Genomic DNA, 112815 nt, shown 5'->3' with positions numbered 1-112815 from the left:
GCCGGCGAGGTGTTGAAGATCAGGCAGGGCGCGTTGCCCGCGGTGATCGCGGCGCCGATGACCTCCTCGGAGCTCTTCCCGGTCGGGATCTCCTGTCCGGTGATCTTCTGGTCCGCGTGGCCTGCGTTCCAGGCCGTGACCATCTGCTTGGCCCAGGCCACTTCCTCGGCGTTGTTCGAGTACCAGACGGAGATCTCGCCGCGCGCCTGGGTCGCTGCGCCCGTACTGCCACCGTCCCCGCAGGCGGCGGCACCGCCTGCTAGAGCAAGAACTAACGCGGCAGCGATGGTCATGCGTTTCATGAGTCCTCCAGTGGATCAACGGAGTGCTGGCGCGGCCGTGGATCCGCCGGATCGTCAGTGCGGGTGAGGATGCGTCCGATCCACACGGATGATGCTGGCGGTGAGCAAGCGAGGCCCGCCTGCCTGAGAGCAATCGCGCAGGGGAAGTGTGCTGCGGTTGTCATGGCAACTCCCCTCTCTCCGTTGGTCGGCGTTCTCAGTAGCCGGGTGCGACGGGGTTTTGTGTTGCGGCGCTGACCGGGCTGGGGTTCGCCAGGGGCGCGCCGGCCGGGGAGACGACGGTCCACACGCCGCCGTCGAGGTTGATGCCCTGACCGTTGGTCTGGCCCGGGGTGGAGTCGCCGACGAAGGTGTACAGGGGGTGGCCGGCGACGGTCAATTGGCGGTGGCCGTCGTCCCGGGTGGTCGAGCCGACCTTGCCGGTCACGCCGGGCGAGAACGTCGGCAGCGAGTCGGGCGCTGGTACGTAGGGCCAGTTGACCGCACAGGCTGCGGCGCACGTCGACATGTTGTTCTTGTCGTTGGCGAACTGGTAGATGGTGCGGCCTTGGCCGTCAACGAGGATGCTGCCGAGTGCAGTGGTTTGCGCGCTGACCGGATCGCCGGTCGCCGGCGGAACCGGCACCGGTACCGGCACCGATCCGGATGGACTGCCGCAGTTGGCCGCGACGAACATCAAGGCGGCGGCTGCCAAAGACGCCGTTGGGAGCTGGAGGCGCCGGCGGTGGATCGTGCCTGACTTCCGATTGGTGAACACTTGTCGCTCCTACCGTGAGCTGATCGTCAGCTGGTGTGCTGACGGATCTACGCTCGCGGCGACCGGCACCCGTCGGCGCCGGTAGGTTCCCGGGTTCGATCCCCGGTGTGCATGACCAGGGCACGAACGGGCCAGGCGGAGGGCCTGCACGCGGCCCGGCAGAGAAGGGCAACGGCCGAGCGACCGTGCCAACCGCCTCGAGAGGCTTGCCAAACCAGTGGGCGCACTCCCTACCATCGACCATGGGTCCGTCCAGCGGTCACCCGCGGTCAGTGTTGCGTGGTCGACGCAGCGAGTGCGCGGTACTGGCCAGGCTGTTGGACGAGGTATCCACAGGGCGGAGCTCCGTGCTGGTGCTGCGCGGCGAGGCGGGCTGCGGCAAGTCGGCTCTGCTTGACGTCATGCTCGAGCGCGCGGCGGGTTTCCGCGTCGCGCGAGTCGTGGGCGTCGAGTCGGAGATGGAGCTCGCCTATGCCGGCCTTCACCAGCTCTGTGCGCCGATGCTCGACCGGGTCGAGAAGTTGCCGGCCCCACAACGCGATGCGCTGCGAGTCGCATTCGGGCTGCAAGACGGCGACGCACCTGATCGCTTCCTCATCGGTCTTGCCGTCCTGACCCTGTTGGCGGGTGCGGCCGAGGAGCAGCCGCTCGCTTGCGTGATCGATGACGCACAGTGGCTCGATCGGGCCTCCGTGCAATCTCTGGCCTTCGTTGCACGACGACTGATGGCCGATCCGGTGGCCTTGATATTCGCCGTGCGGGAGCCGGGCGACGAGCTGACCGGCTTGCCGGAGCTCAAGGTTCAGGGCCTCGGCGAGCGCGACTCCCACCTGGTCCTGGCGTCGGCGATCCGTGGACCACTCGACGTACAGGTGCGCGACCGCATCGTCGCCGAAACGCGGGGCAACCCGTTGGCGCTGTTGCAGCTGCCGCGCGTGCTGACGCCGACCGAGCTGGCGGGCGGATTCGGCCTTCCCAATACGGCGGCTGTGGCGAGCCGCGTCGAGCAGAGTTTCTATCGACAGTTCCGATCGCTTCCGGACGACACGCAGCAGCTTCTGCTCACTGCCGCCGCTGAGCCCATCGGCGACATGACGCTCTTGCGCCGCGCAGCCGAATTGCAGGGGATCGGAGGCGACGCTGCAGCGCCTGCCGTAGCTGCAGGACTGGTCGAACTCGGCACCCGGGTCCGGTTCCGTCATCCGCTGGTCCGCTCGGCGGTCTACCAGTCGGTGTCCGTGGACGACCGGCAGGCGGTGCACCGTGCCTTGGCAGAAGCAACCGATGTGGTGCTCGATCCCGATCGTCGCGCCTGGCATCTCGCCCGCGCGGCGTCAGAGCCCGACGAGGCGGTGGCCGACGAGCTGGAGCGTTCGGCCGACCGGGCGCGCGCCCGCGGCGGCGCGGTCGCGGCGGCCGCCTTTCTGGAACGCGCGACCGAGCTGACGCCCGATCGCGCGCGCCGTGGAGCGCGTGCACTCGCCGCCGCTCAGGCCAAGCTCGAGGCCGGCGCGCCCGACTCAGCCCAGGCGCTGGTCGCGGCGGCAGAGTTGGGGCCGCTCGACGGCATCCGGCGGGCCGGGCTGGAACGGCTGCGCGCAAAGTTCTCGTTCTTGCTCAGACGCGGCAACGACGCTCCATCGCTACTGCTCAACGCCGCCGAACACCTCAAGGCGCTGGACGCACAGTCGGCGCGTGAGACTTACCTCGAAGCGCTCGGAGCGGCGATCTTCGCCGGCCGCCTCAGCAAGAACGGCGGCGGCGTGGCCGACGCCGCCGGCGCAGCCCTCACGGCGCCCCGGGCCCCGCAGCCGGCACGTGGGATCGATCTACTCCTCGATGGTCTCGTGAGAAGGTTCACCGAAGGCTACGAGGCAGGGGTGCAGCCGCTCCAGCGAGCGCTGCGCGCATTGTCCAAGGAAGAGGGCCGCAGTCAGGACGACAACCGCTGGCTCTGGCTGGGGTGCCGAATCGCCCCGGATCTGTGGGACGACGAGTCGTGGCACGAGCTGGCCACCCAGCAGCTTCGGCTCGCGCGGGACACGGGCGCGCTGACCGCCCTCCCGATCTCCCTCACCTATCGCGCCGGCGTTGACGTACATGCCGGCGAGTTCGCCTCCGCAGCAGAGCTCATCGACGAAGCCGACGCGATCACCGAGGTGACCGGCAGCCCCCCGCTGATGTACACCTCGCTGGTGCTCTCCGCCTGGCGGGGCCAGGAAGCCCAGGCCACAGCGCTGATCAGGACCAGCATCGAGGATGCAACAGCCAGGGGTGAAGGAAGGGCGATCGCCTTGGCGGACTACGCCACGGCGGTGCTCTACAACGGTCTCGGCCGCTACCAGGACTCGCTCGCCGCCGCGCAACGGGTCTGTGAACACGATGATCTGGGTCTCTTCGGCTGGGGTCTGACCGAGCTGGTGGAGGCGGCTGTGCGCAGCGATCGACCGGACATCGGCGCGACAGCCCTGCGGCGACTCGAGGAACGAACCCGCGCCGCCGGGACGGAATGGGCGCTCGGAATCGAGGCCCGCTCCCGTGCGACGCTGAGCGACGGCGAAGCCGCCGACGCCCTCTACCGGGAGGCCGTCGAGCGCCTCGCCCGGACCCGGATCACCGTCCACCTCGCCCGTGCTCAACTCCTGTACGGCGAATGGTTGCGTCGCGGGAACCGTCGCGTGGAAGCCCGCCAACAGCTTTACCGCGCCCACGAGACGTTCAGCCGCGCCGGAGCGGATGGATTCGCCGAGCGTGCCCGCCGCGAGCTGCTCGCCACTGGCGAGACACTACGCAGGCGGACAGTCGAGACGCACGAGGAGCTGACCGCACAGGAGGCGCAGATCGCCCGGCTGGCCCGCGACGATCTCACGAATCCCGAGATCGGCGCCCGGCTGTTCATCAGCCCTCGCACCGTCGAATGGCACCTTGGCAAGGTGTTCGCCAAACTTGACATCACCTCCCGAAAACAACTGCGCCGCGCGCTGCCCGACTCGACCTCTGCCACCTCGTAGGCGTAGTCAGACGAGCTTCACCATCGCTACTCGACGCGGCCGACAGTGGTGCGCGGCCGTTGCCCGGACCGGCCGCCTTCGGTGATCGCCTCGGCGGTGTAGAGGACTCATTTCAACGCAGTGACCGACATTTCGTGGCCTTTCCCAGTTGGGTCGATGTTCTCGCCTCACATCGGTGTGTCGAGGCGTCAGGTTTCCCTGCTAGCTTGCTGGCTTCGTTGACTCAGCTGGCGGCGGCTTCCTGCCATGTTGGCGGGCGGTGCTGGACGGCTGTCGCCGTTGGATTGGCGAGGTGGAGTGCGGTGGTGACGAGGCCGGCGTGGCTGAGGGCTTGTGGCGTGTTGCCGAGGTGGCGTCCGGTGATCGGGTCGTACTCCTCGCTGAGCAGGCCGACGTCGTTGCGCAAGGACAGCAGGCGGTCGAACAGCTCGGCGGCCTCATCCGTGCGACCGATTCCGTGAAGCGCGTCGGCAAGCCAGAACGAGCACGCCAAGAAGGCACCTTCCTCACCGTGGATGCCATCGACGTTGGTGCCCTCGGCGCCAACGGCGTAGCGGAGGACGAGACCGTCGCGGGTGAGGCTTCCTTGGATGGCGTCGACGGTGGCGACCATGCGAGGGTCTGCCCAGGGCAGGAATCCGTAGCGCGGCATGAGAAGGACCGAAGCGTCCAGGCGCGCGGAACCGTATGACTGGGTGAACGCTCGTCGCGACTGGCTGAATCCACGGCTGCAGATTTCCGTGTGGATCGCCTCCCGCAGATCACGTAGTTCGTCCAGGGACTCACGCGTGTGGTGGTTCTCGAGAACGCGGACGGCTCGGTCCACTCCGACCCAAGCCATCAGTTTGGAGTGGACGAAATGTCGTCGCGGTCCACGGACTTCCCAGATGCCGTTGTCCGGTTCGGCCCAGTTCTGTTCAAGCTGTGTGACCAGACCCCGTTCCAGATCTGCTTCGTCTGGGCGCGGCGGATCTTCTGCGGCGCGGGTCGCATGCAGAGCGTCGAGGACTTCGCCCCAAACATCGTTCTGTCGTTGGGTTGCCGCCCCGTTGCCGATGCGCACAGGTGTGGAGGCGGCGTGTCCAGGCAGCCAGTCCAGTGTCAGTTCGGGGAGGTGGCGCGTGCCGTCGACGGCGTACATGATCTGCGTTCCGGTCGGATCGCCGGCGACCGTCCGCAGTAACCAGTCACGCCAGGCTGAGGCTTCTTCGACGTATCCGGTGGCGAGGAACGCTCGCACGGTGAAGGCCGCATCGCGCAACCAGCAGAATCGGTAATCCCAGTTGCGCGAACCGCCGATCTGTTCGGGCAGTGACGTGGTTGCGGCGGCCAGGATGCCCCCGGTCGGCGCGAAGGTCAGTGCCTTCAGGATGATGAGAGATCGCTTCACTGCGTCTGCCCAAGGACCGGAGTAGGTGCACTTGCTCATCCACTGGAGCCAGTACCGTTCGGTGGCCGCGAGGTTGCCGGCGGCATCGACGGTAGGGAGTTCGAGCTGCGACGAGGGTAAGTGTCCAAAAGCGAAGGAAAGCCGCTGACCAGCCGAGACCACGAAGTCGCCGGTCAGGGTGCCGTTCGTCGCGGTCAGGGCGACGTCACTTCTCAGCCAGACGGAGTCTGGGCCTGCGGTTCCGACAAAGTGCCCTCCGACGCGGTGGAGGCTTGGCACGACCTTGCCGTAATCCATTCTGGGGGCCATGCACATGTGCATCCGAACCTCGCCCGCCAAGCCTTCCACGATGCGGACCACTTGCGGTCCTGCGCTGGTCGGCGGCATGAAGTCAGTGACGCGTACGGCGCCGTCCGGGGTGACCCATTCGGTATCGAGGATCAGCGAGTCGCCACGGTACTGGCGACGCGTGCATCGTCCGCCGCTCTGCGGCGCCAGGATCCATCGGCCGTTGCGGGCATCACCCAGAAGCGTCGCAAACACGGCCGGCGAGTCGAATCTCGGGAGGCAGAGCCAATCGATTGATCCGTCGACGCCGACGAGGGCGGCGGTGCGGAGATCGCCGATGAGTGCGTAGTCCTCTATCTGCTGCGTCATCATCGGCTCCTCTGCCCGTGGTGAACGACTCTTGCAACAACCGTCGCGGATCTGTCGGCCCGTGGCCCCAGTGAGGACCCGGGTGGTTGCCCCGGCAGAGTCCCCGGTAGCCAGTAAGAGCAGAGGGCCGGACATGGGCGACCGTCGGGATCGCTACGACCACCGGTACTCGGGATGACGAACCGATACCGAGCGACGTACCGTCGCCTCCGGACCTACGCGCCGCACCTGGCTCATGCCTGCCGAGATCACAACATTTGGTCGCTCGAAAAGCAGAACCAGGAGAGGCGCGAGGTCGAGAAAGGGCGTCCGTCCAACGTCGAGATTCACAGCGAGCTCCCGAATCGGCGGATGCGTCCCTCACTTCCTCCCGGCTACCCCGACGCGGCTGCGCCGTGGCGGATCCCGCCCGCAGTGCGCTTCGGCTACGTTACGGCCGTTGCTGGTGCCTTGCAGAGCACTCCCCGGCTGTTTGCCAACACCTCGTGCGAGTTCACTCGGCGGCCTGCAAGGCGGACGGCTGGTCCAGCGTGGCGTGGACACGGATCTCGACATTTCCCTGCAGGGCTCGCGAGACCGGACAGCTACGTTCGGCCTCATGGGCTGCCCGCTCAAGCGATGCGGCATCCGCTTGGGCGGCTAGAGCGTGGACGTCGAGGAGGCTCGAAACGATCGTCGGGTCGCCGGATGTCTCCAGCGTCACGGTGGCCATGACCCGCAGGAACTCCGGAGGCGTTCCGTATCCCGCGAGTACCGAACCCAGCGCCATGGCGAAGCATCCTGCGTGCGCCGCCGCGATGAGCTCCTCCGGGCTCGTCTTGCCTGCCGGCTCACCGAAGCGCGATGCGAGCGTGACCGGCAGGTCCCGAATCGCGCCGCTTCCTCCGGATGTGACCCCGGCGCCCCGTGCGATGCTCCCCGTCCAGTCAACCTGCGCCGTTCTCTGTACTGCTGCCATTGGATGCTCCTTCAATCATCGATGCGGGCCAGGACCCACTGCTGCGTGTCCAGGCGCCCTGTCTTTCAGTGCAACCGCTCGCCCGGGCGACATCGCGACGGATCAGCCCCGGACATTTGCCTGACTCAACTGTCATGCCGCGCAAGGCCCCATCGCGCCCGGGACACCCCGGGCACACCCCCCGGGGTGTGGTCGGCTACACCGGAGAGAGCAGCAGCGCCAGCCTGCCGAGCGCGCGGTATCCGCGGTTGGGTCGAGTCGACGAGTTCGTTCGGTGCGTCCACGACCAGGGTGCGCGCGCTGGCGCGGTTCGTGGCATCCCTTGCCCTGAGCAACGGGGCAGGTTCACGGGCGGATGCGCACGACTACGCGAACCTCAGAGGACGGCAAGCGCAGTCGGATCCCCGCGTTGCAGGCTCTCGGGTTGGTCGTGTGGGCTGCCTCAGTGGTGGCCGCGATGTCGGCGGGGGCGGGACTGTGGTTGGCCCTGATGTGCCATCCGGTTGGGCGGCGGAGGCTGGCAGGTATCAGCACTAGAGCGGCGATCCCGCCGCAACGGGAGGAAATCATGAACAGCAGGTACGCAGCCCTCGCAGCCTCTGCGTTGGCAATGGGCGCTGTCACCCTCATGGCGTCGGCAGCGTCCGCCGATGCGCAGGATCCGAACTACCCGTACACGGCCCCTCCCGTGCAGACCACTACGGAGCCGTGGCCGGACGAGGGGTCCGGCTATCCGCTGCCTGAGCCGAAGTCTTCGGCGTACAACTATCCTGCGTACAAGCTCGACGATCCAGTTGCGCCCGTCGTGGTCACCAGCAGGAGCGAGGTGCCGGTGGACGACGGCCTGGTCGAGGCTCTCCAGGTCACCGGGTCCGCACTTGGTGGTGCGGGTCTCGCTCTCGGTGGGGTGTGGCTGTACCGGCGGCGCCACGCACCGGTCCACTAGGCGCCGGTACGCCGTGCCCGCGCGGGTACGGCGTACCAGCGTTCGAGGACTCATCATCAGAGCCTTCGCCGAGCCCGCGTTGACCAGCGCACTACTCGTCCGTGCCTGGCGAAGACCGCAAATAGGCGAGGGTAGCCAGTACCCGGCGGTGCGACTGGGCGTCCTCGGTGATGCCGAGCTTGCTGAGGGTTTGGGTGACGTGAGCCTCGACAGTGCGGGTAGTGATGTGCAGCCGCCCCGCGATGGCGGCGTTGGACAGGCCTTCCGCGACCAGCCCGAGAACCTCTCGTTCCCGATCGGTGAGGTGGTCGAGAGGATTCTTGGATCGGCGTCGTCCCATCAGCCGAGCGACGATGGTCGGATCGATAACGGTCTCCCCCTCCGCGATCCGGCGCAGTGCGTCGACCAGGATCGCCCCGTCGAAGAGCCGTTCCTTGAGCAGGTAGCCGAGCCGCTCCGGGTGGTCGGAGATCAGCCGCAGGGCGTAGCTCGGCTCGATGTACTGAGACAGCACCAAGACGCCGATCTGCGGAGACTCGACCTGGATACGCCGCGCCGCGGCAAGGCCCTCGTCGGTATGGGTCGGTGGCATCCGGATGTCGGCGATCACCACGTCCGGACTCTGCTGCTGCACGAGCCTGAGTAGCTGCTCGGCGTCCGCCGCCTCGCCGACGACGTCCAGGCCGGCCCGACTGAGCAGGTGGACAATTCCCTGCCTGGTGAGCAGATTGTCATCAGCCACGACGACTCGCATGAACCCTCCCGTCAGCCGGATCCTCTGGCCCGCAGGGGATTTCGGCCCGCAGACCGTCGGCCTGCCTGGCGAGAGTGCCACCAAGGGCGCCGAGCCGGTCAGTGAGGTGTTCAGGCAACGCTCCGAACGCCCCACGGATCTCTACGACCAACCAATGACCGGGATGGGTCACTGCAATGGACAGGCTGCTGGTTGCCACCTCGACCGTGCGCGCGACGACGAGATAGGCCGTGCGTTCCACGGCGGCAGGCAAACGCTCGGGCGGAACAGCGCTGATCTCCAATGGGAACGTCGTCTCCTCAGCCAGCGACCACAGGGCCGCGTCGAGCCCTGCCTCGTCGAGGATCGCCGGAAAGATGCCGTTGGCGAGCTCCCGCAACTCGGCCAGGGCCGATTGTGCTTCGGCGAGAGCAAGGTCGAATGCTGCGGCGAGCTCGGGGTCGGTCGTGGCGGCACGGGCGAGACGGAGCTCGTAGGTGAAGGCGAGTAGGCGCTGTTGGGCTCCGTCGTGCAGGTCCCGTTCCAGATGTCGCCTGGCCTCGTCGGCCGTCTCCACGATACGTGTACGGGACGAGCGCAGATCCTCCATCCGAGCCTGTACTTCGGCCGCCAGTCGCTCGTTGTCGATCGCCAGCCGCGCCGCCGAGCCGATCTGCTCCTCGAGCTCACTAGCGTCGTACAAGCCGGCGTCGTGTTCGACGAGCGCGACTGGCTGACCGTGACGAACGACGAAGGTCGCCGCTCGACCGGGGCCGACCTGCCTGGTGATAGGTCGTCCGGCCGCGTCGACATAGCGCTGCGAGCCCGGCAGCCAGTAGGACACCCGGAGGCTCACGTCTCCGAGCGTACGGACAAGCACTGACTGCAACGAACCGGGCGATGGCGCGGCACCGAGGTCGTCCGCGAGGCGTGCGACCGCGAAGCGCCGATGGCGTGCGCGAAATACCGCCCAGGCCAGACCGATCGCCAGGCAGGTCAACGCGATTGCCTGGACGACATAGATCGAGCGGAAGACGACCTTGGTCGGGTCCTCTGCGGGATCGCGCAGCAATGCCACCGCGTAGGCGGCGTAGCCGCCGGCAGCAACCGCGGCCGGCACTACGACGAGCCACCACGTCGCGCGGGTCGCCCGGTCGGCATGAGTCAGCCGCCATGCGGCGATTCCGAGAGTCAGGGCACCGGCGGCGAGCGCGAATCGGAGCCAGAACTCGTCGACTTCACGCGCCAGGTCTGGGTTCGGAACGACCAGGAAGGCGTTGCCGGAGCAGTTGCTCCAGCAGTCGGGGTCGAGGAACGGATCGCGCACGACGGCCCGCGCGACGCTCAGGCCGGCCGCGACCAGCCATCCGACGCCTGTCGCGACTCGGCCCCACGTCGTCGAGGCTCGTCTTGAGGGGTAGGAGATGACGAGGTGTATGAGGGCCGGCAGCACCAACGGTGCCACCGCCATGCCTAGACTCCGGGCGAGCTCGGGGCCGGCGCCCCAACCGGTCCACATCGACGCGAACCACCCCAATCCGGCGACGATGGTGAGCTGCCCGGCGGTACCGATCGTTCGATCCCACACCGCGAAGGTGCCTGCCATGACCAGGCCGAGACCAGCGGCGATGGTCAGCGCAGCGACGCTGCCCGACACCTGCGCGTAGTTGGTGACCCGTTGATCCGACGTACTCAGCGCGCCGATCGCGGCTGCAGCGCCGACCACCCCGAGGACCGGCAGCAGCCATCGGATGACGATGGCGCCTGCCGGCCTGTCCATGGACTGATTGTGACGACTCCTTGTCGATCCGGCCATTGTGGCTGGCCACGAGGACCTACCCGTTGACTGGTGAGACCATCCAGAGGTGAGCAACACGGTGCTCGTCGTTGATGATCACCCTGACTTCCGGGCCGCCGCATCGGCGTTGCTCGCGGCCGAGGGCTTCGACGTCGTCGGCGTGGCGGCGACCGGGCATCAAGCGGTACAGCTCACCACTGTCCTCCAGCCGGATGTGGTGCTGCTCGACATCAGGCTTCCCGACCTGGACGGGTTCGCAGTGGCGGCGCGGATCGCCGAGTTGGTCGACCCGCCGGTCGTCGTACTCGTCTCGAGCCGGGACGCGCGTACGTACGGGCCGCGCCTGGTGAACGCATCTGCCTTGGGGTTCCTGACAAAGAACGAGCTGAGCGGTGCCGCGCTACGCCGCCTGCTGGATGGTGGCCCACGTGCTCAGGTCTGACCTCATGGTCGTGCTGACCGTCGGCGCGTTCGGCGTACTCAGCGAACGGGTCGCCATCGTCGATGGACAACCAGAGGTCTGGGTGCCCGACCTCGCGGTTGGTCTGGTGTTCCTCGCTGCTGCCCTGCTGGTCAGCCGGACGGCGACGGTCGGGATGGCCTCACGTGCGATGGGATCCGCCATCCTGCTGGGTGCAGTGGCGGTCACATGGTTCGCAGGCAATCTCGCCTGGGCAGCCTTGTATTGGCACCGCGGCCCGCTTTTCCACCTGCTGCTCGCCTATCCGGGTTGGCGGGTGAGCGGCCGGCCGGGCCGGGCCTTGGTCCTCCTCGCCTATGTTGCTGCCGTCCTTACACCCGTATGGGCTAGCGAATCTGCAACCATCGCATTGTCCGTGGTGCTCGTCACGGGAGCGATTCTCCGGCACCGGACAGCCACAGGTCTTGCACGAGGATTTCGCCCAGTAGCCTGGGCTGCCGGCGCTCTCGGGGCAGTGCTGGTCGGCGGTGCCGTCGCGCGGCTCGCCGTACCCGCCGGTTCCGCCGTGCTTCCCGCGCTCTGGGCGTACCAAGCGGCGTTGTGTGCCGTCGCGGTCGCCGCCGCCGCGGGCGTACGGCGGTCGCGACCAGGAAACGTGGCCGATCTCGTTGTGGAACTCGGCGAGACTCAGTCGGGCACGCTGCGGGATGCGCTCGCACGCGCCCTCGGCGACCCCACACTGCAAGTCGGCTTCTGGTCGCGACGCAACAACGAGTACTCCGACCCGGCGGGCATCCCAGTCGCAGTACCGCCGCCTGGCGCAAGCCAGTCGGCCACTTTCGTCAGGCGGAACAGTGATCCGTTCGCCATCCTCGTGCACGACGCCACCGTCCTGGACGATCCTGCTCTGATGAAGGCGGTCGCGGACGCTACCCGGCTCACAGCGTCCCATGTCGAACTGCAGGCCGCCGTACGTGAGCAACTGGCCGAACTGGCCGCATCCCGGCGGCGGCTCCTCGTCGCCGGGGACGATGAACGGCAGCGCATCGAGCAACGCCTGCATGACGGCGCCCGTGGGCGACTGGTGCGGATGAGGACTGCACTCCACTCCACAACCGTCGATGCCGACGCGTGCGATGCGTTGCGGCTGGCGTACGGCCACCTGGACGGCTCTCTCGCCGACCTGAACGAACTCGCCCGGGGCCTTCATCCTCGTGAACTCAGCAACGGCCTGCGCGACGCGCTGGCCGCCCTGCTGGAACGCCATCCGACGCCGGCGGAGCTCACGGCGACGGACCAGCGGTTCCCACCAGCTCTCGAGGTCACGGCGTACTACGTCTGCGCGGAGGCATTGGCGAATGTCGCCAAGTACGCGGCTTCGTCACAAGTGACGGTAGAAGTGGCGAGAAGACGCGACCGGCTCTGGGTGAGGATCGCCGACGACGGCATCGGTGGCGCCGACCCGGCCCGTGGAAGCGGACTCGTCGGCCTCACTGACCGCGTCGAGGCACACGGCGGCAGCTTGACGGTGCACTCGCCTCCTGGCGCCGGTACCCGCATCATCGCCGAACTGCCCTTGGACGACCAATGAGTCCGTCTGCGTCACGGGCGCGGCAGCCGTCGACTGTGGCTGGCCACAGTGGACGGCGACCAGAGCTGGGAGCTCGCCGCGATGCGCGGACGCACGGCATTTCCTACCGTCGATCTCGTCCATCGACTTCGGGAGGAAACAATGGGTAGGACAACGAATCCCCTTCGGTGCTTGGTGATTCTCGCGATCGCCTCAGTCTCTCTGGTGGCCTGCACCAGCGAGCCGGCCGGAAACAAAGCGGGTGGCGACGCCGGACCTATAACCCTCCGCATCGGTACAGCCGACTACCTCGGGCGCCCGTCGGCCGACGCCATCGAGGAGTTCGCCCGCCAGGCCAAGGCGCGGTCCGGCGGGCGGCTCATCATCGAGCCGGTCTGGCAGGCGGCTGGTGACGGCGCGGACGACTGGGACCAGGTCGTGGCTCGGATGGTCAAGGATGGACGGCTCGATCTCGGCATGATCCCGACGAGAGCTTGGGACACCGAGGGGGTGACGAGCCTTCTTGCTCTGCAAGCACCGTTCCTCGTCTCGTCTGATGCGTTGGCCGACCAGATCGTCGTCGCCGACCTGGCCGACGAGATGATGGCCGGCCTGAACAAAGCCGACGTCACCGGACTGGCATTGTTGCCGGAGAGCCTGCGACACCCGTTCGGCTTCGGCCGCGCCCTGCTGTCGCCGAAGGATTACGCCGGCAAGACGTTCCGCACCCCCCGGTCTGAGCTGGGCGAAGCAACCTTCTCCGCACTCGGCGCGAAGCCAGCAGATCTCAACGGCGAGGCAGGCCAGGAGGCCATCCAGACTGGAAAGGTGGCGGGCACCGACACCGGCTTCGTCCTCGCCGAGTCTCTGCAGGCTCCCGCCATTGCTACCGGCAACGTCACGTTCACCACCAAGGTGAACTCACTCGTCATCAACTCCAAGGTGTTGAGCGAACTGGCGCCGACAGCCACGAGAGTGTTGAAGGACGCGGCCTCGGCCACCCGGCGTTGGGTACTGGACCATCGGGTCACCGAAGCCGAGGCGGCGAGGCAGTACTGCAGCGGGGGCGGCGCAATCGTCGCCGCAAGCACTGCCGACCTCACTGCGCTCACTCGAGCGGTGCAACCGGTGTACGACCAACTCGAGCGCGACGCCGCGACGAAGCGCCTGCTCGATCGGATCCGCGAGCTCAAGCGGACCGTACAAGTCCCCGCGGCGGCGGGCGCCACCCCTTGCCGAGCCGGCACCCGAGCCACCCCGCCACCAGCAACCGGCGACCAGCGCATCCTCAACGGCGTCTACCGATACAAGATCACGCAGCAGGAACTGCGCGACCTCGGCGTAACCAATGCGCGTGACCTGGCCAGGAACGAGGGCACGTACACCTGGAGACTGAACGACGGGCGGTACACCTTCGACCAGGCTGCCCCGGGAGAGGCGGACCACCAAGAGGGCACCTACACCATCGCCGACAACCGCGTCACCTTCCAGCTGCCGTGGGTCAACGACCTGCAGGTGACCTTCACCTGGACGATCTCGGACAAAGTCCTCACCATCCAAGTAGACGACAAGACAGAGCTCCTCCTCAAAGCGCTCTTCACCACACACCCCTGGCTCAAGATCGCCTGATGTTCTACGGCAGGCCAGCATGCCAACTGCTGCAAACCAAGCGCGCACAGCCGCTCAGGGGCAGGTCTTCTCGTATGGGCGGTTACCGAAGGCCTGACTCCACTCGTCGGCGGTCAGGTTGCGCCCGGCCATCGCACAGGCGGCGGCGATCGCGCGCTCGATCCGCGTGTCCCACCGATAGACCATCCCGTCGTACGCCGCGATCTGTACGACGTCGTTGCCGTCGGCAAAACTCGGGACCGCGCCGACCGGCTTGCCCCCGCTCGCGACGCTCACCTGTCCGAGAAGCTCGAGGGAGTGCGCGTCCCACAGACTCACTGTGCCGTCGTCTGCCCCGGACACCAACTTGGATCCGTCCGGCGAGAAGCGGACGAACACGGCTTCGTCGCTATGCCCAAGGGTCGGCGCGTGTCGCAGTGAGCGCGTGGCCACGTCGATGGTGAACAGCTCGCCGCTGGCACCGGCCAGAGCGATCATGCTCCCATCGGGTGAGTAGCTCGCGTAGTCGGGATCAAGATCCGCATCCCCCTCCGCGAGCACCTGGCCTGTCTCGACCCGGACGATCTGCCAGTGCACGTTGGCGTCGTCGTGCAAGTCGTCGAAGAACACCGAGGTCCGGCCGTTGGGGGCGGGCGCGGTACAGCAGGCTGCGCGCCGGGCGAACTCGACGCTCTCGTGCTCCAGACCGTCCTCGAACGACCTGTACCCCTGCTTGTTGCCTGCCACCAGCGTGGTCCCGTTGTCAACGTAGGCGATCGAGCTGATGTCCAAGCCTTTCGCCTGATTGAGCAGCTTGCCGTTATCGGCGTCGACGACTGAGATCGCGTGCGCGTCGTGAACGGCCAGCCGCTTGCCGTTCGGGTGCCAGGCCGCCGGCGTCCACGGTCCTCCCTCCAGCGAGAGCCCGAGGTTCGTCGGTGTCGTCGTGCGCCCCGTCACCGGGTCGCTGAAGGTCACCCAGGAACCTTCTGCGTCACGCCACAGGTAGGCGATGGACCGGCCGTCGTCGGAGGGAAGGACGTGAAGGTATCGACGTACCGGAGCGGACGGAGCGTGCGAGAGGTACTGCCGTTGTCCGGCGAGGTCGTAGGCGCGCAGGATTCCCTCACTACCACCCGTGTAGAGCGTCCTCCCGTCCGGGCTGAACGCGACCGCCCACGACGCCTCCGCGGTCTGGATCCGTTGGATCGGATCTCCGGTAGCCGCGTTCCAGACCATGACCTCCCGGTTGTAGTCGGCCACGGCGATCCTTGTGTCATCGGCGGAGAAGGCGAAGCCGCGAGTCTCGTCGGACTGGCTGCGCAGCACCCTGATCGTCTTCCCCGTGCCGGCGTCGACCAATGCCGTCGCCGCGCTGTCCAGGTGCGCCGGCTTGAGCTGCTGTACCGCCAGCAGGGAGCCGGTAGAGCTGACATCGATACTCAGTGTGCCGACCAGATCCTGCCGCCGCCACTGTGCCTTGCCGGTGGCCACGTCGTACGCCGCGAGCGGCGACGAGGAGTAGATCGTCCGGCCGTCAGGACTCAGGGCGACCCTTTGAACAGTGCGCGGAAGCGCGACCCACCGCGGCGGCCGGTGTATCGCTCGGAGATCCCACACCAATCCGTAGGCAACGTCCCCGGCTGCTTCGAGCCCCTTCTGAACTCCGGCAGCGAGATGGCCACCGTCAGCACTGAAGGCCAGGCTGTGGAAGCGCAAGTCACCTGGCTCGGGAAGGGCCAACTGTTGCGGCGTCTCGTCCAGGGCGTCCGCGCTGAGCAGGCGAAGCGGACGCGTTGGATCAAGCGGTTGCCCGATCCCGTTCGCGGCGTACGCCGCGATCAGCCGGCCGTCCGGGCTGAATCGCGCAGTGGTGTACACCCGCTCGTCGATGACGACTTGGTGTGGGTCGATGCCGACCGGGCCCAAGGTGTAGGAGTCGAGCGCTCTCCCGGACGTCGCGTCGTACAGCTGAACCGTGGCCCGGCCGTCGCCGGACACGATCCGACGGCCGTCCGGTGACACGTCCAGATTCTCGATCCGGTCGAGCGGAGCGGGAGCGGAACGGAGGAGGCCGGGGTACTTGTTGATTGCGGCAACGAGGTTGGCCCGGGTTTCCGGCGAGTCCTGAAGGCGGACGCCGTGCGTGGCGAGGAGCAGCGAGTGGCTGATGTCGTCGGTGAGTTGAGCACGAGCGCCCACCTGACGGGCAAGTTCGCTGGTGGCTGCCTGTTCGGCTCGGTCGGACTGGCGTTCGGCGATCAGGCCGGCGATGAGCGCACCGACGAGGAGGAAGGCCCCTGTGACCAGCGCGACGCGGAGGCGGCGGTTGATGCTGAGCTGGCGGCGCGTCTGTACCTCGGCGGCGCGCAGCTCGGCCTGCGATGCTTGCGCGCTCGCGGCGAGGAAGTCCTGCTCGGTCGCTGTCAGCGTTGAACTCGTGTGCTCCTGCCAATCCGAGGCCTTGGCCAGGCGGCTGCCGCGATAGAGCTCGCTGTCCGGGCGGCCGAGGTCGTCCCAGGAGTCGGCCGCGACCGCGAGGTGGTGCAGGATCCGCTGGCCCTCCAGGTCGTCGTCGAGCCACTGCCGCAACCGCGGCCATGCCCGCGCAAGCGACTCGTGAGCGAGTCCGACGACACCGTCGTCGCTGGTGACGAGTCTCGACGCAACCAGTCGATCGAGGATCGCGTCGTCCGCGGGACCCGTCACGACGAGGCGGCGCGGCAGGCGGCTGCGGATCGGCTCACCATCCGGTCCTGGCGTGACCAGTCGCAGCAGGAGGTCACGCAGTACCGTTCGCTGTTCCGTAGCAGCCTGCTCGTAGATCTGCTCGGCCGACTGCGCGACCGCACCGCGAATTCCCCCCGACGCCCTGTACCCCGCGACGGTCAGTGTGCGGCCTTCTCGGCGTTGCCAGGTCTCGGCCAGTGCGTGGGACATCAGCGGCAGGGCACCCGGCTCATCCGCCACCTCGTTGACGACCAGGTCCGTCAGGCCGGGCTCCACCGTCAGGGCAGCCAGCCGGGCGGGCTGTTCGATCGCTGATCTCAGCGCGTCCCGCGTCATACCGGACAGCAGATACAGGCCTTGCTCAACCGTTCGGGCGAAGGCCGGGTGAGCGGAAATGTCGGCCATCCGATCGGCGCGCAAAGACACGATGACGATGCCTTCGAGGGAGCTCAGGGCGGCGAGGAACGCCGCGCGCTCGGCAGCGTCATGACACAAGGAGAAGACTTCCTCGCACTGGTCGACGACCAGAACCGGCGGTGGCCCGGTCCCGGGCATCGCGGCCGCCAGTGCGGAGACTGGATGCGCACCCGGAGTCATGATCGCCACCCGCTTGCCATCCGCACGGAACGCAGCGGCCACACCGGCGCGCACCAGCGACGATTTGCCGCAGCCAGATGGTCCGACGACGGCCAGCACTCGGGTGTCGGCCAGCTTGTGCAGGCAAGCGGCGATGTCGGCTCCGCGGCCGAAGAAGCCGTCCGCGTCCTCCACGTCGTACGACTCGAGGCCTCGGTACGGGCAGACCGTGTCTGGTTCCGGAAGCGCGCTCTCGGCAACGAGGGCTGGGTCCTGGCGCAGGATGGCCTGCTCCAGCGCGTCGATCTCGGGACTCGGGTCCAATCCCAGTTCGCGGTCCAGCACCTCGCGCAGCCGACGGATCGTCCGCAACGCCTCGCCCTGCTGACCCGCCTGGTATTGCGACATGGCCAGGAGCGCCCATCGTCCTTCCCGCAGTGGCGCTTCACTGACCAGGGCGCGCGCCTTGGCCAGCACCTTGTCGTGCTGCCCGGACCGCAAGGCTGCTTCGACGTACAGCTCCTCGGCGGCCTGGCGCAATTCGCTCAAGCGCTCGACCTCGATCCGTGCGACATCCCATCCATCCAGTTCGCTGTGTGGCTTGCCGCGCCAGAGCATCAGCGCATCCGCCAGCACAAGCGCAGATCGTTCGGCCTCGTCCGAGGCCAGCAGATCCCGGGCGCGGCTCACCGCATGCTCGAACCGCAGGGAATCGATCTCGTCGTGCGAGACCGCGAGCCGGTAGCCGAGCTGCACGGTCTGGATCGCGCCGGACCCGAGCACCTTGCGCAGCCGGACAACGCAGCCCTGAATGACTTTCTGCCAGGACAGCGGCAATTGGTCGCCCCAGATCACGTCGGCCAGCTCTTCCGCGCTGACCGCCTGACCGGGACGCACAGTCAATGCGGCAAGGACGATCCGATCGCGCCGAGCGAGAACCCTCGGTTTCCCCTGCTCCCCCTCGATCGTGAGCGGGCCGAGAACGGCGATACCCACCCTTCGACTGTCGACCGTAACGAGCCGTCCGTCAACGGGGCCGATACCGAGGTGATACCGGGTCAAGCCCAGCCGATACCTGCCCAGGCGACAACCGAACGGACGGACCGCCGGCAGTGGCGGTCCACGACGACAAGGAGCAGGGATCATGTCCACAACCAAGTTGCTGACGACAAGCGGTGCAGCCGTCCTCTTCGCACTGATGGCGACCGCCGGCCCGGCAGCGGCCATCGCAGTTCCCGAACCGGGCAACGGCACTCCATCTGTAACCGAGCCGGGTCCGCCCAACTATCCTGCGTACGACCCGCAGTACGAGGTGACCCCGGTTACGGCCGCCCAGGACACCAGCCTCGACGCGAGCTCGGCCGCTCTGGGTGCTCTCGCCGGGATCGCCCTGGCCGGAGCCGGCTTCGGCACCGCGCTGGTCGTCACCCGCCGCCGCGACAACACCCAATCAGCCTGACTACCCGTGCCCCGGGGCTCGGATCCGCGATCGGGTCCAGCTCCGGCGGCGGCTTTGCCGGCACCAGCATGTCGCGGTCGGTAGCTACAACATTTCGGTGACGGGCCGGCAACCTCTCGGCGACGATCCCTAGGCCTGTTGGGCCGAAAGCACCAGGTGCCGTTTGCCGGCGACTCAAGATTGTGCCGAAGCGCGTGTGATCGGGCCGCTTCGGTGAACCCAGCTTTGTTGCCAGGAGCATCGGAGCGGGTCGGCCACACGGGGGTGCGGCGCTAGATGAGGAGGTCGGCGATTTTGGCTATTCCGGTTTGGATGGTGCGGTTGGTGACGTTGCCGAAGCCGAGGATCAGTTGGCCTGGGGTGGTGGAGCGGGTCGATCGTTGCGTGCTCATTCCGTACAGGCCGACCGACCGGGCTCGAGCGGCCTCGCGCACTTCGAGCTCGTCGACGTCGGCTGGGAGGTGGGCGACTGCGTGGAAGCCGGCGGCGAGCCCGCTGACCGGCATCCCCTTGGCATGCTCGGCCAGGGCGTCGAGCAGGACCGTACGGCGGGTCCCGTACATAGCGCGGACCCTGCGCAGGTGCCGATCGTAACGACCGGACTCCATCAGACGCGCGAGCGCGAGTTGGTCGATTCCCGGACAGCCGCGGTCGAGGGCGTTCTTCTGGTCGGCCACAGCTTCGAGCATGGACGAAGGACACAGAACCCAGCCCAGCCGAACAGCGGGGGCGAGCGACTTACTCACTGTGCCGATCGCGAACACCCGGTCGGGCGCGAGACCCTGGACGACGCCGACCGGTTCCCGGTCGTAGCGAAACTCCGCGTCATAGTCGTCCTCGACGATCCACCCGTCGTTGCCGGTCGCCCAGTTCACCAACTCATGGCGTCGTTCCGGTGACAGGACCACCCCGGTCGGCCACTGGTGCGCCGGGGTGATGACCACGGCCTGTGCGCCGCTTGCCTGCAGTGCGGCTACGTCGATCCCCTGCGAGTCAACTGGCACCCGAATCAGGTCCGTCAACCCTGCCCAGGCCATCGCCAAGGTGCTCGTCTCGTCATAGCCAGGGTCCTCGAACGCGACCTTGGTGATGCCCTTGTCCGCCAACGCTTTCAGGACCAGGTTCAGCCCCTGACAGAAGCCCGCACAGACGACGAGTCGTTCCGGCGACGCCGCGGCCCCACGAACCCGGGCCAGGTAGCCGGCGAGGATACCGCGCAGTACGGCGCTCCCCCGGTGGTCGCCGTACCCAAGTGCCACGTTGGGAGCATCCCGGCAAGCCTGCTGGACCGCCCAGGCCCAATCGGTGCGCGGGAAGGACGCGAGGTCCGGCACGGCTGGAAGGAAGTCCGCCAGCAACCGAGGCTCCGGCGCAGGTGCCACGGCGTCCTCAGCTCTTGTGTCGGGCGAGATGTGGGCGCTCGCGGCCACCCGCGTTGCAGATCCCACCTGGGTGGTGAGATAACCCTCCGCCTGTAGCTGGCCGAAGCAATCCTGAACCAGACCACGAGAAACGCCGAGCGTTCGCGCCAACTCCCTGCTGGAAGGAAGCCGCTCACCGATCGACAGCCGACCGCCGCGGATCGCCTCACGGAGGCCGGTCTCCAACTGCACCCGCAACGGTTCCGGCCGCGACCGATCCAGCGGCAACAGCAACGCCGGGCCCAAACCGGACCACTGGATAGCCATGACATTGGACCTTATCGTGGTCCACCTGACACTTCTAGCGTCGAAGGCATGAACGAAACAGCCACCGTCGCCTCGCCCACCCAGACAATCGACGTCGTCCGGTCAAGGATGCTGACCTGGCCGCTCGCGCGGCTGCTGTTCGCTGATTTCGCTGCGATGACCAGCTTCTACCTCCTGCTGCCGGCAGTCCCGATGTACGCCGGAGTTGTCGGGGCCGGCGGTCTCGGCGCCGGTCTGTCGACTGCAGTCCTCATGCTGGTCGCAGTTGCCGCCGAGAGTGCCACTCCTCGACTGGCCGCCGCCATCGGCTTCCACCGCGCCCTGGCTCTGGGGTTGGCGCTGCTCGGTGGACCGGCGCTCCTTCTCCCGATGTGCTCAAGGCTGCCCGGGTTGCTGGCGGTGAGCGTGATCCGCGGCGTGGGATTCGCCATCGTGGTCACCGCGGTCGGGGCGCTGACAGCGTCCATGGTCCCCGCCGATCGCCGTGGTGAGGGTCTGGGTCTGCTCGGAGTAGTGGCCACCGTGCCTGCGATCCTCGCCTTGCCACTGGGCGTCTGGCTGGTTCCTGTCGTGGGGTTCACTTCCGTCTTCGCGTTCGGCGCAGTTGCTTGCCTACTCGGCGCCGTCGCTGTCTTCGGCCTGCCGAGCGGGAGCCGGGCAACGCACGAGCAGTTGGCGATCGGCGATGCACTGCGTGATCCCGCGCTGATGCGTCCTGCCGCAGTGTTCGCCGCTACTGCGGTTGCCGGCGGCATCGTGGTCACCTTCGTTCCAACTGCACTTGGTCAGAACGCCAGCGGGCTGGCAGGGGTCTCGTTGCTCGTCCAGGCCCTGACAGCCACTGCCACCCGATGGCTGGCCGGGCGCTACGTCGATCGATACCCCAACAGGAGCGGCGCACGCCTCCTTGCCGGCGGTGTCGCAGCGGCCGGCGTGGGCATCCTCGGCCTGGTCCTGACCGACAAGCCCAGCGTCGTACTGGCGGGCATGGTCGTCTTCGGCGCCGGATTCGGAATCGCACAGAGTGCGAGCATCACGATGATGATGAACCGGGTTCATCCCGGCGGTTACGGCGCTGCCAGCGCCGTGTGGAACATGGCCTACGACCTCGGTTGGGGAGTTGGCGCGGCGTCGTTCGGGGTCCTGGTCGCAGTCACCGGCTTCCCGGCCGCCTTCGCTCTCACAGCCCTGCTACTCCTGGCCGTCCTTCCACTCACCCGCACCCGCGCCAACCGCCGGCTACACCGCTGAACAGTCGAAGGCTTCGTGGCGTACTGGCCCACAATCCAGCAGCCGAATTGGATCTCATCAGCCGTGGTCGCACCGCCTTAGGTTCATGACGACGGCAAACCCACAGAGAGGAACAGGACATGGGAAAGGTCGCGGTCAGCGAATTCATCTCGCTCGACGGAGTCATAGAGGATCCAGGTGGCGGCGAGGACACCGGCTTCGGCGGGTGGACCTTCCGATTTCCTGCGGAAGACGGACAGCGATTCAAGTACGAGGAATTGATGGCGAGCGACGTACAACTCCTGGGCCGCGTGACCTATGAGGCGTTCGCCGCCGTCTGGCCGTCGATGGAGGAGGCTGCCGGTGACTTCGGCGCGAAGATGAACAGCATGCCGAAGGTTGTCGTTTCGACCACGCTGACGGAAGCGAACTGGAAGAACACGACGATCGCTTCGGGTGAGCTCTCCGAGATCGTGGCGGATCTCAAGTCGCAGTACGAGGGTGACATCCTCGTCGCCGGAAGCGCGACGCTTGTCGCCGCCCTTCGCGAAGCGGACCTCGTCGACGAGTACCGGCTGATGGTTCATCCTGTCGTCCTCGGCCAGGGCAAGAAGCTGTTCCAGGACGGAGCGGCATCGAGTGACTTCGCGCTGGTGGAGACGCGTCAGGCCGGGCCCGACGTACAGCTGCTCATCTACCGCCCGACGAACCGCACGCCATGAACACCGTCAACTCGAGCGACGGTACGACGATCGCCTACGACCGGGCGGGCTCGGGCCCCGCCGTGATCCTCGTTGCCGGTGCCTTCTCCGACCGGAAGGATCCAATGATGGTCGGGCTCGCAGCTGCCATGGCCGGCGACTTCACTACCTATCTCTACGACCGGCGTGGACGAGGCGACAGCGGCGACACTGCGCCGTACGCACCCCAACGAGAGATCGATGACCTGGACGCCCTGATCGTCGAGGCAGGCGGTCGTGCCGTGGTGTTCGGCGGATCGTCGGGTGGTGCGCTGGCCCTGGAGGCTGCTGCCGCCGGCTCCGCCATCACCCATCTGGTTGTCTTCGAACCGCCGTACGTCGTCGGCCGGGATCGCGGCCCCGTACCGACCGCTGCCGAACTGGACGCTCTGGTGCAGTCGGGTCGGCGCGGTGAGGCGGTCGAGCAGTTTCTCGTACAAGGTGCTGAGATCCCCGCCGAGGTCGTCGCCGGCATGAAGGCCGATCCCTCCTGGTCACATGTCGAGTCGATCGCCCACACACTCGTCTACGAGGCCGCCATCGTCGGCCCCGGCCCAATCCCCGACAGCCGGCTCGGCAGAATCTCTGTCCCAACGTTGGTGCTCCACGGCTCCGACAGCGCACCCCGCATGCACGCCGCCGCGAAGGCCGTCGCCGCCGCCATCCCCGACAGCACCCTCCAGATCCTCGAGGGCCAGGCCCACGGCGCACTCGACCCCAAGAACGTCGCCTCCGTGCTGACCAACTTCGTCAACCGCACAGACCCAGCCTGAGCGTCTCCAACAACGCGAGAGCGGTTCTCTACCAATGAGGTCGGGTTCTGCACCTGGTGGGTGAACAGTGGGCCGACATGCGCACTGACGCGCACAGTAGGCTCACACATCATCAGATAGGTGGAGGGAGTCCGATGGTCGTCGACCCGGTGGGTGACAAGGCCGAGCTTGATGGGCTGATGCGTGCGTTTCTTGGTGCGTTCGACAACACCGGCGGCCGTCGGCCGAACGTGGATGTTGTCCGTGAGGTGTTCATTCCGCAAGGGATGATCATCAGCCACGTCGGCGGCGAGCCCGTGGTCTACGATCTGGACGGATTCGTCGTACCTCGGGAGAAGATCCTCACCGACGGGACGCTGACGGAGTTCTCCGAATGGGAGGTCGCCGAGCGGACCGAGATCTTCGGGTCGATCGCGCACCGGTTCAGCGAGTACCGCAAGTCCGGGTCCCGCGACGGCGAGTGGTTCGAGGGCTCCGGCCGCAAGCTCACCCAGTTCGTCCGCACGCCGGCCGGCTGGAGGATGAGCTCGCTGGTGTGGGAGGACGTGTAGGACTCCGCGGGTCGTACGCCGTTGATCGCGTTACATCCAGCGGGTGGTCGTAGTGCCCGGGCTCCCCGTCAACATCGTCACCCGGTAAGACAGCACGAGGCGCTGACGCTCCGGGAACTCAGGCGTGCCAGAGATTGGCGATCGTTGCCGACGGCCCGAAGTTGTTGCCGAACTGCCCAGCCTCCTGGTGCTATGCGATCATCGCGTGCCGCTGCTTGCCGTTGGCAACTGATGGTGCCTGGGTCGACCAATGCGCGCAGCGAACATGGTGGGAGGCTAGGACCAGTGTGGTGGGCGGATCAGGCGGTCCGGGAGGGTCGTGGCGACGTCGCCGCGGGCCGCGTTGATCTGCATCTGGGTCAGGAAGATGCTCCGTGCGAGGTGGGCGCCGCGCAGGTCGGTGTCCCGGAGATCGGCACCGATGAGGTCGGCGGCTGTGAGATCAGCGCCACGCAGGTCGGCGCCGATCAGGTAGGCGCTGCGCAGGTCCGCGCCCCGCAGGTCGGCGCCGCGCAGGCCCGCGCCGATGAGGTCCGCGCCGCGTCGGTTCATCGGTGCGGACGAGACGCCGGCGCGAACGAGCTCGCTGGTCTGTAGCAGCAGGTCGTTGATCCGTGAGCGGTGAGCGGATACGTCGAGCGCAGTGAGCGACTCCGGGCTGCCGAGGGTCAGCTGTTCGGTGTCGTCGAGCGCTCGCCTGAGCGGACCATGGAGGGAAGGTGCCAACTCCAGGGCCTCGGTCAGGTACCAGAGCAGCTCATGCAGCAGCCGCACCACCGCGAACACCTCGAACATCTGTGCGCCCGAGTCCGACGCGTGCCGCCAGTCACGGCCGCCGAAGGTCAGCTGAGTGACCTTCTGGCCGGCGCCGAAGCAGTCGTAGACGGTGCAGCCGGGGAAGCCAGCGTCCCGCAGCCGCGTGTGGATGCCACAGCGGAAGTCGTGCTTCAGGTTCGGGCACGGTTCACCGGCCGGCTTGTCGATGGCGAAGTCGGCGGACGCGGTCAGCGCGAGCGCCACACAGCACAGCCCGGCGCACTGCGCGCAGTCGGCGCGCAGCTCCGGGCGTCGTACGGACTGGTGACTCGTGGACATGTCCCTCTCGAGGCTAGAGCGTGCTCCCGCAAGTCGCATCAGATTCGCCCGCTCTGCCCCGGCCAGGTCGTCTCGATCCTCACGCAGTACCCCGAGGTTGAACGCCGCCCTCGGTGCCAGGTCGGCGTGCCCCGAGTCCATCGCCAACTGCAAAACTGCCGAGTTGATCTTTGTGGTCGAGCTGCGGAGGGCTGGTCCGAGCCTGAGTCAGAGTTCGAGCCAGCCGAAGGCGATGTTCCAGTGGCGGCCCGCGCGTAGGTGATCGATTACGGCTCGCTGGAGGGTGGTCCGGCGGGGAAGGGTCGCAAGGTCGGTATCGGGTGAGGTGTGGAAGATCCGGGACAGGATGTCGGCGTCGCCGTCCCGCGTTTCGGGTGTCAGGTGGAAGCGGCGTTGGAAGCGGATGATGTTGGAGTCGGCCGGCAGGTAATCGGCGAGCTGCTCGTCGAGGATCCACGATCCACACCGCGCGAACCGGTACGTCTCCTCGGGGAAATGCCGGGCAAAGAACTCGCCGGCGAGGGCGAAGGAAGCGTCACAGGCGGCCGGGTCCAAGGGTCCGGTCGGGGCGGCGTGCACACCCAGCGCCGGATCGGACTCGTGGGAGGGAAGTCCGGCGGCCCGCACCGCCGGGGCAAGGAATCCCAGGTCACCGCGGTTGAACCCCAGCCGGCCCAGCAGATAGATGCCCCCGCGGAAGTGCAGGTCGATCCAGAACGGCGCATCCATCCCGCTGGTGCCGAGCCGTTGCCGATGGGACTCGACGGCGCTGCCAAGCGCCGCGAGCGTCGCCCAGGAGATGTCGTCAGGGATGCCACGTTGTTCGTGGTACGCGCGGACATACGGAAGAACAGCGAGAAAGACGTACACGTAGAAGTAGCGACCCCAGCCGTCCGGCAAAGCCGGCCACGATCCACCCGGTCGAAACCCGCCCATATCTGCGACGGTCCGCTGAGCACAACGTCGTACCAGCCAGGACAGAGCGGGATTGCGTTGCAGATCGGACAACCCATCGACGATCTCGGCCGCGTCCTGCGCCGGTACGCCGAGTCGAAGCAGATGTGTCAGTGCAGCCTCGGCCATGGGTACGTCGAGCTCGTCGCGAGGCTCACCGGCTCGCTCCAACTCCCCCAGCCACTTCACCAAGGCTGGATCCTCCCCGAGGAAGCGGGCGACCTCCTCGACACCGATGTTCATCGCACCCTCCGCGCTGCGCCACGAATGCCAGCAATCGGACCCTAATCGATCAGAGGTCCGCGAACTGACCGGAGCCTGCCGTCAGGCAGGGACCGCGTGTCGTGCCCGGTCAAGCCGCCTTATTGGCGTGCGATCACTCAACTGCATCGATAGGGTCCTTCAATGGGCGTGAGAAACTACCTGATTGACGGCGGTTCCGGCACCGGGAAAACCACGGTTTGCGACGAATTGCAGCGCCGGGGCTATCAGGCTGTCCATGGCGACAGAGAGCTCCGCGGCGCCCCGGAGCCAGGTGCGGACACCAGTGGCAGTGCATCCGACAGCCACCTACCGCCCCTCTGGGATGTGGCGAAGGTCAAGGGCCTGCTCGCCAACCAGGATGAGGCGGTGACGTTTCTCTGCGGAGGCTGTAGGAATTCTTCGGACTTCATCGACCTTCTCGACGGTGTTTTCGTCCTTGAAGTCGACGACCTCGACACGGTGATGCGCCGGATTGACGAGCGCGTACTCGTTGACCCCAGCGACTGGGGCGGAAGGCAAGAGGAACGAGACATCATCATGCGCCTGCACGACACGAAGGAAGGCATCGCTCAGGGCTGTGCGATCGACGCCTCCGCACCGCTCCACCTCGTCGTTGACGAAATCCTTCGCCGCATCCACTGACACCCGGGCCAGTCGATCCGGTGCATCGCGTCGAGCGTCACCGCGCGTTCGGCATCGACATCCGTGAGCTCGCGCCACTCCCCCAGAGCCGCGCCCGCGACAGCCTGTGACCTCTCCACTCATCAGCGTGTCAGGCGGATATTACCGGCCGCGGACGCTTCGGCCGAGGTGCTGACCCCGGGAGCCAGGCTGCCTAGCATGTGAAGCGGGGAGGCGTCGGATGGAGCGACGGGTGATGGTGGGCCGGGCCCGGCCACTGGCTGAGCTCGACGCCCTACTGGCTGCGGCCATCGACGGCCGCGGCCGGTCCGCGATCGTTCTCGGTGAGCCGGGCATGGGGAAGACCACGCTTGCGGAGGCGCTTGCGGATCGTGCTCTCGCATCAGGTGTCACCGTTGCCTGGGGCTGGTGTTCGGCCGCCGGCATGCCGCCATTCTGGCCGTGGCGAAGCATTCTTCGTGACCTGGCGCCTGAGCATCGGCTCGCTGGCGAGGCGCCTGCCGGTCACGGCGCCGACGGACTTGGAGTGCTGCGCGGCGACGCCGGTGTCCGGGCCAGACTGTTCGTTTCGGTGATCGACACGTTGCAGAAGGTCTCCGGCGACGGTCCGGTCGTTCTCATCCTCGAAGACCTGCAGTGGGCCGACAGCGCCTCGCTGCTGCTCCTCCGTCAAGTAGTCGACGCGCTCCCGGGACTTCGTGTGCTGCTCGTGGCGACCTGGCGTGACGAGCCGTCGAGCACCGGTGACGATGTGCGGGCCGTTGTCCGCGATCTCCCAACCGCAGTAGAGCGAATCCGGCTCGACGGCCTCGGGATCGACGAGGTGGCGGAGTTGGTGACGCGGGTTCTCGGTGACACCCCTGCCGACGAGTTGGCGACGATGGTGCACCGTCGCACCGGCGGCAACCCCTTCTTCGTCCGGGAGGTCTCCCGGCTGCTCGCGGCTCGGTCGGCGACGACCGGCGTACCCGATGGGGTGCGAGAGGTGCTCGCCCGCCGGATCGCCCGCGTCAGCCAGGGCTGCCAGCAGATCCTGGAGGTTGCGGCGGTGGCCGGGGACGGTGCCGACGTTTCACTCGTGATGGCTGTCGCCGGCGAACCGGCCGATGCGGTGCTCCTTCAGCTTGAGGAGGCTGCAGCCGCCCGGTTGCTGGCCGGGCCGCCCGTCGACAACCGGATCTGGTTCGCCCACGCGCTGGTCCAGGAGGTCTTGGAGACCTCGCTCGGTACCGCACGGCGGGCCGCGTTACACCGAGCCCTGGCCGAACAGCTCGAAGAGACAGCCGGGGACGACGACGACGAGGCCGCGGGTGAGCTGGCAAGGCACTGGTCCGCCGCGTTCGGTCCAGACGCCGCCGAACGGGCCGCGGCCTGGGCGCTGCGAGCCGCACGCTCGGCGGGAGACCGGATGGGCTACGAGCAGGCGGTCGATGCGTACCGGATCGCCCTGCGGGGCAAGGACATCGAGCGAACGAAGGTGATGCTCGAGCTGGGCGAGGCGCAGATGTACGCCGGTGATCTCGAAGGCGCCCGCCAGACATTCGCACAGACCGCGGACCTGGCGCGGCGTAACGGCCGTGCCAGTCACTTGGCGATGGCCGCGCTCGGGCTGGGCGCCGGCCTCAGCGGGTTCGAGGTGCCGCAGTACGACGAGCTGCAGACAGGACTACTCGAGGAAGCGCTGGCGTCGCTGCCGCAGCGCGACGGCGGTCTGCGGGCTGCGGTGATGGGCCGGCTCTCGCTCGCCTATGCGGGGACTGACCGGGAGAGCGAGCGGCTCGACCTGGCCCGCTCCGCCGTGGCGATGGCGGAACGAGTCGGCCATCCGTGTGTCGAGTCGGGTGCGCTGGCGGCGTACTGCGACGCCATCGCCGGCCCTGCCCACGTCGACGAGAGGTTCGCCGCAGCCAGCCGGATGCTCGCGGTCGCCGAACGCGGGCACGATTCACCGTGTCAGTTGCTGGCCCGTCGCCTCCGCCTGGTCGCGCTGATGGAGCGAGGCGACTGGCCCGAGGTCGATGCGGAGATCGATGCCTTCGCACGTACGGCGAACCGCCTGATGCTGCCGCTCTACTCCTGGTATGTCCCGCTGTGGCGTGGAGCGCGGGCGCTGATGTCCGGCGACTTCGAAACGGCGGCCCGGTACGCCGACGAGACCGAAGCGATCGGGCGTCGGGCCGGCAGTGCCAACGCCGCGCTCATGGTTTTCACCCTGCGCATGTGGACCCACCGGACGGCCGGCGTACTCCCTACGGACTTCGTCGACGATATCGATGCAGCCGTCAAGACCGCGACCGAGTCGTCCGTTGCCCTGGGCATGTTGGCCAGCTACTTCGCCGTGGCCGGAGAAATCGACACGGCCGGGCGATCGTTCGACCGGCTGATGAGCCGCGGCCTGAATGCGATCCCCGACGATTGCGAGTGGCTCGAAGGAATGTGGCACGCCGGCGATGCGGCCATCGCCCTTGATCGTGCCGATGTCGCCGACGAGGTGGCTCGACGGCTCGCGCCGCACGAAGGCCTGTGGGTGATCGACGGGATCGGCGGAGGTGTGATGGGCGTGACCGCACATCTCCTCGGCCGACTGGCAGCGTTCCGCGGCAGGATCGGTGACGCGCGACGTCTGCTGTCCAGGGCGGTCTCGGCGTACCAAGGCGCCAACGCTGTCCCGTGGCTGACCCGAGCGGAACAGGATCTGGCCGCGATCAGCGGAGTGGTACGACGGACCACGAGCGTCGATGGAGTGTTCCGAAAGGACGGGCGAACCTGGCACCTGAGCTGGCGGGATGACGAGGCAACTGTCCCGGATTCGAAGGGGATGCACGACCTGTCCGTGCTGCTGGGCCAGCCCGGTACGCCGGTGCATGTCCTCGACCTCGTTGCCGCTGCAGGCGGCCCGCCGCGGACGGCGGCCGGCGGAGACACCGGCCCGGTGCTCGACGGTATGGCCAGGGACGCGTACAGGCGGCGAGTGGCCGAACTCGATACCGACATCGCCGACGCAGAACGGGACGGCATATCTCAGCGGGTCGGCACACTCGTCGAGGAACGGGACTTCCTGGTCCGCGAGCTGGCCGCGGCCTACGGCCTCGGTGGCCGCGCGCGTACGACCGGGGACCCCGCCGAACGGGCTCGCAAAGCCGTCGCGATGCGCGTCGCGACCGCGATCAAGGCGATCCGCGAGGTCCACCCCGGTCTGGCGCGCCATCTCGAGTTGGCCGTCTCCACCGGACGGTTCTGCGTCTATCGACCGGAGGAAACCGCGACCTGGCACAGCTAGCGGCCAGTCGTGTGGCATCGCCACATCAGATCTGGCGCCTTCCTGGTAGAGGCGGCGCACCGGGCGCCGCACAGCACCAGGGAGTACATCATGAGCACGATGCTGGATCAGGTCGAGGAGACGCCCACGCCATCCGCCGCCGAGGAGGTGTCTGGCCGCCTCTTCCTGCAGACGCTGGCCACTGCTGAACTCCTCAACATCTACCTCGGCGTCGAGCTGGGCTTCTACCGCTCGCTGTCGGAGGACGGGCCCGCCACGGCCGCCGTACTGGCTGAGCGAAGCGGCGCCGAGCTCCGCTACACCCAGGAATGGCTGGCTCAACAGGCCGTTGCGGGACTGCTGACCGTCAGCGAAGAGGCGGTGTTCAGCTTGCGCGACGGTGTGCACGAGGCGCTGGTTGACGAGACAAGTCCGTTCTATGCCGGCGGCATGGCCTACATAGCGCCGGCCATGGGCCGAGCGCTTCCGGCGCTGGTCGCCGCGTTCCGTACCGGGGACGGTGTGCCGCTCACGGCGTACGGCGCCGACGCGGTGACCGCACAGGAGGCGCTCAACCGGCCCGCGTACGAGAACTCGCTGATCGACGAGTGGCTTCCGCAGGTGCCCGACATCCAGTCCCGCCTCGCGGACAGCACCCGCCCGGCGCGCGTCGCGGACCTGGGTGCAGGTGTGGGCTGGGCGTCGATCCGGCTCGCGGAGGCGTTCTCGCACATCTCCGTCGACGGGTACGACCTGGACGAGGAGTCCATCGCCCGCGGCCGCCGGTACGTCGCCGAACGCGGGGTCGGCGGCCGGGTCGACCTCGAGGTCGCCGACATCACCCAGCCGCTCCCGCGTGACGGGTACGACGTCGCGTTCTTCTTCGAATGCCTGCACGACTTGCCACATCCGGTGGCGGCACTCGAGGCCGCCCGACGTGCGCTGGCGCCCGGCGGCTCGGTGATCGTGATGGAGGAGAACGTTGCCGAGACCTTCACTGCTCCGGGCGACGAGGTCGAGCGGTTCATGGCCGCAGCCGGGACCCTCTGGTGTGTTCCGCAGGGCCGCACCGATGCGGGCTCCGAGGTCGTCGGGCCGCTCGAGATCCGGCCGGCCACCATGCAACGGCTGTCCGAAACCGCCGGCTTCGCCAGCATCGAGATCCTGCCGATCGAGCATCCGTTCTGGCGCTTCTACCGGCTCCAGGGCTGACTCGCCAACGCGAGGCCCGGCACCACGTCAGCCCAGGGACTTGCGGGCGAACTCGACGGCCTCGGCCAGGAGGCTGCGCCACAGCTCGGGGTCGAGGGTCGGGATCGACACCCATTCGCGGAAGACCTTCCCGGCAGGGGCGAACGGATCGCCGGTGCCGGTCTCGACAAGGTCGATCACCCGCTCGCGCGGCAGCTTCACGACGAGGGAACCGGCGCTGTCGTTGTAGGACGCCACGAAACGCCCGGCCAGCCGCACGCAGGGGTAGCCCATCATCGTGGCGCGACCGATGGCAGGGTCGTACAGCAGGTCGTCAGTGAGCTCGTCGTACAGGTCGCGAGCCGCACGGTCCCCGCCGGACTGATCCGACGGGGACGCGCTCCGGGTGCGTTTCGCCATCAGGCCGCAGGTGGGGTGAAGACCCCGAACTGGTTCCCGGCCGGGTCGCGCAGGTAGGCGAACTTCGGGGCGCCGGGGCCGGGATCGAGGTGCTTGCTGACGACCGATCCCCCGAGATGCTCGGCGTCGGCACAGGTGCTCTCGACGTCGGCGACGAGGATGTAGAACACGGCATGGTCAGGAACCTGGCCGCCGGTGCCGACGATGCCGCCCATCGGCACGTCGGCGCCGGAGGCCTTGATGTTGCGGTAGTCCATGCCGCCGGACGCAGCGGGGCCGTCGGCGTCGAAGGTCCAGTCGAAGAGGCTGCCGTAGAACTTCTGAGCAGCGTCCGCGTCGCTGGTGGCGACCTCGAACCAGGCCAGCGTGCCAGGAGCGGTGGTGGTCATGTGTGTCTCCTTCTGATCGGATCACCCGCCGGAACGACGGGCTGCACCCACCGTGGCAGTCGTTCGCGACAGCCCTATGTCGGAGTTCGGCAGAGAATCTTCGGGACGAAGCACCGACGCCGGCAGCCTGATCTCGTGACCGTCGACGATCGGCTCAGGGACGACAGGCCGCAGCCGCGGGAGACGCGGCGTCCGCTCTGCCGCGGTGATGCGATCCATCCGGAACACCCGGTCGTCGCCCCGCAGATGGCACCAGGCGGTGAGATAGGAGCCGTTGGGGCCGACCACCACGTGCTGCGGCTCGACCTCACGCTCCGTCTGGACTCCGCCGACGTCGATGTAGTGGATGAGCAACACCTGGTTGTCGCGCACCGCCTGCCAGATGATCTCCGCGACCTCGGCGTCAGGGTCCGGTACCTTCTGCACGAGCAGCCGCACCTTGTCCGCGGTGTCGCGCGCCTCCGCCAGCGCCGACTCCGGCATCGCGGCGACGATCTTCTGCAGCGCGCTGCGGGCATCGTTCTTGAACAAGACATGCTCGGTCCGGCTCAGCGCCACCGCCACGGCCGCCGCCTCGCGCGGTGTGAAGTTCAGCGGCGGCAGGCTCATCGATCGGTCGAGTGTGTACCCGCCCCCTCTCCTCTGCTTCGTCGCCAGCGGGACGCCGGCCTGCCCGAGCGCGCTCAGGTCACGCTCGACGGTGCGAACGCTCACCTCGAAACGTGCAGCCAGTTGCCGCGCCGTACGTCCACGTCGTCCGGCCGCACGCAACTCCTCCACCAGGGCGTAGAGGCGGTCGATGCGGTTCATGTTCGGAGCGTAGACGCGGGCGCGGACACTCCTGAGATCCTGTCCCCAGGGTGTCCTGATCCGGGCGCGGCCGTTCGTCAGTAGGTCAGAGCGGGATGACCCCGCGGAGACGAGGAGTAGGCAATGAGTCACTACCTGCTGTCGGTCTATGAGGCGGAGAACCGGGTCGAGGGCGCCGCGCCGTCGACGCCCGAAGACATGCAAGCCTTCATGCGCCGGGTGATCGCGCTCGAGGAGGAGATGGACAAGGCGGGCGCGTTCGTGTTCGGCGGCGCCCTGCACGGCCCCGACGCGGCCACCGTGGTGCGCGGAGGCACAGGCCTCGACAAGGTCACCACCGACGGACCCTTTGCCGAGGGCAAGGAACACATCGGCGGCTTCTACATCATCGACGCCGAGGACCTCGACGAGGCGCTGGAGTGGGCGAACAAAGTCGTCGAGGCCATCAACCACGCGATCGAGGTCCGGCCGTTCCGCGCCACCGGGCGGCTACAGGACGGTCGGTGAAGGACATTGACGGAACGGTAGATGGACGACGTCGAGCGAGCCTTCCGCGAGGCACACGGCCAAGCCGTGGCCACCCTGACCCGTATTTTCGGTGACATCGCGCTGGCCGAGGACGCCGTACAAAACGCCTTCGTGACCGCTGTCCAGCGGTGGCCGCGCGACGGTGTGCCTGACAACCCGCCCGGCTGGATCGTCACCACCGCGCGCAACCGAGCCGTGGACGCTGTCCGACGCGGCCGACGCGGCCGCGAACTCGCCGAGCAGGTCGCGTTCGACCATCGGCGGCGGCAGGAGTCCACCGTCCGATCCGAGGATGCGGAGCTCATGCGTGACGACCAGCTGCGACTCATCTTCACCTGCTGCCACCCAGCCATCCGCACCGAGCACCAGGTGGCGCTGACCTTGCGCCTGATCGCCGGACTCACCCCCGCGGAGGTGGCCGCGGCGTTCCTGGTGAGCGAGGAGACGATGGCGAAGCGACTGGTGCGGGCGAAGTACAAGATCAAGTCCGCGCACATCCCCTACCGGGTTCCCGACGAGGCCGAACTTCCGGACCGCCTTCGCGCGGTGCTCTCGGTGCTGTACCTGATCTACAACGCCGGAGCCGACGACATCCGGAACCGCCGGGACTTGTGCACCGAGGCGATCCGGCTGGCGCGTGTGCTGGTGGACCTGATGCCCGACGAGCCAGAGGCGGTTGGTCTGCTGGCTCTCATGCTGCTCAACGAGGCGAGAATGCCGGCACGCGGTCGCGGTGACGACGTAGTACTGCTGCAGTACCAGGACAGGTCGCTCTGGAACCGCTCGCTGATTGCCGAGGGCCACGAACTCGTCCTTGGCTGCCTTCGGAGTCACCGCCCGGGGCCGTTTCAGCTCCAGGCGGCGATCCAGGGCATCCACTGCGCGGCCCCGCACTACCGCGACACTGACTGGCGCACGATCGTTCGGTTCTACGACCGGCTGCTGGCCGTCATGCCGACACCGGTGATCGTGCTCAACCGCGCAGTCGCGCAGGCGGAGAGCCAAGGGCCGGTGACCGGCCTGGCCATGCTGGACGAGATCGCCGGCCAGCTCGCCGAGTACCACCTGCTGCACGCCTCGCGCGGCTCCATGCTGGAACGCGTCGGCCGACGGAAGGACGTCGCCGACGCCTAGGCCCTCGCGGAGACCCTCGCGGCAGAACTGGCCAGAACCCAGCCCGAGATCCAGTTCCTCCGCCGGCGAAGCGAAGCCCTCGAGCGTGAGGTTTGAACCCTCGTTAGAGCTCGGTTGCGAGGAAAGGCCAAGCCCGCTCGGAAGCAGCGACCACTCGCTAGCTTCCGTGGAATCGGCCGGCTACTCGTCGTGACCGTCATGGGCTGTCAGCGTCGAGGCGGGACTTTCGGCCCTACTGCTGGGGTCCGCATCCGCCGATGGTTGATGGGTGAACGAGAACTGCGTCTCGTCCACTGTCTGGAGACCGTGATGACCACCACCCAGTTCGACCAGTCCCGCCTCGAGATTCTGAGTCCGCCGGAATGCCTGCGGCTGCTGAGCTCAGTTCCGCTCGGCAGGCTGGTCTACACACTCGGTGGTCTCCCGGCGATCAGGCTGGTCAACTTCGTGCTGGACGACGACACCATCGTGGTGAACACCGGACCGGGGCAGAAGCTCCGCGCGGCGGAGCGCGGTGACGTGGTGGCCTTCGAGGCCGACGACGTCGATCTCGATCGACAGCTCGGCTGGACCGTCACCGCCATCGGCCACCTGTCCGTGGTCTCGGCGGATGAGGCCGACTCGCTGCGCCGTTCGCTCCCGCTGCACTCCTGGCTCCCGATGGACGATCCGCAGCTGATCCGTCTGGGGATCGAGTCGGTGCACGGACGCCGGCTCCTCCCCTGGGCCCGGCGTCCACACGCCGGCGCCACCTAGACCCCAAGTCTGGTTCCCATCACCAACGACTTTCCGTAGTCTGAGGCCGTGCCTGAGGGTTCGAGTGCGGAGCGAGGACGCTGGGACGAGGGGGCGCTGGAGTTCGCCGGACTCTCCCGGGTGCGTCTCGATGCGCTACTGCAGGAACTGCTCGGCCGGGTCGACGAGATCATGGACTCCCAGGAGCGGCTTCGTGCGCTCCTCGACGCAGTCGTCGGGATCGGCGCCGACCTCGATCTGAACAGCACCCTCGACCGGATCGTCACCGCCGCCTGCGAGCTGGCCGATGCCCGGTACGGCGCACTCGGTGTGGTCGGCCCGGACGGCAAACGGCTCGTCCGCTTCATCACCCACGGTGTCACCGACGAGGAGATCGCGGCCATCGGCCCGTACCCCGAGGGGCACGGGATCCTCGGCCTGCTGATCGACCACCCCGAGCCCATTCGGCTGACCGACCTCGCCGAGCATCCGCGGTCGTACGGATTCCCGGTGAACCACCCTCCGATGAAGTCGTTCCTCGGCGTACCGATCCGGATCAGGGAGCACGCCTACGGCAACCTGTACCTGACCGAGAAGACTGGTGGCGCCGACTTCACCGAGGACGACGAACGCACGGTCACGGCGCTCGCGGTCGCGGCCGGCGTGGTGATCGACAACGCCAGGCTGTACGCCGACACCGAGCAGCGCCGGCGGTGGCACGAGGTCACCGCCGAGATCACCCAGCTGATGCTCGGTGATTTCGATGCCGACCAGGCACTCCTCCTGATCGCGCAGCGGTCACGCGAGGTATCCGGCGCACAGGTCACGGCAGTACTGCTGGCCGAGGACTCGGAGCTGGTCGTCAGTGCCGTCGACGGTCCGCCCGAGTTCGGTCACTTCCTCGGACGTCGCATCCCGGCCGACCTGCCTCTGCTCGGTCGCGCGATAGCCGGTGGCGAACAGGTCGTGATCGAGGACCTGGCCCGGCTCCTCAAGGACGCCGGAGTGCTGACCGAGTTCCCGGAGGGCACGAACCTTGGCCGTACGACGATGGTGCCACTGCCCGCCGGCAGTACCGGAACCGGCGGACTCCTCGTGGTCGCCGCGGAGCAGGGCGCTGACAGCCGGGTCTCCGAGGGCGCCGACCTGATCCGGATGTTCGCCGGCCAGGCCACCCTGGCCCTGGAACGTGCCCAGGCACAGCGTGACCGGGACATGATTCTGGTGCTCGAGGACCGCGATCGGATCGCGAGGGACCTGCACGACCTGGTGATCCAGCGACTCTTCGCGACCGGGCTGCAGCTCCAGGGCATGCACCGGCTGGCTCGTCCCGAGCATCAGCAGCGGCTCAGCCGAGCGGTCGACGACATCGACACGACCATCCACGACCTTCGGGCCGCGATCTTCGAGCTCCAGCAGACGCCCGACAGCAGTTCGCTCCGGGGGGATGTCCAGGCGCTGGTCACGGAGTACGCCGAGCCGCTCGGGTTCCGGCCCCGGCTGGTCTGCACCGGCCCGATCGACACCGTCGTACCGGCCACCGTCCGGCCACAGATCCTTGCGACCGTTCGGGAGTCGCTGTCCAACGTCGTCCGCCACGCGGGGGCCTCTCAGGTCACCGTGGAGTTGTCGGTCGACTCCGAGCACGTTGTCGCCAGGATCTCCGACGATGGCGTCGGCATCGGGCCGCGCCGGCGCTCCAGCGGGCTGCGCAACCTCACCGAACGCGCCCAGGCGCTCGGCGGAGGCGTTCAGATCACCGAGAACCAGCCCCACGGGACCATCGTGGAGTTCACGGCGCCGATCACCGGCAACTGACGGCCGAACGGCCTCCCCGAGTCAGGACTCTTGCCCGCAGCGGGACCGTACTCCCACCGGCCACGCTGAAGGAGAACCAGTGGGAGGAGATTCCGGTGTCTGACCAGCAGCTGTCGGCGGAACACATCGACGTCCTGCTCGCGGCGGCCGTCGCCGCACCGAGCATGCACAACACCCAGCCGTGGCGGTTCGAGGTGGGAGGGCACGTCATCGACCTGTTCCTCGACGGCTCGCGCACGTTGCCGGCAGAGGACCCGACGGGGCGGGCCATGCGGATCGCGGCCGGCGCGGCAACCTACAACCTGCGCTGCGCCGCCGAGTCGCTCGGCTACGGGACCTGGCTCGGCCTGGCGCCGTACCCGGACGAGCCCGACCTGCTGGCGCGGATCGTTGTCGAACCCACCAGCACGCCGGACGACGAGCGGCGTGACCTCGCGCAGCAGATCCCCAGGCGCCACACCGATCGCAACCCGTCCGGCGCGCAGCCGCTGCCGGAGGGCATCAAGGTCGCACTGTTGCAGGCCGCGTACGCCGAAGGGGCCGAGCTGACCTGGCTCGGCGAACCCGAAGTCCGCGCCGTACTCGACATGGTCCTGGACACCGATCTTCGCGAAGTCCACGAGTGGCATCGCCGCGCCGAACGCGCGCACTGGGTCGGCGGTGACCGCACCACCGAAGGCATCCCGAGCACGGCGCTCGGGCCGCGGTCCGCCCGCTACCCGGCAGCCGTTCGGGACATGGCGACCCGGCCGCTCGACCGGATGCGAGCGGAGACGACGTTCGAGGAGCACCCGGACCTGGCCATCCTGTCCACGGAACGCGATGAGCCTGCGGACCAGGTCGCGGCAGGGCTGGCCCTCGAACGAGTGCTGCTGACCGCGACCCGTGAAGGCTTCACCGCGTCGTTCCTGAACCAGCCCCTGGAGTTCGACGACCTGCGCCGTGCGGTGCAGCGACTGACTCAGCGGCCGGGACACGCGCACATGATCATCCGCTTCTCCCACAGCCGGCCCGGCAACGGAACCGGCCGGCGACCGGTCTCGGAGTTCCTTCGCCCCAAGGACGAGTCATGACCAGCTCGTTGCAGCAGGAGATCGCGCGCTGGGAGGCCGAGCTCGACCGCATCGCGGAGAACAGCGTGTCCGACGGCTGGGATCCGGGCGAGCGCCGGTTGGCGGAATCCCAGCACACCATCGCCGCCTATCGTGGACACGTCCTCCCCAGCTTCACCAGCGAGCGGCTGTACGACGCGATCGTCGCCGACGAACTCACCCACCTCGTCGAGCGTCTGGAAGACCTCCGCAACGACCTCTTCCGGATCACCGACGACGACCGTGACACGCACCAACTGATCGCCGAGACATTGGCCTCAGTCCGCACGCTGGCCCACCTCGCCATCCGATTCGACCAAGCCGTCGAGGCCGCGGACCTACCCCGCGTCCACTGACCACTCTGACGAGCCGTCGGCGCGCATGCACGAACGCTGACAGGGCCGTCGGCACCGCACGTGCGGGACCTTCGCCCCTGCGCTCGCGGTGCCTTGTCCCGGCATGGTGGTTGCATGGTTGAGAAGAGAGTTGTCGTAGGCATCGACGATGCGGGCGACAGCGAGAGCGCGATCCGCTGGGGCGCGGTCGAAGCGGCGGCTCGCGGTGTCGGTCTGCATCTTGTCCATGCGTTTGTGTGGGCGGAGTTCCGGGTGCCGCTGGGACCAAGCGATGTCGCCCCGGGGCTTCGCGCCGCCGCCGACAAGATCGTTGCCGAGGCGCTGGACCTGGCGCGCACCTTCGAGCCTCGCGTATCAGTCACGGCCGACAGGGTCGACGGCTTCGCCTCGCCTGTGCTGCTGGCGGAATCCCGGAACGCCGAGCTGATCGTGATCGGCAGCCGCGACGCCGGCCGGACACTCGGCCTGCTGGTCGGCTCCACCGGACTGGAACTCGCTGCCCACGCGCACTGCCCGGTGATCGTCGTACGGCCCGCGGAAGACGCAGTGGTCGGCAACCGCGTGGTGATCGGGTACGACGGCTCTCCCGCCGCGGACGCCGCGGTCGACTTCGGCCTGCAGTACGCCGATCGCCACGGACTCGTCGCCCGGATCGTCACGGTTCTGCCGGAGGGCGAGGACGACGTCGCGACGCCCCTGCAGAGCTTGCGGACGGCTGAGGTCGTCCAGGTGACCGGCCACCCGGCCGAGCTGCTGCTCGAATGGTCTGCCGACGCCCAACTCCTGGTCGTCGGTTCGCGCGGTCGCGGCGGTTTCGCGGGTCTTCTGCTCGGCTCGGTGAGCCAGACCGTGCTGCACCAGGCTGCTTGCCCGGTTGCTGTGATACCCACCTCGGCACTCGACAGTCATCGGACCCGCTGACCCAGGTCGTTCGGCACTGACCCGGACGTTCGGTTGCTGATGTCCTGGAAAGGACCCGGAGGAGGTCTCGATGTCCAAGAAGGTATTGGTTGCCTACGCCACCAAGATGGGCGCGACCGCAGGCATCGCCGAGGCGATCGGCACCGAACTGCGGGCGCACGGCCACCAGGTCGACGTCCTCGACGTCACGTCCGTCCAAACCGTCGAGCCGTACGACGTCGTGGTCCTAGGCAGCGCCATCTACATCCGGCGCTGGCGGCGCGAGGCGGTGCAGTTCTTGCGGAGGAACCGCGATGAGCTCCGCGAGCGGGGGGTCTGGCTCTTCCACAGCGGCCCGGTCGGTCCCGACAAGGACCAGCCTCAGGAGATGCCTCCCGTCGTCCGACGACTCGCTCGTGAGATCGGAGCCACTCCCGCTATGACGTTCGCCGGCCGACTCGAACCAGCCACCGCCAAGGGCTTCCTCGCCCGCCGCCTGGCCGCCGGCAACATGGCCGCCGACTCGCGCGACTGGGACAAGATCCGCGCCTGGTCCGCCGACATCAGCGCCGCCATCTCCGCCACCCAACCAAGCACCAGGCACCGCCCCACATCCCCGGCCGGCCACTTCCTCGGCTGACAGCCAGCTCGGAGGTGATGTCGCTACGACTTGGGCTGGTTCTTCGCGTGTTCGATGGCGAAGACGGCGGCTTCGGTGCGGCGTTCCACGTTGAGTTTGCGGAGGAGGGACGAGACGTAGTTCTTGACTGTCTTTTCGGCCAGGTAGAGCGATTGCGCGATCTGGCGGTTGGTCTTGCCGAGGGCGATCTCGGCAAGGATCTTGCGTTCCTGCTCGGTGAGCGCGGCGTACCGGGGATCCTCCTCCACCACCGGGTGCCGCAGACGCTCCAGGACCTTCTGGGTCATGGCGGGGTCGAGCAAGGACTCCCCCGCGGCCAGGCGGCGGATCGCCCCGACCAGGTCGCTGGCGTGCACCTGCTTCAGCAGATAACCGGCGGCCCCGGCCATGATCGCCGTGAACAGTGCCTCGTCGTCGGAGTACGACGTGAGCATCAGGCAAGCCGGCGGGTTGTCCATCGTGGAGCGGATCTCGCGGCAGACGGAGACGCCGTCGCCGTCGGGCAGCCGGACGTCCAGGAGGGCGACATCCGGCTGAACGGCCGGGATGCGCGCGAGTGCCTCCGCGGCGGTCGAAGCGTCACCCACCACCTCGATGTCCGGCTCGTCCTCGAGCAGCTGGTGCAGCCCCAGCCGGACCACCTCGTGGTCGTCCAGCAGAAAGACCCTGATCGTCATCGCAGCTCCTTCGAATTGACCCGCCGTACGCTCTGGTCGGCGAACTCGCCTCCAGCATCCACCCCCGCCACGCTACGTAGCAGGGGCAACTGTCCCGCCCCACGCAGGACTTTTGACCTGTTCGGTCGAGGCGAGAAGGCGACCGCCGGCCTGCCACCGCAGGCCCTCGTCCCCTGCAGCTCTCGCCACCCGCCTGGTTGCCTGGGAGGGTAGAACGAAAGGGAGGCGGGAGTCCGATGGACATCGGGTCGCAGAACGTGGAGGTGCCAGGTGACCTCGGCACTCGGGTCAAGCATCGTCGGCTCGAGTTGGGGCTGAGTACGGCGGAGGTCGCCGAGCGCACCGGTATGGGCACGCGCCGTATCGAGCGCATCGAAACACGGCCGGTGGCGCTCACCGGTGGTGAGCTCCTCAGGCTGTCGCGCGCCCTCGACACCACCATCAGCGGATTGTTCGCACCGCACCGGAGCCGGCCGACGCAACCGTCGGTTCTGACGCCGGAGCCGGAACTGGAACCGATGCGCCGAGACGAGTGCATCAAGCTGATCGAGGCCGGTGTCGTCGGACGGATCGCGTTCAATCAAGCCGACGACCTCCTCGTGATCCCCGTCAACTACTGCTATGTGAACGAGCTGATCGTCTTCCGCACAGCCGCCGACAGCGCGGTCGCTCAGTACGACCTGGCGCCCGTCGCGTTCGAGATCGACGCCATCGACGAGGGTCTTCGGGACGGCTGGAGCGTCCTGGTGAACGGCACGGTCCGGCCGGCCACCGGCCAGGAGATCGAGGTCGCCCTCGGCCGTGTCGAGCCCTGGGCCGGCGGCACCCGCGAGACCTACATCGCCATCGAGCCCCGCCGCATCTCCGGCCGGCGCATCCGCTCCTGGTGATCACGCCGCGGTCGCCGAGCAGCGGGGTGCAGACGGCCGAGTTCCTCGCCCCAGCGGCGCGCGCGTTCGAGCTCGACCTCGCGGATCGGTCCGGTCGACTCGTCCACGAAGAAGCTCGCGGACCCGAGGAGCACTCGGAAGCCCAACCGGCGCAGCACCTTGGCAGCCGATCTCGCGGCCGAGCCGGGGAGCCGGCGGACCTTGGCGATGCGTGTGTCGAACGTTGCGACGTCGACCTGGGTGCGACGGCGTCCTGAGCTGGACGTCGTGTCCGCGGTCAGCATGTCCAGCCACTCGCGGATTCCGGTCTCTGTCGGCATCACCACGGTGTGCTGGTTCCTGGCCTCCTGGCGTGTGGATGCGCGGCTCATCGAGAACGCGTGTGTCGGTCCGCCGACGACCAGCAGGCGGACGTCACCGGGGATCACCGTCGGCGCCTGGTAAGCCGGCACCATGTCGGTGGGAATGCTCTGCCGCAGACCCGCGCAGATCGCGGACGCGATCCGCGCGGTGTTGCCGTACATGGACTCGTAAACGACGAGTGCACGTGTGGTGTCGGACATGATCGACCTCCTGCGGTGTCAGTACGTCGGAACGACCAGCTCGCCGGCCCGGGCGTCGCGGAGGTGCTCCGATTCTTCGTGCTCGGTGGCGGTCACGTGGTGTGGCACGATCGCGACCGGGCAGGTCATCGCGGAAACCGAGCGGCGCGCCACCGGGTCGACCGGCAACGGACCGGTGTGTGAGCCGACCACGACCAGGCCGACCTCGCTGCTCTCGTGCACCAGCGCTGCGGCCGGCTGGCGGCTGCTGAGGAACCGGGTCACTCTCACGTTCGGGAACCTGCCCGTCCACGGCGCGAGGGTTTCGGACAACAGGTGGTCAGCGCGGCTGATCCACGAGTGGTCCGGATCCTCGTCGTTCCACGCGTGCTCGGAGGGCAGACCGGCGTGGACGACGATCAGGTCGCCTTCCCGCCCGGCCGCGGTGCCGATCGCGAACTCCAGTGCCTCGTCGGACAGCGCCGTACCGTCGATGCCGACGGCAACCTTGCGATCCATCAGACCCGGCTTCCACGACGCCGGTACGACGACCACCGGGCAGCCGGCGCGGCTCGCCAGCGTGAGGTTGGTGTGGGCATGCATGAGCCGCTGCGGCCCACGACTGCGTGATCGGCCGACCACCAGCATCCTCGCGTTCCGTGCGGCCTGGGCGAGGACCCGGACCCGCGAACCCTCGCCGGCAACGGCGGCCAGCTCGGTCGCAGAGCCGTCCTGATGCCGCACATGTGCAACAGCCGCTCGCAGCGCGTCGTCTGCGCGCTCGGCCGGCGCCTTCGGCGAAGACCCCGGCATCATCGGCGAGACCGAGGCATGCGCCGAGTACGGCGCAACCAGCACGAGCTCAGCAGCACACCGAAGCGCCTCCGCGGACGCGTAGTCCACGATCCGCAGATTCTCCGCGCTGCCGTCGACCTCGACCACAACCGGGCCGGTCCTGTTCCAGGTACTCATTTTCTCCTACCTCTCTGTCACTACAGGCCTGGGGCCGGAACTACGACCAACGAGCACGGGCGTAGGACAGGACGACTCAGGCGGCACGGGCCTTGTGGTCACCGCAGCCACGGGTAGCGGCGGACGATATCGAGCTTGCCCCACCATCCGCCGAAGCCCCACACGTTGCCAGCGGCAACGAGCGCGAGGACGACGAGCGTGATGGCGCCGAGGATGTGCTCGTCCAGGACCGGGTTGTTCTCCGGCGGCAGGTTCGCCGACCACATCATCAGGTACAGCAGCGAACCGCTGACAGCCGCGATCCGCATCCCGATGCCCAGCGTCAGCGCGAGGCCGATGCCGGCCAGGCCGACCATGAACAGCGGAGTCACCCACCAGTCACCGACCAGGGACTGGTAGAAGTCGGCCAGCGGGCCGCTGGTGCCTTTGCCCAGGAATCCGGCGGTCGGGTTGCCACCGTCGATCCAGCCCTTGCCGGACGGAGTGGCGTAGCCCAGACCGAACAGCTTGTCGAAGAACGGCCACAGGAACGTCAGGCCGAAGGCAATCCGAAGTACCGCGAGCGCACGGCCCGCAGCTGTGGTGACGATCAGGTGGCGATCGCCGTCGGGCTCCATTGTCGGAGCCGGTAGGTCGCGGCGGTGCGGCGTGGTGGTCATCGTCTTTCCTTTCGTTGGATTCGACACTTCGATCGTCTGCCCGCTCCCCCCACGGCGGTCAGAGCCGTCGCACCTCACCACCGCGAGCCGAAAGTCCCTCCAAGCCGGGACCCATGCCGCTGGCAACCGCTCCGTACTGTCCACACGCTGGGAGAACACGAGACCTGGGCCGGAACGGACACGAGATGAACGCGACATCCACCCTGACCAAGGACGAGGTGGCGATCCTGCTCACTGCAGCGACGCACGCCCCGTCCATCCACAACACGCAGCCGTGGCGGTTCGAGATCCACGGTCCGGTAGTCGACGTGCTGCTCGATCGAGAGCGCACGCTGCCCGTCGCGGATGCGGCCGGTCGCGCGGCGCGGATCGGGATCGGCGCTGCCGTCTTCAACCTGCGGATCGCAGCGGCGATGCTCGGCCACGAATCGCGGCTGGCACCTGACCCCGACCCCCACCACCCGGACGTGGTGGCGCGGATCTTCCTGGCCGACCGCAAGACCCCAGTGCCAGAACTGGGCCGTCTGTACGGCGAGCTGCGTCGCAGGCACACCTATCGCGGGCCCATGCTCGATCAGGTCATCGCACCGCGGGTGCTGGCACGACTCGACGAGGCCGCACAGGCCGAGCGCGCGACTCTGCGCTGGCTCGACGCAGACGAGGCATCCCAGCTCGGCGAGTTGCTCCGGCGTGTCGATGACACAGAGCTGCACGACGAGGACCGCCTGCACGAGCGGCTCCGCTGGATCGGCGGAGACCGATCATCCGACGGCGTCGAGGAGAGCGCGCTCGGCCCACTACCGATTCGACCGGCGTTCGTCCGTGACCTGTCCACGGGCTTCGGCAGTACGCACCGCAGTCAGGCCGTCTTCGAGCAACGGCCGAACCTCGCGGTCCTGTGCACGCCGCAAGAAGACGCGGCCGCCTGGCTGCGAGCCGGCCTGGCCCTGGAGCGCGTGCTGCTCGTCGCCACCTCCTACGATCTCGCCGCGTCATTCCTCCATCAACTGCTCGAGCACAACACGGCGCGCGCCGCGGTACGCGAGCTCCTCGGCGACCGCTCGTGGCCGCAGGTGGTGATGCGCATCGGCTACCCGGCTCACTCCGGGCACAGTACGTCGCGCCGCGACTGGCGCGAGTCCTTCGACCGATGGTTCTGACAACCGAACGAGCAGACTCATCAGGTCGCTGGTCGGCCCGTACGTCGAAGCTCACATCTGCTCGTCCGGCCGGCCGGTTCAGTTCTGAAGGACGCCGGCTCTGGATGGTGTGCTGATGACGATTGCCGGGAAGGTCAGCGGCCTCGCCTCGACCACGTAGAGCTGGCCGGATACCCCGTCCTTGGCCCAGTCGAGCTCCATCCGCCGCTTGAAGTGCGCGTCGGCGAGGACGGACCACTGCGCAAGAACCTGCAACTCGTCGTCGGACAGAACCAGCCCGCTCCGCTCCTGCGGTGTGGTCGGAATCGGCCGCGTGGCGCGGCGTCCGGCGTACACGGTCTTGGTCTGCTTGGCGCCGCGGTGCCTGATGATCATCGGATGGCTGCCCGGGTGGATCGAGTACTGGTCGGGATCGTCGGCAGCAGGTTCGCCCAGACCCCACGCGGCGCGAATGCGCACGAACGTGCTCTCGCCGTGGACCGTACCCGAGCCGCCACGGTCGGACCGCACCATCAGCTGGACCGTGACCGGCATGGCCGCAGTCAGGTGGTCGGGTCCGCACAGCTCGCGGTTGCCGACCGCCGCAGCACTGAAGAGGTCCGCGAAGCATCGCCGGCACGCGGCGAGCACATCGGCTCCGGTGTTCAGATGAAGGAAGAGCGCGTCTCGTGTCCCCTCCTGCGGGGTGATCGGGCTGCAGCGAACGGCGACCTCCGTGCCGTCGCCACCCAGCTCCTCGTAGGCGGCGAGAATGTCGTCGGCCAAGGCGGGCGGCAACGATGTGGCACAGAAGGCCGTGCGAATCGCGGCCGCGACTACCCTCAGGTCCCGCCCCGCCCGGTATCTGCGGATCTCACGCGCGATCACCGGACCGAGCCGCCCCTCGCGCACGAACTCCTCGTACGCCGCCGCGGTCACCACGAAGCCGGCCGGAACCCGGATGCCATCCCGCGACAGCTCTGCCAGCCGAGAATTCTTCACACCGACCTCAGTAGGGTCGGTCGCGGCGTCGTCCTGAAGACGAACGATCCTGTCGGTGCTCATCAGGTACCGCCTCCACCTCGACTTCTCTAACTGCTCACTTCCCTGTACTTCCACACTGGTTGACGCGCCGCAGTGTGTTCAGAGCCGAAAGTCCCGTCTTCGGGACAACTCCGCCCCGCCGTTCGGGATGAAAGCGAACTGAAAGCGAGGTCGGGAAGACTCGTCGCTTCGATCGGTTCGACCTTGGAGTTGTCGATGAAGCGAGCCAAGCGGATCAGCGCACCTGCATGGACAGTCCGGTTCCGGAGGAGCATTGCCGCACTGGCAGCCGGGGCGGCCCTGAGCATTGCCTCCGTCGGAGTAGCTCCGGCCACGGCGGCCACCGTCGCGGAGCCGGCAGGGCACCATCCTGTTCCGGTTGTCTACGACAGTGACTTGGACTTCGATGACGCGTCGACGCTGGCGTTCCTCTGTCAGGCGCACAAGCAAGGCCGGATCGAACTGCGCGCCGTCACCGTGGTGAACAACGGCATCGGTACGGCAGGTCGCTCGTTGACGCATGCGCGGACGATTCTCCGGAAGTGCGGTCTGCCGCGCGTTCCGGTAGCTGACGGTTCACCGACCGGTGTGCACCTGGCACCGCCAGAGGCGAGGGAGACATTCGAGCGCGTCCTGACCGGAGCGCTCGACGACGCGGACCAACCTGACCAACCGTCCTCGGTGACAGCGGCACAACTGATCGCCACGTCGGTCCTGAGCTCGCGTGAGCCCGTGACAATGCTGGCTACCGGCCCGCTCAGCAACGTGGCCGCGGCGTTGCGCGAACACCGAGGTGTCGCGCAGAAGATCGCCTCGCTCTACGTGATGGGCGGAGCGTTCGACGTACCGGGCAATCTCTTCGGTTCGACCACCGGTGGGTTCGACAACACCCAGGAGGTCAACCTCTGGATCGACCCGAACGCGGCCGGCTTCGTGTTCCGGACGATGCCTGCCGGCCGGGTCCGGATCGTTCCGCTGGACGCCACGAACCACGTGATGATCACTCAGGCGTACGTCGATCGGCTCGGCGCCTCGGCCGACACCGCGGAGGCGCGGCTTGTCCACGCGATCCTCACGCAACCGGACCTGCCTCCGCTGATCGAGCTCGACATCATGTTCTGGTGGGACGCGCTCGCGGCCACATCACTCGTGCTGGGGCCGTGCGACGACCTCGTCCAGTACCGGTCACGACGTGTCTCCGTGGTCCTCGACGGCGCTTCGTCGGGCCGTACGATCGTCACATCGGACGGCACGCCGCAACTGGTCGGATACGCCGCCGACGGTGCACGGTTCGAAGGCACGTTCACGTCAGTCCTCAACGGCGGCCGGCGCTGAACGAAGTACAGCGTTCGATGCTTGAGGCAAATGGCCGCGCGACGCCCAGCTACACCAGCTGTTCGACTGTCAAATCGACCTACATACTTGGGTTTACAGCGTTGTAAATCAACGTATACCGTTGGGTCTCTCATTCGCGGGTAGATCGTCGTAGACCATCCGGCAGGGTCGCGGCGAGTCCGAGGAGGCGTGGCGTGAGCGGTCGAACGGGTACACGGTTGGTCGTCGCGTTGGCCGCGTGCGCGGTCGCCTTGCTGTCGACCGTCGGGTCAAGTGCGGCAGCAGTACAGCGGCAGGTGCCAGCGCCGGTATACGGTCCGAGTGCGGCCGACCCAGGTCTGTTGCGGGTAGGCAGCCACTACTACGCCTTCATGACCGGCGGTCCTCTGGGCGAGGTCGCACGATCCAACACACCCGGCGGGCCGTGGACAGCCCAACCGAACGCGCTGAGCGGTTGGGGAGCCTGGGCGGCCGGCACGGGCGCGGTCTGGGCTCCGGATGCTTGGCAGACCTCCGCCGGCTGGGTGTTGTACTACGCGGCGCAGGCGAAGGGCTTCGCCGGACAACGGTGCATCGGGACGGCAATAGCCGACGATCCCGGCGGCCCCTACACACCGACCGACGCTCCACTGATCTGCCCCATCCTCGGCGGCGAGGACCCGGCCGCGGATCGCCCCGATCCGACCGCCGGAGTGATCGACCCGAGTCCTTTCCAGGATTCCGACGGTCGGCGCTACCTGCTGTACAAGACACAGAAGACGCCCGGCACCATCCGCATGTTCCCGCTGTCGGCAGACGGCCTGCACAGCCGAGGCGAGCTCAGCCACGAACTGGTGCAGCACGCAGACAGCATCGAGAACCCGGTGATGGTCAAGCGCGGCGACCAGTACGTCCTCCTGGCATCGGCGAACTGGTTCGACCAGTGCCGCTACTCGACCGTGTGGCGGCGGTCGACCGATCCCTGGTCGTTCGCGGACAAGCAAGAGCATGTGCTGTTGGATCAAGCCAGCACCGGCCTGTGCGGCCCCGGCGGAGCCGACGTCGTGACCGGTGGCGGCGGCCCGGACCTGATCTACCTCCACGGTTGGGTGTGCACATCAGATGATCAGCCGTGCCAGTACGACGGCGTGGTCACCGACCCGAACAAGAGGCGCGTCATGTACGCCGCGAGACTCGTATGGGGTCAGGACGGCGCCACACCAACTGTCCCCGCATTCCTCCCACCCGCCTCGCCGGGACAGGTAGGTCGATCTCGGCGCCCGGCCGACAACTGGCGGTGATGACCTACTTCGCCGTGCTTCGCACACGCGCCCAGCGACAACCGGCGGTGTTTTCATGGTGGTGTGGAGCACGATCAGGACGAGGTCCTCGAAGTCGGGAAGGCTTCGGGACGTGGGCGCCGAAGGGCCGGATGGATTCTGGTCCTGGTGGTGCTGACCCTGATCGTCCTCCACGCCTCGACGGATCGTTCGCACCGTCAGGCCGTGCCGGGTCCCAGCCCGTCCGATCTGATCAGCACGATCCCGGACGGGCGGACGGCGCACGCATGGCCGACGGCACCCGGCGCCTGCGGAGCGGACACGCTGCTGCCGATCGTGTCGAGTGCACCACCCGCGGAGCGCACCGGAATCCAGGTGCTGCTCGGCGGAGACCGGCTCCGACTCGTCGACTTCGACAGCGGCCGCGCGACGACCTTGCCTGACGCGGTCGTCCGTCCGGGCGAGTACGCCGCTGTCCTGGCCGGCGATCCGGTCACGGCGTACGCGACGACCGAATCGTGCGACGAGTCGGCTCCGTATGCCATGTTGCGCATCAGCGTCGATCACCGGGTGAGCGTCATCCGCCCACTCGGTCCCACCGAGTCACCGCTGACGGATGGCAACCGGGTATGGATCGCTTCCTTCGCCAGTGGCATAGACAACCCCTACGCGACGATCGCTCCGGTCGCTGGCGGGCAGCCGGTACAGCTGCCGCACGGCTTCTACGCATCCGCAATCGTGGGCGACACGATCGTCGGCCAGATGCAGCCCGATCCGGGGATCTCACCGACCTGGCTCTCGCTCGTCGACGCACGCACCGGTCGCTTGCAAGCCAAGCTCGAACAACACGTGGCGCCGCTCGCGGTCGGCGCAGGCCAAGTCCTCTGGACCAGTGGCTGTGACGACGACGCGTCATCGTGCACGCTGCGCCGCCGGTCGACCGCCGGAGGGGAGACCCTCGGGTCCCCTCTCCCCCGCCCCGCCTGCTGCGGCGTCGTCAGCCCTGACGGCACGAGGGTCGCCTTCCTGATCGAACGAGCAACGACAGACTCACAGTTCGACGGCCACCCGCTCCCACCCGTGGACATCGCGATCATGCGGCTCGACACCGGCCGGCTGGAGATCGTGCCCGGAATCGAACTGCCCGCCAAGTCTCAACCCGGTCTGGCATTCACCGGGCGTGGAGACTGGCTCGTGATCGCCCTCAACGCGGGATCCCGCACCCGGCTACTCGCCTGGCACCCCGGACTCCGGCAGCCCTACGAGACAACCCCACTCCCGGGCCCCGTCCACGACCCACCAACCCTCGTCATCACCAACCGCTGACCACGTCTGAGCGTGAGCGCCCTGACGCAGGAACTGGTCGTGTCGAGCAGTCGCCGGTTAGCAGCTCAGCTTGACGTCCACCCCACATCCATCCACTTGGAGCTTTGGCCAGCTGGCTGAGAGCAGCTTCTTCTCCGCGATCCTGTCGCGCTGCTGGATCAGCGGTAGGGGATGTTTTCCTGTTCGAGGATGCCGACGAAGGCGTTTGTGGCTTGCTGGAACAGTTCGATGCCGCTGAAGCCTCCGGCCGGGCCGGCGACGCTGAGGTGAGGTTCCATCGAGAAGAACCCGTCGAAGCCGTCCTCCTTCAGCGCGCGCATCGTCTCGACGACGCCGCCGTCGCCGGCGCCCGCCACCACTACGCGCTTGTCGGCCAACAGGGCGTCCTTGATCTGCACGTACTCCAGATGTGGCCGCAACAGCTCGAAGGCTTCCGGGAAGGGAGAGATCCCGCACTGGACGAAGTTCGCCGCATCCCAGGCGATCTTCAGATTCGGCGAGCCGACGGACTCGATGATGTCGAGGCAGCGTTCCGGCAGATCGCCGTAGATCTTCTTCTCGTTCTCGTGCAACAGGATCACGTCCCGCCCCGCCGCCCGCTCTGCGAGTGTCGACAGCCGCCGCAGTACCTCGTCACGGTGCTGCTTGGGTTCGTCGCCGTCTGGATAGTAGAAGGAGAAGATCCGGATGTACGGCGCCCCGAGCACCTGCGCCACGTGCAGGGCCCTGTCGAACCGGCGCAAGTGCTCGTCGAAATCGTCGGCGACCGAGATCTTGCCGATCGGCGAGCCGATCGAGGACGTCTGGATGGCGCTGTCGCGCAACTGCGCGGCCACGGCGGCCAGTTGTTCGTCGTCCAGGTCGAGCACATTCGTGTTCCAGGCGCTGCGGACCTCGATGTGGGCGATGCCCAAGCCGTTCAGTACCTCACACTGCACCGGGAGCTCAGGTGAGATCTCATCGGCGAAACCGGACAGTGTCCACATGTCAGTCTCCGCTCAGCTCGACCGACGCTCCGGCCTTCGAGGATTCGTAGACGGACAGGATGAACTCCAGTGCCCGGCGGCCGTCCTGCCCTGAGCTCAGCAGCGGCGTACCCGACTTGATCGCACTGATCAGATCCACCATCTGGCGGCGATGTCCCTCGTGCTTGATGGCGGTGGGATCGGAGGCGGCCGATGTCGCCGCGATGCCCTCGGACGAGGTCGACTTACGGTTGCCATAGGCACCGGTCTCCCCCTTCTCATCCTTCAGTTCCTTCATCACGATGGTCCCGTCGTCGATCACGACGGAGCCCTCCGTACCGCAGATCTCCAGTCGCTCCGGCAGCCCCGGGTACATCGTGGTGCTCGCATGCACCGTGCCGACGGCACCGCTGGCGAAGCGCACGAGTGCCGCAGCGTCGTCCTCGACCTCGATGTCGTGCGCGAGGGTGTTCGCCTGGGCGACCAGGCTCTTCACCGGACCCATCAGCCACAGCAGCAGGTCGACGTAGTGCACACCCTGGTTCATCAGGCTGCCACCGCCGTCGAGCTTCCAGGTGCCTCGCCAGTCGGCGCCGTCGTAGTAGCCCTGCGTGCGATACCACTTCGTCGACGCCGTCCCGACCACGAGTCGGCCGAGCCGTCCCGAATCGATCAGGCCACGCACTTCCTGCAGCCCGTCGTCGAAGCGGTGCTGGGAGATCACGCTGAGCTGGACGCCGGCGTCGGCGCAGGCGGTGATCAGCCTGTCCGCCATCTCCAGCGAGACGTCGATGGGCTTCTCCACGAGCACGTGCTTGCCCGCCTGCGCCGCGGCGATGCCGATCTCGGCGTGCAGGCCGCTCGGTGTGGTGACGCAGACGACGTGGATGTCGTCGCGGGCCAGCAGGTCATCGAGGCTTTCGAAGCTCTGTACGCCGAACTCCGCCGCGAGAGCGTCGGCACGCTCACCGATCACGTCGTTGACGCCGATCAGCTTCGCGCCGGGAATCTCGCTCAACGCGTTGGCATGCCAGCGGCTGATCACACCGCATCCGACGATGCCGAAGCCGAGAATGTCGTCACTCATACCTGAGGGCCTTTCGCTGGTTCGGTTTTCAGGATCTCGATGTTGCGGAAGCTCTCCGCGAACGCAACGCCGATCTTCGCACCCGCCGCGCGCAACGCCGGCCCGGGCCGGTCGTCGAAGCTCCAGGCGGGCTTGCCGGTCTTGCCACCGAGTTGGCTCGTGTGGCACTTGATCGCGCGGGCCTTGAGTTCCACGACGTCGGTCACATCGATGATCCGGTCGGCGTCGCCGTTGGCCGGGATCCAGACATCGTTGACCCGGTGCGGCTCGAACCCCTCGTCGAGCAGGTCCGTGTAGGCGCGCGGGCTACTGGCTTCCGGGTACGTCGCGATCAGCGTCGCCTCAGCAGCCGCCATGTGATCCGCGTGGGACAGCGAGATCGGCATGTCCAGGACGCGGAACGGCGCCATCGTGAGGATGAGCTGGGGCTTGTAGCGCCGAATCTCGCGGACGATGTCGTGGCGGAGATCCTCGGTCACTTCCAGCGTGCCGTTCTTCCGCCCCAGGTACCTGACCTCCTTGACGCCGAGCACGTCCGCGGCGGCCCGCTGCTCCGCCGCACGGATCGCGGTCAGCTCGGCGTCGGTCATCGACGGGTCCGTGCCGCCGCGGCTGCCGTCCGTGCAGCACACGTAGTTCACCTCTGCTCCGCGCCGGGTCAGCGCGGCGACGGTGCCGCCGAACTGGAACTCGGCGTCGTCGGGATGGGCGAAGACGGCGAGGACGCGCTGGTAATCCTTGAAATACATCGGTCTCCTCGAGAGTGCGTCGGCCGGGGATGGACCCGGCGGGGTTCAGACCTGCGGGCTGGGAGCCGGTTCGGAGGTCGTGATCTCGATGGTGCGAAAACTCTCGGCGAAGGCGACGCCGATCCTGGCCCCTGCGGCCCGCATCCTCGTGCCCATCCGGGCCTCGAAGGACCAGGCCGGTCTGCCCGTTTTGGCGCCGGCCTGGCTCTTGTGGCACAACCAGGCCCGTGCCTTCAGCTCGACCGTGTCCGTGACGTCGATGATGCGGTCGGCCTCGTTCACCGCGGGGATCCAGACGTCGTTCACGCTGTGCGGCTCGAACCCCTCGTCCAGCAACTCGGGATAGGCACGCGGGCTGTCGGCCTCGGGATACACCGCGATGAGCGTGGCCTCCGCCGCGTTCATGTGATCGGCGTGCGAGAGCCCGATGGGCGCGTCGAGCACGCGGAACGGCGAGAGCGTCAGAATCAGGTCAGGCTTGTGCCTGCGGATCTCCCGGACGATGTCCCGGCGCAGGTCCACGGTGACCTCCAGGGTGCCGTTCTTCCGGCCGAGGTACGTGACCTCCTTGACGCCGAGCAGATCGGCGGCGGCCCGCTGCTCCGCCGCACGGATCGCGGTCAGCTCGGCATCCGTCATCGCCGGATCGGTGCCGCCCCGGCTGCCGTCCGTACAGCACACGTAGTTGACCTCCGCGCCCTGCTGGACCAGCCGGGCGATCGTGCCGCCGAACTGCCCCTCGGCGTCGTCGGGATGGGCGAAGACCACCAGGACGTTGCGGTAATCCTTGAAGTACATGTCACCTCACTTGATGCCGGTCGTGGCGATGCCCTCGACCAGCAGTTTCTGGAACACGAGGAAGAACCCGATGACAGGCAGCAGCGCGAGAGTCGACATCGCCAACAGGCCGGCGTAGTTCGAGGTCGCGGTGTTGTCGATGAAAGATCTCAGCGCCAGCGGCACGGTGAACTTCGATGTGTCGGACAAGTAGAGCAGCTGACTGAAGAAGTCGTTGTACGTGAAGATGAAGGTGAAGATCGCCGTGGTCGCGAGCGCCGGCAGGCACAGCGGCATCATGATCCGCCAGTACAGTCCCAGCGGTCCGCAGCCGTCCAGTGCCGCCGCCTCGTCGAGCTCGCGGGGCACGTTCCGCATGAACTGGATCATCAAGAAGATGAAGAACGCGTCGACGGCCAGGAACTTCGGCACCACCAGCGGCAGGATCGTGTCGACCATGCCCATCGTGCGGAAGAGCACGAACTGCGGTACGACGAGGACGTGGAACGGCAGGATGATCGTGCCCATCATGATCGCGAACATCTTGCCTTTGAACCGGAACTCGAGCCGGGCGAAGGCGAAAGCCGCCAGCGAGCAGGACAGCAGGTTCCCCACGATGCACAGCACGCAGATGACGAACGAGTTGAGGAAGTAACGCCAGAAGGGAAAGCCCAACGCCGACCAGCCGGAGATATAGCCCTTGAGGTTCGCGTCCTGACCGGGGAAGGGATTCGCGGTGCCGAGGATCTGGCTCTCCGGCTTGAACGACGATCCGAACATCCACAGCAGGGGGTAGATCATCAGGACGGCTCCGAGCACCAGCACCGCGTGCTTGACGATCCGGCGCCACAGCGGCTTCGTGTTTTTCGCCCGGGGCCGGATCCGGACCCGGCCCACGTCGATGCTGCTCGTCGTCATCTCGAATCTCCGTAGAAAACCCAGTACTTGGCGGTGAAGAACAACAGCCCGGTGATGGCGCCGACCACGACCAGGAGCACCCAGGCCATCGCGGAGGCGTATCCCATCTGGAGGTTCCCGAAGCCCTGGATGTAGAGGTAGAGGGTGTAGAACAGCGTGCTGTCGACGGGTCCGCCGGTGCCGCTGCTGATGATGAAGGAGGGCGTGAAGGCCTGGAACGATCCGATCATCTGCAGTACGAGGTTGAAGAAGAGGATCGGGGTCAGCAGCGGGAGCGTGACGTTCCAGAACTTCCGTACCGGCCCGGCACCGTCGACGGCCGCCGAGTCGTACAGATCCTGGGGCATCTGGCGCAGGCCGGCCAGGAAGATCAGCATGGGCGAGCCGAACTGCCAGGCTTCCAGGACGATGAGCGTGTTCAGCGAGGTGGCCGGGCTGGTCAGCCATCCCTGACTCTCGATCCCGAAGAGTGCCAGGAACGACTGGAAGATGCCCGGGTCACCGAAGATCTGGCGCCAGAGGATCGCGATCGCCACGCTGCCACCGAGCAGTGAGGGCACGTAGTAGATCGCCCGGTAGACAGACATGTGCCGCATGCCGTCCTTGAGCAGGAGTGCGATCAGCAGTGCGATGCCGAGCTTGATCGGCACCCCGATGAACACGTACTTCACCGTGACGATGACCGAAGCCCAGTAGCGCTTGTCGTGGAACATGTCGCTGTAGTTCTTCAAGCCGACCCAGTGCGGGCTGGCCAGCAGGCTGTAGTCGGTGAAGGAGAAGTACAGCGAGGCGATGATCGGCCCGAGCGTGAGGCACACGCAGCCGATGATCCACGGGGTCAGGAACAGGTACCCCGCCTTGCCCTTCTTGCCTTTCCTGCCCTTCTTGCTCATCGCCGCGCCCGCCGGCGGGCGAGCCAGGTCGGAGGTGCCCGGGGCCGGCACCTCGACCTGCTCGCCCGCTCCGCGGACCAGCGAACTACTCACCGGCGGCGGCCTTGATCTCGCTGAAGTACTGCGCGCCGGCCTGCTCGGGGGACAGCTTCTTGGCCAGCACCGCTTCGGCGGCCCGGGTCAGGCTGTCCTGGACCTTGCTGCCGATGCTCGGCGGCGAGGCAGGCTGCGAGGCCGGGGAGATCGTGTAGGAGTCCATGAATCCGAGCATGGTCTTGATCGCCCCCGTCGCGCCCTGACTCACTGTGTCGAGCTGCTTCTTCGAGGCCGGGATGGCACGGTCCAGGCCGAGCTCCTTGAACGCCGCCGGATCGGTGAACCAGAGATTCAGGAAATCCTTGGCGGCCTGCGGATTCTTCGTCTTCGAGGAGATGCCCCAGCCGAAGAAGGCATTGACCTCACCGCGCCCCGCCGGTCCGCTCGGGCAGGGCGCCAGGCCCAGCGGGACCTTGTTGACCTTCTGGTAGCCCTGGAACTGCACGATCGGGCTCATCGAGATCACGGACTTGCCGGTGGTGAGCGGATCGACAGCCGCGCCGCCGTTGGACACATAGGTCTGGCTCTCCGCACCGGGGGCGATGGCGCCGCGGTCGCGGAGACCGCTCCAGTACTGGTACCAGGCGACGGCATCGCCCTCGTCGTGAGCCAGCTTGCCGTCCGTCGAGAAGAGACCCTTGCCACGGCTGGTCAGCCACGACGCCCAGGTGTTCGACTCGGCGCTGTTGTCACTCATGCCGTACACGCCACCGCCGAGCTTCTTGGCCAGCTCGACGCCGAAGTCGCCCCACGCGTTCCAGTCGGCCGGATCCTTCGGAACGGTCAGCCCGCTCTTCTTCACGAGCTCGGTGTTGTACATGACGGTCAGGTACTGGTACCCGAAGTTGATGCCGTAGAGCTTGCCGTCGATCTTGCCGGTCTCCAGCGACGCCTTGGCGTAGTCACCCAGATCGACATCGCCGAGATCGAGCAGCAGGCCGTTCTTGACGTAGGCAGCGAGATTCGGCAGGTTCAGCTGGATGATGTCGGGCAGGCTGTTCGACGCGGCCAGCGTGTTGAGCTTGTTGAAGTAGTCACCGAACGGCAGGAACTGCCCTTTCGCGGTGTTTCCGGGGTGCTTCGTCCCGTACAGCTCGAGGATCGAGTTGGTGATCGCCGCCCGGTCATCGGCGCCCCACCAGATGACCTCGAGATTCGCCGCGCCCTTGGCGCCGCCACCGGCCGAACCTCCGGAGCAGGCGGTGAGGGCGGCGGCGGACAGCGAGGCCAGGCCGGCGGCCGCTAAGAAGTTTCGCCTCGTGATCATGTTCATTCCTTCCAGGACTGGACGGTCCGGCGACCTCGCCGGATGCATGCATCCGGCTAGCTGACGTTGGTGCGAGGTTCTGGCGAGCTGGAATCCCTGACCACGAGTTCCGTAGCGAGCCGGACCTCACGCATCGACTGCCCCGCGATGGCGTCGACGAGCATTTCCAGGGCGCGTTCTGCGGCTTCCTTCACCGGAAGCCGGATGGTGGTGAGCGGAGGATTGAGCAGTGTTGCGAACATCTGGTCGTCGATCCCGACCACGGCCAGATCACCGGGAACGGACAGCCCCCGGCGCTGGGACGTACGGATCACGACGGCCGCCACCGAATCGTCGGAGGCGATGATGGCTGTCGGCGCGGGGTCGAGATCGAGAAGGTCGCTGGTGGCCTGCTCCCAGGTCAACGGGTCGGCGGTGTAGTCCGCGAGACGGACATACTCCTCCTGGTACGGCAGGCCGACGTTCTTGAGCCCCCGGCGGTAGCCCGCGGCACGCTCGCGAGTGCTGTCACGGGACCTGGGACCACGCAGCAGCGCGATCCGCCGGTGCCCCAGATCATGGAGATGCTCGACGGCGCCGGCGACGCCGGACCGATCGTTCCAGGTGACCCGGCCGAACTCCGGGCCGGGACGCCGTCGGTTGACGACGACGGCGAGGATCCCGGCGGCGGGCAATTCGGTCAGATGGGTGTTGTCCACCGCCTCGGAGTTGGCGATGAAGATGATCCCGTCCACGCCCTTCGTGCGCAGTACCGTGACCACCTCGGCCTCGTCCCGGGAACCGCGAGCGTGGCAGACGATCAGGTTGTAGCCCGCGGCGCGGGCGGCCGTTTCGAGTGCACCGACAGCGCTGAAGAACAGCGCCGTCTCGATCTCGGCGACGACCAGCCCGATGGTCGCGGTGCGTCCGGTGACCAGCCCGCGGGCGATGCTGCTGGGGCGGTAGCGCAGTGTCGAGATGACGCCGCGGACCCGTTCGAGGGTTTCCGCCGACATCCGCAGAGTGCGGCCGTTCAGGACGTTCGAGACCGTACTCACGGAGACCTCGCTCATCTCGGCGATCTGCCGGATCGTCACTCGATCAGAGCTCATCGCCGACCTCCTGGTAGAACGTTTTAGTAAAACGCTCCATCAAGCCAACCGAACAAAGCATGGACAATACGAGGGAATGGCCGCGGAGATTTCGGCGGATCGTTTGTCGCCGATTCTCTGCACGCGCACGACTGACAATCTCCCGCAGAGTCGTGAAGGATTTCCTCGCGCCGGCCGGGAGACGTCCGCCCTCTCTGGATCGTTCGGTCATTAGAGCATGCAACCGCTTGCAGGTCAACGACTTCTGGACTGCTTAGTCGGCCGCACCGCCTGGCCGTTCGACGCCGGCACGCCTGCGAAGCGGCTCGGAGCCGCGTCCGCGTGGCTTGACCTGCAAGCGGTTGCAGCCCAAGCTATGCAGCATGACAACGCCAACGATCGAGCCTTGGGTGCGCATCTTCTCCGATCCCGTCGCGACGGGGCGGGCGGCCGCAGCCGATATCGCGGCCGAGCTGCGCCGGGTCATCTCCCGCAAGGGAGAAGCACGAGTGATCTTCGCCTCCGCACCGAGCCAGGCAGAGACCATCAATGCATTACTGGCCGAACCGGATATCAATTGGTCCGCCGTGACAGCATTCCATATGGACGAATACATCGGGCTCGACGCCGACGATCCGGCCGGCTTCGGCAATTGGCTCAAGAAGGCGCTGTGGAATCGGGTGCCACTGGGCACCGGACATGTGCTCGACCCGACCGGCGGGCCGGCCGCCGAGGCCCGTCGCTACGCAGATCTGCTCGCGGAGGCACCCATCGACATCGTCTGCCTGGGCATCGGCGTCAACGGCCATATCGCCTTCAACGACCCGCCCGTCGCGGACTTCGACGACCCGCAGGCCGTGAAGGTTGTCGAGCTCGACGAGATCTGCCGGCAACAGCAGGTCGACGACGAGTGCTTCGACTCCTTCGACGACGTACCCACACGCGCGTTGACGCTCAGCGTTCCCCGGCTGCTCGACGCGGCCCGGCTGTTCTGTGTCGTGTCGAAGGAGAGCAAAGCCGAGGCCGTTCGGGCCACCCTGCTCGACCCACTGGGCGAACATTGCCCGAGCACCATCCTCCGCACTCACCCGGGTTGCACCCTCTATCTGGACGCGGACGCCGCGAGTCGACTGCGCGCGACTCTGGGCGCCTGACCGCACCTTCCCGAGCTGCGTGAGAGGTGCCGTGATGTCGATAGAGTGCACGCGGGGGCGAGTGCCGATCGCGCCGGTGCCCGAGAGCCGAAGGAAGCCGACCCATGACGAAGGTCACCATCTACTCGATCGCCGACGCCCTCGGGGTGTCGGGGTCCACGGTGTCCCGGGCCTTCACCCGTCCGGATCAGGTGCGAGACGACGTACGGGCGCGCATCCTCGCGAAGGCCGATGAGCTGGGTTATCAGCCGAACAAGTCGGCACGCCGCCTGGCCACCGGCCGTACGGGCGCCATCGGGCTGTTCATCCCCGACATCACCAATCCCTTCTTCCCGCCGCTGGTCCGCGCGATCCAGCAGGCGGCGGCGGACAACGATGCCTCGGTCATCATGGTCGACGCGGGCGAGAGCACCTCCGCGGAGGCTGCGCTCATCCGGCGGCTGGCAGGTCAGGTGGACGGCGTGATCGTTGCGTCGCCGCGCGGCACCCCGGCCCGGCTGCGCGACGCGCTCGGCTCCACACCGGCGATCGTGGTGAACCGGGAGATGATGCATTCGACCACGGTGATCTGTGACAACTCCGCGGCGCTCGCGCAGGCCGGCGACCATCTTCGCGACCTGAACCACGAGACGGTCGCCCTGCTGCACGGCCCGTCGGCGTCCTGGGCGGCCCGGCAGCGTGCCTCCGCGATCAGGAAGTGGGCCGCCTCGGCCGATGTGGAGCTCATCGAGCTCGGGCCTTTCGAGGCCTCGTACGAAGGGGGCAGGGAGGGCGCCGCGGCCTTCGCCGACTCCCCCGCGACGGCGGCCTTCGCCTTCGACGACCTGACCGCCTGCGGCGTCGTCGCGGGACTTGCGGAACGGGGACTCTCCGTGCCGGGCGATCGGTCCATCGTCGGCTGCGACGATGTACTGCTGGCCAGGGTTCTCACCCCGAAGCTCAGCACCGTGAGCGCGCCGATCGGGAGGCTCGGCGCGGCCGCGGTGGAGCTGCTGGGCGAGGTGATGGCGGGGAAGCAGCCGGACTCGCTCCGGATCCAAGGGGACTTCACCCCGCGCCAGTCGTCGGGACCTGCCCCGAGGACCTGAGCTAGGCGACGTCCGCGGCGAGTTCGGCCAGCTCGTGGTCGAAGCGAGGTTGAGCCTCGGTGAAGGGCATGTGGCCTACGCCTTCGTACCAGGACGGCCTGGCGACTTTGCAGACGTTGAGAACGTGTTCGGCCATTGAGGGGAGCACGATCATGTCGGAGCGTCCGTGGGTGACCAGCACGGGCACGGAGAGCGTGGTCAGTACGTCGTCGCTGTCGATCTCGCGCGAGATCAACGCCCCTCTGACCTCGGGAGGAACGACCATGTTCCAGGCCAGGGCCGCGCTCCAGTCGTCCGGCTCGAACGGCTCGGCGGTGCAGACGCCGAGAAAGCGACGTACGGCGGCGATGTTCGTGGCCAGGTCGGGCATGCTCGCCTCCGGAGCGTTCTCGAGGAAACCGGGGCCGATGTGGTCGAAGGTGGGTGGCTTCAGCATGACCGCGGCCCCGACCAGGTTGATGGCACCGATCCGGTCCTCGCCGTACGCCCGGAGGTAGTCGGAGACGATGAACCCGCCGTAGGACCATGCGACCAGCACTGGCCGGTCCAGGTGCAACTGATCGATGACCGCGGCGAGGTCGTCCGCCCACAACTGCGGGTCGCGATAGCTGTCCGCATTCAACGGCTTCTCGGACATGCCGTGACCCCGGTTGTCGAACGCCACCAGACGAAAGTCGTCGGCGAGCCGGCCCTGCATCTGGTGCGCCCAGCACACGTGACTGGCCGACCAGCCGTGAATGAAGACAACAGCACGCCCTTGCCGGTTTCCCCACTCCCGGGCATGCAGCCTGACACCTCCCCCGCCGCGGACGTCGTACGTCGCTGTCGGCTCGGCGAGAACCGCCGATGCGCGGTCAGAACTGACCATGTGCTCCATCGAATGCCTCCTTCGAACTGCCCGGGACCCGGGTGCTTGCCCTGATACCTGTGAAGGTAGGCAGCCGCATGAGTCGCTCGCATCGGAGCCAGCACGCAATGCCGCGGCGGGTGGATGGCGGCCAACACGCAGCAGCACCGATCAGGGACGCTGCGCCCCGGAGAACCTGGCCGCCGCGGCCGCACGTCCTGCCTTGCCGGAGACACGCAGCTTGACGTACGTGTTCGTCAGGTGACGCTCCACCGTGCGAACGCTGAGGTTCAGCCGCTCGGCGATCACCTCGTTCGTCAGTCCGGCCGCGACGAGCGCGAGGACGTCCAGCTCCCGCGGGCTGAGCTCGTCGATTCCGGCTCCGGGCCGCGCAGTGGCCGGTTCCGTCCCGAGGAAGGCACGCAACTCCGCGACGAAGTTCGCCCACGCGGGCTCGTCCGACAGCAGGATGTGGTTCGCCGACTCCAGGAGCACCAGCTGCGCTCCGGGGAGCAAGGTGGCGAGCAGCCGGCCCTCGTCCACCGGCACGACTCGGTCCTCGGCTGCGTGAACGACGAGCGTCCTCGTCCGGACCCGCGCCGCGAGCTCCATCACGTTGAGGCGGCCACGCGCGTTGTAGAGACGGACCGCGGTCGCGGCCGAGGTGGCGTGTCGCTGCAAGTCGTCGTACCACCCCATCTGCTCGGCCGTGCCGGCCGGGAGGTACAGCATGCTGAAGAGGTGCCGGAACGTCGGATCGGGGGTGGCCCAGCCGGCGGAGATCGCGGCGACCAGCGCCTCCTGCAGCCGGCGCTCGCCCGCACCCCGAAGCGTCCGGCCGCGCGCGTATCCGCCGTAGAGGACCAGATGCGTGAGCCGCTCGGGATGACGAGCCGCGTACGCGACCGCGACCGCCGCACCGGCCGAGACCCCGAGCAGCGCGAACCGGTCGACGCCGGCCGCATCGACCACGGCTTCGAGGTCGGCCACCCAGGCATCGAACGAGATGTCGTCGACGTCGCGATCCGAGAGCCCGCAGCCGCGCTCGTCGTACCGGACCAGGGTGTGACCGTCCCCGAGAGCATCGAGCCAATGGCGCCACACCGGGCTCTCCCAGTCGAACTCCAGATGGGTCATCCAGGTCGCCACCCTGACGATCGGCGGACCGCCACCATGGACGGCGTACGCCAGCTTCACCGCATCCGGCGCCGCACAGTAGCCGACCTTCTGCCCCATCTCCCGATCGTAGCGAGAGCAGCTCCGCATCATCAGCTGCAGACGAGGCGGAAGGTGGCGCGGCTGCCGAACAATGGGCACAGGCCGGGAGCACCATCGCTGGGAGGGCCACGTGACGACACAGCCTCACGCGTCCGGAGTCGAGCGCGAGCGGATGGCGGGTGACCGGAGCGACTGGTATCTGTGGGGTCCATACCTCAGCGAGCGTCAGTGGGGCACGGTGCGGGAGGACTACAGCGCCGACGGCGAGGCGTGGAGCTACCTCTCGCACGACCGCGCCCGCTCCACGGCGTACCGGTGGGGCGAGGACGGGCTGGCCGGGTTCAGCGACATCGAGCAACGACTGTGCCTCGGGCTGGCGTTGTGGAACGGGCACGACCCGATCCTCAAGGAGCGGCCGTTCGGCTTGACCAGCAGGGAGGCGAACCACGGCGAGGACGTCAAGGACTACTGGTGGTACCTCGACGCCGTACCGAGCCATGCCTGGAACCGCTGGCGCTACCACTACCCGCAGCGCGCGTTCCCGTACGAGGACTTGCGCGCCGAGAACGGCAGGCGTGGCAAGCACGATCCGGAGTACGAGCTCCTCGACACCGGCGCGTTCGACCAGGATCGGTACTGGATCGTCGAGGTGCGGTACGCCAAGGCGAGCCCGACCGACCTGCTGATGTCGATCCAGGTCACGAACGCCGGGCCGGACCCGGAAACGCTCCACGTCCTGCCGACGGCCTGGTTCCGCAACACCTGGTCGTGGAGCCCTGGTGCGCAACGACCCGAGCTCGCCGCGACCGGTGAATCGAGCGTTCGCGTCTCGCATGCATCCCTGGGCGAGCTGGAACTACTGGCCGCACCGGGACCGGACGGGACCGCGCCGACTCTGCTGTTCTGTGAGAACGACACCAACACCCAGCGCATGTACGGCGTTGCCGGGTCGACGCCGTACCCGAAGGACGGCATCAACGACCACGTCGTCACCGGTGCGCCCACCGTCGATCCCGCTCAGCGCGGTACCAAGTGCGCGGCCTGGTATCGCGTCGACCTCGCTCCGGGTTCGACCGCGGAGCTGCGATTGCGGCTGTGTCCGGCAGGCTCAGGCACCGACTCCGCGACCGCGCTGGGATCGGAGTACGAGCAGGTCGTCAAGAGCCGCCGGGCGGAGGCTGACGAGTTCTACGCCGATCTCACCCCGGCGCCCGCCTCGACCGACGAGGCGATGGTGATGCGGCAGGCCTTCGCCGGAATGCTGTGGAGCAAGCAGCTCTACTACTACGACGTTGCCCGCTGGCTCGACGGCGACCCGGGACAGCCGGTGCCGCCGGCCTCGCGGCACACCGCGCGCAACCACCGATGGCGCACCTTCAACGCCTTCGACGTGATGTCGATGCCGGACAAGTGGGAGTACCCCTGGTTCGCGTCCTGGGACCTTGCGTTCCACTGCATCGCGCTGGCCCACGTCGATCCCGAGTTCGCCAAGAATCAGCTGCTGCTGGTGTGTCGCGAGTGGTTCCAGCATCCGAACGGCGCTCTGCCGGCGTACGAGTGGGACTTCGGCGACGTGAACCCGCCGGTCCAGGCGTTCGCGGCGCTCGAGGTGTTCGCCATCGACGGTGGGCGCGATCTCGACTTCCTCAGCCGGATCTTCGACAAGCTGCTGGTCAACTTCACCTGGTGGGTCAACCGGGAGGACTCCGACGGGTCGAACCTGTTCGAGGGCGGGTTCCTCGGGCTGGACAACATCGGCCCGCTCGACCGTTCGCATCTGCCGGTCGGCGGGGTGCTCGAACAGGCCGACGCCACCGGCTGGATGGCGGCCTACGCGCTGGCGATGACGACGATCGCGGCGATCCTGAACCGGACCGGGCACCGGCCCGCGCGCGACCTGGTCCACAAGTTCCTCGAGCACTTCGCCGCGATTCGCACCGCGATGGCGCAGCAGGGGATGTGGGACGAGACCGACGGCCTGTTCTACGACCGGATCGCCACCCCGGGCGGCGTCGTACCGGTGAAGGTGCACTCGATGGTCGGCATCATCCCGATGCTGGCGGTGGCCGTGATCGACGACCAGCTGATCGAGCGAGCTGTTGCCCCGGGCAAGCAGTTCGCCGAGTTCCTCGATCGCCAGGGCCTGCGCGACCGCGAGAGTCTGGCGGACGCCGGCGTACTGCGGGGCGAGGCCGGGCAGCAGCGGCTGCTGATGGGAGCCGTCAGTGTCGAGCAGGTACTGCGCCTGTTCGGCAAGCTGTTCGACCCCGACGAGTTCTTGTCGCCCCACGGACTGCGCTCGATCTCCGCCTACCACCGCGACCACCCGTACACCCTCGAGGTGGAAGGGATGCGCGCCACGGTGGACTACGAACCGGCCGAGTCGACCACGGACATGTTCGGCGGCAACTCGAACTGGCGCGGGCCCGTGTGGTTCCCGCTGAACTTCCTCGCGACCACCGCCCTGCAGCGCTACCACCGCTTCTTCGGCGATGACCTGAAGGTCGAGTACCCGACCGGATCGGGCGAACTGCTCGCGCTCGACGCCATCGCCGACGACCTGTTCCACCGGTTGGTGTCGATCTTCCTCGTCGGCCCGGACGGCCGGCGGCCATGCTTCGGCGGGGTCGACCGGCTGCAGAGCGACCCGAACTGGAAGGACAACCTGATGTTCCACGAGTACTTCCACGGCGACAACGCCGCCGGTCTGGGCGCCGCGCATCAGACCGGGTGGACCGGGATCGTGGCCGACCTGATCCGGCGCAGGCACGGATCGGTGCAGTCCATCGGCGATGTCCTCCGCACGATGGGCAACGGCTCCGCTTGAGGGCGGGCTGTTTCGGCCCGCCCTCACGTTTCGTGGATCAGTTGTGGTGGTGGTCCAGTTGGCTCCTGATCTCACCGGCGGGGAACAGGCTGCTGTGCACATTGACGTACGTCGTGCCGTTCCGGATCGCCTTGACCAGGTCGTTGAACTGGCCGGCGGTCAGGCTCTGGGCCGCCGGACCGATGACGTCGGCCGGCCTGATCGTGCCCGTGACGGTCGCCGGTGCCGCGGGGCACGCCTGGGTCCCGGCGGGGCCGTTGCCCAGGTTGGTGCACAGGAAGACGCTGATCCCGCCGCTCTGCGCCTTACCGCCGAAGTGGATGTGCGCCTGCTGGACCGCGCCCTCCAACGTGGTGTAGCTGAGGCGATAGGTGATCTCTTTGGCCCGGTCGTTGATCTGGGCCTGGAACCGTCCGGTGCCGTTCGTCGAGATCGGCGCCGGGTCCTCCTCGTAGCCGGTCAGTCGCTCGCGGATCGTGTTCGGCGTACTGCCCGCGTCGTCGCGTCCCGCGGTCGCCACACTTCCTGTCGCCGTGGCCGCCAGCCCGATCGCGAAGGCCGCAGCCACCCAACGTGCTCGTCTTGCCACCATGTGCTCCCTCCCTCACCGAGGTGTGATCGTCGTCACACTCCAATGAACGATGTCGGAGGCCCGAGGGTTCAGTCACGTGGCGAGCCGAGCATCCGTCGGGCCCTAGGGTTGGAGGGATGGACAGGGTTCGCGAGCTGCTCGAGGCGGAACAGCGACAGGCACTCCGGCGCCTCGCGAGCCTGACCGGCGACTTCGACGACGTGGTGGCGGCATCCCGTGACGCCAACGCCGACGACGAGCATGATCCTGAAGGCGCGACGATCGCGTTCGAGAGGTCGCAGGTCTCAGCGCTCGTACTGCAGGTCCAGGACCACTTGGCAGAGGTCGAGGCGGCACGCGATCGGCTGGCGGGCGGCACTTACGGGATCTGTGAACGGTGCGGACAGCCGATCGCGAAAGCCCGACTCGAGGCGAGACCGACGGCGCGCACCTGCATCGGATGCGCCACTTCAGGCTGAGCCGGCTGCGTCGAACGTTAGGAGTCGAGCCGCTTCCACTGCCCCTCGGAGATGACCTCGACGGTCCCGTCGGTCACCTTGATGGCCGTCTGGTCGTCGATCGCGTACGCCGGGCCCGCGATGTCGGCGGCCCACCTCTCCGCCGCGGGCATGGTGTTGTCCGGCATGGCCTCGTGATCCAGGTGCGGGAAGATCGAGAAGTCGACGACCCCCAGCGTGCGGTCGTCCGGCGCGGACTGCCACGCGACGAAGTCGTCACCGATCCGCGGTGTCATCACCATGCTGCCGGCACTCACCCCCACCCAGACCATCTCGGGCAGCGACGGCAGCAGGTCCACCAGCCCGGACTCCCGCATCCAGTGGCACAGGTATGTCGCGTCGCCGCCGTCCACCAGGAGTACGTCGGCCTCCCGGACCCAAGGGACCCAGCGCTGCTCACCGATGCTGGGCAGCGCGGTCAGCTCCAGCACGCCCACCGACTTCCATCCCAGGCCGCCCAGGTCCCACGGAGCTACCCCGCTGACGAAGCCACGCACCGATGCCGGCCCGCACGCCGGGTGGCCCCACTGTGCGGTCGGGACGCAGAGGGCGTTGCAGTCGGCGATCGGTTTGCCCAGCAGGCCGACGAGCGCGTCGTGGATGCTCGGGTTCGTGACACCGCCGGAAGTGAGAAGAAGCCTCACGCTTGCCTCCTGGACGTAGCGGTCATGACCCTCTCCCGAGAGTCGGGAGAGCAGGTGGATGAGACGAGAGACTATCCCGGCCGGACATCGTGCGAGATGGTTCAGGGATGAGTGGCGCGAAGAAGCGGTTGCCGAAGAAGGTGTACGAGCGGGAGTTGCTGCGACTGCAGGCTGAGTTGGTGAAGCTGCAGGAATGGGTCCGGGTCGAGAAGACCCGCTTGGTGGTGGTCTTCGAGGGCAGGGACGCGGCCGGGAAGGGCAGCACGATCAAGCGGGTGACGCAGTTCCTCAACCCACGGGTGGCGCGGATCGTGGCGCTGCCGGCTCCGACCGAGCGGGAGCGGTCCGAGTGGTACTTCCAGCGGTACATCGAGCACCTCCCGGCCGGCGGCGAGATCACGCTGTTCGACCGCTCCTGGTACAACCGGGCCGGCGTGGAACACGTCATGGGCTTTTGCACCAACCAGGAATACGCGCGATTCCTGCACCAGTCCCCCATCTTCGAGCGGCTCCTGGTCGAGGACGGCGTACTGCTGCGCAAGTACTGGTTCTCGGTCAGCGACAGCGAGCAGGAGAACCGGTTCCGCAGCAGGCTCGAGGATCCGATGCGGCAGTGGAAGCTGTCACCGATGGACCTGGAGTCGATCACCCGCTGGGAGGACTACTCCCGCGCCAAGGACGAGATGTTCGTGCACACCGACATCCCGGAGGCGCCGTGGTACGTCGTCGAGAGCGAGGACAAGCGCTCGGCCCGGATCAACATGATCGCGCACCTGCTGTCGACCATCCCGTACTACGAAGTCCAGCGGCCACCGCTGGGTCTGCCGCCACGCCCACCGTCGAAGGGCTACGAGCGAACGCCGCGAGAAATGCAGACCCAGGTCCCCGACCACGCGGCCGGGCTCTAGCTCATCGGGCCGCGCCGCGGACGGTTGCCTGTTGCTGCGCCTTCAGGGCCAGGCGCATGGTTTCGAAGGTGTGGGCCTGCGGGGCCGCTGTGGTGGTTCGTTCGCGGACGTCGCGGACCAGGTCGGGATAGTACGTCGTCTCGACGTCCGAGCAGTCGATGTACTGCGTGCCTTCCTGGTTGACCAGGAAGAGGTGGTCGCCGCCGTCGCGGCCCGCGATGTCGACGTACTTGCGCAGCTCGATGTAGCCGTCGGTGCCGAGGATCATCAGGCGGCCATCGCCCCAGGTCGGCAAGCCGGCCGGCGTGTACCAGTCGACCCGGATGTACCCCTGGGCGTTGTCGCTGCGCAGCAGGATCTCGCCGAAGTCCTGCAGGCCCGGCTCGTCCGGGTTGGCGAAGTTCCCGACCGTGCTGGCCACGATCTCCGCGGTCCGTGCGCCGGTGAACCAGAGGAACTGGTCGATCTGGTGGGAGGCGATGTCGGTGAGGATTCCGCCGTACCGGTCCTTGTCGTAGAACCAGTCCGGGCGACCGGCCCCACCGCCGAGGTGGCCGCGGTCCCCGACGCGGTGCGGCCCGAGCCCGATGGTCTGCACCACGGTCCCGATCCGGCCCTCGCGGACCAGCTCACCGGCCTTGACCACACTGGCCACCTCGAACCGCTCGGAGAACGTCACCGACCAGAACCGCCCGCTCTGGCCGACCGCCTTCTCGATCTCCTCGAGCTGCTCGAGACTCACACAGCCGGGCTTGTCGGTCACGACGTCCTTGCCGGCCAGCAACGCCGCGACGGCGATCGGTCCCCGTCGATCCGGTACGGCGGCGGTCACGATCAGGTCGATCCCGTCCCGGCCGATCAGGTCGTCCGGGCTCTCGACCACCTCAACGTCGGGATACCGCTCGCGGACCCGGGTCGCGATCGCGGCCGCGGGATCGTCGGTCGCCATCGCGACGAACTCCGCACCGGCCCCGAGCAGACCCGCGATCTGCCCGAAGATGTGCGCGTGATCCAGCCCGACCGCGGCGAACCTGACTGCGTGCGTGGAAGTCACCCGTTTTCCTCCCGACTCGGCAACGTTTCAACGCTCACCCTATGCCAGATCGGCAAACGCTTGCCAGCCCCGGCGAGTCGAGCCGGCCCGGGCTCTTGCACGGGCGGGGACTGGGACGGAAAATCGCCGGTACGGTCGCCCTCCGGGACCGCGTGACACCGCCCTGCACCGGTAAGGAGTGACGTGAGATTCTCGTTCTTTGCGCCGAAACCCGAGGGGAGACCGGCCGCAGGCCATCGGTCTCGGCCTCGCGCTGTCCCCGCTCTGACCATCGGTGCGCTGATGGCCGCAGCCCTGGTCCCACTCACCGTGGGACAGGCTTCCGCCGGCACACCCACGCCGTACGCCGAAACACCCGACAGCGTCAACCTCGCCCTGCTGCCGGGCGCGGTCGCCTCTGCCAAGTCCCAACGCATGACCGCACCGGCGGCGACGTACGCACCCGCCAACGCGATCGACGTGTTCGTGCACAACGGATGGACCTCGAACTACGCATCGGTCGGCGGCGGCTACGACCCGACCCAGGACTGGTTCCAGGTCAAGCTGGCCTCGCCCGCCCCGGTGTACGAGGTGTTCAGCCGCTGGACTTCCCCGGCCAAGCCGACCGAGTACGACCTGCAGGTCTCCACCGACGCCGACTGCCAGACCTGGTCGACGGTCACTCATGTGGTGAATCCGAGCGACAAGGATTCCCAGGTCATCGACCGCAAGGACGCGATCTCGTGCGTCCGGATGCAAGCCACAGCCACGACTTCGACCACCGGGTACACCCTCAACGAGTTCGAGATCTGGTCCGGTCCCAAGCCGCCGCCGACCGTGGGAGAGATCATCCCCGTGCCGGTCAAGCAGACGCCCGGCACCGGACAGCCGTTCGAGCTCACGGCCACGTCGCGGATCGTGGTCTCCAGCAGTGCGCTCGCCGCGACGGCTGAGGTGCTCGCCGGCTACCTGCGGCCGGCCACCGGGTTCGTGCTTCCCGTGGTGACCGGTTCCGCCACAGCCTCTGACGTCGCGCTGAGCACAGGACCGGTGTCCGGAGTCCCAGCGGACAAAGCGGACGAGGGCTACTCCCTCGCTGTGTCGAGTGCGGGAGCGAAGATCGTCGCCCCGCAGGCACACGGTCTGTTCAACGGGTTCGTGAGCCTCCGGCAACTGTTGCCAGCAGCAATCAACTCCCCCACTGCCGGCGCAGGGCCATGGACAGCGCAGCCCATCACGGTTGTGGACTACCCGCGGTACGCGCATCGAGGGCTTCAACTCGATCCTGCCCGCAACTTCATGACCGTGGCCGAGATCCGGTCGATGATCGACCAACTGGCCGCGTTGAAGGGCGATCGGCTGCACCTGCACCTGAGTGACTCCCAGTCCTGGCGGCTGGAGATCAAGGGCTACCCGGCGCTGGACGGCACCGGGTGCAACGGATCGGGCTGTATCGCAGGCTTCTACACGCAAGAAGACTTCAAGGGCCTGGTCAAGTACGCCGCCGACCGGTTCATCGAGATCGTCCCGGAACTGGAGGGCCCGGCCCACGCCACGGCGGCGGTCAGGTCCCTGGGCGGCGTCGCGGTGATGGGTTGCCAGGGCCAGACCCAGACCGACCGGTTCTGCACCAACCCGAACGACCCGGCGAGCGAGCGGGCACTGGCGTTCTGGCGAGACGCGATCGCACAGCTCGCCGCAATCTCCCCCGCACCGATCGTCCACATCGGCGGCGACGAGGCCATCGGGATGCCCCACGAGGACTACAAGTGGTGGATCGGGCAGATGGAGTCGATCGTCAACGACAACGGCAAGCGGATGATGGGCTGGAACCCCGCACTGGAGGGCTACGCACCGGGCTCGACCTCGATCAACCACTACTGGTCCGACTACACCGGCGGTGGTCCCCCGCTCATCAAGCCCGAATGGTTCAACCAGGGCCGCAGCGTCATCACGACCCCGGAGTGGAACGCGTACCTCGACTTCGGGTACGACGGATCGCCCGGCCGGACCCCGCGGACCGAACTCGACAAGGCCTACTCGTGGGACCCGGAATGGGTGTGGGAGAAGTACCGGTCCGTCTGGGCACAACCGGCGTACGGCGGGCCGAAGGCCGAGGACATCATCGGCATCGAGGCGCCGATCTGGGGCGAGCAGATGCGTGGGCTGGCCACGAACGAGTTCATGGTCTTCCCACGGCTGGCCGGAATCCTGGAGAAGGCCTGGTCCCCCAAGGTGCTCACCCAGGACTACGACGCGTATGTGCAACGGCTCAGCGTCGCCGGACCGCGGTGGGCCTTCGCGAATGTGAACTACGGCTCCATCGCCCAGGTCAACTGGACTCCGGAATCGATGGGCACGGTCAGCCGCTTCGGCGTCGACAGGACAGTCAGCAACGCACCTCTGGGGCGCCTGGCAGCCGGATCGATTCCGCCTGGTGAGTTCACCGCCACGGTCGACTGGGGCGATGGATCCCCGGCCGAGGCCGGCACGATCGCGGCACGCGACTACGTGGCGAGCCAACGTCAAGGCAGAAGCCTGATGACCGTCAGCGGTAGCCACACCTATCCGGCCGACGGTGTCTATCACGGGACCGTCACCTACAGCCGTCAGGGCCAGACCTGGCTCGTGCCGTTCGTCGCGACCGGCGTTCCGTCCTGTACGACGATGGTCACCGGGACGCATCAAGGCCCGTTGACCGTGTCCTCGGGCGTCGCGTGCCTCGACGGCGCGACGGTCTCGGGACCCGTAACCGTGGCAGCGGGCGCCGGGCTCTACGCATCCGGGTCCGTGTTCCGCGGCCCGGTGACAGCGTCCGGCGCAGGCAACGTTCTGCTCTGCGGTACGACGGTGGCCGGTCCGGTGAGCGTGACCGGTCGAACCCGGGTCTGGCTCGGCAACCAGAACGGCGAGTGCGCGCCGACGACGGTCCAGGGTCCGGTGACGGTCCGCGGTTCGGTGGGTCAGGTGACGATCGACGATGCCACCGTGGCAGGACCGCTCGTCGTACAGAACAACACCGGCTCGACGATTGTCTCCGGCAACCACATCAGCGGACCGCTGTCCTGCACGGGCAACTCCCCCGCCCCGACCAACGCAGGCCGACCCAACTCCGCCTCCGGCCCGAAGACAGGCCAATGCGCCGACCTCTGACAGCCGGCAACTGAACAACAGCGGCCCTGCGCACCTCGCGAGTGCGCAGGGCCGCTGGCGGGCAACGACCAAACGCATGAATTGCGATCTGCAGATCGCAATTGTTCGTCGTCCTCTACTTTGTCGACGAGATGAGGTCCATCATCGTCTTGTAGCGCCTACGCCCAGTCACGACGCAGTTCATGACCGGACGACCAGCGCTGGGGGACGAATCAGGGGGGTGCTATGGCCGCGCCGAAAATCAGGTCGCTCGATCCACGGCTTTCGCCGAAGCTCGACGTCTACTTGGGCGGTACCGACCAGGTCAACCAAGCGCGGGCAGAGCAATGCCCGTCCGTGGCCTTGGCAGAGCCCGCGGTCGATGCCACGGAAACCGCGCCCGCCACCAGAGAGGCGCTCGCGCCTGGCGAGTTCCGCGAGACGATCGACGTCGAGGGCGCTGCTCCGACCGACGCGAGTCCGCGAGCCCCGACCGCTCTGTCGCCGACGGAGGTGATTGCCCTTGCGACGCAGACCCCGCAGAAGGCGCCACCGGAGAACGTCGCCTTCAGCCTCTTCGTCAAGCTCGATCGGGACCTGACGCCGACGGTTCGTCAGGCTGCCATCGATGCGGTCAACCGTTATGCCAAGAGGTCGCGGTGGAAGCTCGACACAGGCGTGGTCGAGGTAGCCGCGAGGGACGTGCGAGACCTGCTGGTCAATGCGGCCGTCGCCTACGTCGAACCGGGCCAGGCGCTGCGGGGTCCGGAGCCGCTGGTCGGCCACAACATCACGAACGGCCCGGGCGATGCGCGGCGGGTGAAGGCGGAGAGCGCTCGCCACCACGACGGTCAGAATGTCCTGGTCGGGATCATCGACGTCGGCGGATTCGACTTCGCCCACCCGGACTTCCTGGACAAGGGCGAGACTCGCTGGGTTTCCATCTGGGATCAGGCGGGCTCCTCACGCCCCTCTCCGGTGGTGTCCGAGTCGACACGCACCCGGCCTCCAGCCGACCGCGATCACGGGCGGTACGACGGCTTGGACTACGGATCAGAGATTCGCCGTGAGGCCATGAACGCGGCGATCGAGGGGGCGCGCAGCCGGAACATGGCCGCCAGCAGCCTCGAGCCCCAGTCGCAAATGGTGATCGGGTCGCATGGCACTCATGTGGCATCGATCGCCGCCGGCAACGACGGCGTTGCTCGCAAGGCGTACATCGCGGGCGTCCTTCTCGCGCTGCGCCCGGAGGACACTGTTGCGGCGTCGAGCTTCTACGACTCCACGCGCATCGCCGACGCCGTCGAGTATCTGATCGAACTGGCAGCCGAACTCGGCGAGGACAACACACCTCTCCCGCTGTCGATCAACATCAGCCTGGGGACCAACGGACATGCCCACGACACCTCGAGCGCCATGGCCCGATGGATCGACAACGCACTGGCGACGCGCGGCAGATGCGTGTCCGTCGCGGCCGGCAACGCGGGCCAGGTCGAGCCCGGCTCGCCCACCGACCGTGGATACGTGAAGGGGCGGATCCACGCGAGCGGAAGGATTCCCGCGACCAACCTGCGGCGCGAACTCGGCTGGATCGTGGGCGGAGACGGCGTACAGGACATCTCCGAGAACGAGCTGGAAGTCTGGTACGGCCCCCAGGACCGCTTCGACGTCGAGGTCAAGCCGCCCGGTCAGCCCTGGCTGGAGCCGATCAAGCTCGGCCAGATGATCCGGAACGCGCTCCTGCCCAACGGCACGGTCCTGAGTGTCTACAACGAGGCCTATCACCCCGCCAACGGGCTGAACCGGATCTCGGTGCTGCTCTCACCGTTCTTCGGGCCGCAGCAGCCAGGCGGTAGCCCGCAACTGGGTCCGATCGCCTCCGGGGAGTGGCGTGTCCGCCTCACCGGGGCGGTCGTGCGCGACGGCAGCTTCGACGCCTGGATCGAGCGCGACGACCCACGGCGTGTGCCCGGATCCGCACAGCAGTGGCGCTATCCGTCGTACTTCGCATCGGGCTCGTACACCGACGACCGCATGATCGGCTCGCTTGCCTGCGCCGAGCGCCTCCTGTCCGTCGCGAACGCCGACGTCGATCGCAACGCCGCGCACGTCACGTCCAGCCGCGGCCCGACCCGGGACGGCCGGCCCAAGCCCGACATCGCCGCGAACGGCACCGATGTCGTTGCCGCCAAGGGCTTCGACAGTGAAGTTCCGTGGATCGAGATGACCGGCACCAGCATGGCCAGCCCTTATGTCTGCGGCGTCGCCGCACTGATGCTGGGGATCAAGTCCGATCTGACCTCCGCGCAGATCCAGGGAATCCTGCGTTCGACATCGTCACCGCTTCCTGGACAGACCTTCGGCTGGCGCAACGACACCGGCTTCGGCCTGATCGACGCCGCCGCCTGTGTGCGGGCGACCGCGAAGTTCACCGACATGGTGGACAGGTCGACGGCCGCAACCGAGAGTGGGAGCACGAAATGAAGCTCGATGTGTTCTTCGCCAAGGACGGGGACTGTCTGCTGCTCACCTCGGCGGACGGCCACCACATCCTGGTGGACGGCGGGCGTACGGCCAGTTTCGAGTCACAGACGCGCCCGGTACTGCAGGATCTCGCCGACAACGGCGCGCCGCTCGACCTTGTCGTCGTCAGCCACATCGACGCCGACCACATCTCGGGAATCATCCCGCTGTTGCAGGACGTCGCGGCCTGGGAGGTGCACGACTTCCAGGTGAAGGAAGGAGACAACCCCACCTTCCCGGAGCCCAAGCGGCCCCGTCCACCAGAGATCCACGGGCTCTGGCACAACTCGTGGCGAGCGCAGTTCGGCGACCTGGCCGGACCGATCAGTGCGATCACCATGCAGATCTCCGAGGCCATCGAACTCGCCCCTCGCAGCGACGCCGCGAGTACCGGCCCGGCACGGATCGCGCTCACGTCCATCGTCGACCTCACCGAGAGCATCAGCGACGGCATCGAACTCATGAGCCTCGTCGACGACCAGACGCCTGTCCCCCGCAACAAAGGCTTCAGGAACAAGCTCGTGCGGCTACGCAAACCCATCCAGCGCCGGCACCTCGGGAGCATCACGCTCACCGTTCTGGGGCCGACCGAGGAGCACCTCGAGAAACTGCGGAAGGAATGGCGCAAGTGGCTCGAGGATCTGCTCGGTTCGGGACGGCAGGCGGGGCCGCGCGGCGACGGGCAAGGATCGGCTGACGGACCCGGGCTCGGTCTCGATGATCTGGTGCTCGCCGGCCCGCCCACCTCGAGGGGCGAGGCCGAGGCTCTGATCAGCTCCATCGGCACCGCGGCGGAGATCATCGCGCAGTCGAACTCAGCGCGAGTGACACCGCCCAACCGGGCCTCGATCACGCTGCTCGCCGAGGAGGACGGCAAGACCTGCCTGCTCACCGGGGATGCTGCCGAAGACGAGATCCTCGAGGGCCTGACGGCCGCTGGGCGCCTGGCCGACGGGCCTTTCCGCTGTGACATCGTCAAGGTCCAGCATCACGGCTCGGAGAACAACCTGAGCACGAAGTTCGCCGACCGCGTGCACGCCGACCACTACGTGTTCTGCGGCGACGGTGCCCACGGCAACCCCAATCCGCGGGTCATCGCAACCATCGTCGAATCTCGGCTCAAGGCCCCCGGCCGCTTCACGATGTGGTTCAACTGCTCCGCGAACCGCACCATCGCCAGCCGCCGCGAAGCCCTGGCAGCAGCCATCAAAGAAGCCCAGGACGCAGAGTCCCAACACCCGGACCGCATCGAAGTAAAAATCCTCGACGACCTACAACCCTCATTCACCATCGAGCTGTAGCAGCTTTCTGTCATCCGCCTATGAGTCGTGAATATGAGCTCTTGGATCACTCCCGGCTCGGTGGAATTCATTCGCGGGCGAGCCTGTCAGCAAGCGCTTAATACACCCGGTCGAGTCGAGCATCGCGGGACGACCCGGTCACAGGCGCCGCCGCAACCAGTCCCGGTACGGCGACTTGAGAACTGAGCGTGCGTGTACCTTCAGCGCCACCGCTTTCCGGAATTGCAGATCACAATCATGTGCGTATTCGGGTACGGCGCGTGGCCAGGCAGAGAACTCAAACGTTCAATCGGAAGACAGCTCTCCCGCGGTATTCGTTGGCAAACCAGATCTCGGCATCAATAAGGCCTACCCGCCATTATGATCAAATCGCAGTGGTGTTGACTCTTCCTTTTGCCTGTCGATCGTCGCAACCTTGGCCCAGGGACCGTTCCGCCGCCTATCGGTTCCAACGCGGCGGCCGGTGAACAACTTGTCTCAGGGGGTGGCAGGCGATGGCGAAAGTCAAGGTTCTGTTGGAGGTGGCCGGCCAGGACATCGCGGGAGGCTTCGAATCCTTCCAGGAGTCAGCCGATTCAGCCTTTGCGGTGCATCCGACGATGACGGCGTCGATGGATCGAGTCGCGGGAATGGGCGTGGAGCTCGACGAGCCGTTCTTGTCGGTCCCCATGTTCAGCGACCCCGCACCAGGGTCCAGGCTCGGGCTGACTTCGCCCGACGCCTTCTCCGCGTTCGCCGAATCATCCACGAATCCGGACCTGCCTGCTACGTCGGTCGTCGTTGCCGCCGAGGTCGACCCGGCCAGGCTGGACGACTTGCGAGCTCGCGAAGGCGTCATCGTCTGGGCGAACTCTGCGCTGACACTCTTCCAGAACGACGATGTCTTCGACCTTGCCCGGTCCCGTGCCGGACTGGACTGCCGCCCGTTCCGGCAGGCCGTCAGTCTCGAGGTCGTCAGGACGATGCTGGGCGTCAGGCGCGCCTGGGAGGACGGGTTCCGCGGCCAGAACATCGCGGTCGCGATCGTCGACGAAGGCGTCAACGGCATCCAGTACCCGGTCGTCGACGGATTCGCTCGTCCCGGAGCCCAGCAGCCTGGCGCTGCCCCGATCACCAGCCACGGATCGATGTGTGCGGCCGACATCCTCGTCGCGGCACCTAGTGCCCGGCTCTACGACTACCCGTTCCTGGGCATCGCGAACTCAGGCGGCGCCCTCGCCATGTTCCAGGCGATCCTCGACCACCGCCGCATCGACGGAACACCCCACCTGACATCCAACAGCTACGGCTTCACCGGCGTGCCACCCATCGCGAGCTTCCCTGAACACGAGGTTCACGACATCAACCACCCATTCACCCGGAAGGTCCGTGAGGTCGTTGCCTCCGGCGCGGTCTGCTTGTTCGCCGCCGGCAACTGCGGCCAGAATTGCCCGAGCGGCAACTGCCAGCCATCGGGTATCGGCCCAGGCAAGTCGATCCACGCCGCGAACAGCCTCCAGGAAGTCATCACCGTCGCAGCAGTCAACACACGGCACGAACGCATCGGCTACTCCTCCCAAGGCCCGGGGATGTTCCATCCCGAGAAGCCGGATCTCGCCGCGTACTCGCACTTCTTCGGCAACTTCGGGCTGGGCCGCCCGGGTGGCGAGACGGACAGCCCGTTCGACAACGGCACCTCCGCGGCGACCCCGGTCGCGGCCGGCGTAGCCGCCATGCTTCTGTCGGCGAGCCCTTCGATGACCCCGGACCAGCTCCGTGCGGCGATGCTCGCAGGACTCCACAACGTCTCAGGGACAGACTGGGATCCGGGATACGGGCGTGGCATTGTGAATGCTGCGGCGTCATACAGTGCGCTGAAGCGCTAGCCCTGGAGACCATGTGCGTTGGCTCATCACTGTCCCGGCCGACTTCGACCTTGACGCCCTCGCCGCGGCGGTCACCGCCGCGGCTGGGTCGTTGGGCGACGAGGAACCCATTCCGCTGGACGACGAGCTGGTCGTCTACGCAGAAGGCCCTGCCGACCTGCCGCGAACGCTGCACGAATCGATCAGTGAGGTGCTCAAAGTGAGCCCGAACTCGGAGCCGGAGCCGTACTGAACCCGGTCACTCCACAGCCGGGCAGGTCAACGAGTGCGGTGCGAGCCCCTGGGGCGGCACATGGGTCAGAAGGACCAGGTGGTGCCCCGCAGGGCGGGGACGAACGCTACTCAGCCTGCTCTGAGATTTCTTCGGCCGACGCCGTGGTCGAGCAGCCGGGGTCGCGGGTGGTTGATTTCAGGCGTCGGCCGTGGGTGTGTTGGCGGAGGGCGTGGTGAAGCGGGGTAGGGCGGCGACGCCGATGGCGAGCAGGGCGATGATCGCCATCTGCGCGACCTCGACGGTGGCGAAGGCGTGGGCCGTGTTGTGCTGGGCCTGCGCGAGGTAAACGGTGCCGAGGACAGCGACGCCGAGCGCCAGTCCGCTTTGCTGCAGAGTGATCAGTACGCCGCTACCGATGCCACCGAGATGGGTCGGGACATCGGCGAGAACGCTGCGGAACAGTCCGGCGAACAGCATCGACTGGCCGCCGCCGGCCAGGGCGAGTGGCGGGGCCATGTCCCAGAGACTGACGTGCGGCCAGCCGCGGACGACGACGACCACGAGTGCGGCGAGGCCGGCGAGCTGGATGATCGCGCCGGCCGACAACGCGCCCCGGCCGAAGCGGCTGATGAACCGCGGTGCGAACACGGACCCGAGGAAGAACAGCGCCGCCATGGGCAGGATCGCCAGGCCTCCGTGCAGGGCGTCGGCGTGTAAGCCGTCCTGGATGGTCAGGGCGAACACGAACATGAACGCGCCGAAGCCGATGCTGAAGGCGAGCACCATCACAAGGCCGCGAGACATCGACGGCAGCCGCAGCAGCGATGGCGGAAGCAGCGGGATCTCGCCGCGGCGTTCGGCGCGTCGCTCGATCACGAAGGTGATGGCGCCGAGCACGACGGCCACGGCGATCATCGTCCAGGTCCACCAGGGCCAGCCCAGCGAGTGACCTTCGGTGAGCGGGACCAGCAGGGCGGTGAGCGTCGCCGCGAAGAGTACTGTGCCGGGCAGATCGATACCAACGGGGTGATCCGAGCGGGTGTGCGGCACGATCCGGGCCGCCACCACCAGCACGATCAGGCCGATGGGTACGTTGACCAAGAAGATCGGCCGCCACGAAGCGCCCGCGATGTCCGCACTGACCAGCAGGCCGCCGACCAGTTGGCCGACCACGGCGGCGATGCCGGACGTCGCGCCGTACAGGGCGAGAGCACGCGCCTTGCGATCGTGCTCGAGGGTGTGGTGGAAGGTCGCCAGCACCTGCGGGATGAGCAGCGCCGCGGTCGCACCTTGGACGATGCGGGCGGCGATCAGGACACCGACCGTCGGCGCGAAACCGCAGAGCCCTGAGGCCACCACGAAACCGACGAGTGCAGCCAGGAAGACGTGACGGCGACCGAGGCGGTCCCCCAGCCGGCCGCCGAGTACCAGGAGGGCGGCGTACGCGACGCCGTACCCGGCGATCACCAACTCCAGTTCGGACGCCGAGGCGTGCAGCGAGGTGTCGATGCTCGGCAACGCGACGTTGGTGATGAAGAAGTCCATGATCGGCAGGAACGCGCCGGCGAGCAGGAAGAAGACCCCGACCGGGTGCAGCCCACCGGACCTGGCTACCGCACGTGGCGACATCGCGCCGGCCCGCCGCGCCGGAAGAGTGACGGCCATATCGACTCCAATTGATTATGCCTCGATAACTATTATGACACGATCAGTATGGGTACATAACTATGTTCCGACAACCATCTATCCTCTTCGTGTGACGAAGAACCCATCGCGGCCGGCACGCCGCCCCCGCAGACCAGGCGCCGACGAGCGCTGGGCCGAGCTGGCCGATCTGACGCTGATCATCAGCCGTGAGATCCAGTACCGCGGCTACACCGACGAGCGGACCGTCTCCCTGACCCAGTCCGAGGGAATCGTGATGCGCTACCTGCTCCAGGGCGAAGCCGCCGCCCCCAGCCAGATCGCCGCCGCCACCGGACTCCAGCGCACCAATCTCTCCACGACACTGCGGGGTCTCGAACAGAAGGGCCTCATCCAGCGGCAGGCCAACCCGCAGGACGGCCGCGGCGTCACCGTCAGCCCGACCGACCACGGACGGAGCAACTCCGCCCTCGCACGACACGAGTGGGCGATCGCCGTCGGCGCGGCTGCCGATCACGACACCGCCCAGCTCGACGCGACCCTGAGCCTCCTCACCGCTGTCAAGGACGGCCTCGCGAGGACGCGGCCGGCAACACCGTCCGCGCACCCACCGGCCTGATCTCCGGCACGGGTGGTGCTTCGAGGTGTGGCCGTAGTACGCATCGCCATTCACACTCGGAGGGATGCGCTGGTCATGACGAGCGCCGACACCAGCGGTTCGGGGCGCGTCTGTGGCTGTCGCGGAAGCGCAGTACCAGCATGGGAGGTCAGATGAGGCAGCAGCCATCGGTCAGAACGCCGCCACCGCTCGACGGCGTGGACACCACGGGGAGCCCGCATGCGCAGTTCCTCGCGACCGAGCACTGGAGCTTGCTGGCCACCCGCGGCATGACGTGGAACGAGATCTTCAGCCGGACCGGCACCTATCTGACCGTCCTCTCGGCCACCGTCATCGCGCTCTCACTGGTGGCGAACGCGTCCGGCTTCGGGCAGAGCTTCCGGACGTTCGCGCTACTCGTGCTCCCCGTTGTCCTGCTTGTCGGCGTGGGAACGTACTTCCGCCTGATCGAGGCGGACATCGAGGATGCGTGGCTGGTGATCGGCATGAACCGGCTACGGCACGCCTATCTGGAGCTCGCACCGGAGCTGGAGCCGTACTTCGTCGCAAGTCACCACGACGACGCGCCCGGGGTGTTGAAGACCTACAGCTTCCGCAACCGGGTCGGCCTGACCCACTGGCTGTCGGGATCCCCCGTCGTTGTGGGCATCATCAACGCCGTCGTCACCGGCGTACTCGCCGCGGTCATCTGCGACGCCGCCGACGCTGGGGTCACGCTTCGCACCATCGCCGGTGTCCTCGCCGCTGTGGCGACCGCGATCCTGCTCGGCATCATCGGTTACCGAAAGGTCCGCGAGGTCACCCGCACCTACCAGGCGCGTTTCCCCAGCTGACCACCCGGCCGACTTCGGAGCGATGAGATCTGACTCGTACGTCGGCCGGCTGGAATTCAGAGCGTGTGCAGCTTGGCGAATGGTGAGGTGACGCGCAGCAGTTTGCCGCCGCCCAGGTCGACCACCACCGCGTAGGTGCCTTCGACCGAACTGATCCGGCCCAGGCCTTCCTTGTCGTGGGAGACCCGATCACCAACCTCGAAGGTCTTGATCGGTTCGGGCACCTTCGGCTTGAAGGGACTCGTGGACAGGTGACGACGCGTCGTCGCGCGGGAGGGCTCCACAAGGTCAGTATGCGCCCAACTCAGTCCCCTGTGCACACCCAGACTCGTTCTGCCGGCCAATCACTCGTGCGCTGACCGTCCCGACTCAGGCGGGTGCGGGGTTGGCGGAGGCGGGCGAGGATCGTTCGCGGCGGAGCATGAAGCCGGTCACGACGAAGACCAGGCCCCAGCACAGCGCGATCAGACCGAGCCAGATCGCGATCCCGACGGCTCCACCGCCGGGGTTGGCGACGAAGAACACGCCCAGGAGGATCGACAGCGCGCCACCCACGAGGAGTAACCAGCGGGGTGTGAGCCGGTAGCTGCTGAACGCCGTGAAGACCTCGATCAGCCCACGGATGATCAGCCAGATGCCGAAGATCCAGGTCAGTGTCTGTGCCGTCACGCCCGGACTGAAGATCGCGAAGAACGCCACGACCAGCGCGATCACACCCAGCAGCGCACGCCCCAGCCGGCTCCCCTGCGTGCTGGGTCGGAACGCCTGCACCAGCAAGCTGATGCCTTCCAGCAACGCCCAGAATCCGAACAGCACCATCAGCGCGAGACCGGTCTCGATCGGCCAGACGATCACCAGGATCCCGAACACGATGCCGACGACTCCGCGCACCACCATCATCTTCCAGCTCGACGCGAACAGCTCCCGATCCATCTCCAGACCTCCCCAGCCACCGCACACGGTGCGCGACCAGGCTCATGATTCACCGAACCGGGCCCCGGAAGATCATCCAGGACAGATGAGGACGCCCCGGCCGTCAGCCGCCAGGGTTGATCGGACGCCGAAGCTACAGGCCGCTCTCGGCCTCCAGGCGACCGCTCTTGATGGCTTCCAGGAACAACTGGTAGTCGCGCTCGTTCTGGTCGGCGTACGCCTCGGCGTACTCGACCATCGCTTCGGGGAAGGCGTCGTCGCTGTTGAGGTACGTCGCCAGTGCGATCCGGTCACCGGATCGGGCGTGGGCCCTGGCCAGGGTCCAGCCGCACAGCTGGCCGTACATCAGCATGCCGCGCGGGTCCATCTTCTCCACGACTGCCGAACCCTTCATGTCCCGCAACTGCCGGACGTAGAAGTCGCGCAGCTGTCCATCGATGCCTTCGACCCGCTGCCAGCCGAGGAAGATGTCACTGGCCGCCTGCATGAGACGCTGCCCCACCACCACGCGCTCCCCCTCGTTGCGCGGAGCGGACCGCTGCCTGAGCACGGTGGGCACCATCGTCTTGAGCACCGAAGGACTGGCCTCCTTGATCTGCAGGAACAGTGGATCACCGTCGTCCCTACCGCGCAGCAGCACGATCCAGCACCGTGTACCGACGCTGCCCACCCCGACCACCTTGCGGGCCATGTCGACGAACTCGAACTGGTCGAACAGGTCCCGCCGTTCGGGCGGCAACGACCTGCGGTAGAGGGTCAGCAACTCCTTGATCGCGGCTTCGAGCTCTTCCCGGCCGGTGTCGGGCAGGAGATCGGTGATCGGCACGACCAACGGTGGGTCGCCCTTGATCCGGACGCCGTCATCGGTCATCTCGGTGAGCTTGGCGAACGCCTTGAGGCTCCCGCTGCCGCGTGCCTTCAGCAAGGTCTGGTCGACGTTCCTGCGCCGGCTCGAGCTCATCTTGCTGCGCAGGGCCTCCTCGACCTCATCGATGTCGGCACGGGCGTACCAGACGTCGAGATTTCGCATGGTCGCGAAGTCGGCACTGGCATCGCGATAGCGCCGGACGGTCTCCAGGACGCACTTGCGGCGCTCCTTGCGCGAGAACCCGTTACCCCGGCCGGCGACCGACAGGCTCGCGGCGAGACGCTTGACGTCCCACTCCCACGGACCGGCGATCGTCTCGTCGAAGTCGTTGATGTCGAACAGGAGCCGCCGTTCAGGAGATCCGAAGACTCCGAAGTTCGCCAGGTGGGCGTCACCGCACAGCTGCGCCGCGAGGCCGGAGACCGGTGCCGCGCCGAGGTCGGCGGCCATCCCGAGGGCATTGCCCCGGAAGAAGGTGAAGGCCGACACCATCATCCTGCCGTGCCGCACCGGCACAAGTTCGGGAACACGGGCCTGAGCCTGCGCCTCGAAGAGCGCGACCGGATCCGGACGGTTCGGGGCCAGCACCAGTTCCGCCTGTTCCCGCGGCGGCAGCGCTGCGCGCGCTGCGAGTCCCAGGCGGGCATGGTCGGACGGAGCGAGGCGACGGACAGCGGACGCGGGACCACCGTTGGCACGGGCTGATCTCGCGGTAGGTGGGGCTTGCCCTGCCCTCACCATCGTGCTCCGTGCACTCATGTTGATCGTTCCCTCCGGACATGGTCGAGCCGGGTCGTCAGACTCTGATCCGCTAGCGTTTCAGCCAACACCGGGGATCGCTCGGCCAGCATCACCCCGGCTGGATGAACCGGCCGCCGTGGGTTCGGGCTTCACTGAGGCTGTGAAAGATACCGAGGTCGGCTACGCCGAGCTCCCCGCGCGGACCCGCCGCCGCCTCGCCCTGGCGTCGCTGCTGCGCTCCTTGCTGGTGTCGGTGATCATCGTCGCCGGCTACTTCCTGCTGCCGATGCGCCTCGACGGCGCCGCTGCCATAGTGGCCCTGTTCGGAGGGCTTGCCGTCGTGGCACTCCTGCTGGCCTGGCAGATCCGCGAGATCGCCCGCTCGCCGTACCCGCGGGTCAGGGCGATCGGCTCGCTGGCGACGTCGGTGCCCCTGTTCCTGGCGGTTTTCGCGATGACGTACTACCTGATGGGGCGGACCCAGCCGGCGAACTTCAACGAGTCTCTGAACCGGCTCGATGCGATGTACTTCACCGTGACCGTCTTCGCGACGGTCGGCTTCGGCGACATCGTGCCCGTGTCATCAGGAGCCCGCGTGGTGGCCACGGTCCAGATGCTCGGTGACCTGCTCATCGTCGGCCTGGTCGCTCGCACGCTCATCGGCGCCGTCCAGCACAATCTCAGTCGGCGCGGGGACTGAGCGGATCCTTCAGGCGGACCATGCGGAAGGACACCACCAGCCCGGCGAGGCCGGCGAGAATCGGAATCCCCAGCGCGACCTGAAGGGCGATCGGCCTGGCCTCGGTGTTGATGCGGATGATCTCTTCCCGAATGTCCTGCGGCTGCTTGACGAGCACCTTGTCCAGCTCGGTGTTGCTCATCACTTCGGCATCGGTCTCCAGCGCTTGGGCAACCTGCTCCTTCTCCGCCGGCGGAAGGACGGTGCTCGAGTCCGACAGGTTCGTGAAGGTGAACGACAGCGTCGCCAGCATGATCGCACCGGCGAACGCCAGCCCGAAGGACAGTCCGAACGATCCGGCCGCCGAGTTGACGCCGGCCGCCTCGCTGACCCGTTCCTGGGAGATCGGCCCGAGCGTGTAGTTGTTGAGCTGCGATACCAGCAGGCCCAGGCCCACTCCTGCAACGATCAGCGGTCCGACGAGAATCCAGCCGGAGTCGGCCCGGGGCACGATCGGGATCAGCATCAGCAGGCCCGCGGTCAAGCACACGTATCCCCACCTGATGATGCTGCTCGGACGTCGCCCGGCCGCCTTCTTCTCGGCAAGGATCGCCGTACCGAACATGCTGAGCGACAGCGGTGCGAGGGACAGGCCCGCCTGCATCGCGTTGTACTCGAGGACCATCTGCAGATAGATCGGCAGGACGATCATGGTGCCGCCCAGAGCGATCTGCTGGAGCATCTGCCCGGTGATGCCGAGCCGGTAGACAACCGAGCTGAACAGGGCCGCGTCGAGGAGCGCCGGCTTGCCCAGTCGCTTGCGTCGCACCAGCCAGTAGGCGAACGCCGCGAGAGCGATCGCGCCTATGGCCAGGATCAGACCGACGAACTCCCCGCCCTCCTGCCACACCAGGACGCCCAGCACGATGCCGCCCATGCCCAGCACCGACAGGATGGCACCGACCACGTCCACTCGGCGGGACCCCGTGTACGGCACGTCGTGGACGAGACGCTGGCCTGAGACCACGATGGCGATCACCACGACCTCGAGCAGGAACGCTATCCGCCATGACAGGTACGTCGTGATGAAGCCTCCGAGCAAGGGCCCGACCGCGGCGGCCAACGCGGCGGCGGCCCCCACCAGGGCATAGGCCTTCACCTGCGCCGCGCCTTCGAAGTTGCCGTGGATCAGTGACTGCATGGCGGGCAGCAGGAGCGACGCCCCGAGGCCACCGATCAGGGCCCAGAACACGATGATCGCGGTCAGGCTCTGCGACAGTGCCATCGCCAGGGCGCCGATCGCGTAGCCGAGCAGACCCAGCAGGTAGGCGCGCTTGCGCCCGATCAGGTCACCGACCTTGCTTCCGATCAGGATGAAGGCCGCGGACACCAGCGCCTCGAGCGCGATCGCGGACTGGACGCCGCTCACCGTTGTGTCCAGATCCCTGACCACCGAGGAGATGGACACGTTCATCAGCGAGGTGTCGACGACGAGCACGAACATCGCCATCGCCAGGAGGACGGCGAGCCGTGGGCTGGCCGCCGTCCCCGCCGGAACGTTTCTTGTCTCCTCTGTCATGACTCACGGCTCAGCCGGCGAGGATCTTGGCCTTCTGTGCCTCGAACTCCGCGTCGGTGAGAACACCCGACTGCTTCAGCTCGCCCAGCGTCTTGAGCTGGTCCAAGCGGTCGGCCGTGGCATCCGGCGCCGGTGCTGCCGGCGCGGGGGCTGCGGCCGGCGGCGGCGCGACGTCCTGCGCATAGGCCTCGTCGCGGGTCGCTGCCGTATCGGCGTCGCGCTGGGCGAACTTCTCGTCCTGATGGCGCCGGACCCGGCCGGCGACAACCGTCGCGGTGCCCGCGACGGCCGCGGTTCTGGCTATTCCTCGCAACAGTCCTGGCATGTCAGGCTCCTCAAGTCGTCGGTTCCAGGGATTCCAGGCTCTCGAGTACGTCCATCACGTCCTGGGCCGGAATGCGCCCACCGGCGACCAGTTGGCCACCGGACTCCATGGCCGCCGCGACGAACGGGATCGCCCAGGTGTTCTCGTAGACGATCAGGGCCGCCAGTGTGCCCGGCTCCATGGCCCCGGCCACGTCGGCGAGGTCGTCTTCGGCCAGGATTCCGGTCCGGGCACCGCTGAGGTCGGTGAAGCCGCCGGCCTGATCCGACGCCTCGGCCAGGTCGACCATGTAGGTGGAGCCGTCGGCATCCTTGCCGACCACCATCACGTCGTACACGTGGACGATGCCGCGCTCGACGAGGTTCACCAGTTCCTCGGCCGCTCTACCGGTCAGCTTGTTGCCCGTGAACTCGACGAGTACGTAGTCGATGGGTCCATGAACCTCTTCCTCTGGCATGACTCTCCATCCCTCCACACGGACCTTGGGCGACCTGCGCCCTGTTCATCGCCACCCTGCCGCGACCTCCTGGCGACGGCATCACCCACGCGGGATGAACTCAGGCGGACAGGCTCGCGGAGGCCGGAACGTCCGGCGACGTGACCTGCCGGATACTCAAGATCACCAGGCCCGCGTTCTGCAGCATCGCGACCAGGTCGGCGATTCCCTGGCCGTCGCGGACTTGCAGCCGAAAGGCTCCGGAGGTCGCGTGCTGGGCCTGCGGGCCGGCGCAGAAGGCGAGAACGGCCGGCTTCAGCTCTCCCAGTACGACGACCTGGTACGACGGGGCGCAGTGCTCAGATGCGTTCATCGTCTCCCCTGTCCGGATCGGTCTCGATCCGCTCTGTCGATGCCGAGGCAGAGTCGACGATCCGGCGAACCTCGACCACCTCGATGCCCAGGGCCCGGAGCCGGGCCAGCAGGCCGTACAGCGCCGACTGGTCCGGGATGCTGTAGAGGACGGTGTTCACCTGGTCGACCGCAAGGGTCTCCGCGCCCATGTCGCGAAGATCTTGTTCGGGTACGGCGCCTGCCACGCGGATCTCGTACGTCGCGTCGACCATCGAACCCACTCCGTTCCCAACGTGTGCGTTCGACGCTCGCAAAGCTCGGATGCGGCGGCGTCATCCCTGCGGGGTGAACTGCAAGTACGCGTCTCAAATTGAGGCATCGCAGGGTCTCGAAATGTTCGGCAACCGGACGCGAAACGCTGGTTTTACAGGCCGTTCCGTGATTTCGTCAAAGGGTGCGACGCGCCACACACCTCCTCCCCAGCGTTCAGTGATGATGCCGCACATCGCTAGGAGGGGAAATGCCGAGCGATCAACATGCAGGGGCGGACAACGGACGCAGCACTTCACCGGATGCACCATACGAAGGTCACCTCAGGTCCACGACGAGGGTCTCGACGATGCCACCGGGGACGGTGCCGCGGCCGCGCCTTGTCGCGCGCGTGAGCCTCGGGGTTGAGCGGCCCCTCACCCTGGTCAGCGCACCCGCGGGCTTCGGCAAGACGATGCTGCTGGAATCGTGGGCAGCGCTCTACCGTGGGCCGGCCGCGGTCAGGCACCTCACCGTGGCTGTCAGCAGCGATGAGTCCGTAGCCGTGGTGGAGTCCGTCCGTGACGGCCTGCACAGCCGCGATCACGGCCCACTCGTGCTGGTGCTGGACTGCGGCGACGGTGCGATGGCGCCTGAGGTCGGCAAGAGCCTCGATCGCCTGATCCGCGGCGACACCGGGGACGTCCGGGTCGTGCTGGTGACACGGTCCGACCCTCCTCTGCCCCTGCATCTCTACCGGCTGGCGGGCACCGTTGCCGAGATCCGGGCCGCCGATCTGGCCTTCACGACGGACGAGGCCGCAGCGCTGATGCGCCGGCACAAGCTCGAGCTGACCGACTCCGAGGTCGCCGAGCTCCAGGCCCGGACCGACGGTTGGCCGGCCGGCCTGATGTTCGCGGCCATGAATCTCGCCGGGAAGACCGACCCGGAGCGGGTCATCCGGGATTTCCGCGGCGACTCGGGCAACGTGGCGGCGTACCTGATGACCGAGGTACTCGATGCCCAGCCTCCTGAGCTGCGCGAGTTCCTGCTCCGGACCTGCGTCGTCGACGAAGTCCGGCCGGGGCTGGCCGAAGCACTGACCGGGCGCGCTTGTGGCCTGCGCTCGTTGCAGTTCCTCTCCCACGGCAACTCGTTCATCCAGCATGTCCCGGAGACAACGGACTGCTACACCTACCAGTCGCTGTTCCGCGAGTTCCTTCGCGCCCAGCTCGCGTTCGAGCAGCCTGGTATCACCTCGGAGCTGCACCTGGCCGCCGCCGCCTGGTTCGTCCGGAACGGTCAGCCGCTGGAGGCGATCGACCATGCCGCCAAGGCCGGTGACTGGCGCCAGGCCGCTCGGTACCTGGTGGAGGATCTCGACTTCGCCTGTCTGCTCGTCGGACCCCTGCGCCGGCAGCTGACAACGTTGTTCGCCGGCTTGCCCGACGATCTGGACGATCCCGAGGCCGCGATCGTCAGAGCCACCCTGGCGCTGGCCGCGTTCGAACTCGACCGCTGTACGTCGGAGCTGGGCAAAGCCGGCGCAGCGCTGGACGAGCAGGTCTTCGATCGAAGCCACGCGGTCGAGCTGGCCATCACCGTGCTGCAAGCGGTCGGCGCGAGCCTCGGGGAGGAGGCCGAGACCGGACTTGGTGTCGTCCTGACGGCGGAGACCCGGCTGCGGGCGGCATCGCCGGAATCAGCGGCCGCGCATCCGAACCCGAGGCTGCTGGTCGCCGGATGCAAGGGCCGTGTGCTGCTGCAGCGCGGAGACTTCCCGGCGTCGCTGGCGGCGTTCACCGAAGGGATCGCGATCGCGAAGGAATCCGGGATCCACGAGGCCCTGGCCGACTTCCTCGGCATGGCCGCGCTGGTGGAAGCGGTCTGGGGACATCTCCGGCGAGCCGGGGAGGTCGTCGCGCACGCGGCCGCGCTGGCGGCGTCGGGGACGCAGCTGCCACAGTCCGCGATCGTCGCGGAGGCCTGGGTGCACACCGACCGAGGCGATCTCAGCGGAGCCGAGGAGCTGGTGCAGCGCGCCGCGGAGGCCGCTCCGACCCATGATGCGCGAATTCTCTCTGCCGCACTCGCGCTGGTTCGGGCCAGGCTGTTGCGGGCCGGTGGCGATGTCGATCTGGCTGCCGCGGAGCTCCGGGCCGCGAGCGACAGCTACGGTCCGCACGGCGGCTGGCTCGGCCAAGCCTTGGTCGTCGACGAGGCGAAGATGCTCGTCGAGCAGCACCAGCCGCAAGAGGCCATCACGGTGATCGAGCGGTCCCAGGGGCGGGACCAGGCCGGATCACTGCTGGTGCTGCAGCGAGCGGCTGCCGAGGCCGGCGAGCGGTTGCCCGCCCGGCCGTCGCTGCCGGCCACGGATCGCGCCGTCCCACTCGACACCCAGGTGGACGCCTGGCTGGTGCAGGCCGCGGAGTCGATCAGCAGCGGTGACACCGGCCGCAGCGGGCTCTACCTGGAACGCGCGCTCCGACTGGCTGCCCCCGAGCAGCTCCGCCGTCCGTTCACGGAGGCGCCGCCGTCGCTGCGGAGGTTCCTCCAGCCGACCGGTGATCTGATGAGACATCACCCCTGGCTCCGCGCGCCGAGTGTTCTGCAAGGTCGCGATCGCGCCGCCGACCGCTGGGGTACGGCGCGGGCCGGGCTGGTCGTCACCACATCGTTGACCAGCAAGGAGCACGAGGTCCTCGAGTACCTCGCCGAACTGCTGACCACCGAAGAGATCGCCAGCACGATGTACGTCTCCGTCAACACGGTTCGCAGCCATGTCCGGAGCATTCTTCGCAAGCTGAGCGCCTCCCGCCGCAACGAGGCCGTACGGCGGGCGTGGGAGTTGGGACTCCTGCCCTCGCGCCCAGGGGCCTAGGCAGTCCCCCGGGTGCCGTGCCTGGGCCGCACGTCGCGACCGTGGAAGGTCAGCGCCCAGATCACCAGGATGTCGACAGCGATCATGATCGTGCTCCAGCCCGGAGCCGCGGCGAGGAATGCCACGTTCACGAGAATGCTCACGACGGCCAGGATCACGCCGACGACCCGGGCCCACACCTGACCCACGAGGACGCAGAATCCGGCCACGAAGACGACGGTGCCGATGATCAGGTGCGTCCAGACCCAGCCGGTGTAGCCCATGTGGATGGCGAGACCGTTCTTCTCGACCACGTAGTACCCCTCGTTGAACAGGGCGACGAATCCCTGGAAGCCGTGGGAGAGGCCGAGAACGATCATCATCACGCCGGCGAAGACGATCGGGCCGACCCAGCCCCCTCGCGGCGTCGCTGCGCTGCGGCCGGTGTCCGGCATGGTCAGCTCCTTATCGCGGCAGTCCGGGTCGCCAGTCGTAGATGACCGACGTACGCAGGACGATGTCCTGGAGAGAGTGCAGACGGCCACCGGCACAGAGCAGCAGTCCGAGCGGGAACACGACGCAGAAGACGGCCCGCAGCAGCGCGACGAGCGTCCGAACCCGGCCCCCATGACGGTTGACCACCCGTAGTCCCAAGACATGACAGCCGTAGGTCCGGCCCGTGATCGACCACGCGATCCACAGGTAGCCGACAGCAATCAGCAGCGCCGTCGCCACGCTCGGCAGCGGGGATGCCTCGCTGAACTGGAACTCCCGTGGCCTGATCAGGAACCTCATCCCGTTGACGGCCACATAGCCGGCCAGCACCGCGACCACCACGACGAGGCCGTCGATGACGCTGGCGGCCGATCGGGTGACGAGGCCCGCTCGTCGTCCCTGGTACGGCTGCGCCTCCCGCGGGACGATCGACACCGGCTCGTCCGTTCTCATGGCTGCGTGGGCGTCATCTCGGGTTCTGGCCGGCTGCGCCGCAGCCTCAGCCGGGCCACTACCCGGCCCACGGCCTCATCGCCGGAGATGCCCTGCATGCGAACGCCGCGGACGGTCTCGGAGGCGACCGACCCGGTGGACTGCCGGATCATCTCGGCGAGGTCGACCTCCGCGATGACCCCCTCGGCCAGACTGGCCATGTCGATCCGCTTCAGCACCTCGGCGGCCACCAGAGGAACCATCCGGTCCAGCAGGACCGACAGTTGACGCTCCAGCTCCTGACGTCCTTCGCCACCGCGACGGGCGAGGTCCGCCAGCAAGCTGGCTGCGTGGTACCGCTCGGCCACGACCGGCGGCCGCAAGATCACGACGGCGACCGGGTTGAGCACTCCCCCGACCCGGCGTCGGACCGGGCTGAGGGCTCCCCCGACCCGGCGTCCGACCGTCTGCGCGACGGCCGCTGCGAGCACGGAGGCCCCGACTGCCGCGTCGAGCACGGGGATCGCGTCCCGGCTCGCCGACGGCTCGTCAGGCGGGTTCTCGGACTGCTCTGAAGTACCCACGCGACCATGCTCCGTCCGGCCGTCGGGCGCCGCCTCATCCATGGTGGGGGAGAACGGCGCGTCGCCGAAGGATCACGCTCGGGTCAGAACTGCCCACTCCGCCGCATCCGGCGAGGCCGGCCGTCGGGGTCGTAGACCAGCCTGTACAACGGCTCGGCCCAGAGCGCCTGCCAGCGGGTCACCTGTTGCGTCACGTGCGGGCGGATGTTTCCGGGTGGCCGCGGACCCTTGCGGCCGCCGGTGTGCCAGGCCTCGAGGGCCGCGGCGGTGCGCTGCCACAGGTCGAAGCCCGCCGACGGGTCGAGCTGTACGAGACTGCGCCGCGGCTGGCCGAGGTGCTCCGACCAGACCTGCAGCCGCAGGTCCCGCGCCAGCAGACGGGTGCCCTCGGCAACAAAGTCCCGATGGTCTGGGGTGGCGTCCAGGACCGCGCAGGTCAGTTCGCTGTCACAGGTCCAGGAGCGGCGGTTGAAGTTGTCCGAGCCACAGGTGAACCACACGTCGTCGACGATGCAGATCTTCGCGTGCACGTAGATCGGTGCCCCCGCGGCGTTCTCCAGGTTGTAGATCCCGACGCGATCGGGAGCGGTCCGCCGCAGCATCCGGATCGCTCGCAACTGGCCGAATCGTGCCGGCGGTCCACTCACCGCACCATCGGCGTCCGGGTAGCGCGGTACGACGATGATCACGCGGAGCTCGGGCGACCGCTCCAGGGCATCGTGGATCCCCTGGGCGATCAGCTCGGACCACAGGTACTGGTCCTCCAGGTAGATCAGGCTCCGCGCATTGCCGAACGCCTTGCCGTACGCACGAGCGATACTCCGCTCCCCCAGTGGCGCGAACGGATATCCGGGCCGCTTGTGGGCATATGTTCGCAGGACCTGTACGGCGTGCGGCCCGGCCGGTGGCGGATCCGGGAACTTCTCCGGCAGCGATCCCGGGTGGCGCGGCATCCTGGCGAGCCGCTGCACCATCATCCGGTACGGCGTTCGCCGGTCGAGCGGATGACCGTCGTCCCAGCGCTCGATGAAGGTGCGGAGCAGATCGCCGACGACCGGTCCGCGGATCTCCAGCGCCGCATCGTGCCAGGGCGTGCGGTCGCCGTACCTGCGATCCATCGGGGCCTGCTGTGGATCTCCCAGGTGCTCGTGGTCGTCGCGGCGCTGGTGGGACAGGTCGATGCCGCCGACGAACGCGACGTCCAGCTCCCGCCGGCCCTTGTGCTGGATGACGAACAGCTTCTGGTGGTGCGAGGCCATCCGGCGGACCCGTTGGTCGAGCAGCACCTCGGCGCCTGCCTCGTTGAGCTTCGTCCCCAGCCGCTGGTTCTCCTTGGCGTTGAACTGCAGGTGGTCCGAATGCGACCGCCACAGCAGCCCTCTGACCTCGACCCCCGATCGCGCCAGATCGGCCAGCACGGTCCCGATGGTCGGGCCCTCGGGCAGCAGTTTCTCGTCGGCGTCGCCACGCCAGTCGGTGAAATAGACGCGGTCGCCGGGCTGCAGCGCACACAGCTCTTCGTACAGCCGGCGGAAGTACGTGGAGCCGTGGATCAGCGGCCGGACCAGGTTGCCGTCGACCCAGGAGCCGTCGACGTCTCCCACCCGGTCGATGTCCGTGCCGGGATTGCCGCGCTCGTCCGGGGAGAGGAACCACTTCCCGGCGGTCTGGTCGATCATCGTGACACCCCTCGGTCGAGTGTTGTCTCCGGGCCACCCAGGTTGCTCATCCTCCGTGGATGACTCTCTGCCGGGAGATCTCGCCGCGCTGCCCGAGCTGTTCGAGATACGCGACGAGCACGTGGTGGAGCTGGTCCGCGCCGCGGATCGGCCGGTCCGGGATCACCAGGTCGGGTGGCGCCAGCAGCACCGCCCGGCCCTGCCACCCACCGAGTCCGCCGTGACAGCCGACCAGCCCCTCGAACGCGGAGACCTCACCCGTGTCCTGGTCGACCGAGCTGTTGACGTACAGGTCAGGTGCCTCAGGCATCGACACCGCTCGGAGTACGTCGGCCGAGGCCGACGGACCGAACGGCGCCAACGGGTCATCGCCCGTCACCTTCGCGTCGGACAGCCGGTGCACACCCGACGGCCCGAGCGCCAAGGGCCCGTGCTCGGTGCTCATCACCGCGACGAAGCCGATCCCGTCGTGGTTCACGAGCCCGGGGATGAGAGCCGGCCAGCGATCGGTGATGTCCTCCATGGTCAACCGGTGCTCGTCAGCGGCGTACACCAAACCGAGATTGCCCGATCCGAGGACGACGAGGTCCGACTCGGTGGTGACGGCAGGCGGAGCGGAGCGGTCCTGCACTCGGAGCGCCGCGTCGTGGGCGACTCGTCCCGTCCCGGAGCCTCCGCCGGACAGATCGGCCAGGAGACCGCTCAGGCGGCCCCAGCCCTCGACCGACTGCTCGACTGCTTCGACCTGCGCCGCGGTCAGTTGCGAGCAGACCTCAGCGAGGTCGATTCCGTACCGATCGGCGAAGATCGCTCCCTGGGACTGCCCATGGTCGGACAGCACGACCAGCCGGTACGGCCTCGGCGCTGCCGCGGCGACCTCCTCCAAGCACGCCAGCACGCGGTCGAGCCGATCCAGTGTGGCCAGGGACTCCGGTCGCAACGAGCCGGCGTGATGCGCCACCTCGTCGTAGTCGACATAGTCGACATACACGGCCCGGGTGCCACGAATCATCTCCTCGGCCACCAGTGCGGTGTTGAGGTCCCGCAGTACGACGTTCGTCACCGCCCGCATGCCGGCGAAGAGCCAGCCACGGTGGCCCCGCGGGCGAACATCGCGGCGGCGTTGCCGACGCGACTCGAACCTCTCCCGGGCGATCTCCGCGACCGCCCCGAAGAAGCTGCCGGCGAAACCGTCCGGCCGGGCGAGATACCAGGCGACGCGGCGACGCGTGTCGGCCGAACCGCGCTTGAGTTCGATCTTGCTCATCGTCAGCACCGATCGCTCGGCGTCGCCACTGAACAGGTTCGAGATACTCACGCCGCCATCGGCCAGCAGACCGCGGCCGTTGGAGGCGCGGCGCTCGATCTCGGCGGCGTCAGCGGCGCGGTTGCTCACCAGCACGCGTCCGAGCACCCGGTCGTACCACCGGAAGGCTGGTACGCCGTCGATGCGGCCGTGCAGGATCCCCAACTGACTGGCGGGCGTGGTGGGCGGCAGCACCGGGGTCCACTCCACCAGGCGATAACCGCCATCGCGGATCCAGCGCCCCACCGTGGGCAGTGTCGCGGCCAGCAGTTGCCAGCGCAGGACCGGGAAGGGCACGCCGTCGAGCTGTACGAAGATCACGCCGGGAGCCTCGGGATCGTCGACCGGTTTCTTCCGCCGCCTGGTCCGGCGGACCAGTGCCGCGGTGAAGGCTTCCGGCGTACCCGAGGTGCACAACCAGGCCACGATCGTCGCCACCGCCGCCGCGATCCACGCCGCGGCGAGCACCACCCAGAACGAATCCGCCTCGACCCCCGGGATCAGCGTGAGCGCCAGCGCCAGGATCACGGCCTGGCCGAGCACCGCCAGCAGGAGTACCGCAAACCATCCGACCGCGGCACTCGCGGCCACGAGCAACGGGCGCACCAGCGCGCCGACCAGCAACGTCGCCGCGGCCGAGGCGAGCAACTGCCCGAACGACGAGAACCGGAGGCCGGGCAGCACGGCAGCCGCGAAGGCGAGAGCCAGCACCGAACTGACGTAGGTGGCAACGATCCGGCCGAGATCGCCGGAGCGAATCCGCGGCGTGGACACGGCTGTCCGGCCGTCACGTGCGGAGCGCGCGCGGACGCGTCAGCGCCCAGATGACCCACACGTCGAGGGCGATCAGCAGCAGCGCCCAGAACGGCTGATAGGGGATGAAGAAGAAGTTGTCGATCGCACTCAGCACCACCAGGACGATGGCGACCACGCCCGCCCAGGCCGCCCGGGAGAACAGACCGAACGCGGTCGCGATGAGCGCCACGCCGAGGATCAGGTGGATCCATCCCCAGGCGGTGATGTCCAGATGGAAGGCGTAGCCCCTGACCCGGACGAAGTACTCGTCGTCCAGGATCGCGGCCAGTCCGGCGATGACCTGGAAGGCACCGATTATCAACAGCATCGTGGCCGCGAAGGCGACCCCGGCCATCGCCCAGCCCGAGTCGGCCTGCGACTCGACAGTGCGCTCGTCGGTCATCTGAGTCCATCCCCTCCTGCTCGGTCCTCGACGGATGCCGAGTCCGCGTCGACAGTAGGACCGCGCCGTCCGGTGGCGCGTCACCCTTGGCGGACGACGTACCGGCGCTAATGCGTCAAGCCGGCCTTCAGCAGGACCAGCACCAGGCCGAGGAAGAGGTTGATGACGCCCGCGGCCACCATGCGGCGCGGGGTGGCGCCCGCACTGGCGGCGACGTACAACGCCCATCCCAGCTGGGAACCGACCGCCACGAGGAGCGCGAGCCAGGCCGCGCCGGAGTCCGACAGCCCGACGAGCGCACCGATGCCTGCCGCCGCGGCGGGAGGTACGGCGGCCTGCACGATCGGCCAGTCCCGTCGGGCAGCGACGCGGAACTTCCGCGGGGACAGGAGCGCCCCGGTCGATCGCTCTCCGACCAGGTGGGCATACACATGGGACAGCCAGAACACCACGCCGGTCGCGAGCAGAAGCGCGACCAGCTGTCCAGGGTGCGGAGGCTCCTCCCCCGGACCGGTACCGGCCACGACCGACGCCGCCAGCAGAGACCCGTAGATCGCCCCGGCATAGTCGGACGGCCCGCGCTCCTGGCCTGCCCTGGCCGGATCGACCATCGGCCCGTCACCCATCCGGCCTCCCTCACAGGGCCGCTCATGTCGCCGAATCCGAATCAAGCGCAGCCTGTCGCAGCGACGTGTCGCGCCGCCTCACCCTGACTGGATGACACGGTCGCCGGCCGGCGAAGGATCATCCGGGGTGGGTGATGCCGGCCCGGACGATCTGGGCGATCTTCGAGGCCAGGGTGGCCGCGAGAGGGAGGTTGCGACGATGTCCGCAGGCTCCGCCGACTCTCCCGACTCGCGGATGCCGGCAGCCGACTCGCCGCCTCCCCCCTGGGCCTTGCCGCGCGGGGTTGTCGTCCTCCTCGGGACCGGGGCCGCGGTCCTGACAGCCGCTGGAGTGCGCAGCTTCCGGGAGATCCTCGGTCCTGTCTTCCTCGCGCTCGTCCTCACGATCGCGGTGAGTCCACTGCGGCGCCTGCTGGTCAGGCGTGGCGTCAAGGGGTGGCTCGCCGCGCTGATCGCACTCGTGGTCGTGAACGTGTTCCTGCTGAGCGTCGCGGCGGCGCTGGCCCTCTCGATCGCCAAGCTGGCGAGCCTGCTGCCCACCTATGAGGACAAGTTCGCCGCCCTGGTCGACGATGCCCGGGCCTGGCTGGCAAATCTCGGCGTGGGCCAGGAGCAACTCCAGGCAGCGCTGCACAAGGTCGACCTCGGAGCCTTCTTCGATGTCCTGCAAGGCTGGCTGAGCGGACTCCTCGGGATCTTCTCGGGCCTGGCCTTCATCGTCATCGTCCTGTTCTTCATGGGCATCGACGCCGCCCGCTTCCCGGAGCGCCTGCGCGCGGCGGCGCGGGTCCGGCCGGACGTCACCGGCGCCCTGTCCGGCTTCGCGCGAAGCACGATGCGCTACCTGATCGTCTCCACCGTGTTCGGGCTGATCGTGGCCCTGTTCGACGTCGGGGTCCTCTACCTGCTGGACATCCCGCTGCCCTGGCTGTGGGGACTGCTCGCGCTCATCACCAACTACATCCCCAACGTCGGGTTCTTCATCGGGGTGATCCCGCCCGCGCTGCTGGGACTCCTCGACCAGGGCTGGGAGACCTTGCTGTGGGTCATCCTGTCCTACAGCGTCATCAACTTCATCATCCAGTCGATCATCCAGCCGAAGATCGTCGGCGACGCCGTCGGGCTGTCCACGACGCTGACCTTCCTCTCCCTGGTCTTCTGGGCCTGGATCCTCGGCCCGCTGGGCGCCGTACTGGCCATCCCGCTGTCGCTCCTGGTCAAGGCTCTCCTGCTCGACGCCGATCCCTCCACCCGCTGGATCAGCGGGCTCATCTCCGGCGGCCAAACACCTGAGAACGCCCCGAAGGCGGAACCCGCGGAGCTGCCCGCCGGCGAAGTCGCGGCCGAGCACGTCGGATGAGGAGATCGCCATGTGGCGCTCAGTGTTGCTGCACGAATTCCCGGACCACAACATCCGGTCCTTCCAAGGACTGCCCGGCAGCTTGTCGCCCGGCTCGCTCGCGCTGAGCCCGTCCGAGGGAACCGTGCTGATCGCACCAGGCCGCAGTCTCCACTACGTCCTCGAGACTCCCCTGCTCGAGGTGATCGGGGTCAGCTGCCTGCTGCGGGTCAAACACCCGGGTCGCGCCGTCAGTTCGTCGGTGCGGATCCTTCGCCTCGGTGACGAGTTCGACCTGAGTCTCGAACCGTTGACCACGTTCCAGGCCCTGGTCCGGGTCCGGCTCCACCGGGTCTGGCACGACATCGGCCAGCTGCCGACCCCCAGTACGCACTTCGCGGAACTGAGATTCGACTGGCACACCAGCGGCAAGACCTACCTTCGCGTGGACGGGCGACTCGTCGGGTATCACGATGCCTTGAGTCGGGGGTCCCGGCTCACCATCGAGGACGTCACTTTCGGGTCACCCGACACTTTGCCCAGCTCGTCCGACCCGCACTATCAGCTGGGCGAGTTCTTCGTCCGCGCCCTCAGCCGCCGCGCACGCTGGCCGCGGCGGAACCGCGGCTAGCGGGCGGTCCGGGCTTCTCGCGTCGCCGCCCGCGCCGCTCCGTTCAGCAGCGTGCCGATGGCGATGCCGACGGCAAGGTTGATCAGCCCCGTCGCGACCTTCGATGACGTCGAGCCGTTGGCGGCGACGAACGGGGCGAGTGCCGCCGCGACCGTGGCCAGCATCATGATCCAGCTGAAGAACTGCAGCGGCCGCGGTGTGGAGACCAGCAACAGATGCACGAGGCCGGTGGCGATCAACGCCGCGAGAGCGCAGTACAACGCGTACCTCGCCGTGTCAGCGTCACCCCAGGTGCCCTCACCCTCGGGCGCGAGGACAGGTACGTCGAAGACGCCGCGAGCGATCAGGATGCCGACCAGCGCTATCAGTGCAGCGACGACGGCCGTAGCCGCGCCGCCGGCCCACAACCGGCCGCTTGCGACGGCGTGCGCATCGCCTTGCGTGGGTTGAACTGTCATGACGTGTGCTCCTTGTCATTCGGCTCCGATGGTGGCCAGCGGAGCGCCAGCCGCGCGGCCAACCGTCCGATCAGCGCACCGACGGTCACCCCGACCAGAACGTCACTCGGGTAGTGCACGCCCGTGTACACCCGCGAGAACGCGATGACGGACGCAGTCACCCGCAGTGCCGGCCGGAGTCCGGGCAGGACGCCTCCGACGGCAGCGGCGAAGGCCGCTGCCGACGCGGAGTGTCCGGACGGAAAGGATCCCGAGGAGGGCATGCGCACCCATCGCTGCACGGGAACGCCGAGGCCGTACCGGTCCGGCCGGCGACGCTTGCCCGCCATCCGCTTCATCGGCTGGTTCACCACGAACGACGTCGCCCCGATCGCCGCGAGCCCTGTCAGCGCGGCACGCCGGCCCCGCGGGCCGCCGGACAACGCGAGGGCACCGGCCATCAGGAACCACGGTTTGGAGAAGTTGGCGAAGTTGGACACCCGCCTGAGCGGCTCGTCCAGCACGGGCGTGGTCAGTCGCGCCACCGACCGGTACAGCGCGCGGTCGCAGGCAGCGAGGCGGCTTGGTGCGTCGGTCACCACACGGCGCCCGTCACCACGTGAGCTCGATCTCGAGCTCGCTCCCGTCGTCCCCGATCTCGAACTCGAGTTTGAGGTGCACCTCGTCAGGAACGTGCACCTTGACGCGCAGGCCGCCCCGGTCGAACTCGACGTCGTTCTCCCTGGCGAGGGTGTCGGCCAGAGCGTGCAGGCGGGCTGCCGCGGCCTCCCGGCTCATCGACTCCTTCTCTTTGACCTCGATCAGATCCATTACGGCCTCCCGGCGTTCGACTGTGCGGGCTTGCGGTCCGAGCCGAAGGCGATCCGCACGAGCTCGACGAAGCCGGCGCGAAGACCCTCGGGAGCGTGCGCCGACGGGGACGCACCCGGGTGCTGGTGCGCGATGCGCACCCGGAGGACTCCGGGCCGGATCCGGAACACCAGAGGTGCGTCGAGGACGAGCGCCTCCCCGTCGACGCCGGCCGGCAGTGGGCGATCGGCATCGACCTGGAAAGAGGGAGCCGACCACTCGCGCCAAGGACGCTCGAGGTGCCGTTGACCGCTGTCCGCCGGTGCCCCCATGACGGTGATGCCGAGCAGGCCGTCGTCGATGCGCGGACGAGTACCGGAACCGACCGCACGACCGAGGCGGTAGCGGTTGTTCGACACGAGCACGGCGGCACCCCCGCGGTGTGCCTGGCCGCCAGGGCCGGTCCAGCGCATGTCGAGTTCGCTGCCACCAGTACCGAGTGCGTCCGGCACAGTGTCGAGCAGGGTCCGGATCTTTGCGTCGCGGTACCCGCTGCGCTGCACCGCCTCGGCGTACAGACCGAGCGACACGTTGTTGACGAACACCCGGCCGTTCACCTCGGCGAGATCCACCAGCCGCTCGCCGCCGTCGACGAAGGCGTCCAGAGCACCGACGACGTCGTCGCGGTCCACCCCGAGGTCGAGCGCGAAATGGTTGCGGGTGCCGGCGGGCACGCAGGCATAGGGCAGCGAGAGCTCGGCGGCGATCGCGGCGACGATCGCCTGCGATCCGTCCCCGCCGGCCATCGCGAGTCCGTCAGCACCCCGTGCGACCGCGTCGCGGACCAGGGTTTCGAGCTCGTCCCCGCCCTTCAGCTCGATCGGCTCGATCCCGCGGTCGCGCGCTTCCTTGGCGACGGCGAACCGCTCTGCCTTTCCCCCACCGGACCGTGGATTGAAGAACAGCACAGGGTGTTGCGGGGCCGCCACCCGCGGCAGATCCGCGTGGGAGCTGAAGCTGGCGCGTGTCGCTGCCAGAGTGACGAGAAGCCCCACCACGACGATCAGATCGACGCCGAACTTCCCACCCACGACAAGTAGGACCAGCGCACCGGCAAGCGCCACCCCAGCCACGGCCAGCCCGACCACGCGCGCGATCCCTCTCCGCAACACGCCGTACCACGCCGCGAGAGCAGCGATCACGACGCAGGCCAACACGCCAAGCCCTCGAGGAAACTGACTCACAGCGTCCGCCACGGCCAGCACGAACGTCGCCACCCCCACGACCAGGGCCACAACCGCCGCAACCCGCCGCCTCACGACTTCCTCCCCATCGGCCCGCCCTCAGAGTCTCCGCTTCGGCATCGAGCCCCGACGCCAAGCCCATCCTGTGCGGCGCGCACCGAACCGGCATCCCACACCCCGGATGAATCCGCCCCGTGAGCCTGACGGCGGCGCCGATCCTCCCTCAGGGGTGATGCGGCGACCCGGGTTCTGCTGGATCGTCGGCGGAGACGCGAAGTGCAGGGTGGGGATCCGGCTCGCCCGACGAGCCGCGCCTGCGACGGACAGAAGGGGCGGCCGATCATGACCACGAAGGTTGAACATCCGACTCTCGACGAGCGGAGCGCACGCGGCCTCGAGGCGCGCGGGCGAGCGACTCCGGACAGTCACTCCGGGTGGAAGCCGGCCGCGGACCGGCCCGACCCGGTGGCGCTGATCGAGGAGCAGAACCTGCGGCGTGACCCAGACCTGGTTCCGGTACGGCACGGGCGGATGATGGCCTCGCCGTTCACCTTCTACCGCGGTGCCGCCAAGATCATGGCCGTGGACCTTGCCGAGACACCCACCGCCGGCCTCGAGGTCCAACTGTGCGGGGACGCCCATCTGTCGAACTTCGGCGTCTTCGCCTCGCCGGAGCGAACGCTGGTGTTCGACATCAACGACTTCGACGAGACGCTCCCGGGCCCGTTCGAGTACGACGTCAAACGTCTGGCAGCGAGTCTGACCGTGGCCGCCTACAACAACGGCTGCTCGCAGTCGGACGCTCGGGCGCTCACGAAGGGCGCGGTCACGTCGTACCGGGAGACGATGGCCGAGTTCGCCGCGATGAGAACCCTCGACGTGTGGTACGCCCACACCTCCGAGGACCAGATCAAGCAGTCGGTCGCTGCCTTCCTGGCCCGGATCGACGGTAAGGGCAAGCACAAGCACAAGGCGAAGCACAAGGCCACGAGCACCGAAGACGGTACGAGCGAGATGACGGCGAAGGAGGCGAAGGAGGCGGCGAAGCGCTTCGAGAAGAACGCGAAGAAGGCGCACTCCCGCAACAGCGATCAGGCCCTGGCCAAACTCGGCGAAGAGGTCGACGGCCGCTACCGCATCGCCAGTGTTCCGCCGGTGATCGTGCCCGCGCGCGAGCTCCACACGACGTACGGCCTCGAACCCGGAGATCTCGAGAAGATCGTCCTCGGCCAGTTCCGGGAGTACCGATCGACTCTCCAACCAGAACGCCGGCAACTGCTGGAACGCTTCGAGATCATCGACTGGGCCCGGAAGGTCGTCGGTGTCGGCAGTGTCGGAACCCGCGCGTTCGTCGTCCTGCTGCAGGGCCGTGACCGCGGCGATCCGCTGTTCCTCCAGGTCAAGGAAGCCACCCGGTCTGTGCTCGAGAACCCGCTGCCCAAGAGCGTCTACAAGCAGGCCGGCGAGCGGGTGGTCCAGGGCCAGCGACTGATGCAGGCCAGCAGCGACCTCTTCCTGGGCTGGTCCAAAGGTGCTCAGGCCGACCGCTACTACTACTGGCGCCAGCTGCGCGACATGAAGGGCTCGGCGCTCGTGGAGATGATGCCGGCCGCGCAACTGGACTTCTACGGCCGGATGTGCGCATGGACCCTCGCCCGTGCCCACGCACGCTCCGGCGACGCGGTTGCCATCGCTGCCTACCTCGGCGACGACGATGCCTTCGACCAGGCGATCACCGACTTCTCCGAACGCTACGCCGCGCAGAACGACCGCGACTTCGCAGAGTTCACCAACGCCATCAACACGCACCGGATCGAAGCCATCCAGCAGGTCTGACTCGGGAGGGAAGTATGAACCTGATCCCCGAGCCGCTGCGTGGCTACCAGCGGGTCTGGCTGACCCGCGACATCATCGCCGGTTTGACCCTGTCGGCGGTGGCGATCCCCGAGGTGATGGGCTATACGTCCATCGCCGGTACGCCGATCGTGACCGGTCTCTACACCGTCATCTTTCCGACCGTCGCCTTCGCGCTGCTGGGCTCCTCGCGGCTGCTCGTCGTCGGCGCGGACTCGGCCACTGCCGCGGTGCTCGCCGCGGGTCTGACCGGACTCGGCATCGCCGGAGTCACGCCCGGATCGCCTGACTGGCTCGCCTTCGCCGGTCTCACGGCGCTGGTCTGTGGCGGCCTGCTGGTCGTCGCACGGCTGCTGCGGCTGGGCTTCATCGGAGACTTCCTGAGCGCGTCCGTACTGATCGGATTCCTCACCGGCGTCGGCATCCAGGTGCTGTCAGGCCAGATCCCGGACCTGCTCGGCATCCCGAAGGGAACTGGGGGGTGGTTCGAGCAGCAATGGCACTGGATCACCTCGCTGTCCTCGATCCAGGTCGCGACGTTCGCCTTCGGGCTGAGCACGATCGTGATCATCCGGGCCTTCAAGCGCTTCGTCGCGGTGGTCCCAGGCGCCATCGTCGCCGTCATACTGCTGACCGCCATCTCCGCCCTGACCGACGCGCACGCGCACGGCGTGGCCGTGGTGGGTGCGGTCGACGGCGGCTTCCCACCGATCGGCCTGCCGTCGGGCCTGACCTGGTCGGACGTGCCCAAGGTGCTGCCGACCGCGTTGTCCTGCTTCGTGCTCATCATCGCCCAGAGCGCCGCGACCTCCCGCAGCTTCGCGTTCAAGCACGGACAGGCCGTCGACATCAACCGGGACATCGTGGGGCTCAGCGGCGCCAACATCGCCGCCGGCCTCAGCGGCACCTTCGTGGTCAACGGCAGCCCGACCAAGACGCAGATCCTCGACGAGCAGAAGGGGCGGACCCAGCTCGCCAACCTGACGATGTCGGCCGTCGTACTCCTGTTCACGCTGTTCTTCACCGGGCTGCTGGCGGACATGCCGACGGCCGTGCTCGCCGGGATCGTCTTCCTCATCGGCGTCAGCCTGGTCGACGTGCCCGGCATGAAGCAGCTGTGGAGGCGACGCAGGAACGAGTTCGTCGTCGCCCTGGTCACCGCGGTCACCGTCTTCGCGGTCGGCGTCGAGCAGGGAATCATCCTCGCCATCGTGCTGTCACTGCTCGACCTCGTCCGGCGGCAGTACACCCCGGGCGACTTCGTCATCGGTCAGAACCAGGCCGGCGAACCGACGTACCTGCCCGCGGTGCCAGGCACGCAGAGCCTGCCGGGGCTCGTGGTCTTCCGCTACGACGCGGACCTCTTCTACGCCAACGCCAACCGGTTCGCCGACCACCTCGAGTCGGTGATCTCCTCTGCTCCCGACCCGGTCCGCTGGGTCGCGCTGGACTGCGCCGCGATCGACGACATCGACTACTCGGCCGGGGTGACGCTGGCCAACCTGGTCAAGTACAGCCGGGCTCACAACGCCCGCTTCGTGCTCGTCCGGCCGGATACCCAGCTGCTGGCGACGCTCCGGGGGTACCAGACCCTCGACGAGATCGGCGAGGACAACGTCTTCCCGACCCTTGCGGAGGCCTTCCGCGCGTACCGGGCCGACCCAGGTACGGCGCCCGTCGCGACCCACACTCCAGCCGGGCCCGACTAGCCGGGCCTTGCCGCCGCGGCACTGGGCTCAGGACCAGGACCGCAGAAATGACCGATCGGTGACGCGACTTGGAGGGATGACACAGGTGAGCGAGATCGGCACCACAGCGTCGTCGGCGACCGGCGCCGAGCGGCCGCCCTATGCTCTTGCGGCGGACAAGGTCGTCGCCGCGGCCGGCTCCGATGCCGTCGCGGGGCTTACCGGGAGCGAGGCGGCGAGCCGGCTCTCGTCGTACGGCGCGAACGAGATCGCGGCCGAGAAGCCGCCGTCGATCTGGGCCATCGCGGCTCAGCAGCTGCGCGACCCGATGAACCTCATGCTGATCGCCGTCGTGATCGTGAGCCTGCTGATCGGGGAACTATCGACCGGAGTCATCGTCGCCTTGCTCGTCCTGCTGAACGTCGGACTGGGTACCCGCCAGGAGCTGACGGCACGGGCGAGCGTCGATGCCCTCTCCAATCTGCAGGTGCCGCAGGCGCGGGTGGTCCGCGACGGCGACGTGATGATGATCGCCGCCACACAGGTGGTTCCGGGCGACATCGTCGAGGTCGAGGCCGGCGACATCGTGCCCGCCGACGGCCGGATCGTCCGGTCCGCGACACTCGAGGCGCAGGAGGCCGCACTCACCGGAGAGAGCGCGCCGATCGCCAAGGACGCCGGCGTGCTGGCCGCCGCCGACGTCGGTCTCGGCGACCAGACGAACATGCTGTTCCAGAACACTTCGGTGACGCGGGGCACGGGCACGATCGTGGTCACCGCGACCGGGATGCAGACCCAGATGGGCCGGATCGCGACGATGCTCACCTCGGTGAAGCGCACCCGGTCCCCGCTCCAGCGGGAGCTGGACTCGCTGACCAAGGTTCTGGGCATCGTTGCCTGGAGCGCCGTCGCGGTCATCGTTGTGGTCGGCCTGATCCGCGGGATCCCAGGCAAGGACCTGTTGCTGCTCGGCACCGCGATGGCCATCTCGGCGCTCCCGACCGGCATGCCGGCGTTCGTCTCGGGCCTGCTCTCGCTCGGCGCGAAACAACTGGCCGCGGCGAAGGCCGTGGTGAAGAACCTCACCGACGTCGAGACTCTGGGTGCGACCAGCGTCATCAACACCGACAAGACCGGGACGCTCACGCTGAACCAGATGATGGTCTCGACGTTGTACGCGAGCGGGTTGTGGTTCACCGTCGACGGCGAGGGCTACCGAAAGAGCGGCGCGATCCACTCGGTGGCCGGTGCCCCGGTGCCCGACTTCACCCGCCTCGGTCTCGGGCTCGCCCTCGACAGCGACGCGGTGGTCGGCGACGACGGATCGGTGATCGGCGATCCGACCGAGGCCGCGCTCGTCGTACTGGCCGCGAAACTCGGCGTCGACGCGGACGAGACGCGACGTAGCTACCCGCGGCTGGCAGAGGTTCCGTTCGATTCCGAGTACAAGTTCATGGCGACCTTCCACCGGGTGAACGTCGACGGCGTCGAGCACCTCATCGAGCTGGTCAAGGGCGCACCCGACGTCGTGGTGGCACGCTGCAGCGAGGCGGGCGGCCCGCTCAGCGGCTCGCAGGTCCCGATCACGCAGTCGCGGGACGGCATCGACGAGGCCAACCTGCGGATGGGGCAGAAGGGCCTGCGCGTGCTCGCGTTCGCTGCCCGCCTGGTGGCCGACCACGAGCTGACCGCGATGACCGACGATCCCATGTCCCTGACCAAGGGGCTGTCGTTCGTCGGGATGGCCGGCATCATCGACCCGCTGCGCACGGAGGCGAAGAGTGCGGTCGGTACGGCGCTCGCGGCCGGCATCGACGTACGCATGATCACCGGTGATCACGCGATCACCGCACAGGCGATCGGCGAGGAGCTGGGCCTCGGTCCCGGGGCGATCAGTGGCTCGGAACTGCGGGCGCTCACCGACGAGCAACTGAAGCAACGGTTGCCCGAGTTGCACGTGTTCGGGCGGGTCACCCCCGAGGACAAGCTGCGACTCGCCCGGGCCATGCAGGAGCAGGGCCTGATCGTCGCGATGACGGGCGACGCCGTCAACGACGCGGCCGCCCTCAAACAGGCCGACATCGGTGTGGCGATGGGAAGCGGCAGCGAGGTGACCAAGCAGGCCGCACGCATGGTGCTCACCGACGACAACTTCGGCACCCTCGTGCACGCCGTCGAGATCGGGCGGCGCGTCTACGACAAGGTCGTCTCGTACGTGCGTTACCAGATGACGCAGCTGCTGGGGCTGGTTCTGCTGTTCCTCGCCGCCACTGTGTTCGACATCAACGACGGCGTGGCGATGACTCCTTCGATGGTCCTGTTCCTGCTCTTCTTCGCCACGGCCGTGGGGGTGGTGATCATCGCGGTCGACCCTGGTGATCCCGACGTGATGCACCGTCCGCCGCGCGATCCCGCCGTACCGATCACGAACCGGACCGCGGTGATCAGGTGGATCGTCTACGCAGCCGTGCTCTTCCTGGCGGCGTTCGTACCGCTGGTGGCGGGGCCGGACGACCCGAGTACGACGCAGGGCACCGTCTCGCTGACGATGACGTTCGTGGTGATGGGGCTGGGGACCGTGTTCAACGCGGTCGTCAACCGGCGCGCGCCGACCAGCGGATTGACGCCGCCGATCGTGAAGGCCCTGGTGATCGGCCTGATCCCGGTCGTCCTGTTGTTCCTGGCGACCCAGCTCCCGACGCTTCAGGACGGGATGCTCACCGTCACACTCAGCCCGCGCCAGTGGCTCGTCTGCTTCGGCCTGGCCGCGCTCCTCCCGGTCGTCGTCGAGGTGGACAAGGCGATCCAGAGGCGAGGACTGCGGACGCCGGCGACACTCAGTCCGGAGCACGCGGTCGCGCCGGCTCGCGCCAGGAGTACGGAGAGGTAGGGGAAGACAATGACATCTCGCGAGCAGCGGATCGCCGACTTCATCGAGCCGTTCCGCGTCGAACCGGGCACGAACGTCAAGCTGGCCAGGGACTTCGAGCCGGACTTCAAGGGCATGATCGGCTCCAAGAAGCGCGGCCGCAAACTGCTGGTCCAGGGGACCGAACTGTTGGCCGAGTATCAGTCCAGGCTGTACGCGCAGCACACCCACGGCGTGCTGGTGGTGCTGCAGGCGCTCGACGCCGGCGGGAAGGACGGCACCATCCGCCACGTCATGACCGGCGTGAATCCCCAGGGTGTGTCGGTGAACAGCTTCAAGGTCCCCTCCAGCGTGGAGCTGGACCACGACTATCTGTGGCGCTACGGGCTGCGCCTGCCGGCTCGCGGTGAGATCGGCATCTTCAACCGCTCGCACTACGAGGAGGTGCTTGTCGTCCGCGTGCACCCGGAGCTCCTCGACCGTCAGAAGCTTCCGCCGGGCGCCCGCCGCGGGCTCTGGAAACGGCGGTATCGCGAGATCAACGAGTGGGAACGCACTCTCAGCGACAATGGCATCAAGATCGTGAAGCTGTTCTTGAACCTCTCCCGGGAGGAGCAGCGGATCCGGTTCCTGCGGCGGATCGACCTACGCGACCACAACTGGAAGTTCTCCGCGGCCGATATCCGCGAGCGCGAGTACTGGGACGACTACCAGAGTGCGTTCTCGCGGATGCTGTCCAGGACCAGTACCGAGTGGGCCCCGTGGTACGTGATTCCCGCCGACCGCAAGTGGTACGCCCGCATCGCCGCGGCCTCGGTGATCGCCAACACGCTGATCGAGATCGATCCCCGTTATCCCAAGGTCGGGAAGAAGGCACGCGAGGCGCTGCAGGAGATCAAGGGCATCCTTGAAGACCAGGCCCCCGAGGGCGCCGCGGCCGATCCGTTCGCGGAAGCCTAGGCCGATCGGCTGACCACCATGGCCGCTGTCGACGAACGCCCCGAAGTGAAACCTCCCTGGTGGCAGGAGTACGTGCCGGCTGTGGGAGTGGCCAGGTCGTACGAGCGGGCGTGGCTGCCGAAGGACATCGTCGCCGGCCTCGTGCTGTCGGCGCTGCTGGTGCCCCAGGGGATGGCGTACGCCGAACTGGCCGGGCTGCCGCCCGTGACCGGGTTGTACACCTCGATCCTGTGCCTGCTCGGCTACGCGGTCTTCGGACCCTCCCGAGTGCTGGTGCTCGGTCCCGACTCGTCCCTGGGTCCGATGATCGCGGCAACGATCGCGCCACTCCTGCTCGCCAACGGTGACCCGGCGCGGGCCGTCGCGCTCGCCTCGATGCTGGCTGTGATGGTCGGTGTGGTGATGGTGATTGCCGGGGTGGCCCGGTTCGGGTTCGTGGCGGACCTGCTGTCGAAGCCGACCCAGATCGGCTACATGAACGGGCTCGCGCTGACGATCGTGATCGGTCAGCTGGCCAAGCTGTTCGGGTTCTCGGTCGATGCCGACGGGCTGGTGGCCGAGACACGCGGCTTCTTCACGGGGCTCGCGGACGGCGAGGCCAACGCGACGGCGGCGGTCCTCGGGACCGGTTCGCTCGTCGGCATCCTGCTCCTGAATCGGCTCATGCCCAAACTGCCGAGCGTCCTCATCGTCGTGGTGCTGGCCGCCGTTGTGGTCAGCGCGTTCGACCTGGAGTCCCATGACGTCGACACGGTCGGCGTACTCCCACAGGGTTTTCCGCCCTTCACGATCCCTGCGGTCAGCTGGGACGATCTGCCGCCGCTGCTGGTCGGGGCGTTCGCCATCGCCGTCGTCGCGCTCGCCGACACCATGTCCACGGCGTCGGCGTTCGCCGCGCGCAGAGGCGATCGGGTTCGCGGAAACCAGGAGATGGTCGGCATTGGTGCCGCCAACATCGCGGCGGGCTTGTTCCAGGGCTTCCCGGTCAGCACCAGCGGGTCCCGCACGGCCGTCGCCGAACAGGCCGGTTCCCGGTCCCAGGTGACCGGCATCGTCGGCGCCGGGATGATCACGGTGGTCCTGGTCTTCGCCACCTCCCTGATGCAGTACGTACCTCAGCCGACCCTGGGCGCGATCGTCATCGCGGCCGCGCTGTCGCTGGCCGACATCGCCGGGACACGCCGGCTGTGGCATCAGCGCCGGACAGAGTTCTGGCTGTCCATCATCGCGCTGCTCGGCGTGGCCCTTCTGGGTGTCCTGCCGGGCATTCTCGTCGCCGTGGGCCTGTCCATCCTCAACGTCTTCCGCCGCGCCTGGTGGCCGCACGAGACCGAGCTCGGCCGGGTGGAGGGAATCGCGGGCCTGCACGACACCGAGAGCTACCCCGACGCCGAGCATCTGCCCGGCCTGGTCGTCTACCGTTTCGACGCGCCCCTGATCTTCGCGAACGCGCGGATGTTCAGTGAGAAGGTGCGGGAGATCGCTGGTGATGATCCCGACCTCCGCTGGATCATCGTGGCCGCCGAGCCGATCACAGACGTCGACACCACGGCCTCCGACATGCTGCAGGAACTGGACGCCTGGCTCAACGCGCGCGGTGTGTCCCTGGTCTTCGCGGAGCTGAAAGATCCGGTGCGCGAGAAGATCGAGCGGTACGAACTCACCCGCACGATCAACCCGGCGCACTTCCACCCGACGCTCGACGAGGCTGTCGCGGAGTACATGCGGCAGACGGGCGCGAGGTGGCACAGTCCGCAGCCGGAGGCTGACGACGGAGGTTCCCGGCAGTGAGCCGAAGCCGGTTCATCCCTTCGGGGTGAGGACTGGGGATCAGGGCCTGACCGAGACTCGGCTGAGGCCGACCAGCCATCAGCGAGGAGAGGACGACGTCATGCCTGTGCAGTTCCGAGGGTCAATCAATGTCGACATTCGCGACTCCGTGCCGGACTGGACACCGTTCGAGCCTGCGAAGGCACCCGACGGCGCGCCGAACGTCCTGTACATCGTCCTGGACGACGTCGGCTTCTCGGCCATGAGCTGCTACGGCGGACCGATCGAGACACCGAACATCGACGCGATCGCTTCTCGCGGGGTGCGCTTCACGCAGTGGCACACGACGGCGTTGTGCTCACCGACCCGGTCGTGCCTGCTCACCGGCCGCAACCACACGCGGAACAGCATGGCGTGCATCACCGAGGCGGCGATCGGGTTCCCGAACGCGAGCGGCACGATCCCGCCGGAGAACGGGATGGTGTCCGAGATCCTCGGAGAGCGCGGCTGGAACACCTACATGGTGGGCAAGTGGCACCTGTGCCCGACCGACGAGATGAACCTCGCGTCGACTCGCCGCAACTGGCCGACCGGCCGGGGCTTCCAACGGTGGTACGGCTTCCTCGGGGCCGAGACCAACCAGTGGTATCCCGACCTGGTCTACGACAACCACCCGGTCGAGCCGCCGCGTTCCCCCGACGAGGGCTACCACCTGACCGACGACATCACCGACAAGGCGATCGAGTTCGTCAAGGACGCGAAGGCGATCGCTCCGGAGAAGCCGTTCTTCCTGTACTACGCGCCCGGTGCCTGCCACGCACCCCACCATGCGCCGAAGGAATGGATCGACAAGTTCGCCGGCCAGTTCGACCAGGGCTACGAGGCGATGCGGGAAGAGACGCTGGCCCGCCAGAAGAAGCTCGGTCTGGTGCCGGACGACACCGAACTGCCGCCGCTGAACCCGATCGGCACACCCCAGTCGCGCACCGGCCCGGACCACCTGCCGTTCCCGGAGTTGGACTACACCCGCCCGTGGGACTCGCTGAACGCCGACGAGCGCCGCCTGTTCGCCCGGATGGCCGAGGTGTACGCCGGATTCCTCGCGCACGCCGACCACCACGTCGGCCGGTTGCTCAGCTACCTGGAGCAGACCGACCAGCTGGACAACACCCTGATCATCGTCGTGTCCGACAACGGTGCCAGCGGTGAGGGCGGCCCGAACGGCTCGGTCAACGAGATGAAGTTCGCCAACGGGATCCCCGACGACCTGGCGGAGAACCTCGCCAAGCTCGACGACCTCGGCGGCACGAGGACCTACAACCACTACCCGAACGGCTGGGCGATGGCCTTCAACACGCCGTTCAAGATGTGGAAACGCTACGAGTTCAACGGTGGCACCGCGGATCCCTGCATCATGTCGTGGCCGTCGGGTGCCTCCGCGCGCGGCGAGATCCACCATCAGTACCACCACGCGATCGACATCGTCCCGACGATCCTCGACGTCCTCGGCGTCGAAGCCCCGGAGGCGATCAAGGGACACACCCAGAGCCCCATCGACGGGATCAGCATGCGGGCCAGCATCGACGACGCGGCCGCGGACTCCGGACGAAAGACACAGTTCTATTCGATGCTGGGATCCCGCTCGATCTATCACGAAGGATGGAAGGCCGTCACCACCCACCCGACGGTGTCGGGCTGGGCCCACTTCAACGCCGACGAATGGGAGCTCTACCACGTCGCGGTCGACCGGTCGGAGATCAACAACCTCGCGGCAGAGGATCCGGACAGGCTGCGCGAACTGGTGAACATCTGGTTCGCGGAGGCCGGCGCGAACGACGCGTTCCCGCTCGACGATCGCTCTCCCCTGGAGATCCTGAGCACTCCCCGGCCCCAGCTGACCGCTCCGAAGGACCGGTACGTGTACTACCCGGACACCGCTCCGGTCTCGGAGTGGCAGGCGGTCAACACCCGCAACCGCTCCTTCTCGATCGGCGCGCTGGTCGACATCCCCGCACCCGGAGCCGAAGGTGTGCTGTTCGCGATGGGTGCCCGATTCGGTGGCCATGCGCTGTACGTGAAGGACAACCGGCTGCACTACGTGAACAGTTTCGTCGGCGCGCTGGAGCAGCAGATCGTCGCGACGAAGGACGTTCCGACAGGCACGAACCTGCTCCTGTCGGCCTCCTTCGAGAAACAAGGGATGGAGCCCGACGCCGCGACCGGAACGCTCTCGCTCTACTACGGAGACGAAAAGGTCGGCGAAGGACAGCTCAAGACCCAGCTCGGAGCCTTCGCCATCGCGGGTTCGGGCTTGTACGTCGGCAGGCACAACGGCGAGCCGATCACCGACGACTACCCGGGCAAGCCGCCACACAGCTTCACCGGCGGGACGATCAACCGGGTGGCGGTCGACGTCAGCGGCGAGCCGTACCTGGACCTCGAGCGCGAGGCCGCCCTGATGCTGATGCGCGAATAGGAGGGCCCGGGATGACAACGGATCACGAACGAGTCGTGCGGTCGGACGCCCTGCTGTCGTCCTGGCAGGACACCGCCGCCCGGCAGGCGATCGTGGACTACGTCGACCGGGCCGTGCAGGAGGGCGGGGCGCAGTACGTGCCGCCCTCCGAACGGATCGCGGTGTTCGACAACGACGGCACCCTGTGGTGCGAGAAGCCGATGCCGGTCGAGCTGGGCTTCGCCCTGCAGCAGCTGGCCGAGATGGCCGAACAGGACCCCATCCTTCGCACGCAGCAGCCGTGGCAGGCCGCCCGGGACAGGGACTACGCCTGGCTCGGGAACGTGGTCACCAAGCACTACCACGGCGACGACGGCGATGTGAAGGTTCTCCTGGGCGGCATCCTCCGGGCGTTCGCGCAGATGAGCGTCGACACCTACGCGGAGCTCGCCGAGCGCTTCCTGCTGACCACGGGCCATCCGACGCTCGGCCGGCTGCTCCGCGAGTGCACCTACCTCCCGATGGTCGAACTGTTGCGCTATCTCGAGGCCAACGGATTCACGACGTTCATCGCGTCCGGAGGCGACCGCGACTTCATGCGACCGGTCACCGAGGAGATCTACGGCATTCCGGCCGAGCGCATCATCGGCAGCTCGGCCGGCCTGCGGTACCACGACGACGAC

At 67.8% G+C, this 112815-nt stretch carries 99 protein-coding genes and 1 pseudogene (1 of these 100 cut by a window edge); 49 read left to right on the top strand and 51 right to left on the bottom strand.

Features of this window, described 5'->3' with window-relative positions; translation table 11 throughout:
* Nucleotides 1–302, bottom strand: a pseudogene (locus ACGFH6_RS12435) (sugar ABC transporter substrate-binding protein); the annotation flags it as partial.
* A gap of 196 nt (nucleotides 303–498) precedes the next feature.
* A complete protein-coding gene (locus tag ACGFH6_RS12430) occupies nucleotides 499–1059 on the bottom strand; it encodes a hypothetical protein (protein ID WP_393382999.1) in 561 nt (186 codons plus the stop codon).
* A 242-nt stretch (nucleotides 1060–1301) separates the two neighbouring features.
* Here ACGFH6_RS12430 and ACGFH6_RS12425 point away from each other — a divergent pair, with 242 nt between their 5' ends.
* Nucleotides 1302–4070 carry an AAA family ATPase gene (locus ACGFH6_RS12425; protein WP_393382997.1) on the top strand — a complete coding sequence of 923 codons (2769 nt, stop codon included), beginning with the start codon at nucleotides 1302–1304 and terminating at the stop codon, nucleotides 4068–4070.
* A 223-nt stretch (nucleotides 4071–4293) separates the two neighbouring features.
* Here the strand turns inward: ACGFH6_RS12425 and ACGFH6_RS12420 are convergent, their stop codons facing one another.
* Together ACGFH6_RS12420 and ACGFH6_RS12415 are read right to left on the bottom strand one after the other, a co-directional pair.
* A complete protein-coding gene (locus ACGFH6_RS12420) occupies nucleotides 4294–6117 on the bottom strand; it encodes a glycoside hydrolase family 15 protein (RefSeq protein ID WP_393382996.1) in 1824 nt (607 codons plus the stop codon).
* Nucleotides 6118–6610: 493 nt separating this feature from the next.
* Nucleotides 6611–7075 (bottom strand): OsmC family peroxiredoxin, encoded by a 465-nt coding sequence (locus ACGFH6_RS12415; protein WP_393382994.1) that lies wholly within the window; start codon nucleotides 7073–7075, stop codon nucleotides 6611–6613.
* A 568-nt stretch (nucleotides 7076–7643) separates the two neighbouring features.
* Here ACGFH6_RS12415 and ACGFH6_RS12410 point away from each other — a divergent pair.
* Nucleotides 7644–8021, top strand: a complete 378-nt coding sequence (locus ACGFH6_RS12410) for a hypothetical protein (protein ID WP_393382992.1) — start codon at nucleotides 7644–7646, stop codon at nucleotides 8019–8021.
* Nucleotides 8022–8112: 91 nt separating this feature from the next.
* Here the strand turns inward: ACGFH6_RS12410 and ACGFH6_RS12405 are convergent, their stop codons facing one another.
* The gene (locus tag ACGFH6_RS12405) at nucleotides 8113–8775 is read right to left on the bottom strand and encodes a response regulator transcription factor (RefSeq protein WP_393382990.1); all 663 of its coding nucleotides are present in this window, start codon (nucleotides 8773–8775) and stop codon (nucleotides 8113–8115) included.
* On the bottom strand, nucleotides 8756–10534 hold the full coding sequence (locus ACGFH6_RS12400) for a sensor histidine kinase (protein ID WP_393382988.1): 1779 nt from the start codon (nucleotides 10532–10534) through the stop codon (nucleotides 8756–8758). Before ACGFH6_RS12400 ends, ACGFH6_RS12405 begins: the two co-directional genes overlap by 20 nt.
* Before the next feature lie 85 nt (nucleotides 10535–10619).
* On the opposite strand from ACGFH6_RS12400, the gene ACGFH6_RS12395 reads away from it, so the two are divergent.
* From ACGFH6_RS12395 to ACGFH6_RS12385, 3 genes are all read left to right on the top strand, one after another.
* A complete protein-coding gene (locus tag ACGFH6_RS12395) occupies nucleotides 10620–10994 on the top strand; it encodes a response regulator transcription factor (protein WP_393382986.1) in 375 nt (124 codons plus the stop codon).
* Nucleotides 10981–12564 (top strand): sensor histidine kinase, encoded by a 1584-nt coding sequence (locus ACGFH6_RS12390; RefSeq protein WP_393382984.1) that lies wholly within the window; start codon nucleotides 10981–10983, stop codon nucleotides 12562–12564. The genes ACGFH6_RS12395 and ACGFH6_RS12390 overlap by 14 nt, the downstream gene beginning before the upstream one ends.
* A gap of 174 nt (nucleotides 12565–12738) precedes the next feature.
* Nucleotides 12739–14172 carry a TRAP transporter substrate-binding protein gene (locus tag ACGFH6_RS12385; protein WP_393383028.1) on the top strand — a complete coding sequence of 478 codons (1434 nt, stop codon included), beginning with the start codon at nucleotides 12739–12741 and terminating at the stop codon, nucleotides 14170–14172.
* Between the two features lie 54 nt (nucleotides 14173–14226).
* On the opposite strand, the gene ACGFH6_RS12380 is transcribed toward ACGFH6_RS12385, so the two are convergent.
* Nucleotides 14227–18453 carry a BTAD domain-containing putative transcriptional regulator gene (locus ACGFH6_RS12380; protein ID WP_393382983.1) on the bottom strand — a complete coding sequence of 1409 codons (4227 nt, stop codon included), beginning with the start codon at nucleotides 18451–18453 and terminating at the stop codon, nucleotides 14227–14229.
* Nucleotides 18454–18601: 148 nt separating this feature from the next.
* Between ACGFH6_RS12380 and ACGFH6_RS12375 the strand changes: the two genes are divergently transcribed.
* Nucleotides 18602–18916, top strand: coding sequence for a hypothetical protein (locus ACGFH6_RS12375; RefSeq protein WP_393382981.1), 315 nt, complete (start codon nucleotides 18602–18604; stop codon nucleotides 18914–18916).
* A 272-nt stretch (nucleotides 18917–19188) separates the two neighbouring features.
* Here the strand turns inward: ACGFH6_RS12375 and ACGFH6_RS12370 are convergent, their stop codons facing one another.
* A complete protein-coding gene (locus tag ACGFH6_RS12370; protein ID WP_393382979.1) occupies nucleotides 19189–20604 on the bottom strand; it encodes a PLP-dependent aminotransferase family protein in 1416 nt (471 codons plus the stop codon).
* A gap of 48 nt (nucleotides 20605–20652) precedes the next feature.
* Here ACGFH6_RS12370 and ACGFH6_RS12365 point away from each other — a divergent pair, with 48 nt between their 5' ends.
* The 4 genes from ACGFH6_RS12365 to ACGFH6_RS12350 all read left to right on the top strand — a co-directional run bounded on the left by ACGFH6_RS12365 (nucleotide 20653) and on the right by ACGFH6_RS12350 (nucleotide 23898).
* Nucleotides 20653–21855 (top strand): MFS transporter, encoded by a 1203-nt coding sequence (locus ACGFH6_RS12365; protein ID WP_393382977.1) that lies wholly within the window; start codon nucleotides 20653–20655, stop codon nucleotides 21853–21855.
* Between the two features lie 119 nt (nucleotides 21856–21974).
* Nucleotides 21975–22556 (top strand): dihydrofolate reductase family protein, encoded by a 582-nt coding sequence (locus tag ACGFH6_RS12360; RefSeq protein ID WP_393382976.1) that lies wholly within the window; start codon nucleotides 21975–21977, stop codon nucleotides 22554–22556.
* Nucleotides 22553–23347, top strand: coding sequence for an alpha/beta fold hydrolase (locus ACGFH6_RS12355; protein WP_393382974.1), 795 nt, complete (start codon nucleotides 22553–22555; stop codon nucleotides 23345–23347). Before ACGFH6_RS12360 ends, ACGFH6_RS12355 begins: the two co-directional genes overlap by 4 nt.
* Nucleotides 23348–23481: 134 nt before the next feature.
* Complete coding sequence (locus ACGFH6_RS12350; RefSeq protein ID WP_393382972.1) at nucleotides 23482–23898, top strand: hypothetical protein; 417 nt, start codon at nucleotides 23482–23484, stop codon at nucleotides 23896–23898.
* A 276-nt stretch (nucleotides 23899–24174) separates the two neighbouring features.
* Here the strand turns inward: ACGFH6_RS12350 and ACGFH6_RS12345 are convergent, their stop codons facing one another.
* Complete coding sequence (locus tag ACGFH6_RS12345; RefSeq protein WP_393382971.1) at nucleotides 24175–24993, bottom strand: pentapeptide repeat-containing protein; 819 nt, start codon at nucleotides 24991–24993, stop codon at nucleotides 24175–24177.
* Nucleotides 24994–25200: 207 nt separating this feature from the next.
* Nucleotides 25201–26190: an acyltransferase domain-containing protein gene (locus ACGFH6_RS12340; protein ID WP_393382969.1), complete on the bottom strand. Its 990-nt coding sequence runs from the start codon at nucleotides 26188–26190 to the stop codon at nucleotides 25201–25203.
* 162 nt (nucleotides 26191–26352) lie between these two features.
* On the opposite strand from ACGFH6_RS12340, the gene ACGFH6_RS12335 reads away from it, so the two are divergent.
* From ACGFH6_RS12335 to ACGFH6_RS12325, 3 genes are all read left to right on the top strand, one after another.
* Entirely contained in the window at nucleotides 26353–26853 is a 501-nt protein-coding gene (locus tag ACGFH6_RS12335) for a nucleoside kinase (RefSeq protein WP_393382967.1), read from the top strand.
* A 220-nt stretch (nucleotides 26854–27073) separates the two neighbouring features.
* A complete protein-coding gene (locus tag ACGFH6_RS12330; RefSeq protein WP_393382966.1) occupies nucleotides 27074–30133 on the top strand; it encodes an ATP-binding protein in 3060 nt (1019 codons plus the stop codon).
* 90 nt (nucleotides 30134–30223) lie between these two features.
* Complete coding sequence (locus ACGFH6_RS12325; RefSeq protein ID WP_393382964.1) at nucleotides 30224–31324, top strand: class I SAM-dependent methyltransferase; 1101 nt, start codon at nucleotides 30224–30226, stop codon at nucleotides 31322–31324.
* 27 nt (nucleotides 31325–31351) lie between these two features.
* On the opposite strand, the gene ACGFH6_RS12320 is transcribed toward ACGFH6_RS12325, so the two are convergent.
* From ACGFH6_RS12320 to ACGFH6_RS12310, 3 genes are read right to left on the bottom strand one after another with little or no spacing between them, the layout of a single operon-like run.
* Nucleotides 31352–31723 (bottom strand): hypothetical protein, encoded by a 372-nt coding sequence (locus tag ACGFH6_RS12320; RefSeq protein WP_393382962.1) that lies wholly within the window; start codon nucleotides 31721–31723, stop codon nucleotides 31352–31354.
* Nucleotides 31723–32112: a VOC family protein gene (locus ACGFH6_RS12315; RefSeq protein ID WP_393382961.1), complete on the bottom strand. Its 390-nt coding sequence runs from the start codon at nucleotides 32110–32112 to the stop codon at nucleotides 31723–31725. The genes ACGFH6_RS12320 and ACGFH6_RS12315 overlap by 1 nt, the downstream gene beginning before the upstream one ends.
* Nucleotides 32113–32133: 21 nt before the next feature.
* On the bottom strand, nucleotides 32134–32922 hold the full coding sequence (locus ACGFH6_RS12310; protein WP_393382959.1) for a helix-turn-helix transcriptional regulator: 789 nt from the start codon (nucleotides 32920–32922) through the stop codon (nucleotides 32134–32136).
* Between the two features lie 123 nt (nucleotides 32923–33045).
* Here ACGFH6_RS12310 and ACGFH6_RS12305 point away from each other — a divergent pair, with 123 nt between their 5' ends.
* The 8 genes from ACGFH6_RS12305 (at nucleotide 33046) to ACGFH6_RS12270 (ending at nucleotide 40124) form a co-directional block, all read left to right on the top strand.
* Nucleotides 33046–33429: a YciI family protein gene (locus tag ACGFH6_RS12305; protein WP_393382957.1), complete on the top strand. Its 384-nt coding sequence runs from the start codon at nucleotides 33046–33048 to the stop codon at nucleotides 33427–33429.
* A gap of 21 nt (nucleotides 33430–33450) precedes the next feature.
* Nucleotides 33451–34584, top strand: a complete 1134-nt coding sequence (locus ACGFH6_RS12300; protein ID WP_393382955.1) for an RNA polymerase sigma factor — start codon at nucleotides 33451–33453, stop codon at nucleotides 34582–34584.
* A gap of 309 nt (nucleotides 34585–34893) precedes the next feature.
* Nucleotides 34894–35340: a pyridoxamine 5'-phosphate oxidase family protein gene (locus ACGFH6_RS12295; protein ID WP_393382953.1), complete on the top strand. Its 447-nt coding sequence runs from the start codon at nucleotides 34894–34896 to the stop codon at nucleotides 35338–35340.
* 48 nt (nucleotides 35341–35388) lie between these two features.
* Nucleotides 35389–37137 carry a GAF domain-containing protein gene (locus tag ACGFH6_RS12290; protein WP_393382951.1) on the top strand — a complete coding sequence of 583 codons (1749 nt, stop codon included), beginning with the start codon at nucleotides 35389–35391 and terminating at the stop codon, nucleotides 37135–37137.
* Nucleotides 37138–37232: 95 nt separating this feature from the next.
* Nucleotides 37233–38210: an Acg family FMN-binding oxidoreductase gene (locus ACGFH6_RS12285; protein ID WP_393382949.1), complete on the top strand. Its 978-nt coding sequence runs from the start codon at nucleotides 37233–37235 to the stop codon at nucleotides 38208–38210.
* The gene (locus ACGFH6_RS12280; protein WP_393382947.1) at nucleotides 38207–38584 is read left to right on the top strand and encodes a hypothetical protein; all 378 of its coding nucleotides are present in this window, start codon (nucleotides 38207–38209) and stop codon (nucleotides 38582–38584) included. The genes ACGFH6_RS12285 and ACGFH6_RS12280 overlap by 4 nt, the downstream gene beginning before the upstream one ends.
* 114 nt (nucleotides 38585–38698) lie before the next feature.
* Nucleotides 38699–39505: a universal stress protein gene (locus tag ACGFH6_RS12275; protein ID WP_393382945.1), complete on the top strand. Its 807-nt coding sequence runs from the start codon at nucleotides 38699–38701 to the stop codon at nucleotides 39503–39505.
* 70 nt (nucleotides 39506–39575) lie between these two features.
* The gene (locus ACGFH6_RS12270; protein WP_393382944.1) at nucleotides 39576–40124 is read left to right on the top strand and encodes a flavodoxin domain-containing protein; all 549 of its coding nucleotides are present in this window, start codon (nucleotides 39576–39578) and stop codon (nucleotides 40122–40124) included.
* A 23-nt stretch (nucleotides 40125–40147) separates the two neighbouring features.
* On the opposite strand, the gene ACGFH6_RS12265 is transcribed toward ACGFH6_RS12270, so the two are convergent.
* Nucleotides 40148–40801, bottom strand: coding sequence for a response regulator (locus ACGFH6_RS12265; protein ID WP_393382942.1), 654 nt, complete (start codon nucleotides 40799–40801; stop codon nucleotides 40148–40150).
* A gap of 236 nt (nucleotides 40802–41037) precedes the next feature.
* On the opposite strand from ACGFH6_RS12265, the gene ACGFH6_RS12260 reads away from it, so the two are divergent.
* Nucleotides 41038–41691, top strand: coding sequence for a helix-turn-helix domain-containing protein (locus ACGFH6_RS12260; RefSeq protein WP_393382940.1), 654 nt, complete (start codon nucleotides 41038–41040; stop codon nucleotides 41689–41691).
* Here ACGFH6_RS12260 and ACGFH6_RS12255 read toward each other — a convergent pair.
* The 3 genes from ACGFH6_RS12255 to ACGFH6_RS12245 all read right to left on the bottom strand — a co-directional run bounded on the left by ACGFH6_RS12255 (nucleotide 41637) and on the right by ACGFH6_RS12245 (nucleotide 43864).
* The gene (locus ACGFH6_RS12255; RefSeq protein WP_393382938.1) at nucleotides 41637–42254 is read right to left on the bottom strand and encodes a flavodoxin family protein; all 618 of its coding nucleotides are present in this window, start codon (nucleotides 42252–42254) and stop codon (nucleotides 41637–41639) included. The genes ACGFH6_RS12260 and ACGFH6_RS12255 overlap by 55 nt on opposite strands.
* A gap of 18 nt (nucleotides 42255–42272) precedes the next feature.
* Nucleotides 42273–43205, bottom strand: coding sequence for a universal stress protein (locus ACGFH6_RS12250; RefSeq protein WP_393382937.1), 933 nt, complete (start codon nucleotides 43203–43205; stop codon nucleotides 42273–42275).
* Nucleotides 43206–43303: 98 nt separating this feature from the next.
* Nucleotides 43304–43864 carry a hypothetical protein gene (locus ACGFH6_RS12245; protein ID WP_393382935.1) on the bottom strand — a complete coding sequence of 187 codons (561 nt, stop codon included), beginning with the start codon at nucleotides 43862–43864 and terminating at the stop codon, nucleotides 43304–43306.
* A gap of 185 nt (nucleotides 43865–44049) precedes the next feature.
* Here ACGFH6_RS12245 and ACGFH6_RS12240 point away from each other — a divergent pair, with 185 nt between their 5' ends.
* On the top strand, nucleotides 44050–45024 hold the full coding sequence (locus ACGFH6_RS12240; RefSeq protein ID WP_393382934.1) for an Acg family FMN-binding oxidoreductase: 975 nt from the start codon (nucleotides 44050–44052) through the stop codon (nucleotides 45022–45024).
* A gap of 78 nt (nucleotides 45025–45102) precedes the next feature.
* Here ACGFH6_RS12240 and ACGFH6_RS12235 read toward each other — a convergent pair whose 3' ends face one another.
* The gene (locus tag ACGFH6_RS12235) at nucleotides 45103–46068 is read right to left on the bottom strand and encodes a PEP/pyruvate-binding domain-containing protein (RefSeq protein WP_393382932.1); all 966 of its coding nucleotides are present in this window, start codon (nucleotides 46066–46068) and stop codon (nucleotides 45103–45105) included.
* A gap of 195 nt (nucleotides 46069–46263) precedes the next feature.
* Between ACGFH6_RS12235 and ACGFH6_RS12230 the strand changes: the two genes are divergently transcribed.
* The 3 genes from ACGFH6_RS12230 (at nucleotide 46264) to ACGFH6_RS12220 (ending at nucleotide 49967) form a co-directional block, all read left to right on the top strand.
* A complete protein-coding gene (locus ACGFH6_RS12230) occupies nucleotides 46264–47382 on the top strand; it encodes a nucleoside hydrolase (RefSeq protein WP_393382930.1) in 1119 nt (372 codons plus the stop codon).
* 194 nt (nucleotides 47383–47576) lie between these two features.
* Entirely contained in the window at nucleotides 47577–48662 is a 1086-nt protein-coding gene (locus ACGFH6_RS12225) for a glycoside hydrolase family 43 protein (protein ID WP_393382928.1), read from the top strand.
* Between the two features lie 63 nt (nucleotides 48663–48725).
* A complete protein-coding gene (locus ACGFH6_RS12220) occupies nucleotides 48726–49967 on the top strand; it encodes a hypothetical protein (protein ID WP_393382927.1) in 1242 nt (413 codons plus the stop codon).
* A gap of 158 nt (nucleotides 49968–50125) precedes the next feature.
* On the opposite strand, the gene ACGFH6_RS12215 is transcribed toward ACGFH6_RS12220, so the two are convergent.
* From ACGFH6_RS12215 to ACGFH6_RS12180, 8 genes are read right to left on the bottom strand one after another with little or no spacing between them, the layout of a single operon-like run.
* A complete protein-coding gene (locus ACGFH6_RS12215; protein WP_393382926.1) occupies nucleotides 50126–50953 on the bottom strand; it encodes a sugar phosphate isomerase/epimerase family protein in 828 nt (275 codons plus the stop codon).
* 1 nt (nucleotide 50954) lies between these two features.
* Nucleotides 50955–52019: a Gfo/Idh/MocA family protein gene (locus tag ACGFH6_RS12210; RefSeq protein WP_393382924.1), complete on the bottom strand. Its 1065-nt coding sequence runs from the start codon at nucleotides 52017–52019 to the stop codon at nucleotides 50955–50957.
* Nucleotides 52016–52768 carry a PIG-L deacetylase family protein gene (locus ACGFH6_RS12205; protein ID WP_393382922.1) on the bottom strand — a complete coding sequence of 251 codons (753 nt, stop codon included), beginning with the start codon at nucleotides 52766–52768 and terminating at the stop codon, nucleotides 52016–52018. Before ACGFH6_RS12205 ends, ACGFH6_RS12210 begins: the two co-directional genes overlap by 4 nt.
* A gap of 45 nt (nucleotides 52769–52813) precedes the next feature.
* The gene (locus ACGFH6_RS12200) at nucleotides 52814–53566 is read right to left on the bottom strand and encodes a PIG-L deacetylase family protein (RefSeq protein WP_393382921.1); all 753 of its coding nucleotides are present in this window, start codon (nucleotides 53564–53566) and stop codon (nucleotides 52814–52816) included.
* 6 nt (nucleotides 53567–53572) lie between these two features.
* The gene (locus ACGFH6_RS12195; protein WP_393382919.1) at nucleotides 53573–54463 is read right to left on the bottom strand and encodes a carbohydrate ABC transporter permease; all 891 of its coding nucleotides are present in this window, start codon (nucleotides 54461–54463) and stop codon (nucleotides 53573–53575) included.
* Entirely contained in the window at nucleotides 54460–55449 is a 990-nt protein-coding gene (locus tag ACGFH6_RS12190; protein ID WP_393382917.1) for a carbohydrate ABC transporter permease, read from the bottom strand. Before ACGFH6_RS12190 ends, ACGFH6_RS12195 begins: the two co-directional genes overlap by 4 nt.
* Nucleotides 55442–56719 (bottom strand): ABC transporter substrate-binding protein, encoded by a 1278-nt coding sequence (locus ACGFH6_RS12185; RefSeq protein WP_393382916.1) that lies wholly within the window; start codon nucleotides 56717–56719, stop codon nucleotides 55442–55444. Before ACGFH6_RS12185 ends, ACGFH6_RS12190 begins: the two co-directional genes overlap by 8 nt.
* A 56-nt stretch (nucleotides 56720–56775) precedes the next feature.
* Nucleotides 56776–57810 carry a LacI family DNA-binding transcriptional regulator gene (locus ACGFH6_RS12180; RefSeq protein ID WP_393382915.1) on the bottom strand — a complete coding sequence of 345 codons (1035 nt, stop codon included), beginning with the start codon at nucleotides 57808–57810 and terminating at the stop codon, nucleotides 56776–56778.
* Nucleotides 57811–58172: 362 nt separating this feature from the next.
* Here ACGFH6_RS12180 and ACGFH6_RS12175 point away from each other — a divergent pair, with 362 nt between their 5' ends.
* Together ACGFH6_RS12175 and ACGFH6_RS12170 are read left to right on the top strand one after the other, a co-directional pair.
* The gene (locus tag ACGFH6_RS12175) at nucleotides 58173–58943 is read left to right on the top strand and encodes a glucosamine-6-phosphate deaminase (RefSeq protein ID WP_393382914.1); all 771 of its coding nucleotides are present in this window, start codon (nucleotides 58173–58175) and stop codon (nucleotides 58941–58943) included.
* 104 nt (nucleotides 58944–59047) lie between these two features.
* Nucleotides 59048–60031, top strand: a complete 984-nt coding sequence (locus ACGFH6_RS12170) for a LacI family DNA-binding transcriptional regulator (protein ID WP_393382913.1) — start codon at nucleotides 59048–59050, stop codon at nucleotides 60029–60031.
* A 1-nt stretch (nucleotide 60032) separates the two neighbouring features.
* On the opposite strand, the gene ACGFH6_RS12165 is transcribed toward ACGFH6_RS12170, so the two are convergent.
* Together ACGFH6_RS12165 and ACGFH6_RS12160 are read right to left on the bottom strand one after the other, a co-directional pair.
* Nucleotides 60033–60908: an alpha/beta fold hydrolase gene (locus ACGFH6_RS12165; RefSeq protein WP_393382912.1), complete on the bottom strand. Its 876-nt coding sequence runs from the start codon at nucleotides 60906–60908 to the stop codon at nucleotides 60033–60035.
* A gap of 141 nt (nucleotides 60909–61049) precedes the next feature.
* The gene (locus ACGFH6_RS12160; protein WP_393382911.1) at nucleotides 61050–62114 is read right to left on the bottom strand and encodes an alpha/beta fold hydrolase; all 1065 of its coding nucleotides are present in this window, start codon (nucleotides 62112–62114) and stop codon (nucleotides 61050–61052) included.
* 112 nt (nucleotides 62115–62226) lie between these two features.
* Between ACGFH6_RS12160 and ACGFH6_RS12155 the strand changes: the two genes are divergently transcribed.
* Nucleotides 62227–64923, top strand: a complete 2697-nt coding sequence (locus ACGFH6_RS12155; RefSeq protein WP_393382910.1) for a hypothetical protein — start codon at nucleotides 62227–62229, stop codon at nucleotides 64921–64923.
* Between the two features lie 37 nt (nucleotides 64924–64960).
* Here ACGFH6_RS12155 and ACGFH6_RS12150 read toward each other — a convergent pair whose 3' ends face one another.
* Entirely contained in the window at nucleotides 64961–65515 is a 555-nt protein-coding gene (locus ACGFH6_RS12150; RefSeq protein ID WP_393382909.1) for a CHRD domain-containing protein, read from the bottom strand.
* A 116-nt stretch (nucleotides 65516–65631) separates the two neighbouring features.
* Between ACGFH6_RS12150 and ACGFH6_RS12145 the strand changes: the two genes are divergently transcribed.
* Nucleotides 65632–65973, top strand: a complete 342-nt coding sequence (locus ACGFH6_RS12145; protein WP_393382907.1) for a TraR/DksA family transcriptional regulator — start codon at nucleotides 65632–65634, stop codon at nucleotides 65971–65973.
* Between the two features lie 17 nt (nucleotides 65974–65990).
* On the opposite strand, the gene ACGFH6_RS12140 is transcribed toward ACGFH6_RS12145, so the two are convergent.
* Nucleotides 65991–66656: a Type 1 glutamine amidotransferase-like domain-containing protein gene (locus tag ACGFH6_RS12140; RefSeq protein WP_393382906.1), complete on the bottom strand. Its 666-nt coding sequence runs from the start codon at nucleotides 66654–66656 to the stop codon at nucleotides 65991–65993.
* Nucleotides 66657–66763: 107 nt separating this feature from the next.
* On the opposite strand from ACGFH6_RS12140, the gene ppk2 reads away from it, so the two are divergent.
* On the top strand, nucleotides 66764–67564 hold the full coding sequence (ppk2, locus tag ACGFH6_RS12135) for a polyphosphate kinase 2 (RefSeq protein ID WP_393382904.1): 801 nt from the start codon (nucleotides 66764–66766) through the stop codon (nucleotides 67562–67564).
* 1 nt (nucleotide 67565) lies between these two features.
* On the opposite strand, the gene ACGFH6_RS12130 is transcribed toward ppk2, so the two are convergent.
* Nucleotides 67566–68618, bottom strand: coding sequence for a Gfo/Idh/MocA family protein (locus tag ACGFH6_RS12130; RefSeq protein ID WP_393382902.1), 1053 nt, complete (start codon nucleotides 68616–68618; stop codon nucleotides 67566–67568).
* A 282-nt stretch (nucleotides 68619–68900) separates the two neighbouring features.
* Here ACGFH6_RS12130 and ACGFH6_RS12125 point away from each other — a divergent pair, with 282 nt between their 5' ends.
* The 5 genes from ACGFH6_RS12125 to ACGFH6_RS12105 all read left to right on the top strand — a co-directional run bounded on the left by ACGFH6_RS12125 (nucleotide 68901) and on the right by ACGFH6_RS12105 (nucleotide 77650).
* On the top strand, nucleotides 68901–71750 hold the full coding sequence (locus ACGFH6_RS12125) for a beta-N-acetylhexosaminidase (RefSeq protein WP_393382900.1): 2850 nt from the start codon (nucleotides 68901–68903) through the stop codon (nucleotides 71748–71750).
* A 225-nt stretch (nucleotides 71751–71975) separates the two neighbouring features.
* Nucleotides 71976–74213 (top strand): S8 family serine peptidase, encoded by a 2238-nt coding sequence (locus ACGFH6_RS12120; protein WP_393382899.1) that lies wholly within the window; start codon nucleotides 71976–71978, stop codon nucleotides 74211–74213.
* Entirely contained in the window at nucleotides 74210–75553 is a 1344-nt protein-coding gene (locus tag ACGFH6_RS12115) for an MBL fold metallo-hydrolase (RefSeq protein WP_393382897.1), read from the top strand. The genes ACGFH6_RS12120 and ACGFH6_RS12115 overlap by 4 nt, the downstream gene beginning before the upstream one ends.
* A 494-nt stretch (nucleotides 75554–76047) precedes the next feature.
* A complete protein-coding gene (locus tag ACGFH6_RS12110) occupies nucleotides 76048–77418 on the top strand; it encodes a S8 family serine peptidase (RefSeq protein ID WP_393382895.1) in 1371 nt (456 codons plus the stop codon).
* Between the two features lie 13 nt (nucleotides 77419–77431).
* The gene (locus tag ACGFH6_RS12105; protein ID WP_393382893.1) at nucleotides 77432–77650 is read left to right on the top strand and encodes a hypothetical protein; all 219 of its coding nucleotides are present in this window, start codon (nucleotides 77432–77434) and stop codon (nucleotides 77648–77650) included.
* 177 nt (nucleotides 77651–77827) lie between these two features.
* Here the strand turns inward: ACGFH6_RS12105 and ACGFH6_RS12100 are convergent, their stop codons facing one another.
* Nucleotides 77828–79297, bottom strand: coding sequence for an MFS transporter (locus tag ACGFH6_RS12100; RefSeq protein ID WP_393382891.1), 1470 nt, complete (start codon nucleotides 79295–79297; stop codon nucleotides 77828–77830).
* A 91-nt stretch (nucleotides 79298–79388) separates the two neighbouring features.
* On the opposite strand from ACGFH6_RS12100, the gene ACGFH6_RS12095 reads away from it, so the two are divergent.
* Both ACGFH6_RS12095 and ACGFH6_RS12090 read left to right on the top strand, forming a co-directional pair.
* Complete coding sequence (locus ACGFH6_RS12095; RefSeq protein ID WP_393382890.1) at nucleotides 79389–79895, top strand: MarR family winged helix-turn-helix transcriptional regulator; 507 nt, start codon at nucleotides 79389–79391, stop codon at nucleotides 79893–79895.
* A 152-nt stretch (nucleotides 79896–80047) separates the two neighbouring features.
* The gene (locus ACGFH6_RS12090; protein ID WP_393382888.1) at nucleotides 80048–80728 is read left to right on the top strand and encodes a hypothetical protein; all 681 of its coding nucleotides are present in this window, start codon (nucleotides 80048–80050) and stop codon (nucleotides 80726–80728) included.
* A 56-nt stretch (nucleotides 80729–80784) separates the two neighbouring features.
* Here the strand turns inward: ACGFH6_RS12090 and ACGFH6_RS12085 are convergent, their stop codons facing one another.
* From ACGFH6_RS12085 to ACGFH6_RS12075, 3 genes are all read right to left on the bottom strand, one after another.
* Nucleotides 80785–81012: a hypothetical protein gene (locus ACGFH6_RS12085; RefSeq protein ID WP_360455974.1), complete on the bottom strand. Its 228-nt coding sequence runs from the start codon at nucleotides 81010–81012 to the stop codon at nucleotides 80785–80787.
* An 85-nt stretch (nucleotides 81013–81097) separates the two neighbouring features.
* A complete protein-coding gene (locus tag ACGFH6_RS12080; RefSeq protein ID WP_393382886.1) occupies nucleotides 81098–81661 on the bottom strand; it encodes an HdeD family acid-resistance protein in 564 nt (187 codons plus the stop codon).
* A gap of 133 nt (nucleotides 81662–81794) precedes the next feature.
* Complete coding sequence (locus ACGFH6_RS12075; protein ID WP_393382884.1) at nucleotides 81795–83117, bottom strand: DUF2252 domain-containing protein; 1323 nt, start codon at nucleotides 83115–83117, stop codon at nucleotides 81795–81797.
* Between the two features lie 313 nt (nucleotides 83118–83430).
* Here ACGFH6_RS12075 and ACGFH6_RS12070 point away from each other — a divergent pair, with 313 nt between their 5' ends.
* Entirely contained in the window at nucleotides 83431–83970 is a 540-nt protein-coding gene (locus ACGFH6_RS12070; protein WP_393382882.1) for a potassium channel family protein, read from the top strand.
* Here ACGFH6_RS12070 and ACGFH6_RS12065 read toward each other — a convergent pair.
* The 5 genes from ACGFH6_RS12065 to ACGFH6_RS12045 form a co-directional block, all read right to left on the bottom strand.
* The gene (locus ACGFH6_RS12065; protein WP_393382881.1) at nucleotides 83951–85528 is read right to left on the bottom strand and encodes an MFS transporter; all 1578 of its coding nucleotides are present in this window, start codon (nucleotides 85526–85528) and stop codon (nucleotides 83951–83953) included. The two genes, ACGFH6_RS12070 and ACGFH6_RS12065, sit on opposite strands and share 20 nt — an antisense overlap.
* Before the next feature lie 10 nt (nucleotides 85529–85538).
* Nucleotides 85539–85853, bottom strand: coding sequence for an SHOCT domain-containing protein (locus ACGFH6_RS12060; RefSeq protein WP_393382879.1), 315 nt, complete (start codon nucleotides 85851–85853; stop codon nucleotides 85539–85541).
* 10 nt (nucleotides 85854–85863) lie between these two features.
* Nucleotides 85864–86310, bottom strand: a complete 447-nt coding sequence (locus ACGFH6_RS12055) for a DUF6325 family protein (RefSeq protein ID WP_393382877.1) — start codon at nucleotides 86308–86310, stop codon at nucleotides 85864–85866.
* A 100-nt stretch (nucleotides 86311–86410) separates the two neighbouring features.
* Nucleotides 86411–86662, bottom strand: coding sequence for a hypothetical protein (locus ACGFH6_RS12050; RefSeq protein WP_393382876.1), 252 nt, complete (start codon nucleotides 86660–86662; stop codon nucleotides 86411–86413).
* Nucleotides 86649–86915: a hypothetical protein gene (locus tag ACGFH6_RS12045; protein ID WP_393382874.1), complete on the bottom strand. Its 267-nt coding sequence runs from the start codon at nucleotides 86913–86915 to the stop codon at nucleotides 86649–86651. Before ACGFH6_RS12045 ends, ACGFH6_RS12050 begins: the two co-directional genes overlap by 14 nt.
* 389 nt (nucleotides 86916–87304) lie before the next feature.
* Between ACGFH6_RS12045 and ACGFH6_RS12040 the strand changes: the two genes are divergently transcribed.
* Nucleotides 87305–89776, top strand: a complete 2472-nt coding sequence (locus tag ACGFH6_RS12040) for a LuxR C-terminal-related transcriptional regulator (protein ID WP_393382872.1) — start codon at nucleotides 87305–87307, stop codon at nucleotides 89774–89776.
* Here ACGFH6_RS12040 and ACGFH6_RS12035 read toward each other — a convergent pair.
* The 7 genes from ACGFH6_RS12035 to ACGFH6_RS12005 form a co-directional block, all read right to left on the bottom strand.
* Entirely contained in the window at nucleotides 89773–90210 is a 438-nt protein-coding gene (locus ACGFH6_RS12035) for a hypothetical protein (RefSeq protein WP_393382870.1), read from the bottom strand. The genes ACGFH6_RS12040 and ACGFH6_RS12035 overlap by 4 nt on opposite strands.
* Nucleotides 90211–90220: 10 nt before the next feature.
* Nucleotides 90221–90703: an RDD family protein gene (locus ACGFH6_RS12030; RefSeq protein ID WP_393382868.1), complete on the bottom strand. Its 483-nt coding sequence runs from the start codon at nucleotides 90701–90703 to the stop codon at nucleotides 90221–90223.
* Entirely contained in the window at nucleotides 90700–91266 is a 567-nt protein-coding gene (locus ACGFH6_RS12025) for a hypothetical protein (RefSeq protein ID WP_393382866.1), read from the bottom strand. Before ACGFH6_RS12025 ends, ACGFH6_RS12030 begins: the two co-directional genes overlap by 4 nt.
* 83 nt (nucleotides 91267–91349) lie before the next feature.
* Nucleotides 91350–92945: a phospholipase D family protein gene (locus ACGFH6_RS12020; protein WP_393382864.1), complete on the bottom strand. Its 1596-nt coding sequence runs from the start codon at nucleotides 92943–92945 to the stop codon at nucleotides 91350–91352.
* Nucleotides 92946–92991: 46 nt separating this feature from the next.
* Nucleotides 92992–95025 carry an alkaline phosphatase family protein gene (locus ACGFH6_RS12015; RefSeq protein WP_393382862.1) on the bottom strand — a complete coding sequence of 678 codons (2034 nt, stop codon included), beginning with the start codon at nucleotides 95023–95025 and terminating at the stop codon, nucleotides 92992–92994.
* A gap of 13 nt (nucleotides 95026–95038) precedes the next feature.
* The gene (locus ACGFH6_RS12010; RefSeq protein ID WP_393382861.1) at nucleotides 95039–95449 is read right to left on the bottom strand and encodes a hypothetical protein; all 411 of its coding nucleotides are present in this window, start codon (nucleotides 95447–95449) and stop codon (nucleotides 95039–95041) included.
* A 107-nt stretch (nucleotides 95450–95556) separates the two neighbouring features.
* Complete coding sequence (locus ACGFH6_RS12005; RefSeq protein ID WP_393382859.1) at nucleotides 95557–96075, bottom strand: hypothetical protein; 519 nt, start codon at nucleotides 96073–96075, stop codon at nucleotides 95557–95559.
* A 199-nt stretch (nucleotides 96076–96274) separates the two neighbouring features.
* Between ACGFH6_RS12005 and ACGFH6_RS12000 the strand changes: the two genes are divergently transcribed.
* Both ACGFH6_RS12000 and ACGFH6_RS11995 read left to right on the top strand, forming a co-directional pair.
* On the top strand, nucleotides 96275–97435 hold the full coding sequence (locus ACGFH6_RS12000) for an AI-2E family transporter (protein ID WP_393382857.1): 1161 nt from the start codon (nucleotides 96275–96277) through the stop codon (nucleotides 97433–97435).
* Nucleotides 97436–97445: 10 nt separating this feature from the next.
* Nucleotides 97446–98045, top strand: a complete 600-nt coding sequence (locus ACGFH6_RS11995) for a hypothetical protein (protein ID WP_393382855.1) — start codon at nucleotides 97446–97448, stop codon at nucleotides 98043–98045.
* On the opposite strand, the gene ACGFH6_RS11990 is transcribed toward ACGFH6_RS11995, so the two are convergent.
* The 4 genes from ACGFH6_RS11990 to ACGFH6_RS11975 are packed head-to-tail and all read right to left on the bottom strand — an operon-like array spanning nucleotide 98042 to nucleotide 100611.
* On the bottom strand, nucleotides 98042–98503 hold the full coding sequence (locus tag ACGFH6_RS11990; protein WP_393382853.1) for a DUF6069 family protein: 462 nt from the start codon (nucleotides 98501–98503) through the stop codon (nucleotides 98042–98044). The two genes, ACGFH6_RS11995 and ACGFH6_RS11990, sit on opposite strands and share 4 nt — an antisense overlap.
* Nucleotides 98500–99081: a phosphatase PAP2 family protein gene (locus tag ACGFH6_RS11985; RefSeq protein ID WP_393382851.1), complete on the bottom strand. Its 582-nt coding sequence runs from the start codon at nucleotides 99079–99081 to the stop codon at nucleotides 98500–98502. Before ACGFH6_RS11985 ends, ACGFH6_RS11990 begins: the two co-directional genes overlap by 4 nt.
* 13 nt (nucleotides 99082–99094) lie before the next feature.
* Complete coding sequence (locus ACGFH6_RS11980) at nucleotides 99095–99313, bottom strand: amphi-Trp domain-containing protein (protein ID WP_393382850.1); 219 nt, start codon at nucleotides 99311–99313, stop codon at nucleotides 99095–99097.
* Nucleotides 99313–100611 carry a diacylglycerol/lipid kinase family protein gene (locus ACGFH6_RS11975; RefSeq protein WP_393382848.1) on the bottom strand — a complete coding sequence of 433 codons (1299 nt, stop codon included), beginning with the start codon at nucleotides 100609–100611 and terminating at the stop codon, nucleotides 99313–99315. The genes ACGFH6_RS11980 and ACGFH6_RS11975 overlap by 1 nt, the downstream gene beginning before the upstream one ends.
* A gap of 267 nt (nucleotides 100612–100878) precedes the next feature.
* On the opposite strand from ACGFH6_RS11975, the gene ACGFH6_RS11970 reads away from it, so the two are divergent.
* The 7 genes from ACGFH6_RS11970 to ACGFH6_RS11940 all read left to right on the top strand — a co-directional run.
* Nucleotides 100879–102372 carry a DUF2252 domain-containing protein gene (locus ACGFH6_RS11970; RefSeq protein ID WP_393382847.1) on the top strand — a complete coding sequence of 498 codons (1494 nt, stop codon included), beginning with the start codon at nucleotides 100879–100881 and terminating at the stop codon, nucleotides 102370–102372.
* Nucleotides 102373–102386: 14 nt separating this feature from the next.
* Entirely contained in the window at nucleotides 102387–104099 is a 1713-nt protein-coding gene (locus ACGFH6_RS11965; RefSeq protein WP_393382846.1) for a SulP family inorganic anion transporter, read from the top strand.
* Nucleotides 104100–104184: 85 nt separating this feature from the next.
* On the top strand, nucleotides 104185–106968 hold the full coding sequence (locus ACGFH6_RS11960) for a cation-translocating P-type ATPase (RefSeq protein WP_393382844.1): 2784 nt from the start codon (nucleotides 104185–104187) through the stop codon (nucleotides 106966–106968).
* Between the two features lie 9 nt (nucleotides 106969–106977).
* Entirely contained in the window at nucleotides 106978–107907 is a 930-nt protein-coding gene (locus ACGFH6_RS11955; RefSeq protein WP_393382843.1) for a polyphosphate kinase 2 family protein, read from the top strand.
* Between the two features lie 18 nt (nucleotides 107908–107925).
* On the top strand, nucleotides 107926–109698 hold the full coding sequence (locus ACGFH6_RS11950) for a SulP family inorganic anion transporter (RefSeq protein WP_393382842.1): 1773 nt from the start codon (nucleotides 107926–107928) through the stop codon (nucleotides 109696–109698).
* A gap of 100 nt (nucleotides 109699–109798) precedes the next feature.
* On the top strand, nucleotides 109799–112153 hold the full coding sequence (locus ACGFH6_RS11945) for an arylsulfatase (protein WP_393382841.1): 2355 nt from the start codon (nucleotides 109799–109801) through the stop codon (nucleotides 112151–112153).
* Nucleotides 112154–112164: 11 nt separating this feature from the next.
* Nucleotides 112165–112815, top strand: the 5' portion of a protein-coding gene (locus ACGFH6_RS11940; protein ID WP_393382839.1) for an HAD family hydrolase. It continues 318 nt past the right edge of the window; the window shows 651 of its 969 coding nt (coding positions 1–651); it begins with the start codon at nucleotides 112165–112167; the stop codon falls past the right edge of the window.

The organism is Kribbella sp. NPDC049227, assembly GCF_043197265.1.
GTDB lineage: Bacteria > Actinomycetota > Actinomycetes > Propionibacteriales > Kribbellaceae > Kribbella.
Note: the sequence above shows the minus strand (reverse complement) of the source record. Positions and strands in the feature narration are given on the sequence as shown.

Coding starts and splice junctions, on each gene's coding strand:
- ACGFH6_RS12425 (WP_393382997.1), top strand. CDS start 1,302: ATGGGTCCGTCCAGCGGTCACCCGCGGTCAGTGTTGCGTGGTCGACGC.
- ACGFH6_RS12420 (WP_393382996.1), bottom strand. CDS start 6,117: ATGACGCAGCAGATAGAGGACTACGCACTCATCGGCGATCTCCGCACC.
- ACGFH6_RS12415 (WP_393382994.1), bottom strand. CDS start 7,075: ATGGCAGCAGTACAGAGAACGGCGCAGGTTGACTGGACGGGGAGCATC.
- ACGFH6_RS12410 (WP_393382992.1), top strand. CDS start 7,644: ATGAACAGCAGGTACGCAGCCCTCGCAGCCTCTGCGTTGGCAATGGGC.
- ACGFH6_RS12405 (WP_393382990.1), bottom strand. CDS start 8,775: ATGCGAGTCGTCGTGGCTGATGACAATCTGCTCACCAGGCAGGGAATT.
- ACGFH6_RS12400 (WP_393382988.1), bottom strand. CDS start 10,534: ATGGACAGGCCGGCAGGCGCCATCGTCATCCGATGGCTGCTGCCGGTC.
- ACGFH6_RS12375 (WP_393382981.1), top strand. CDS start 18,602: ATGTCCACAACCAAGTTGCTGACGACAAGCGGTGCAGCCGTCCTCTTC.
- ACGFH6_RS12370 (WP_393382979.1), bottom strand. CDS start 20,604: ATGGCTATCCAGTGGTCCGGTTTGGGCCCGGCGTTGCTGTTGCCGCTG.
- ACGFH6_RS12365 (WP_393382977.1), top strand. CDS start 20,653: ATGAACGAAACAGCCACCGTCGCCTCGCCCACCCAGACAATCGACGTC.
- ACGFH6_RS12360 (WP_393382976.1), top strand. CDS start 21,975: ATGGGAAAGGTCGCGGTCAGCGAATTCATCTCGCTCGACGGAGTCATA.
- ACGFH6_RS12355 (WP_393382974.1), top strand. CDS start 22,553: ATGAACACCGTCAACTCGAGCGACGGTACGACGATCGCCTACGACCGG.
- ACGFH6_RS12350 (WP_393382972.1), top strand. CDS start 23,482: ATGGTCGTCGACCCGGTGGGTGACAAGGCCGAGCTTGATGGGCTGATG.
- ACGFH6_RS12345 (WP_393382971.1), bottom strand. CDS start 24,993: ATGTCCACGAGTCACCAGTCCGTACGACGCCCGGAGCTGCGCGCCGAC.
- ACGFH6_RS12340 (WP_393382969.1), bottom strand. CDS start 26,190: ATGAACATCGGTGTCGAGGAGGTCGCCCGCTTCCTCGGGGAGGATCCA.
- ACGFH6_RS12335 (WP_393382967.1), top strand. CDS start 26,353: ATGGGCGTGAGAAACTACCTGATTGACGGCGGTTCCGGCACCGGGAAA.
- ACGFH6_RS12330 (WP_393382966.1), top strand. CDS start 27,074: ATGGAGCGACGGGTGATGGTGGGCCGGGCCCGGCCACTGGCTGAGCTC.
- ACGFH6_RS12325 (WP_393382964.1), top strand. CDS start 30,224: ATGAGCACGATGCTGGATCAGGTCGAGGAGACGCCCACGCCATCCGCC.
- ACGFH6_RS12320 (WP_393382962.1), bottom strand. CDS start 31,723: ATGGCGAAACGCACCCGGAGCGCGTCCCCGTCGGATCAGTCCGGCGGG.
- ACGFH6_RS12315 (WP_393382961.1), bottom strand. CDS start 32,112: ATGACCACCACCGCTCCTGGCACGCTGGCCTGGTTCGAGGTCGCCACC.
- ACGFH6_RS12310 (WP_393382959.1), bottom strand. CDS start 32,922: ATGAACCGCATCGACCGCCTCTACGCCCTGGTGGAGGAGTTGCGTGCG.
- ACGFH6_RS12305 (WP_393382957.1), top strand. CDS start 33,046: ATGAGTCACTACCTGCTGTCGGTCTATGAGGCGGAGAACCGGGTCGAG.
- ACGFH6_RS12300 (WP_393382955.1), top strand. CDS start 33,451: ATGGACGACGTCGAGCGAGCCTTCCGCGAGGCACACGGCCAAGCCGTG.
- ACGFH6_RS12295 (WP_393382953.1), top strand. CDS start 34,894: ATGACCACCACCCAGTTCGACCAGTCCCGCCTCGAGATTCTGAGTCCG.
- ACGFH6_RS12280 (WP_393382947.1), top strand. CDS start 38,207: ATGACCAGCTCGTTGCAGCAGGAGATCGCGCGCTGGGAGGCCGAGCTC.
- ACGFH6_RS12275 (WP_393382945.1), top strand. CDS start 38,699: ATGGTTGAGAAGAGAGTTGTCGTAGGCATCGACGATGCGGGCGACAGC.
- ACGFH6_RS12270 (WP_393382944.1), top strand. CDS start 39,576: ATGTCCAAGAAGGTATTGGTTGCCTACGCCACCAAGATGGGCGCGACC.
- ACGFH6_RS12265 (WP_393382942.1), bottom strand. CDS start 40,801: ATGACGATCAGGGTCTTTCTGCTGGACGACCACGAGGTGGTCCGGCTG.
- ACGFH6_RS12260 (WP_393382940.1), top strand. CDS start 41,038: ATGGACATCGGGTCGCAGAACGTGGAGGTGCCAGGTGACCTCGGCACT.
- ACGFH6_RS12255 (WP_393382938.1), bottom strand. CDS start 42,254: ATGTCCGACACCACACGTGCACTCGTCGTTTACGAGTCCATGTACGGC.
- ACGFH6_RS12250 (WP_393382937.1), bottom strand. CDS start 43,205: ATGAGTACCTGGAACAGGACCGGCCCGGTTGTGGTCGAGGTCGACGGC.
- ACGFH6_RS12245 (WP_393382935.1), bottom strand. CDS start 43,864: ATGACCACCACGCCGCACCGCCGCGACCTACCGGCTCCGACAATGGAG.
- ACGFH6_RS12240 (WP_393382934.1), top strand. CDS start 44,050: ATGAACGCGACATCCACCCTGACCAAGGACGAGGTGGCGATCCTGCTC.
- ACGFH6_RS12235 (WP_393382932.1), bottom strand. CDS start 46,068: ATGAGCACCGACAGGATCGTTCGTCTTCAGGACGACGCCGCGACCGAC.
- ACGFH6_RS12230 (WP_393382930.1), top strand. CDS start 46,264: ATGAAGCGAGCCAAGCGGATCAGCGCACCTGCATGGACAGTCCGGTTC.
- ACGFH6_RS12215 (WP_393382926.1), bottom strand. CDS start 50,953: ATGTGGACACTGTCCGGTTTCGCCGATGAGATCTCACCTGAGCTCCCG.
- ACGFH6_RS12210 (WP_393382924.1), bottom strand. CDS start 52,019: ATGAGTGACGACATTCTCGGCTTCGGCATCGTCGGATGCGGTGTGATC.
- ACGFH6_RS12205 (WP_393382922.1), bottom strand. CDS start 52,768: ATGTATTTCAAGGATTACCAGCGCGTCCTCGCCGTCTTCGCCCATCCC.
- ACGFH6_RS12200 (WP_393382921.1), bottom strand. CDS start 53,566: ATGTACTTCAAGGATTACCGCAACGTCCTGGTGGTCTTCGCCCATCCC.
- ACGFH6_RS12195 (WP_393382919.1), bottom strand. CDS start 54,463: ATGACGACGAGCAGCATCGACGTGGGCCGGGTCCGGATCCGGCCCCGG.
- ACGFH6_RS12185 (WP_393382916.1), bottom strand. CDS start 56,719: ATGATCACGAGGCGAAACTTCTTAGCGGCCGCCGGCCTGGCCTCGCTG.
- ACGFH6_RS12180 (WP_393382915.1), bottom strand. CDS start 57,810: ATGAGCTCTGATCGAGTGACGATCCGGCAGATCGCCGAGATGAGCGAG.
- ACGFH6_RS12175 (WP_393382914.1), top strand. CDS start 58,173: ATGACAACGCCAACGATCGAGCCTTGGGTGCGCATCTTCTCCGATCCC.
- ACGFH6_RS12170 (WP_393382913.1), top strand. CDS start 59,048: ATGACGAAGGTCACCATCTACTCGATCGCCGACGCCCTCGGGGTGTCG.
- ACGFH6_RS12165 (WP_393382912.1), bottom strand. CDS start 60,908: ATGGAGCACATGGTCAGTTCTGACCGCGCATCGGCGGTTCTCGCCGAG.
- ACGFH6_RS12160 (WP_393382911.1), bottom strand. CDS start 62,114: ATGGGGCAGAAGGTCGGCTACTGTGCGGCGCCGGATGCGGTGAAGCTG.
- ACGFH6_RS12150 (WP_393382909.1), bottom strand. CDS start 65,515: ATGGTGGCAAGACGAGCACGTTGGGTGGCTGCGGCCTTCGCGATCGGG.
- ACGFH6_RS12145 (WP_393382907.1), top strand. CDS start 65,632: ATGGACAGGGTTCGCGAGCTGCTCGAGGCGGAACAGCGACAGGCACTC.
- ppk2 (WP_393382904.1), top strand. CDS start 66,764: ATGAGTGGCGCGAAGAAGCGGTTGCCGAAGAAGGTGTACGAGCGGGAG.
- ACGFH6_RS12125 (WP_393382900.1), top strand. CDS start 68,901: ATGGCCGCAGCCCTGGTCCCACTCACCGTGGGACAGGCTTCCGCCGGC.
- ACGFH6_RS12120 (WP_393382899.1), top strand. CDS start 71,976: ATGGCCGCGCCGAAAATCAGGTCGCTCGATCCACGGCTTTCGCCGAAG.
- ACGFH6_RS12115 (WP_393382897.1), top strand. CDS start 74,210: ATGAAGCTCGATGTGTTCTTCGCCAAGGACGGGGACTGTCTGCTGCTC.
- ACGFH6_RS12110 (WP_393382895.1), top strand. CDS start 76,048: ATGGCGAAAGTCAAGGTTCTGTTGGAGGTGGCCGGCCAGGACATCGCG.
- ACGFH6_RS12100 (WP_393382891.1), bottom strand. CDS start 79,297: ATGGCCGTCACTCTTCCGGCGCGGCGGGCCGGCGCGATGTCGCCACGT.
- ACGFH6_RS12090 (WP_393382888.1), top strand. CDS start 80,048: ATGAGGCAGCAGCCATCGGTCAGAACGCCGCCACCGCTCGACGGCGTG.
- ACGFH6_RS12080 (WP_393382886.1), bottom strand. CDS start 81,661: ATGGATCGGGAGCTGTTCGCGTCGAGCTGGAAGATGATGGTGGTGCGC.
- ACGFH6_RS12065 (WP_393382881.1), bottom strand. CDS start 85,528: ATGACAGAGGAGACAAGAAACGTTCCGGCGGGGACGGCGGCCAGCCCA.
- ACGFH6_RS12060 (WP_393382879.1), bottom strand. CDS start 85,853: ATGCCAGGACTGTTGCGAGGAATAGCCAGAACCGCGGCCGTCGCGGGC.
- ACGFH6_RS12055 (WP_393382877.1), bottom strand. CDS start 86,310: ATGCCAGAGGAAGAGGTTCATGGACCCATCGACTACGTACTCGTCGAG.
- ACGFH6_RS12050 (WP_393382876.1), bottom strand. CDS start 86,662: ATGAACGCATCTGAGCACTGCGCCCCGTCGTACCAGGTCGTCGTACTG.
- ACGFH6_RS12045 (WP_393382874.1), bottom strand. CDS start 86,915: ATGGTCGACGCGACGTACGAGATCCGCGTGGCAGGCGCCGTACCCGAA.
- ACGFH6_RS12035 (WP_393382870.1), bottom strand. CDS start 90,210: ATGCCGGACACCGGCCGCAGCGCAGCGACGCCGCGAGGGGGCTGGGTC.
- ACGFH6_RS12030 (WP_393382868.1), bottom strand. CDS start 90,703: ATGAGAACGGACGAGCCGGTGTCGATCGTCCCGCGGGAGGCGCAGCCG.
- ACGFH6_RS12020 (WP_393382864.1), bottom strand. CDS start 92,945: ATGATCGACCAGACCGCCGGGAAGTGGTTCCTCTCCCCGGACGAGCGC.
- ACGFH6_RS12010 (WP_393382861.1), bottom strand. CDS start 95,449: ATGACCGACGAGCGCACTGTCGAGTCGCAGGCCGACTCGGGCTGGGCG.
- ACGFH6_RS12005 (WP_393382859.1), bottom strand. CDS start 96,075: ATGGGTGACGGGCCGATGGTCGATCCGGCCAGGGCAGGCCAGGAGCGC.
- ACGFH6_RS12000 (WP_393382857.1), top strand. CDS start 96,275: ATGTCCGCAGGCTCCGCCGACTCTCCCGACTCGCGGATGCCGGCAGCC.
- ACGFH6_RS11995 (WP_393382855.1), top strand. CDS start 97,446: ATGTGGCGCTCAGTGTTGCTGCACGAATTCCCGGACCACAACATCCGG.
- ACGFH6_RS11990 (WP_393382853.1), bottom strand. CDS start 98,503: ATGACAGTTCAACCCACGCAAGGCGATGCGCACGCCGTCGCAAGCGGC.
- ACGFH6_RS11980 (WP_393382850.1), bottom strand. CDS start 99,313: ATGGATCTGATCGAGGTCAAAGAGAAGGAGTCGATGAGCCGGGAGGCC.
- ACGFH6_RS11970 (WP_393382847.1), top strand. CDS start 100,879: ATGACCACGAAGGTTGAACATCCGACTCTCGACGAGCGGAGCGCACGC.
- ACGFH6_RS11965 (WP_393382846.1), top strand. CDS start 102,387: ATGAACCTGATCCCCGAGCCGCTGCGTGGCTACCAGCGGGTCTGGCTG.
- ACGFH6_RS11955 (WP_393382843.1), top strand. CDS start 106,978: ATGACATCTCGCGAGCAGCGGATCGCCGACTTCATCGAGCCGTTCCGC.
- ACGFH6_RS11950 (WP_393382842.1), top strand. CDS start 107,926: ATGGCCGCTGTCGACGAACGCCCCGAAGTGAAACCTCCCTGGTGGCAG.
- ACGFH6_RS11945 (WP_393382841.1), top strand. CDS start 109,799: ATGCCTGTGCAGTTCCGAGGGTCAATCAATGTCGACATTCGCGACTCC.